General features: G+C 72.1%; 69 protein-coding genes and 1 pseudogene. 35 read left to right on the top strand and 35 right to left on the bottom strand.

Features of this window, described 5'->3' with window-relative positions; all coding sequences use genetic code 11:
• The first annotated feature begins 168 nt into the window (after window positions 1-168).
• A complete protein-coding gene (locus AB0K00_RS35620) occupies window positions 169-1,707 on the top strand; it encodes an alpha-N-arabinofuranosidase (protein WP_363529820.1) in 1,539 nt (512 codons plus the stop codon).
• Between the two features lie 73 nt (window positions 1,708-1,780).
• Here the strand turns inward: AB0K00_RS35620 and AB0K00_RS35615 are convergent, their stop codons facing one another.
• The 3 genes from AB0K00_RS35615 to AB0K00_RS35605 all read right to left on the bottom strand — a co-directional run bounded on the left by AB0K00_RS35615 (window position 1,781) and on the right by AB0K00_RS35605 (window position 7,906).
• Window positions 1,781-3,208 (bottom strand): endo-1,4-beta-xylanase, encoded by a 1,428-nt coding sequence (locus AB0K00_RS35615; RefSeq protein WP_363529818.1) that lies wholly within the window; start codon window positions 3,206-3,208, stop codon window positions 1,781-1,783.
• 386 nt (window positions 3,209-3,594) lie between these two features.
• Entirely contained in the window at window positions 3,595-4,701 is a 1,107-nt protein-coding gene (locus tag AB0K00_RS35610) for a LacI family DNA-binding transcriptional regulator (protein ID WP_363529815.1), read from the bottom strand.
• 133 nt (window positions 4,702-4,834) lie between these two features.
• Entirely contained in the window at window positions 4,835-7,906 is a 3,072-nt protein-coding gene (locus AB0K00_RS35605) for a BTAD domain-containing putative transcriptional regulator (protein WP_363529812.1), read from the bottom strand.
• Window positions 7,907-7,981: 75 nt separating this feature from the next.
• Between AB0K00_RS35605 and AB0K00_RS35600 the strand changes: the two genes are divergently transcribed.
• Genes AB0K00_RS35600 through AB0K00_RS35585 form a run of 4 tightly spaced genes read left to right on the top strand, consistent with a single transcriptional unit; the run spans window position 7,982 to window position 10,606 of the window.
• A complete protein-coding gene (locus AB0K00_RS35600) occupies window positions 7,982-8,344 on the top strand; it encodes a hypothetical protein (protein WP_363529809.1) in 363 nt (120 codons plus the stop codon).
• A complete protein-coding gene (locus tag AB0K00_RS35595; RefSeq protein WP_363529807.1) occupies window positions 8,344-9,054 on the top strand; it encodes a DUF4386 family protein in 711 nt (236 codons plus the stop codon). The genes AB0K00_RS35600 and AB0K00_RS35595 overlap by 1 nt, the downstream gene beginning before the upstream one ends.
• A 5-nt stretch (window positions 9,055-9,059) precedes the next feature.
• Window positions 9,060-9,641 (top strand): hypothetical protein, encoded by a 582-nt coding sequence (locus AB0K00_RS35590; protein ID WP_363529804.1) that lies wholly within the window; start codon window positions 9,060-9,062, stop codon window positions 9,639-9,641.
• Window positions 9,638-10,606 (top strand): NAD-dependent epimerase/dehydratase family protein, encoded by a 969-nt coding sequence (locus AB0K00_RS35585; protein ID WP_363529801.1) that lies wholly within the window; start codon window positions 9,638-9,640, stop codon window positions 10,604-10,606. The genes AB0K00_RS35590 and AB0K00_RS35585 overlap by 4 nt, the downstream gene beginning before the upstream one ends.
• Before the next feature lie 51 nt (window positions 10,607-10,657).
• On the opposite strand, the gene AB0K00_RS35580 is transcribed toward AB0K00_RS35585, so the two are convergent.
• Complete coding sequence (locus tag AB0K00_RS35580; RefSeq protein WP_363529798.1) at window positions 10,658-11,173, bottom strand: hypothetical protein; 516 nt, start codon at window positions 11,171-11,173, stop codon at window positions 10,658-10,660.
• A 235-nt stretch (window positions 11,174-11,408) separates the two neighbouring features.
• On the opposite strand from AB0K00_RS35580, the gene AB0K00_RS35575 reads away from it, so the two are divergent.
• Together AB0K00_RS35575 and yidD are read left to right on the top strand one after the other, a co-directional pair.
• Window positions 11,409-13,919 (top strand): hypothetical protein, encoded by a 2,511-nt coding sequence (locus AB0K00_RS35575; protein ID WP_363529795.1) that lies wholly within the window; start codon window positions 11,409-11,411, stop codon window positions 13,917-13,919.
• A complete protein-coding gene (gene yidD, locus AB0K00_RS35570; protein ID WP_363529792.1) occupies window positions 13,916-14,272 on the top strand; it encodes a membrane protein insertion efficiency factor YidD in 357 nt (118 codons plus the stop codon). The genes AB0K00_RS35575 and yidD overlap by 4 nt, the downstream gene beginning before the upstream one ends.
• 36 nt (window positions 14,273-14,308) lie before the next feature.
• Here yidD and AB0K00_RS35565 read toward each other — a convergent pair whose 3' ends face one another.
• The 4 genes from AB0K00_RS35565 to AB0K00_RS35550 form a co-directional block, all read right to left on the bottom strand.
• Window positions 14,309-14,815 (bottom strand): 2'-5' RNA ligase family protein, encoded by a 507-nt coding sequence (locus AB0K00_RS35565; protein WP_363529837.1) that lies wholly within the window; start codon window positions 14,813-14,815, stop codon window positions 14,309-14,311.
• A 112-nt stretch (window positions 14,816-14,927) separates the two neighbouring features.
• The gene (gene ppk2 / locus AB0K00_RS35560) at window positions 14,928-15,722 is read right to left on the bottom strand and encodes a polyphosphate kinase 2 (RefSeq protein WP_363529790.1); all 795 of its coding nucleotides are present in this window, start codon (window positions 15,720-15,722) and stop codon (window positions 14,928-14,930) included.
• Window positions 15,719-18,520 (bottom strand): cation-transporting P-type ATPase, encoded by a 2,802-nt coding sequence (locus AB0K00_RS35555; RefSeq protein WP_363529787.1) that lies wholly within the window; start codon window positions 18,518-18,520, stop codon window positions 15,719-15,721. The genes ppk2 and AB0K00_RS35555 overlap by 4 nt, the downstream gene beginning before the upstream one ends.
• Entirely contained in the window at window positions 18,517-19,131 is a 615-nt protein-coding gene (locus AB0K00_RS35550) for a DUF308 domain-containing protein (protein WP_363529784.1), read from the bottom strand. Before AB0K00_RS35550 ends, AB0K00_RS35555 begins: the two co-directional genes overlap by 4 nt.
• Window positions 19,132-19,481: 350 nt before the next feature.
• Here AB0K00_RS35550 and AB0K00_RS35545 point away from each other — a divergent pair, with 350 nt between their 5' ends.
• Complete coding sequence (locus AB0K00_RS35545) at window positions 19,482-20,342, top strand: NAD(P)-dependent oxidoreductase (protein ID WP_363529781.1); 861 nt, start codon at window positions 19,482-19,484, stop codon at window positions 20,340-20,342.
• A 101-nt stretch (window positions 20,343-20,443) separates the two neighbouring features.
• Here the strand turns inward: AB0K00_RS35545 and AB0K00_RS35540 are convergent, their stop codons facing one another.
• Window positions 20,444-21,073: a hypothetical protein gene (locus AB0K00_RS35540; protein ID WP_363529778.1), complete on the bottom strand. Its 630-nt coding sequence runs from the start codon at window positions 21,071-21,073 to the stop codon at window positions 20,444-20,446.
• Between the two features lie 499 nt (window positions 21,074-21,572).
• Here AB0K00_RS35540 and AB0K00_RS35535 point away from each other — a divergent pair, with 499 nt between their 5' ends.
• A complete protein-coding gene (locus AB0K00_RS35535; RefSeq protein ID WP_363529775.1) occupies window positions 21,573-22,490 on the top strand; it encodes a hypothetical protein in 918 nt (305 codons plus the stop codon).
• A gap of 114 nt (window positions 22,491-22,604) precedes the next feature.
• Here AB0K00_RS35535 and AB0K00_RS35530 read toward each other — a convergent pair whose 3' ends face one another.
• On the bottom strand, window positions 22,605-23,576 hold the full coding sequence (locus AB0K00_RS35530) for a sigma-70 family RNA polymerase sigma factor (RefSeq protein ID WP_363529772.1): 972 nt from the start codon (window positions 23,574-23,576) through the stop codon (window positions 22,605-22,607).
• 137 nt (window positions 23,577-23,713) lie between these two features.
• Here AB0K00_RS35530 and AB0K00_RS35525 point away from each other — a divergent pair, with 137 nt between their 5' ends.
• Complete coding sequence (locus AB0K00_RS35525; protein WP_363529769.1) at window positions 23,714-24,259, top strand: dihydrofolate reductase family protein; 546 nt, start codon at window positions 23,714-23,716, stop codon at window positions 24,257-24,259.
• A 106-nt stretch (window positions 24,260-24,365) separates the two neighbouring features.
• Here AB0K00_RS35525 and AB0K00_RS35520 read toward each other — a convergent pair whose 3' ends face one another.
• Together AB0K00_RS35520 and AB0K00_RS35515 are read right to left on the bottom strand one after the other, a co-directional pair.
• A complete protein-coding gene (locus AB0K00_RS35520; RefSeq protein WP_363529767.1) occupies window positions 24,366-26,981 on the bottom strand; it encodes a discoidin domain-containing protein in 2,616 nt (871 codons plus the stop codon).
• A gap of 331 nt (window positions 26,982-27,312) precedes the next feature.
• A complete protein-coding gene (locus AB0K00_RS35515; protein WP_363529835.1) occupies window positions 27,313-27,759 on the bottom strand; it encodes an alcohol dehydrogenase catalytic domain-containing protein in 447 nt (148 codons plus the stop codon).
• On the opposite strand from AB0K00_RS35515, the pseudogene AB0K00_RS35510 reads away from it, so the two are divergent.
• Window positions 27,725-27,826: pseudogene (locus AB0K00_RS35510) on the top strand (hypothetical protein); the annotation flags it as partial. The gene AB0K00_RS35515 and the pseudogene AB0K00_RS35510 overlap by 35 nt on opposite strands.
• Window positions 27,827-27,889: 63 nt before the next feature.
• On the opposite strand, the gene AB0K00_RS35505 reads toward AB0K00_RS35510, so the two are convergent.
• The gene (locus AB0K00_RS35505) at window positions 27,890-29,365 is read right to left on the bottom strand and encodes a GAF domain-containing protein (protein ID WP_363529764.1); all 1,476 of its coding nucleotides are present in this window, start codon (window positions 29,363-29,365) and stop codon (window positions 27,890-27,892) included.
• Window positions 29,366-29,707: 342 nt separating this feature from the next.
• On the opposite strand from AB0K00_RS35505, the gene AB0K00_RS35500 reads away from it, so the two are divergent.
• The 3 genes from AB0K00_RS35500 to fxsT all read left to right on the top strand — a co-directional run bounded on the left by AB0K00_RS35500 (window position 29,708) and on the right by fxsT (window position 35,188).
• Window positions 29,708-31,912, top strand: coding sequence for a LuxR C-terminal-related transcriptional regulator (locus tag AB0K00_RS35500; protein ID WP_363529761.1), 2,205 nt, complete (start codon window positions 29,708-29,710; stop codon window positions 31,910-31,912).
• A gap of 131 nt (window positions 31,913-32,043) precedes the next feature.
• Window positions 32,044-32,364, top strand: a complete 321-nt coding sequence (locus AB0K00_RS35495) for an STAS domain-containing protein (RefSeq protein ID WP_363529759.1) — start codon at window positions 32,044-32,046, stop codon at window positions 32,362-32,364.
• A 121-nt stretch (window positions 32,365-32,485) separates the two neighbouring features.
• The gene (gene fxsT, locus AB0K00_RS35490) at window positions 32,486-35,188 is read left to right on the top strand and encodes an FxSxx-COOH system tetratricopeptide repeat protein (RefSeq protein WP_363529756.1); all 2,703 of its coding nucleotides are present in this window, start codon (window positions 32,486-32,488) and stop codon (window positions 35,186-35,188) included.
• Here the strand turns inward: fxsT and AB0K00_RS35485 are convergent.
• Genes AB0K00_RS35485 through AB0K00_RS35475 form a run of 3 tightly spaced genes read right to left on the bottom strand, consistent with a single transcriptional unit; the run spans window position 35,185 to window position 46,169 of the window.
• A complete protein-coding gene (locus AB0K00_RS35485; protein ID WP_363529753.1) occupies window positions 35,185-36,051 on the bottom strand; it encodes a ricin-type beta-trefoil lectin domain protein in 867 nt (288 codons plus the stop codon). The two genes, fxsT and AB0K00_RS35485, sit on opposite strands and share 4 nt — an antisense overlap.
• A 15-nt stretch (window positions 36,052-36,066) precedes the next feature.
• A complete protein-coding gene (locus AB0K00_RS35480; protein ID WP_363529750.1) occupies window positions 36,067-38,478 on the bottom strand; it encodes a right-handed parallel beta-helix repeat-containing protein in 2,412 nt (803 codons plus the stop codon).
• The gene (locus AB0K00_RS35475) at window positions 38,475-46,169 is read right to left on the bottom strand and encodes a hypothetical protein (RefSeq protein ID WP_363529747.1); all 7,695 of its coding nucleotides are present in this window, start codon (window positions 46,167-46,169) and stop codon (window positions 38,475-38,477) included. Before AB0K00_RS35475 ends, AB0K00_RS35480 begins: the two co-directional genes overlap by 4 nt.
• 96 nt (window positions 46,170-46,265) lie before the next feature.
• Here AB0K00_RS35475 and AB0K00_RS35470 point away from each other — a divergent pair, with 96 nt between their 5' ends.
• Together AB0K00_RS35470 and AB0K00_RS35465 are read left to right on the top strand one after the other, a co-directional pair.
• Window positions 46,266-47,150: a hypothetical protein gene (locus AB0K00_RS35470; RefSeq protein WP_363529744.1), complete on the top strand. Its 885-nt coding sequence runs from the start codon at window positions 46,266-46,268 to the stop codon at window positions 47,148-47,150.
• Between the two features lie 29 nt (window positions 47,151-47,179).
• A complete protein-coding gene (locus AB0K00_RS35465) occupies window positions 47,180-47,485 on the top strand; it encodes a hypothetical protein (RefSeq protein WP_327000996.1) in 306 nt (101 codons plus the stop codon).
• 60 nt (window positions 47,486-47,545) lie between these two features.
• On the opposite strand, the gene AB0K00_RS35460 is transcribed toward AB0K00_RS35465, so the two are convergent.
• Window positions 47,546-47,980 carry a VOC family protein gene (locus tag AB0K00_RS35460; protein WP_363529740.1) on the bottom strand — a complete coding sequence of 145 codons (435 nt, stop codon included), beginning with the start codon at window positions 47,978-47,980 and terminating at the stop codon, window positions 47,546-47,548.
• A gap of 84 nt (window positions 47,981-48,064) precedes the next feature.
• On the opposite strand from AB0K00_RS35460, the gene AB0K00_RS35455 reads away from it, so the two are divergent.
• On the top strand, window positions 48,065-48,616 hold the full coding sequence (locus AB0K00_RS35455) for a SigE family RNA polymerase sigma factor (protein WP_363529737.1): 552 nt from the start codon (window positions 48,065-48,067) through the stop codon (window positions 48,614-48,616).
• 5 nt (window positions 48,617-48,621) lie between these two features.
• Window positions 48,622-49,902 (top strand): sialidase family protein, encoded by a 1,281-nt coding sequence (locus AB0K00_RS35450; RefSeq protein WP_363529734.1) that lies wholly within the window; start codon window positions 48,622-48,624, stop codon window positions 49,900-49,902.
• 49 nt (window positions 49,903-49,951) lie between these two features.
• On the opposite strand, the gene AB0K00_RS35445 is transcribed toward AB0K00_RS35450, so the two are convergent.
• The 5 genes from AB0K00_RS35445 to AB0K00_RS35425 form a co-directional block, all read right to left on the bottom strand.
• Window positions 49,952-52,237 carry a tetratricopeptide repeat protein gene (locus tag AB0K00_RS35445; protein ID WP_363529731.1) on the bottom strand — a complete coding sequence of 762 codons (2,286 nt, stop codon included), beginning with the start codon at window positions 52,235-52,237 and terminating at the stop codon, window positions 49,952-49,954.
• A gap of 159 nt (window positions 52,238-52,396) precedes the next feature.
• Window positions 52,397-56,911: an FtsK/SpoIIIE domain-containing protein gene (locus tag AB0K00_RS35440; RefSeq protein WP_363529728.1), complete on the bottom strand. Its 4,515-nt coding sequence runs from the start codon at window positions 56,909-56,911 to the stop codon at window positions 52,397-52,399.
• Entirely contained in the window at window positions 56,908-58,116 is a 1,209-nt protein-coding gene (locus AB0K00_RS35435) for a hypothetical protein (RefSeq protein WP_363529725.1), read from the bottom strand. The genes AB0K00_RS35440 and AB0K00_RS35435 overlap by 4 nt, the downstream gene beginning before the upstream one ends.
• Window positions 58,113-58,610, bottom strand: a complete 498-nt coding sequence (locus AB0K00_RS35430; protein ID WP_363529722.1) for a sigma-70 family RNA polymerase sigma factor — start codon at window positions 58,608-58,610, stop codon at window positions 58,113-58,115. The genes AB0K00_RS35435 and AB0K00_RS35430 overlap by 4 nt, the downstream gene beginning before the upstream one ends.
• Window positions 58,611-58,818: 208 nt before the next feature.
• Window positions 58,819-59,661 carry a LysR family transcriptional regulator gene (locus tag AB0K00_RS35425; protein ID WP_363529719.1) on the bottom strand — a complete coding sequence of 281 codons (843 nt, stop codon included), beginning with the start codon at window positions 59,659-59,661 and terminating at the stop codon, window positions 58,819-58,821.
• A 71-nt stretch (window positions 59,662-59,732) separates the two neighbouring features.
• On the opposite strand from AB0K00_RS35425, the gene AB0K00_RS35420 reads away from it, so the two are divergent.
• Window positions 59,733-60,974: an MFS transporter gene (locus tag AB0K00_RS35420; RefSeq protein WP_363529716.1), complete on the top strand. Its 1,242-nt coding sequence runs from the start codon at window positions 59,733-59,735 to the stop codon at window positions 60,972-60,974.
• 167 nt (window positions 60,975-61,141) lie between these two features.
• Window positions 61,142-62,947 carry a Na+/H+ antiporter NhaA gene (gene nhaA / locus AB0K00_RS35415; RefSeq protein WP_363529832.1) on the top strand — a complete coding sequence of 602 codons (1,806 nt, stop codon included), beginning with the start codon at window positions 61,142-61,144 and terminating at the stop codon, window positions 62,945-62,947.
• 34 nt (window positions 62,948-62,981) lie between these two features.
• Here nhaA and AB0K00_RS35410 read toward each other — a convergent pair whose 3' ends face one another.
• On the bottom strand, window positions 62,982-63,377 hold the full coding sequence (locus tag AB0K00_RS35410) for an SRPBCC family protein (protein ID WP_363529713.1): 396 nt from the start codon (window positions 63,375-63,377) through the stop codon (window positions 62,982-62,984).
• 74 nt (window positions 63,378-63,451) lie between these two features.
• Entirely contained in the window at window positions 63,452-63,892 is a 441-nt protein-coding gene (locus AB0K00_RS35405) for a hypothetical protein (RefSeq protein ID WP_363529710.1), read from the bottom strand.
• Between the two features lie 119 nt (window positions 63,893-64,011).
• Here AB0K00_RS35405 and AB0K00_RS35400 point away from each other — a divergent pair, with 119 nt between their 5' ends.
• Together AB0K00_RS35400 and AB0K00_RS35395 are read left to right on the top strand one after the other, a co-directional pair.
• Window positions 64,012-64,572 carry a hypothetical protein gene (locus AB0K00_RS35400; RefSeq protein WP_363529707.1) on the top strand — a complete coding sequence of 187 codons (561 nt, stop codon included), beginning with the start codon at window positions 64,012-64,014 and terminating at the stop codon, window positions 64,570-64,572.
• 114 nt (window positions 64,573-64,686) lie between these two features.
• Window positions 64,687-67,878, top strand: a complete 3,192-nt coding sequence (locus AB0K00_RS35395; protein WP_363529704.1) for an AAA family ATPase — start codon at window positions 64,687-64,689, stop codon at window positions 67,876-67,878.
• Window positions 67,879-67,925: 47 nt separating this feature from the next.
• Here AB0K00_RS35395 and AB0K00_RS35390 read toward each other — a convergent pair whose 3' ends face one another.
• From AB0K00_RS35390 to AB0K00_RS35380, 3 genes are read right to left on the bottom strand one after another with little or no spacing between them, the layout of a single operon-like run.
• Entirely contained in the window at window positions 67,926-68,774 is an 849-nt protein-coding gene (locus tag AB0K00_RS35390; protein WP_363529701.1) for an ABC transporter permease, read from the bottom strand.
• Window positions 68,771-69,784: an ATP-binding cassette domain-containing protein gene (locus AB0K00_RS35385; RefSeq protein ID WP_363529698.1), complete on the bottom strand. Its 1,014-nt coding sequence runs from the start codon at window positions 69,782-69,784 to the stop codon at window positions 68,771-68,773. The genes AB0K00_RS35390 and AB0K00_RS35385 overlap by 4 nt, the downstream gene beginning before the upstream one ends.
• Before the next feature lie 28 nt (window positions 69,785-69,812).
• Window positions 69,813-70,367, bottom strand: coding sequence for an NAD(P)H-dependent oxidoreductase (locus AB0K00_RS35380; RefSeq protein WP_363529696.1), 555 nt, complete (start codon window positions 70,365-70,367; stop codon window positions 69,813-69,815).
• A 211-nt stretch (window positions 70,368-70,578) separates the two neighbouring features.
• Between AB0K00_RS35380 and AB0K00_RS35375 the strand changes: the two genes are divergently transcribed.
• Window positions 70,579-70,941, top strand: a complete 363-nt coding sequence (locus tag AB0K00_RS35375; RefSeq protein ID WP_363529693.1) for a hypothetical protein — start codon at window positions 70,579-70,581, stop codon at window positions 70,939-70,941.
• Between the two features lie 86 nt (window positions 70,942-71,027).
• Here AB0K00_RS35375 and AB0K00_RS35370 read toward each other — a convergent pair whose 3' ends face one another.
• The 3 genes from AB0K00_RS35370 to AB0K00_RS35360 all read right to left on the bottom strand — a co-directional run bounded on the left by AB0K00_RS35370 (window position 71,028) and on the right by AB0K00_RS35360 (window position 73,475).
• Window positions 71,028-71,915 (bottom strand): slipin family protein, encoded by an 888-nt coding sequence (locus AB0K00_RS35370; RefSeq protein ID WP_363529829.1) that lies wholly within the window; start codon window positions 71,913-71,915, stop codon window positions 71,028-71,030.
• A 139-nt stretch (window positions 71,916-72,054) separates the two neighbouring features.
• The gene (locus AB0K00_RS35365) at window positions 72,055-72,636 is read right to left on the bottom strand and encodes a cyclase family protein (RefSeq protein ID WP_363529690.1); all 582 of its coding nucleotides are present in this window, start codon (window positions 72,634-72,636) and stop codon (window positions 72,055-72,057) included.
• 227 nt (window positions 72,637-72,863) lie between these two features.
• Window positions 72,864-73,475, bottom strand: coding sequence for a CBS domain-containing protein (locus tag AB0K00_RS35360; RefSeq protein WP_363529688.1), 612 nt, complete (start codon window positions 73,473-73,475; stop codon window positions 72,864-72,866).
• 371 nt (window positions 73,476-73,846) lie between these two features.
• On the opposite strand from AB0K00_RS35360, the gene AB0K00_RS35355 reads away from it, so the two are divergent.
• The 3 genes from AB0K00_RS35355 to AB0K00_RS35345 all read left to right on the top strand — a co-directional run bounded on the left by AB0K00_RS35355 (window position 73,847) and on the right by AB0K00_RS35345 (window position 76,095).
• Window positions 73,847-74,941: a CapA family protein gene (locus AB0K00_RS35355; RefSeq protein WP_363529685.1), complete on the top strand. Its 1,095-nt coding sequence runs from the start codon at window positions 73,847-73,849 to the stop codon at window positions 74,939-74,941.
• Window positions 74,942-74,996: 55 nt separating this feature from the next.
• Window positions 74,997-75,521 (top strand): 2'-5' RNA ligase family protein, encoded by a 525-nt coding sequence (locus AB0K00_RS35350; protein WP_363529683.1) that lies wholly within the window; start codon window positions 74,997-74,999, stop codon window positions 75,519-75,521.
• A 148-nt stretch (window positions 75,522-75,669) separates the two neighbouring features.
• The gene (locus AB0K00_RS35345; RefSeq protein WP_363529680.1) at window positions 75,670-76,095 is read left to right on the top strand and encodes an archease; all 426 of its coding nucleotides are present in this window, start codon (window positions 75,670-75,672) and stop codon (window positions 76,093-76,095) included.
• Window positions 76,096-76,224: 129 nt separating this feature from the next.
• Here AB0K00_RS35345 and AB0K00_RS35340 read toward each other — a convergent pair whose 3' ends face one another.
• Complete coding sequence (locus AB0K00_RS35340) at window positions 76,225-77,646, bottom strand: RtcB family protein (RefSeq protein WP_363529678.1); 1,422 nt, start codon at window positions 77,644-77,646, stop codon at window positions 76,225-76,227.
• Window positions 77,647-78,058: 412 nt separating this feature from the next.
• Window positions 78,059-78,739: a DUF899 family protein gene (locus AB0K00_RS35335; RefSeq protein WP_363529675.1), complete on the bottom strand. Its 681-nt coding sequence runs from the start codon at window positions 78,737-78,739 to the stop codon at window positions 78,059-78,061.
• Between the two features lie 859 nt (window positions 78,740-79,598).
• Here AB0K00_RS35335 and AB0K00_RS35330 point away from each other — a divergent pair.
• Together AB0K00_RS35330 and AB0K00_RS35325 are read left to right on the top strand one after the other, a co-directional pair.
• A complete protein-coding gene (locus tag AB0K00_RS35330; RefSeq protein WP_363529826.1) occupies window positions 79,599-82,415 on the top strand; it encodes a PQQ-dependent sugar dehydrogenase in 2,817 nt (938 codons plus the stop codon).
• A 65-nt stretch (window positions 82,416-82,480) separates the two neighbouring features.
• Window positions 82,481-84,508 (top strand): ThuA domain-containing protein, encoded by a 2,028-nt coding sequence (locus AB0K00_RS35325; RefSeq protein ID WP_363529671.1) that lies wholly within the window; start codon window positions 82,481-82,483, stop codon window positions 84,506-84,508.
• A 51-nt stretch (window positions 84,509-84,559) separates the two neighbouring features.
• On the opposite strand, the gene AB0K00_RS35320 is transcribed toward AB0K00_RS35325, so the two are convergent.
• Together AB0K00_RS35320 and AB0K00_RS35315 are read right to left on the bottom strand one after the other, a co-directional pair.
• The gene (locus AB0K00_RS35320) at window positions 84,560-85,375 is read right to left on the bottom strand and encodes a hypothetical protein (RefSeq protein ID WP_363529668.1); all 816 of its coding nucleotides are present in this window, start codon (window positions 85,373-85,375) and stop codon (window positions 84,560-84,562) included.
• A gap of 270 nt (window positions 85,376-85,645) precedes the next feature.
• The gene (locus AB0K00_RS35315; protein WP_363529665.1) at window positions 85,646-86,725 is read right to left on the bottom strand and encodes an Hsp70 family protein; all 1,080 of its coding nucleotides are present in this window, start codon (window positions 86,723-86,725) and stop codon (window positions 85,646-85,648) included.
• Between the two features lie 409 nt (window positions 86,726-87,134).
• Here AB0K00_RS35315 and AB0K00_RS35310 point away from each other — a divergent pair, with 409 nt between their 5' ends.
• Entirely contained in the window at window positions 87,135-88,091 is a 957-nt protein-coding gene (locus tag AB0K00_RS35310; RefSeq protein ID WP_363529662.1) for a helix-turn-helix domain-containing protein, read from the top strand.
• Between the two features lie 60 nt (window positions 88,092-88,151).
• Window positions 88,152-88,919, top strand: a complete 768-nt coding sequence (locus AB0K00_RS35305) for a helix-turn-helix domain-containing protein (RefSeq protein WP_363529659.1) — start codon at window positions 88,152-88,154, stop codon at window positions 88,917-88,919.
• Between the two features lie 14 nt (window positions 88,920-88,933).
• Here the strand turns inward: AB0K00_RS35305 and AB0K00_RS35300 are convergent, their stop codons facing one another.
• A complete protein-coding gene (locus AB0K00_RS35300) occupies window positions 88,934-89,881 on the bottom strand; it encodes a hypothetical protein (RefSeq protein WP_363529656.1) in 948 nt (315 codons plus the stop codon).
• A gap of 206 nt (window positions 89,882-90,087) precedes the next feature.
• Here AB0K00_RS35300 and AB0K00_RS35295 point away from each other — a divergent pair, with 206 nt between their 5' ends.
• From AB0K00_RS35295 to AB0K00_RS35275, 5 genes are all read left to right on the top strand, one after another.
• Window positions 90,088-90,684 (top strand): AraC family transcriptional regulator, encoded by a 597-nt coding sequence (locus tag AB0K00_RS35295; protein ID WP_363529653.1) that lies wholly within the window; start codon window positions 90,088-90,090, stop codon window positions 90,682-90,684.
• A 182-nt stretch (window positions 90,685-90,866) separates the two neighbouring features.
• Window positions 90,867-91,805: an NADP-dependent oxidoreductase gene (locus AB0K00_RS35290; protein ID WP_363529651.1), complete on the top strand. Its 939-nt coding sequence runs from the start codon at window positions 90,867-90,869 to the stop codon at window positions 91,803-91,805.
• 86 nt (window positions 91,806-91,891) lie between these two features.
• Entirely contained in the window at window positions 91,892-92,395 is a 504-nt protein-coding gene (locus tag AB0K00_RS35285; RefSeq protein ID WP_363529648.1) for a deaminase, read from the top strand.
• Window positions 92,396-92,447: 52 nt separating this feature from the next.
• Window positions 92,448-93,368, top strand: coding sequence for a hypothetical protein (locus tag AB0K00_RS35280; RefSeq protein WP_363529645.1), 921 nt, complete (start codon window positions 92,448-92,450; stop codon window positions 93,366-93,368).
• A gap of 42 nt (window positions 93,369-93,410) precedes the next feature.
• On the top strand, window positions 93,411-94,334 hold the full coding sequence (locus tag AB0K00_RS35275) for a TIR domain-containing protein (protein ID WP_363529642.1): 924 nt from the start codon (window positions 93,411-93,413) through the stop codon (window positions 94,332-94,334).
• Window positions 94,335-94,463 lie beyond the last annotated feature (129 nt).

The raw sequence follows: 94,463 nt of genomic DNA, 5'->3' as shown, positions 1-94,463 counted from the left end.
CCCAACCCCCCACCCCCCCGCCCGTCCGCCTGCTTTACCCCTGCCCCGCCGGGGCGGGGGGGGGGCCCGGGGGGCTACCCCCCCCCCGGCCGCCCCGCCCTGTAGCCTGCGGGGCGGTTCGCTGCGCCGTGACCAGGAAAACGACCGTCGAAGGCCTCAGGAGGATGCATGCTGTTCGCCGGTGTCACCGTCGACCCTACGTTCGTCGTCGGGCCGGTCCGCCGGCAGACGTTCGGCTCATTCGTCGAGCATCTGGGCCGGTGCGTCTACACCGGGCTGCACGATCCCGGGCACCCGACCGCCGACGCGGACGGTTTCCGGGCTGACGTCGTCGACCTGGTCCGTGAGCTCGGCGTCAGCACGGTGCGGTATCCGGGCGGGAACTTCGTGTCCGGGTACCGGTGGGAGGACGGTGTCGGACCACGGGCGGCCCGGCCCGCCCGGCTGGACCTGGCGTGGCACTCGACCGAACCGAACACCGTCGGCGTCGACGAGTTCGTCCGCTGGGCGCGCCGGACCGGCGTCACGCCGATGATGGCGGTGAACCTCGGTACCCGCGGCATCCAGGAGGCACTGGACCTCCTGGAGTACTGCAACGTGCGCAGCGGCACCGCATTGTCGGACCTGCGGCGGGCCAACGGCGCCGAGGAACCCCACGGCATCCGGATGTGGTGTCTTGGCAACGAGATGGACGGCCCCTGGCAGATCGGCCACAAGACGGCGCTGGAATACGGGCGGCTCGCCGCCGAGACCGCGCGCGCCATGCGGCAGATCCAGCCCGACCTGGAGCTGGTGGCGTGTGGGTCGTCCGGCTCCGGCATGCCCACGTTCGGTGAGTGGGAGCGCGTGGTGCTCGGCGAGACCTACGACGTGGTCGACCTGATCTCGGCGCACGCCTACTACTGCGAGGAGGACGGCGACCTGGCGTCGTTCCTCGCCTCGGCCGTCGACATGGATCACTTCATCGAGTCGGTCGTGGCAACCGCCGACGCGGTGCGCGCCGCCCGCAAGACCGCCAAGCGCATCAACCTGTCGTTCGACGAGTGGAACGTCTGGTACGTCAATCGGGCCGAGTCACGGCCGCCGACCGGCGACGACTGGCCGGTGGCCCCGGTGCTGCTGGAGGACCGTTACAACGTCGCCGACGCCGTGGTCGTCGGCAACCTGCTGATCTCGCTGCTGCGGCACACCGACCGGGTCCACGCGGCGTCGCTCGCCCAGCTCGTCAACGTCATCGCACCGATCATGACCGAGCCCGGCGGCCGGTCCTGGCGGCAGACGACCTTCCATCCCTTCGCGCTGACCGCCCGGCACGCCGCCGGTGAGGTGCTGCGGGTCGCGATCGACGCGCCGGCCCACGACACGGCGCGGTTCGGTGACGTGCCGGCCGTCGACGCCGTCGCCACGTACGACCCGGAATCGGGCGGGCTGGTGCTGTTCGCTGTGAACCGGTCGACGAGCGAGCCGGTCGGGTTGACGGTCCGGCTGCGTGGCTTCCCCGACCTGCGGACCGTGGAAGCGCTGACGCTGTCCAATCCCGACCACACGTGGTCGGCGACGGCGGACGACGCGACGACGGTCCTGCCGCGTGCGAACACCTCGGTGACGGTGGCCGACGACGGGGTCCGGGTCGACCTGCCACCGGTGTCCTGGACCATGCTCCGGCTGCAGCCGGCATCAGGGAACTCGAGCCACGACGGCGGCTGATGCCGGTTGCCCGCGCACAGGCGAAGCGGTGTGGCGGCAGGTGATGCCGCCACACCGCGGTCGGTGCGTCGGGTCAGCTCAGGCTGAACCGCTGGTTCGCCTGTCCGCTGCAGTCGTAGATCTGGACCTGCTGGCCGTTGCCGGTGCCCCAGACGTCCAGGCAGCGTCCGGACTGCACGCCGGTGATGGTGCCGTTGGAGTTGACGTTCCACTGCTGGTTGGTCTGACCGTTGCAGCTGTAGATCTGCACGGCCGAGCCGTTACCGGACCCGGCGGCGTCCAGGCACATGTTGCCGTACACGGTCAGCTGCCGGCTCGACGTGGCGGTCCACTGCTGGTTGCTCTGGCCGTTGCAGTCGTAGAGCTGGACCCGGGTGCCGTTGTTGTGCGACGCGTTCGGCACGTCGATGCACCGGCCCGACTGCGCGCCGAGGATCCGCTTCGCTCCGCCGGAGGGGGTGGAGGGCGAGGCCGACGTCGTGCCGCCACTCGTGGTCGGCGAACTGGTCGGGCCGACGGTGTTGAGGACGTTGAGCACGGAGTTGTAGGCGGCCTTCTTGTTGCCGCCGCCGTCGAACAGCAGCGGGCTCTCGCCGGAGCGCCACGAGTCGCTGTCCCGCACGCCCCACACCGTGATGCCCACGCAGCGGGGCACGTTGATGCACGCCTGGGTCAGCCCGGCGTACTGCGACGTCGAGGCGTTGGTGACGTCGACCTCCGTCAGCGCCACGTCCACACCCAGCGCCGCGAAGCTGGACAGCGTGGTCTGGAAGTTGCCCGGCAGCGAGCTACCGCCGGTGAAGTGGGTCTGCAGGCCAACGCAGTCGATCGGCACGCCGCGGGACTTGAAGTCCCGGACCATGTTGTACATGCCCTGCGTCTTGCCGTAGGACCAGTTCTCGACGTTGTAGTCGTTGTAGCACAGCTTCGCGGCCGGGTCGGCGTTGCGGGCGGTGCGGAACGCCACCTCGATCCAGTCGTTGCCGGTGCCCTGCAGGTTGGACTGCCGGCGGCTGCCGTCCTCGTTGAGCGCCTCGTTCACCACGTCCCAGTAGGCGAGCTTGCCCTTGTAGTGGCCCATGACGCCGTTGATGTGATCGATCATCGCCTGGCGCAGGTTGCTGCCGCTGAGGCTCTGCATCCAGCCCGGCTGCTGTGAATGCCAGGCCAGGGTGTGCCCGCGGACCTTCATCCCGCGCTGGGTCGCCCAGTTGTAGATCTGGTCACCCGAGCTGAAGCTGAACTGCCCCCGCTGCGGTTCGGTCGCGTCGGGCTTCATCTCGTTCTCGGCGGTGATCATGTTGAACTCGCGGCCGGCGACGGTGGTGTACGTCGAGTCACCGAGCCTGCTGGCGGCGATGGCGGTGCCGAAGTACCGGCCCGACTGCGCCGCCGCGGCGCCCAGGGTGCTCGCGGCGGCGTTCGCGTCCGGGATCATCATCACCGCACCCGCCGCTGCGACGGCGGCGACGACGGCGCTGATCGAAAGGTTGACTCGCAATGACCGTCTCCGCGGGGTGTTGGCGGAGTGGCGATGGGGGATGGCTGCCACGATGGCCTCCTTGTCAGTTCTGCGTCTTGGCCGCCGACTACCGCACGCACGGCGGGCCGCCGCGCGCTGAAGAAGGGGGTGTCGGTGATATCGCACGGCCTGGGCCGAGAACGGTGGGCGTCAATTGCAGGCAATGCTCACACGGCAATATCGACAGGGCAACAGTTTCCGAAACATTTCGGAGGGCGTCGTCGATGCGCGACCCATCGGGCGACTCCAGGAACTGTCGCCGCGTAACACTTTCTTGAGAATCTGTGTGGTTCCGTCAATTCCTGCCGTGCAGGGTGTGCCGGCGCGGTTTGTCCGGCCGAAGGTGTGCGCTCGGGCAGACCGCGTCAGTGACGCGGGGTGGCGGTGCTGTGCCGGATGATCAGGGACGGCGCGACCATCGGGTCGGCCGGCGGCCGCTCCGGACCCTCGGGCCGGTCCATTTCGATGATCCGTAGCAGCGCGGCCATGCAGCGCCGGCCGACTTCGTCGAAGTCCTGACGGATCGTCGTCAGCGGGGGAGAGAGATACTCCGCCTCCGGGATGTCGTCGAAGCCGACGATGCTCACATCGGCCGGGACCCGTATTCCACGCTCGTGAAAGGCGCTCATCATGCCGAGGGCCATCTGGTCGTTGGCGGCGAACACGGCCGTCACGTCGTCGCGGGCCGCCAGCCGCAGCCCTGCCGCATAGCCTGACCGCGCGCTCCAGTCGCCGGTCATCAGCTCCGGCACGGGCAGCCCGGCGTCCACGAGCGCCGCTTGCCAGCCCTCGATCCGGCCGCGGGTCTCCAGCCAGTCGCGCGGCCCCGACAGCTGCCACACGGTGCGGTGCCCGAGCCCCAGCAGGTGCTCCACCGCCATCCGCGCGCCGGCGACCTGGTTGACCGAGATCGTCGGGATGGCCCCGTCGGTGTCGGCCTCCACCGCCACCGCGGGCATCCCCGCGGGCATGCTGTGCAACGCCTCCGCGGCTGCTGTCTGCGGCGCGATGACGACGACCCCAGCGACGGACTGCTCCGCGAGCGCGCCGGTCGCCGACACCACCGCGTGGCGATCGATCCGCTCGACCGTGGCGATGCTGACGCCGTAACCGGCGGCGCGGGCCGCATGCTCGACGCCGAGCAACGTCGCCGCGGGCCCATACAGCAGCGTGTCGAAGCTGACCACACCGACGATCCGCGACCGGCGCCCCGCCAGCCCCCGTGCCATCGCGTTCGGCCGGTAGTCGAGCTGGCGGACCGCGTCCAGCACACGTTGCCGGGTGGTCTGACTGACACTCGGGTGGTCGTTGAGCACCCGCGACACCGTCTGATGCGAGACCCCGGCAAGGCGCGCGACGTCGTAAACCACCGCCGCTCGACGCTGCACCATCAATTTGCACCACCCTTTCGTGAATGCCGATGCTAGCCGTTTCGCGACACAGTGACGGCACACTGTTCGGCCGTTCTTCACCGCCCCACGATGTCGCCGGCATCTGCCGGAAAATGTGTTATGCCGAACGACTATTGAAAGTCGCCGCCCCGCATTGACCGGTTAATAGCGCGAAGAATTCGGGCGCACCCGCACTGCCGGCTCGGGTGTGGCCTCAGCGTCGGACGTCGTCGAGCAGGAAGCGCGCCCGGGCGCCGTCGATCCGGTCGACGTCCGTGACGAGGTGCCGGACCGCGGGCATCAGGCGATCCGCGGCGTCGAGCAGGGCCCGGGCGTCGCCGATGCTGCCGTGCTCGGCGTGGCACCGGGCCAGCGCCTCCAGGGCGAGCACTTCGATCTCGACGTCGCCGGTACGCCGCGCGGTGGCGAGCAGGTCGGTGAGGCGCTGGAGGGCGTGCGGCGCATCGTCGTCGAGGTCGAGCACGGCCAGGAGGTATTCGGCCAGCGCGGCGGCGTCTCCACCGCCGGCCGCGAGGTACCAGCGTTGCGCCGGTTCGATGGCGGCCCGGGCCGGCTGCCGTTGGCCGAGGCCGCGCAGGACGCGACCGAGGCGGACGCCGGCCAGGGCGGCGGTGCGCAGGTCGCCGGTGGCCTGGCCGGCTTCGATGGCCCGTTCCAGGGTGGCGACGGCCGCCTGGTCGTCACCGTGCTGTTGCTGGGCGCGGCCCAGGTTGGTCAGGTGATGTGCCTCGGCGGCGGCGAACCCGAGCTGGTGCGTCGCGTCGGCGGCGCGTCGCAGGTGGGCGGTGGCGTCGGTGAAGCGGTGCTCGGCCTGGGCGAGCTCACCCAGCATGGCCTCGGTGTGGTTCAGGGCCCACTGGTCGCCGAGGGGGATGAGCTGGCGCAGCGCCTCGGTGCAGGCCGCCTTGCCCCGGACCGTGTCCCCGAGCGCGATCGCGGCCCAGGCGGACAGCAGCCAGCTGACGCCTTCCTCCCAACGACGGCCGAGCCGGCGGAAGTCGGCCCGGCAGCCGGCGAGGAGGACCAGCGCCTCCTGGGCCCGGCCCTGCTGGCTGTGGACGAACGACAGGTACAGCCGGCCCAGGCTGCGCATCTCGTCGTCGTCGATCGCCATTGCCTGCTCGATGTCGGCGGTGGCGCGCTCGAGGTTGCCGCCGGACGCCTCCAGGAACCCGGCGAGCAGCAGCGCGGTCGACCGGTCGCGTGCCCCTGCCACCGCATCCGCCGCGATGAGCGCGGCGCGGACGCGTTGCGCGGCGACCGGACCGGCACCGAGGACGACCCAGGACCAGCCGAAGCCGTTGGCGATGCGCAGCCCGAGCGCGGGGTCGTGGTCGCCGGCCCAGGTGAGGGCGGCGTCGATGTTGGCGCGTTCGGCCGCGGCCACCGCCAGGTGCTCGGCCTGGTCCGGTCCGCGCGCACCGTCGGCGGCCCGCCCGGCCGCGACCGCGAACCACGCGGCGTGAGCACCGAGCGCGATGTCGGCCATGCCCGCCTCGCGCAACCGGTCCAGGCTGAACTCCCTGACGCTGTCGAGCAGGCGGTACCGTACCCCACCGCCGGCGACATCCACGCTGACCAGCGAGCGGTCGACGAGCCGGTCGACGACGTCGACCGCCGAGGCGCTGGGCACGCCAAGGGCGGCGAGCACGTCCTCGGCGGCGGTGAGCGGCGCGCCGCCCGAGAAGCATGCCAGCGCCCACAGCCCCCGCTGGTCGTCGGGGAACAGCAGGTCGTAGCTCCAGGCGATGGCCGCCCGGAGGGTGCGTTGGCGGGCCGGGCGCAGGCTGGTCGGGTTGTTCAGCAACGTGAACCGGTCGCCGAGCCGCCGGGCGATCTCCTGCACGGACAGCGCCTTGGTGCGGGCGGCGGCGAGCTCGATGGCCAGCGGGAGGCCGTCGAGCGAGCGGCACACGTCCTCGATGAGCCGTCCGGTGTCGTCGTCGGGGCGCAGCGACCGGCGTTGCCGTGCCGCCCGGTCGGTGAACAACGCCACCGAGTCCGCGATCGTCAGCGGTGCCAGCGGGTACAGGACCTCGCCGTCGACACCGAGGGGCACCTGGCTCGTCGCGAGGACCCGCAACCCGGGCGCCGCGCTCAGCATGCGGCCGACGACGTCGGCCACGTCTGCGACGAGGTGCTCGCAGTTGTCGAGGACCAGCAGCAGGTCGACGCCGCGGAGCCGGTCCAGGACCATCGGCTCGCTGGCCGCGCTCATGGTGAACGCCTCACCGACGCTCGGCCACAGCGGCTCGCCGGCTCGGGTCGCTTCCAGCCGGACCAGCCACGCGCCGCCGGCCGGCGCGCCGGTGGTGGCCACCTCGATCGCCAGGCGGGTCTTGCCGACCCCGGCCGGCCCGACCACGGTCACCAACCGCTCGTCGCCGACCAGGCCGGTGACGGCGGCGAGGTCCGCGCCGCGGCCGACCAGCGACGCCGACACACCAGGCAGATTCCCCCGCGCCGGGCCGGTGGATACCGGCGGGCCGGTCGACGTTGCCGGGGCGATCCGCGTCTGGGTATTCAGCTCCTGGTCGTGTTGCAGGACGCGTTGCTCCAGCGCCCGCAGCTCGGGGCCGGGGTCGAGTCCCAGTTCGTCGGCCAGCCGCTGGCGGACCCGGCGGTAGGCGGCGAGTGCGTCCGCCTGCCGGTCGGCCCGGTACAGGGCGGTGATCAGCAGCTGCCACAGCCCCTCCCGCAGCGGATGGACCGCGACCAGCCCCTCCAGCTCGGCGACCAGCTCGCCGGCGGCGCCCAGGTCGATCCGGGCGGCGAGCCAGTCCTCGGTGAGCCGCAGCCGCGCCTCCTCCAGCCGGGCCCGATGCGGGGCCAGCCACGCGCCGCTGCCGGCGTCGGGCAGGACCTCGCCGCGGAACATCGCCAGCGCCGCCGCGCAGGCCCGCGCCGTGGCCTCGGGGTCGCCGGCCTTGCGTGACGAGGTGGCCGAGTCAGCGAGCCGGAGCACCTCCAGCGCGTCGACGCAGCCCGGGTCGACGGCGAGGGTGTAGCCGGAGCCGCCGGCGGTGACCAGCCCGGGATCGCCGAGGGCCCGCCGCAGCTGCGACACCTTCGACTGCAACGTGTTGCGCACGACGGCGCGGGCCTGCTCCGACCACAGGTCCTCGATCAACCGTTCGGTCCGGACCTGGACGCCGGCGTCGAGCGCGAGCCGCACCAGCACCTCGGTCGTCTTGCCGGCGGGCACGGCCAGGCGGGCGCCGTCGCGACGCAGCTCGACCGGACCCAGCACCACCACGGTCAACACGCCTAGAGCATAGGTCCGCCGGGTCCGTCAGCCGATCGTCAGCGCGGCGGCAGCGCCCGCACCGACGCTGCCGGCATGACACACGCCGACACCGACACGCTGATCCGCCGGCTCATCGGCGGCGACGCAACGGCGACCGCCAGCATCGTCGCGCAGGCCCGGACCAGCCAGGAGCCGATCCTCCTGGTCGCCGCCGCGCTGATCGACCCCACCGCCACCGATCTGCTGCCGCGGGCGACGCTGCTGGCGCAGAGCACCCGCGACCGTCAGCTCGTCGCCATCGCCGCCGCCCACCTCGACGGCGACCACGACCGCGTGGACGCCCTCGCCCGCGACCACCTCGTCGATCATCCCGACAACTTCCTCGTCGCCTGGATCGCCGCCGCACCTGCCGCAACACCCCCGGCCTTCGCCCCGCACGACCCCAAGGAGAAGTGATGAACCGCAAGCTGACCGCGGCACTGCTCGTCGCCGCCGCCGTCCTGACCAACGTGGCGTTCACCGCCCTCGGCACCGTCTTCAACTACCCCGATGTCCTCAAGGAACCGGTCGGCGACGTGCTCACCGCGTTCCGCGCCGCGCAGGCCACGGTCATGGCCTGGTTCGCGGTGCTGGCCGTCTCGGCCGCGCTGTTCGCCCCGATCGCCGTCGGCGTCGGCCGGCTGTCCGCCCACCTGGCGATGCGGGTCGCGGTGCCGGTCGGTATCGCCGCCGCCGTCGTCCAGGTGGTCGGCCTGTCCCGATGGCCGCTGCTGGTGCCGGGCTACGCCGCCGATGCGGCCAGCACCGACCCCGCGGTCGCCGCGGCCGGGCGTGACTCGTTCGCCACGGCACACCTGATCCTCGGCAACATCGTCGGGGAGACGTTCGGGTACCTCCTCACCGCCGCGTGGACGCTCCTGGTCCTGGTGGCACTCGGGCGGACGATCGCCGGGCGCTGGTTCAGCGTCCTCGGGACCGTCTCGGCGATCCTCATCCTCGCCGGCGTGCTGTCGCCGCTGGACCTGCCCGCGATCGACCTGGCCAACTTCGCCGGCTACGTCCTGTGGAGCGTCTGGCTGGTGGCGTTCGCCGTCCTGCTCGTCCGCCGCCCCCGCCAGGACCGGTCCGCCCCGGCCGGTTCGGCGCTGACCGGCGTCAGGAGCTGATCACCATGACCGCATCGCTGCTGACCCGGTCCGTGTTCCTGCGGCCGTGGCTGATCTGGACCGCCGGGTTCGTGTCCTTCCCGCTCGCCGGCATCGCCGGAGGCGCCGTCGCCGGCCGCGTCGACAGTGTGCCGGCCGCGCTGGCCGGGGGCGTGATCACGGGCGTGGTCATCGGTGCCGGGCAGAGCCTGGCCGGCGGCCGCCGCCTCGACCCGCGCCGCTGGATCCCGGCCACCGCGGCCGGCATGGGCCTCGGGCTGCTCCTCGGCGCCCTGACTGTCGGCTTCGGCACCACCCTGGCCGACCTCGCGGTGATGGGCGCCCTCACCGGCCTGGTCCTCGGGCCCGCCCAGGCCCTCGCCCTGCCCGCCCCGGCGCGGCACCGCGCCGCCTGGGCCGCGGCGATCCCCGTGCTGTGGGCGCTGGGCTGGACGCTCACCACCCTGGTCGGCGTCGACGTCGAGCGGCAGTACACCGTCTTCGGCGCCGCCGGAGCGATCACCGTCTCCGCGCTGTCCGGCCTGCTCCTGCACCGGCTCATGCCCGCTCGCGAACCCCTCGCCCACATTCCGGGAGGCACCGCATGAACCCCACCCCACGCCACGTGATCTTCGGTACCGGCGCCATCGGACTGGCCACGCTCGACGCGCTGCGCCGTCGCGGCGAGACGGCCCGGCTGATCAACCGCTCCGGCGCCGCCCCGGTCCCCGACGACGTCGAGGTGATCGGCGGTGACGCCAGCGATCCACAGTTCACCACCGCCGTCACCCGGGGCGCCAACATCGTCTACCAGACCCTCAACCCGCCCTACACCCGCTGGCTCGAGGAGTTCCCCGCCCTGCAGGCCGGTGTGCTCGCCGCGGCCGAGGCCAACGGCGCCCGGATGGTCAGCATGGAGAACGTCTACATGTACGGACGGCCTGCCGGGCAACCCCTCACCGAAACCCGCGCCTACGCGGCCCACACCCGCAAGGGCCAGCTGCGCGCCCGGATGGCCCGCGACCTGCTCGCCGCCCACGAGTCCGGCCGGGTCGAGGTCGCCATCGGCCGCGCCTCGGACTACTTCGGCCCGCGCGGCGGCGCGCAGTCCAACCTCGGCGACCGCCTCTTCCCCGCCGCAGTCGCCGGCTCGGCCGCGACCGTGCTGGGTAACCCTGACCAGCCGCACAGCTACACCTACATCCCCGACATCGGCGAGGGCCTCGCCGTCCTCGGCGAACACCCCGACGCCGTCGGGCAGGTGTGGCACCTGCCCAACGACCCCGACACCCGCACCACCCGCCAGCTCGTCGACATCGCCTACCGGCAGGCCGGCCGGCCCCGCACCCGGCTGCGCCAGATGCGTCCGGCGCTGGTCCGCCTCGCCGCGCTCACCAACCGCACCCTGCGGGAGCTGCTGGAGATGCAGTACCAGTTCGACGAGCCGTTCATCGTCGACAGCAGCAAGATCGCCGCCAAGCTCGGCGTCCACGCCACCCCCGTCGAGCAGGCCCTCGCCGACACCCTCGCCACCTACCGCACCGCACCGGATGACCAGCGCCTGGCCGCTTGAGGCGGGTGCCGCCCGCCGCGCGGGCGGCACCCGTTCATGGTGCGGGGTCGGTCACCAGGCGGAGCCCCGGCCGTAGTGGTTGATCGACAGCGTCACCTTGGCGCTGGTCGTCGCGTAGGACCCGGTGACGAGCCAGTCCTTGTCACCGCTCACGGGGATCCGCAGCTGGAAGTCGGTCGAGGTGACGCCCACGACCTTGAAGTTGTCGTCACCGATCACGTCGACCAGGTGCTGGCGGCGGCCCTTGCCGGTGGGCAGGGTGTGCTCCGTCGTGCTGGACAGGATCACCGCCTCCACCCTGCGTGAGGTCAGCAGCTCGGCGAATGCCTCCTTGCCGTCCTGCTTCTGCTTCTCCTCGCGGCGGTGCGTCTCGCCGGACTCGTTGCTCAGGATCTCAGTGACCTTCTTGCCGGCAACGCGGACCTTGAACTTCGCACCCTCCGGCGCGGTGTTCACCTGGCGGCCGATGCCCTGGCCGGTGGTGTCCAGGACGGTCCCGTCGGCGGCGACCAGCACCCCGCTCTGGATCGTCGCGTCGACCAGCGCCGGGGCCAACGAATCGGTCATGTCTCCTCCTTGGCAGTGCGGTGGCGAGCCGGTCGGCTCGTCACCGGAGAGAGACGGCATGCAAGGGCCGGCAAATACTCAATACGGGTCAGGAATCCGACTCGGACGGCCGGACGCTCGTGGACCGCAACGGTGTCGCGGTCCGTCAATATTTGCTTGAGGAATCTCGCGGACCCGGTTCCGGTGAGCGATTGATGACGTGCGTCCATGATCGATGCCAGGTGGAGGGAATGCCATGGCGCGAATTCGGGGTCAGGCTGCGGACGAGAACGACAACAACCCGGTCGAGGTCCGCCACGCACAGATCCTCGGCAGTGATCTCACGGAGAAGCTCGGCCGCTTTCCGGACACGCGGGTCATGTACCGGTGGCTCGTCGGCGTCGGCTACATCCATTGGCAGTACTTTCCCCGCGGCATCATCATTTCGTCGCCCAATTCGTGCGCGCGGGTGCTTTATGGCCCGCTGTACGACTACTGGGACAACACCGGTCAGTTCGACGGCCCGTTGGGTGCCCCCACCAGCGACGTCCTGCGCGTGCCCGACGAACCGCACCGTCCGGGCACCCCGCCACCGCCGCCCCGCGGCACGTACGCCGTCTTCGAGAACGGCGTCCTGTTCCTCGACCCGAACCTCGACGCGGCCGTCACCGAGCTCAGCCCGGTCGCGGCCTCGATGGTCGAGCGCGCCGCGGGCTTCGCACCTGACGGCGCCGGGATCGCTCGCGGAGCCCAGGCGACGATTGACGGCTTCACCGCCGACGCGCTCGTGGCCAGCCCTCGCCTCGCCGACAACGTCGAGCACATCACGACGCGGGTGACCTTCGCGAAGACCGGTCCCGGCGGCTGCACCGGCGCGTCCTTCAACGCCCCCGGCCGGTCGCTGCTGCGCTCCCACATCTTCAACGTGCACATGGACTTCGACCTGAAGGGCTGCGCGGGCGTTTTCGGCGACGCCTCGGCGGACCTGCGCATCGAAGTGCGCCTCTTCGCGGAGCCGACCGAGGTGGCCGTGCGGCTCGTCAGCTACTCGGTCGACGGCGTCTCAAGTCCTTACAGCATCGGCGACCGCGACATCCGAGACGGCCTGTCCGAGCAGCTCAACCGCCAGTTCAGCCGGAACCTGCTGCGGCAGTCCTTCCCCGAAGGCATCGTCGTGCTCGCCGGGGTCGTCATGGCCAACGGCGACGTCAACCTGTACATCGCGCCGCTCTGCGCGGTCAACTCCGTCATGTCGAGCTCGGGTGGCGAGCACGCCGCCAGCACGGTGGGCACCATCCGCCGCCTGCGGGACACCCACCTCATCACGACCGAGGACGGCCGGACGGTGACGCAGCTCGCCGACCTCCTCGGCCCGGTGGCGCTCGAGGCCATCCGCCGGCAGCAGGACGCTCCCGAGCTCAAGGCCCGGATCGCCCGGCTGCTGAACGAGACCTTCACCGAGGACGCCGACCTCGAAGCCATCTCGGCGAGCCTGGCCGGTCCCGTCCGGGAGATCGCCCAGGCGGTGCAGCGCGGCGACGGCGCGCCGGCCCTCACCTGGCTGTCCCAGATCGCCCAGCACGGCCTGTCGTTCATCCGCGACGAACTCACCGCCGGCGCGTCGTTCCAGGAGGCCGTGCTCGCCACCCAGACCGCTGTCACCGCCGCCGTCGCCGGCACCCCGGCCGCCGACCGGCTCCGGGAGGCCAGCCGCCTACTGGACCAGGGCGTCGCGTCGTGGAGCGTTCCCGAGCAGCGACCGGAGGCGTTCGTCGCGTTCGACGAGGCACTCGACCTGGTGCGCGGAGTCATCGCGGAAGGCGGCCTGGCCACGTCCGGGCCGACGTTCGTGTCGTGGGTGCACTGGCCGATCGGCGAGATGCTGCGGATCGACGGCCAGCACGCGAAAGCCGGTGCCCTGGCGGAGGAGGCGCTCACCATTGCCCGCCGGCTCGGCCAACCGGCTTCGACTGCGGGCGCCCTGCTTGATGTCGGTGTCGCTCTTTGGGGTGTACCAGAGCGGCGGGCCGATGTGTTTATCGCCTTCGATGAGGCGTTGGATCTGGTTCGTGGGCTCATTGCGGATGATGGTCTCGCGGTGTCGGGGCCGACGTTTGTGTCGTGGGTGCATTGGCCGATCGGTGAGATGTTGCGGATCGACGGTCAGCATGAGAAGGCCGGTGTGTTGGCTGAGGAGGCGCTCGCCATTGCGCGTCGGCTTGGTCAACCGGCTTCGATTGCGGGTGCTTTGTTGGATGTGGGTGTCGCGTTGTGGGGTGTACCCGAGCGGCGGGCCGATGTGTTCGTCGCGTTCGATGAGGCGTTGGATCTGGTTCGCAGGCTCATTGTGGATGGTGGCTTGGCCGCGTCCGGGCCGACGTTCGTGTCGTGGATGCATTGGCCGATCGGTGAGATGTTGCGGATCGACGGTCAGCATGAGAAGGCCGGTGTCCTGGCTGAGGAGGCGCTCGCCATTGCGCGTCGGCTTGGTCAACCGGCTTCGATTGCGGGTGCTTTGTTGGATGTGGGTGTCGCGTTGTGGGGTGTACCCGAGCGGCGGGCCGATGTGTTCGTCGCGTTCGATGAGGCGTTGGATCTGGTTCGCAGGCTCATCGCGGACGGGGGTCTGGCCACGTCCGGGCCGACGTTCGTGTCGTGGGTGCATTGGCCGATCGGTGAGATGCTGCGGATCGACGGCCAGCAGGAGAAGGCCGACGCGCTGGACGAGGAGGCCCGCGCCATCGCCCGCCGGCTCGGCACCGCATGAGTGCCGCTCCGACCGCGCGGCGGGCGTCGATCACGACCGTCACGGTCGGGCTCCTCGTACGCCTCGGTGCGCTGGACGCCAGGAGCGCAGCCGTGCCGACGCCGCTGCCGCCTCCTCGCCGTGCCCGCGGATGGTTCCTCAACCCACTCGCCTGGGCCGCGGTCGGATCGATCGCCGCCTACCGCCGCTTCCTCTCACCACGCCAACCCCGCAGCTGCCGCTTCACGCCGTCCTGCTCCCAGTACATGTCGATGTCGATCCGGCGATACGGGCTGCTGCGCGGGGTCCGTCGAGGCGCACATCGCCTCCGGCGCTGCATCGGCTTCGTGCCCGCAGGCGTGGACTGGCCGTAACGGCGTCCGGCGCTGACGGAGGCGCACATCCCCCGTTCACGACGCTGCGCCGAGGGGAATGTCCAATTCCCGAACTCGCCGTCCGTCCTCGTCCCGGCGGTAGACGGTCAAGGACCGCGCCCTGCCGATCAACGGCAGATCCATCGCAGCCGCCTCGCTGACGCCAACGCGTAATGCCACCTCGTCGGCCTGGCGACCGACAGTCATGTGGGGAACGAAACGCGTCGGCCGTCGCGCCCCGCGAAGCACCTGGCGGTAGATCGACTCGTGCAACTGCGACACCTGCTCCCGGCCGTCACCGAGCAACAGGAACAGGTACTCGTCGTCCCAGACCGTCGGGTTCGAGAGCCCGAACGCGAAGGACGTGCAAGCGGTGATGACGGGCTGCAGGGCGGCCGCCAATCCGGACACCGGCCCGGCCCACTCGAACGGGAACGCGACGGTGATGTGGGCCGGCACGGCGGTGGCGAGGGGATCCCACCTCCTGCGGAACCGCTCGACCGCTGTCGTGTCCATCTCGGGAAAGACGGCAATGACACGCATAGCCACGGCAGCGATCCTCCCATGTCCACGCCGGCCATCGAATCTGCCGCGATCCGCGGGCCGCGCCGACAGACCTGCCGCTGACGGTGGCTGCAACAGCCGAGACGACGGGTCAGTGCGGTGTCGGGATGTGCTGGGCGGATGTGTCGCGCTCGCTGTCGCGGGTCCGGTCGGTGCGTTTCGGCAGGCGCACCCTGTGCTTCGGGAGCGGTTCATACGGCACGACGCTGAGCAGGTGGCTGATGACGTTCAGGCGGCCGCGCTTCTTGTCGTCGGTGTCCGCGACATGCCATGGCGCCCAGGCGGTGTCGGTGGCGTGGAACATCGCGTCGCGGGCCTGGGTGTAGTCGTCCCAGCGGCGGTAGGACTTGAGGTCCAGTTCGGAGAGCTTCCAGGTCTTGCGCGGGTCGTTGATGCGGTTGCGCAGGCGGCGGGTCTGCTCGGCGGGGCTGACCTCGAGCCAGTACTTGAGCAGGATGATCCCTGAGTCGACGATCGCGCGTTCGACCTCGGGGACCGTGTGCAGGAACTGCCGGGACTGCTCCTTCGTGCAGAAGCCCAGGACCGGCTCGACGCCGGCACGGTTGTACCAACTGCGGTCGAAGATGACCACCTCGCCGGCGCCCGGCAGGTGCGGCAGGTAGCGCTGCAGGTACATCTGCGAGCGTTGGCGGTCGTCGGGGGCGGGTAGCGCGACGACCCGGAACACGCGGGGGCTGACCCGTTCGGTGATCGCCTTGATCGTGCCGCCCTTTCCGGCGGTGTCACGGCCTTCGAAGATGACGCAGATCTTGGCGTCGGTGGCCTTGACCCACTCCTGCATCGCGACGAGCTCGCCGTGCAGGACCCGCAGTTCACGCTGGTACTGCCTGTCCTTCATCCGCGGCCGGGGCCGGTCATTCGTCATGTCGTGCTGCCTCCGGGCTTCGGTTGGCGGGCGTCCGTGCGGGCGTCGGTGCGGGCGCGGCGGATCGCCTTGGCGGTCTCGGCGACGGCGGGCAGCGCGAGGGCCAGCGCGAGGCAGGCCAGCCACTGCTCCCCGGTGAGCGGCTGGGTCAGCAGGGCGCGCTGGAGGAAACCCACCCAGGTGGCCAGAATGAGCATCCCGACGGTGATGAGGCTGATCGCCGCGGCCTTGAGAATCGGCGGGCCGAGTCCGCTCGCCGGGTCGCGGCGGTTGACGACGGCGTTCGCCGCGGTGCCGAGACCCAGCACGACGAACGTCATGGTGAGCGACGCGCTTGCGGCGTCCGTCCGGGGCATGTCGGGGCCCCACGCCAGCGGGATGAGCGCGGCCAGGAACAGCACCGCGGCGTAGGACAGCCAGGTCAGCTCGGCGGCCCGGTTGGTGATCGGCACCGCGGGGTCCCGCGGTGCCCGCCGCATGACCGTGGGATCACCGGGGTCCACCGCGATGATGACGACGCCGACCGCGGTAGCGAAGAACAGCAGGTAGAGCACCATCGCGGGGGTGAGTGCCACACCGTGGTTGAGGTTGAAGGCCGTCGCGGCGACGAACAGCAGGACCAGCGCCAGCAGCTGCGTCATCTGGAAACGTACGTAGGCGACGATCTTTTCGTAGACGCGGCGGCCGATCTCGATGGCGTGCACCAGGGTGCCGAAGTTGTCGTCGGTGAGGATCATCCGCGCGGCCTGTTTCGTGACCGCGCTGCCGCTGCCCATGGCGACCCCGATGTCGGCCTGTTTCAGGGCGGCGGCGTCGTTGACGGCGTCGCCCGTCATGGCCACGACCAGCCCCTCCCGTTGCAGGGACCGGGTCAGGCGGAGCTTGTCCTGCGGTGACACCCGCCCGAAGACGTGCAGCTGCGGCAGCCGGCGGGTCAGCTCATCGTCGGGCAGGGCCTGCAGCTGCGGGCCGCTGATCGTGCCCGGACCGAGGTGCAGCTGCTCGCCGATGGCCCGGGCCGTGACGGCGTGGTCGCCGGTGATCATCCGCACGTCGATGCCGGCCTGCTGCGCGGTCCGTACCGCGGCGGTGGCCTCGGCACGGAGCGGGTCGATGATGCCGACCATGCCGACATAGACGAGGCGATGCGCCAGCGTCATGAGGTCCGCCCCTGCCGCGGTCCCCGTCGCGGTCCCTGTCGCCGGTTCCTCGTCGGGGTCGAGGAGCCGGGCGGCGAAGGCGAGCACCCGCAGTCCTTCGCCGCCCATCCGGTCGTTGGCGGCGTCGATACCCGCGCGGGCCGCGCCGATCGGCTCCCGGCCGCCGTGCAGCGGCTCGCCGGCGTGTGCGCAACGGTCGAGCACCACGTCGGGTGCGCCCTTGACGAGCATGACGACCCGGTCGGTCTTGTCGACCTGGATGCGGTGGAAGGTCGCCATGAACTTGTAGCTGGAGTCGAACGGGATCTCGGCCAGCCGTGGGTACGCCCGCCGGGTCTCCTCGGCGTTGACGCCGAGCTTGGCCGCGAGCACGACCAGCGCCGCCTCGGTGGGGTCGCCGATCACGGCGCCGTCGTCGGCGACGGTCGCGTCGCTGTCGAGTGCAAGGCCCAGCGCGAGCGCGGTGAAGTCGGGCGTGGGCGTGCCGGCGACGGATCTGATCCCGCCGGTCTTGCGGTAGCCGTCACCGTCGACGGTGAACCAGGCGCCGTCGGCGTGGATGACCGAGACCATCATCTCGTTCATCGTCAGCGTGCCGGTCTTGTCGGTGTTGATGGTGCCGGTGGCGCCGAGCGTCTCGACGTCGGTGAGGTTCTTGACGACGGCCTTCGCCCGGGCGAGGTCCTTGGCGCCGTAAGCGAGGAGTCCCGACACGAACGCCGGCAGGCCGGTCGGAATCGCTGAGATCGCCATCGCCGTGCCCAGCAGCACCACGTCGCTGATCGGCAGCCCCCGCAGCCAGCCGACGACGACGATGAACGCGACGGCGGTCCACGCGATGACGCCCAGGACCCGGGTGAGCGAGTCCAGTTCCCGTTGCAGCGGTGAGCGGGTCCGCTGCACGGTGTTGAGCATCGTGGCGATGCGGCCCATCTCGGTGTGCGTGCCGGTCGCGGTGACCGCCATCGCTGCTGTGCCGCGGGTGACGGACGTATTCTGGAAGAGCATGTTGGACCGGTCGCCGAGTGCCACATCCCGGCCGTCGGAGGCTGCGGTGAGAACGGTGGCGTCTTTGGCCACGGGTGCGCTCTCACCGGTCAGCGCCGCCTCCTGGGCCTCCAACGTCGCCGAGCGCAGCACCCGCCCGTCGGCCGGGACCAGGTCGCCCGCCTCGAGCTCGACGACGTCGCCGGGGACGAGGTCGGCGGCGGGCACGACGACCAGCCCGCCGTCGCGCACGACCCTTGCCTGCGGCACCTGCGTGGTGGCGAGCGCGTCGACGCTGGCCCTGGCCCGCAACTCCTGCCGGGCGCCGAGCACCACGTTGAGCGCCACGAGCAGCCCGACGACGACCGCGGTCAGGAACCCGCCGGACACCAGGCCCACCGCGACCACGACGACGAGCATGAGGTTCATCGGGTCGCGCAGCTGCCCCAGCGCCACCGACCATGCGGACGGCGGTCGCTCACGCGGGACGCTGTTGGGTCCGTAGGAGCTGAGCCGGGTCGCCGCCGCATCGTGGTCCAGGCCCCGTTCGGCGTCGCTGCCGAGCGCTGTCACCACCTCGGTCCCCGGCCTCGCATACCACGGCGGATCTGCCGTACGGTCCGGGTCGACGGTGCTGATGACGTCGGTCATCGCTGATCCGAGACCTTCGGCGCGGGGCCCGCCGCAGGATGGTGTTCGCGGAGCTGGAACGCGAAAGCGACCTCGGCGGCACCGATGAGCAGCGCGCTGATGCCGGTCAGCAGGATCGTCGCGCCGAGGGACAGGCCGGGCCAGAACACGAACGCCAGCCCGACCAGCAGCGACACCGCCCCGATCGCCAGCAGCGAGGTGCGGATCCGGCCGCGGGTCAGGAGCGCAACGGCCAGTTCGGCGATGCCGCTGATCAGCCAGGCCAGCCCGATGATGGCGGCCAGGATCGCCACGCCGGTAGCCACGTGGCGCAGGCAGGCGATGCCGCCGACGATCAGCAGGACGCCGACGCTGCCGAGGAGCACCCGCCGACCGGTGGTCTGGTCGTGGCCGAACGCGCCGACGAGGCGGATCGCGCCGGCGACGAGCAGCCAGACCCCGACCAGCGCACCGAGCAGCGCCAGCGTGTTCGACGGCCAGGCGAGGACCGCGATGCCGAATACGATGGTGATCAGGCCGAGCCCGAGCACCTCCCAGAAGGGTTCGGCCGCCGCCCTGTCGACGGCGTCGTGCTGTCGTGACTGCCGGCGATGCCATGGAAAGCTGGTCATATCCGCCTCCGTTCAACGTCTGCGGTTGTCCAGCCTTCATGCTCTGCGGCGGAGCACCGGGCCACCTCACCCGGCTGAGGTCGTCCGCCGGTCAGGGGACGGCGCCCGCGTCGAGCCGGTCGTGCTACCCCCTGACCCTTCGTAGATCGCGCTGCCGCTGACGGGGCGCGTCGGCCACCGCAGGTCCGTCATCCTGCCTGGGCGAGGTCGAGCGCCGGGGACCAAAGCCGGCGTGCCGTGATCTGGGCTGTGGACCGGGCAACTGTCCACGGCGGGCCCGCGTTTGCGGGCGGGGCGGAGGGGAACTCCGCCGTGTCATCGAAAGCGGAGGCCGACGCGCGGGAGCCAGCATGGACGTTGCTGTTGTGGGCTTGGGGCGGATGGGTCGCGCGATCGCCGGGAGGCTCGTGGACGGCGGCCACCGCGTGGCGGTGTGGAATCGGACGCCGGGCAAGGCCGGAGTGATCGTGTCGGCGGGCGCCATGGAAGCGTCCAGTATCACCGACGCCGCCACCGACGCCGATGTGGTGATCACCATGCTGGCCAACGACGACGCGGTCCGGGCCGTTGCGTTGGGGGAGCTGCGGTCAGCGATCGGTGGGCGCACCATGTACGTCGACTGCTCCACGGTGTCACCGGGCCTCAGCGCGGAGCTGGTTGCGGCGTTTCCCGGCCGGTTCGTCGCGATGCCCGTCGTGGGCAGCCCGGCCGCGGTCGAGGCGGGGAAGGCGGTCCTGCTGCTCGGTGGCGACGCCGGCGTCGTGGACCGGCTCGGCCCGGTCGTCGCGTCGCTGTCGGACACGGTCCGGCGGTACGACACGGCGCAGCTGGCCATCACCGCCAAACTGGCGACCAATCTGCTGCTGCTGTCGGAGGTGGTCGCCCTGGCCGAGTCGTTTGCCGTCGGACGTTCGGGGGGTCTGCGCGACGACCAGCTGCGGGACCTGCTCGGTGCCAGCCCGGCGCTGCCGGCAGGGTTGGCGAACCGTTTCGAGGATGTGCTGACCGGTTCGCAGGAGGGCTGGTGGGCGACCGCGCTCGGCGCCAAGGACGCGGGTCTGGCGCTGGACGTCGCGAGGGCGGCAGCGGTTGAGCTGCCGGCGGCCAGAGCGGTGCGACAGCGCTACGAGGACGCGGCGTCATCCGGCCTGCACGACGCGGACATCGCCGCCGTGACTCAGCTGTACCGTGTCGGCGTTGCCAGCCGTTGACGGTGAGGTGGCCGCAGTGCGCGGCTCCTGCGCTCGACGGTTGGCCGGTGCGGGTTTCCACCGCGCCGGCACAACCGCCCGCAGCCTGATCCTTGGAGTGTTCAGCCGCCCAGTCCGGTTCGGTCTACGTTGCGGTGGAACCGCATGCCGGCCAGTCCACCAAGGATGGCGCCGAGAAGGCTGACGACGGCGACGGCGAGCAGGGCGATGATGCCTGCGGTCGTCACGGTGCCCTCGTTGACCGGCACCCGGGGCAGGCTGTTGAGTCTGGCGAGCACGTCGTACCGGTCGCCGGCCACCAGACCGAGGACGGCGACGACGGCGGCGATGACCACGGCCCAGATCCAGACGGCGACGCCTTGTTTGACGCCGTTGAACCGGGCCATCCGAGCGGCGACGTACCCGCCGCAGTAGTAGGCGACGAACGTGATGATCAGCAATGCGAGCGTGCCGAGGACACCGATCGTCTCGGATCCCTGGGCGGCGGCGGCATTGCCGAGGTCGGTGCCGGTCGCGAGACTGATGGCGGTTCCGGCGGCGCCGAGCAGCGCGGTGAGCAGGACCGCCATGCCGACGGCGGTGAGCCAGCCGAAGAAGGCCGCGCCGACCTTGACACCTCCGTACCGCTCCCTCTCCCGGGCGACGACGGTCTCCCGATCCATGTCACGGCGATCGTCCAGGTCCGACGACCGGGTGTCGGTGTCATGGTCGACGACGGTCTCTCGATCCATGTCACGGCGATCGTCCAGGTCCGACGACCGCGCGTCGGCGCCGCCCCGGTCGCCGGGCCGGCGGGCGTTACGGCCACCGGGACGTCGGCGTGTATCGCGGTCGCTCGCCGCGGACCGCGTGTCACGCACTCTGGATGGATTGCGGTCGTCGGTGTAGTCGGGGTCGAAGCTGTTGCTCATGATTCCCTCCGGGAGGGCTCGGGGAGCAAGCCTGACCTGAAGCGCTACCCGGAGCGCAACCCGGCAAACAGCATTTGCCGGGCAAACGGCATTCCCCGCCACCGACGGCGACGACACCGCAGCGGCCACGTTGTCGGGCGCGACACGGCCGACCGCTTTGCGGAGGGGAACGTCCGTTGCAGCGGGTCAGGTGGCGCGTCGTCGAGGAGGCGGACAGGGGACGGGAACAGCGGTGTCCTCGATCCGACGGTTGGTGCGGGCCAACCATCGGCGGTGCCGGCGCGTCGTCGTGCCACTGGTATCCCCTGAGGAGGGCGACATGCGCATCAGCAGACTGGTCCCGGCAGTGGTCGTGCTCGGCACCATCCTTCCCATCGCGGCACCCGCCGGGGCCGCCCCGGCCGCGTCGGTGGGTGGCGGCGAGCTCGTGTTCCAGGCCGAGGCGGCCGCAGGCGACCTGACCCAGAACGACCTGTACGTGATCCGGTCGGACGGCTCGCACCTGCGCCGGCTGACGACGACACCGGACCGGCACGAGTTCGGTCCGGCGTGGAACGCCACCGGGACGCGGATCGCGTTCTGGCGCACCCCGGCACCGTTCGGTCCGGGCGCTGTCTGGACGATGCGCGCCGACGGTACCGACCAGCGGCAGCTCACCCACGGCGTCGACGCCCGCGACCCGGTCTGGGACCCCACCGGCACCCGGATCGCGTTCACCCTTGTCGGCCCGGACGGGTTCCACCTGGCGACGATGCGCGCCGCGGACGGCGGGGACCTGCGGGTGCTCACGTCCGGCCCGGACCTGGACTTCGAACCGGCGTGGTCGCCGGACGGGACCCGGTTGGCGTTCACCCGTGGGTCGCAGCAGGGCGACGCCGGCGACGTGTACCTGCTGGACCTGGGTACCGGCGCGGTGCGGCAGGTGACGGCCTCGCCCGACTACGACCACCAGGTGGCGTGGTCACCGGACGGCCGCCGGCTCGTCTTCGAACGCGACGTGCCCACGGCGTCGTCGGTGTGGACGGTCGACCCGGACGGCACACACCTCCGGCAGGTGACGTCCGGACCGTACTTCGACACCGGCCCGACGTTCTCTCCCGACGGCCGGCGGATCGCGTTCGGCAGCAACCGCACCGGCACATTCCTCGATGACCTCTGGGCCGTCAACACCGACGGCACCGGCCCGCGGCTGATCCGGCACCTGCCGGACAGCGAGAGCTTCCCCGACTGGACCTGACCACCGCACCCCTGCCATGCGCCGGCATTGCTGCGCATGGCAGGGCACGGCCGGCCGATGACGTCGGTACAGCGGACCTGCCCTTGGCAAACGGCACCTGATCCTGAGAATGGTTCAGCCGGTGGAGGCGGGGATCCGGCGAGCCAGGCCGAACCGGTCGAACGTGTCCTGGTGCTGGAACACAGTCGTGTGGGCGATGCCGTCGGCGGCGACCGTGAACACCTGCAGGCTGTGCAGGGCGTAGCCGTCGACGGCGCGGGTGTAGGCGGCCACCGCCGGCTGGCCGTTCGCGGCGGCGGGCAGCATGCGCCAGTCGGTGCCACGCAGGGTGAAGCCGCGGGCGATGAAGCGCAGGTACGCCTGGCGGCCTTGGAACCAGTTGAGGAACGGCGGCATCTCCAGCGTCGCGTCGTCGGTCAGCAGCCGCTCCAGCGCGGCGAGGTCGGCGTTCGTGAAGGCGGTGACGTAGCGGTCGACCTGGGCGCGCGCCTCGGGCTGGGACGGTTCGCCGATCTGGTCCTCGGTCAGCCCGGCCTCGCCGAGCCGGGCGCGGGCCCGCTGCAGCGCACTGTTCACCGCGACGGTCGTCATGTCCAGGGCCGCGGCGACGTCGGCGGCGGGCCAGTCCAGCACGTCGCGCAGGACGAGAACAGCCCGTTGCCGGGCGGGGAGGAACTGCAGCGCGGCCACGAACGCGAGCCGCAGTGAGCCCCGCGCGGCGAGCACGTCGGCCGGGTCGCCGACCATGGCGTCGGGGATCGGCTGGAGCCACGGTACTTCTTCGCCACGGATGAGTGGCCGGTCGGGGTCGTTGTCGGGCGCGCCGAGGCCGGCGGGCAACGGACGGCGGGTGCGTTGCTCCAGGGCGGTCAGGCAGGCGTTGGTCGCGATGCGGTGCAGCCAGGTGCGCATGGTGGCGCGGCCCGGGTCGAACCGGTCGTAGGCGCGCCAGGCCCGCAGCAGCGTCTCCTGGACGAGGTCCTCGGCGTCGTGGACCGAGCCGAGCATCCGGTAGCAGTGCGCCAGCAGCTCCCGCCGGAACGGATCGGTCCGGACGGTGAAGTCCTCGCTGTGTGTTGTCGTCACTGTGTCCTCCGTCGTCGTGCAAGGTCCCGCGCATACACATACCGGCCGGCGCGCGGGAAGTCATCGGCGCGCTGCCGATGAACTGCGGCGGGCCGGCCGGTACGTCCTGGTGTCGGAACACACCGGAGGAGCGCATCATGGGCAAGCTGATCGTCTCGACGTACGCGACGCTGGACGGGCGAGCGGACGACCTGCAGGAATGGACCATCCCGTACAACAGCGACGCCGCCGCGGCGTACCACGGCGACCTGCTGGAGCAGTGTGACGGCTTGCTGCTGGGCCGCCGCACCTACGAGGTTTTCGCCGCGCTGTGGCCGGCGCGGGCGGGTGAACTGCCGTACATCGACGCGATCAACCGCATGCCCAAGTACGTCGCCTCCACCACACTGCAGGATCTGCGGTGGGCCAACTCGCACGTGATCGGTGGCGATGTCGCGCAGGGCGTCGCCGAGCTGAAGCGGCGGGCTGGCCGGGATCTCGTCGTGTACGGCGGCCACAGCCTGATCGGTGCGCTTCGTGAACACGACCTGGTCGACGAGTACCGCATCCTCGTGCACCCGGTGTTGCTGGGCAAGGGGCGGGCCCTGGCCGAGGACGGGGCGCCGCGGGTCGACCTGACCCTCGTGGACACCACGGTGCTGACCGGCGGCGTGGCCGTGCTCACCTACCGCCCGGCCCGGTAGCGCCGCGGAGCGCGCGGATGCGGTTGTTGCGGCGGCCACCGGTGCGGGTTGCACCGGTGGCCGCCGGGTTCACGTCGGTGTTGCGCTGGGGTTGACGGGGCAGGGGTTAGGGGTAGTTCACCACCTGGCGTGGGGTGGTGTTGCCGGCGGGGTTGGGGACGGCGCCGCCCGTGTCGTTGACGACGTTGGCGATGGTGCCGACGTCGCCGAGGGAGACGGTGATGACGCTGTGCAGCCGGACGCCGGAGCGGTTGGGTACCTCGAAGGACCGGTCCAGCCGCACGGCGGGGTTGGCGCTGAAGTAGCAGTACGAGCCGCCGCCCCACAGTTCGTGGTCGGTGACGGTGTCGGCGACCTTGTAGGCGGCGTAGCCGTTGCCCCGGGGGCCGATCCAGGCTGCCTGGTTGGGCACGTCGTACGGCTTCTCGTTCTGGAAGAAGATCGTCCGTCCGCGGTTGCCGTTCCAGATCACCTCGTACTTCTGGTAGTGCTCGACGAACAGGCCGGTGGCGAGGACGTCGTCGCCGTTCACGATGAGGCCGGTGTCGCCGGTGTTCACCGTCCAGCCGGTGGGCGCGCCGCCGTGGTCGGCCCGCCAGGCCCAGATGTGGTCGATGATCGTGTCGTCGCTGTGCACGGCGAGGGTGGTGGTGGCCTTGCCCTGGACGCTGCTGCCGATGCGGAAGAAGACGTCCTGCAGGCTGGTCGGGTTCGCGGCGTGGTCGGTGTGGACGCCGGCCTGCCCGATGCTCATCAGCGTCGGGCTGTTCGTCGTCCCGGCGTCGAAGGTCAGGCCGCTGATCTTGACGCCGTCGACGTCGGCGATGTTCAGGGCCTCGACCCCGTTGTTCGGGATCAGGGTCGGGAAGCCGATGCCGGTGACCACGGTGTTGGGGCGGGTGACTCTGATGGTCTGGTCGAGGGAGTAGGTGCCAGGGGTGAAGAACAGGTTCAGGCCCTGGGCGAGGGCGGAGTTGATCCGGGCGGCGCTGTCACCGGGCTTGGCGACGTAGAACTCCCGCATCGGGATCGAGGTGCCGGCGGTGTTCGGCCAGGTCGCGCCCGCGGAGTTGCGCCGGATGGAGGGCACGAAGACGCGGTAGAGGCCGGCACTGTCGACGTACAGGTAGGGCTTCTCACGGGTGACGGGGGTGGTCGCCAGGGTGGTGTGCGGCGGGTTCGGGAACGCGTTGGGCGGGGCGCCCTGCACGCCGGAGTAGACCATGTTCCAGACGCCGCCGTCCCAGCGCTGGATCCGGCTGTCGCGGGTGTACCACTGCTGCTGGGAGCCGGAGGACACGACGCCGTCGACCACGGAGTCGGCGAGGTAGCCGCCGCTGGAGTAGCCCTGCCCGTTGTCCTGGTTCGAGGGCGCCAGGGTCAGGTTGCCGCGGATGTGCACCCGGCGCATCGGGGCGGCCTGGGAGACGGCCCACCGGTTGGTGCCGCCCTCGGGCACGATCGACAGGTTCTCCACGCTGCGCCAGAAGTTCTGGGTCGCGTTGAGCTCGTCGCCGAAGTTCCATCCGGAGTCGACGTTGACCGCGCCGTTGATCGTCACGTCGTCGGGGTTCAGGCCGAGACCGGCGACCGTGGTGTAGAAGCCGACGTTGGCCCACACCCGCCCGTACGTGCCGGGCTTGAAGAGGAACACATGGCGCTGGGTGCCGAACTGCGCGGTCGGGCTGCGCAGCTGCGCGTTGAACGCCTGGTCCACCGCCGCCTGGATGGTCGCCGCCGACGTCGACTGATCGAAGATCCGCACGTTCGGGCCCAGGTCAGGGGTGTCGGACGTCGGGAGCGTCGGCGTGCTGGGCGACGTGCTGGGCGACACCGAGGTCGAGCCCGACGGGCCGGAGCCGGTGAAGACCTGGAACTCCCACAGCGAGTAGCCCCACTGGGTGGCCCGGGCGGTGCCGTTCACGCGCACGTAGCGACCGGTCGTGGCGGTGACGGCCGGGGTCTGCACACCACCGGTGCCGGCGGTCGTGCTGTAGATGTTCGTCCAGGTCGTGCCGTTGGTGGACACCTGGATCTGGAAGGCGGTCGCGTAGGCGGCCTCCCAGTTCAGCGAGACACCGCAGACGGACACGGCGGTGCCCAGGTCGACCTGGAGCCACTGCGGGTCAGCGGCCGCGCTGGACCAGCGGGTGCCGGTGTTGCCGTCGAATGCCGCCGAAGCCGGGGTACCGGCGTTCTCGATCGACGACGCGGTCGCCGGCTTGCCCTGCGCCGCGTTGGTGGTGCCACAGCCGCCCGGCGTGTCGGGGGTGCCACCGAAGACCTGGAACTCCCACAGCGACACGCCCCACTGGGTGGCTTTCGCGGTCGCGTTGACGCGCACGTAGCGACCGGTGCCGGTGACCGGCAGGCTCTGCTGGCCGCCGGTGCCGGTCGTGGTGGCGTAGATGTTCGTCCAGGTGGTGCCGTTGGCGGAGGTCTGGATCTGGAAGGCGGTGGCGTACGCCCCCTCCCAGTTCAATGTGACCCGGGTGATCGACTGGGCGGAGCCGAGATCGACCTGGATCCATTGCGGGACGCTGAAGGTGCTCGACCAGCGGGTGCCTGTGTTGCCATCGGTCGCGCTGCTGGCGGGGGTACCGGCGTTCTCCGTCGACGAGGCGGTCGTCGGCCGGCCCTGCGACAGCAGGGTCTCGGCCGCGTTGGCGCGGGTCGTGACCACGACGATGTACGCAATCAACATGGCCGCCAACGCGGTCACGATGGTGGCGATACGCAGGGTGCGCCGGCTCGTCAATGATCCGGGTGAACGTCGATGGCCGGGGCGGGGTTCCGACCACTCCATAGGGACTCCTTCGTGACGCTGGGGTATCGGCGGTGTGACGCGGGTGTGAGAGAGCGCTCTCACTGAGGTCACTTTGAAGGCTCCCTGGAGAGGTGTCAATGTTTCGCGAGGAACGGGAAAGCGCTTACCGTTGCTGGCACATGCGCAGGCCAGGGCGTTGTCACGGAGCGCTGAGCAGTGACGCCCGCCGATTACCGACGTCTGGGAGCGCTCTCTTTGGCGGTCCGGCGCGCTCCTCCCGCGCCGGTCACCAGCAGGCTCCGCCCCTCGGGCGGGCCGAGGAGGTCGAGGCCCTGGCGCGCGGCGAGTGCGTTGAGCGGTATCGATGCCGCGGCCAGCGGGTCGAGACCGGCAGGCACGCGGGCGCATCGGCAGCCGCGACGACAATGCTCTCCGCGTGTGCCCGGCTCGGGGCGGCGGGGTCGCGATCGAGGGCGGCCACCCGGTCGCCGACGGCGAAGCCGTCGACCTGGGCGCCGGCCTCGATGACGGTGCCGGTGAGGTCCGAGCCCAGGCCGGTCCCGCCACGCAGGCCGAACACGGCCCGGCCCCGCTCGGTTGCCAGAAAGACGTCGATCGGGTTGACGGCGGCCGCACCGACGCGGATCCGCAGGTCCGCGGGGCCGAGCGGGGCGGGCTCGACGTCGGTGAGCACCGGCATGTCGGCCCCGGCACGAGTGATGAGTGCGCGCACTCGCGACAAGTGGGTGAGCCTGCTGATCGTCGCGCTCGGCCTACGCGGCCCGCTGCGCTACTCCGAGCTGTCCGCGCAGATCGCGGGGGTGAGCCAGAAGATGCTCACCGCCCGGTGCGTAGCGGTGGAGTCAATCGGCGGTCAGCCGGTGCAGGAGGCGGTGCGCAAGGTTGCGCGCGTGCCAGAACGTGGCCCAGTGCGCGGCTCGCCCGGCGGCGGTCGTTCCGGCCAGGACGTTGGCGGTGGGGGTGGCCGCGAGGAACAGGTTGACGGTGAAGGGTTCCAGGGCGTCGACGTCGATGACCCTGTGCAGGATGTGCTGGTGGCCGGCGTGGTCGTCGTGGGGCAGCGTCACATACAGGGTGGCGAGGTCGCGGGCGGGCAGGTACATGCCGGCGCGGTCGAATCCGGTGAAGGTGAGCCGGCCGGACGGCAGCTGTTTCACGCAGTGCATGGTCAGGGCGCCGTGGGCGAACATCCGCACCGGTTCGCACCATTGCGCCAGGTCGTGCAGGCGGCGGGCCTCGTCGTCGGTGATGGTGTGCGCGCGGTGCCGTTCGTCGATCATGCGGTGATGGTCGATCTGCCACATCTGCGCGTCCTCGCGGCCGGGTCGCCACGTCGACAGTTGCGCGGCCGCCGCGACGACGGCGCGCAGGTGCGTGGAGGTGAGCGCCCGGTCGGGTTCCTCACGGGTCTGCAGCATCGTTCCGGGACCACCGGACAGGATCAGGAACCGGTCGTTGTCGCTCCATCGGTAGGCGCCGGCGACGACCGGTGGTGGGGTCGGGCCGAATGCCGCGTACACCTGGATGCGGTGGGCGAATCGTGCGCGGGCCTCGGCGGTGTCGGTGATGCGGATCTTGATGGTCGCGGCTTCGGCGTGGAAGCGGCCGCCGAACACCACCTCGTCACGCGACATGCGGATCGGTGGCCGGCCGTCGATGCGGAAACCGGGAACGAGCGTGGCCGGGTCCAATGGCGCCGTGCGGCCGGAGGGCGGGGTGTGATCCGCCGGTCCGGTATCCGTCAGAGACGGTTGACGGACAGGTGGTCGCGCCGGCCGGCCCGGATCCGTGGGCTGCGGCCGGCTGAAGCGCTGCCCGCAGCGGGCGGCGTAGGCGGCGATCTGCCGTAATTCGGTGCCGGTCCAGGAGCGCGGGACGCTGTCGATGGCGCAGAACGCACCCAGGACGTGGCCGGCGTCGGTGACGATCGGCGCGCCGGCATAGGCGACCACCCCGAGGTCGTCGATGGCGGCGTTGTCGTGCAGGACGGGATGCCGGCGGGCGTCGGTGATGACGAGTGGCCGGCGGGAGCCGACCACGTACTGGCAGAACGAGTGGGTCAGCGGCGCGGCCCGGCGGCGCTGCCACGGCGGCGGCAGGCCGCACGCACCGGGAAAGCGCTGGCCGTGCCGCTCCACGATCGACACCAGCGCGGCGGAGGTGCCCAGTTGCGCCCGGGCGGACACGACGAGGTCGTCGCACCACGCGTCGACGGTCGCCTCGTCAACCGTGGCGACCGCCCGCAGCCGTGCCGGATCGCGGACCGCGGCCGCGGCGCGGACCGGATCGGTCGAATCCATGCCCGGATCTGGGTCCAATGAGTCCTCCTTTCGACGCTCGCCGGTCTGCAGCAGGCACCGCCGTGCGGCGGGTGACCATGTTCATCGCGAGTATGACGCCAGCAGTGGGGTGTTGCGTTTCGGTAATTCCGGCCCGAGATATGTCTGACAATACGTAGAAGGTAGACACACGTTCCGTCAATGCGGCAGGGTGACGTCACGGGCGGTCCTAACGGTGCTACCCACCGGTCGAATGGCGCTAGCAGAAGGCGGTCAGCGAAGGTCGGAGGTGCAAATGGGTGCGATACCGGACATCACTCGGCGCCACGTCCACTTACGGGTGTGCGTCCCGGGCGGTTTGTGATGGCGGACATTGAACGTGTGGCACCGCCTGCGATCGCGTTGTCCTCCCGCCACGTGCGCCGGGCCCGCCTGCACAACGCCCTTGATGGTGCCACCGGACATCGATGCACCCTGGTTGTCGGGACGGCGGGGATCGGAAAGACGGAGCTGCTGCGGGCCTGGTGCGCCGAACAGGCCGTTGTCACCTTCTACGACCTCGCCCACGACGGACCTGCGCGTTTGCGGATGCCTGTCCAGTTCGAGACGTCGACGCCGATGGTGTTGGACAACCTACATCGTGCCACTGACGTGCAACTCGACGACATCATCGGCCTGCTCGCCGAGCCGGCCGGGCCGCGGCTGGTCCTCGCCGGCCGGTGGGTGCCGCCACGGCTCCGCGCCCGCCTGCTGCCCGGCAGCACCACCGAGGTCGACGGGACCATGCTCGCGCTGACCGAGGATGAGACCGCGCGGCTCTGCGCCCGCTACGGCGACCTGTCACCCGAGTTGCTCGCCGAGGTGTACGCGGTCACCGGCGGCTGGACCGCCGGCACGATCGTCGCCGCCACGAGCATTGCCGGCGATCCGGTCGGCACCGAGCGTCATGTGCATGAGCTGTACGCCATCGGCGTGACCCTGCACGAGTATGTCGTCGGCGACGTCCTGGCGCACCTGTCCGACGACGACCGCCGGGCAATCGCTGACACCAGCGTGGTGGAGACCGTCTGCGCGGCGCTGTTCACCGCCCTCACCGGCCGGCACGACGCCGCACAGCTCCTGGAGGATCTCGCTCGGGACGGCATGTTCGCCGTTCCCGTCGGTGAACGCGGCTGGCATCGATACCGCCGGCTGTGGCGCTCGGCCCTGTACCTCCACATGCAGCATTTCGAGCCGGACCGGTTGCGGCAGTTGCATCGGGCCGCCTGCGACTGGTACACCGCGAACGGCCGATATCGCGAGGCGGTCCACCACGCGGCCGCTGCCGGCGACCATGTCCACGCCGCCGAGTTGACCACCAGGCACCGCTTCGACATCATCGCCGACGGTCCGCAGGTCACCATGACGCCAGCACCGTCGCCTCCCTGGCATGTTCCAGGTCTGGCCGGCAGCAGGCCGGCCCGGCAAGCCGGACTGGTGACGGCCCGAACCGCTCCGGATGATTCCTCCGCCGCGCGACACGTCGTCGAGCGGGCCGAACCCGTCATCGTCGCCCTGAATGCCGACCGCCCGCTCGAAGCACGGACGCACCTCATCACCTGGCTCCCCGCGGCCCAGCAGCTCGGGCCGCTGTCCCACGCCCGGGCGCTGCGGCATTCCGCCGCCACGGAGCTGCAGCTCGGCAACCTCGAACTGGCCGCGAGCCAGGCCAACCAGGCCCGCCGGATCCTCGCCGATCACGGCGTCATCGGTGCGCACGACGACGGCTGGGCCCGGATCGTGCTGGCCGCCGTGCACATCCAACGCCACGACCTCGCCGCCGCCGCCGAGCAGCTGCGCGGGCTCGCGGTTGACCTGTGGCACGCCGACGCCCCGCTGACCGCGGCGGAGCACCTGCACCACGCCATGATCGAACAGCAGCGCGGCCACCTTGAGGCCGCCCTGCACACCACCCGGCAGCTCATCCGGGCCGGCGCGCCGTCGGCGGACGTGATCTACCTGCACATCCAGTTGCTGCTGGCCAACGGGTACGGCACCGACGCCGAGCGCTACGCCGTGACGCACGCGGCGCGGCTCACCGACCCGCTCCGCCGCCTCATCGACGCCAACCTCCTGCTCGCCCAACGCCGGGCTTCCGAGGCCACCGAAACGCTGCAGACCTTCGTCCAACACGGCGACGGCTCCACCCTGCACTGCATCGACGCGCTGCTGTTGCTCGCGAACGCGGCGGTACAGACCGGTCATCTCGAGCACGCGACGCACCTGCGCCGCCAGGCCGACCGGATCGCCGCGCCGGCCGGCATACGGCGCCCGTTCCTGCTCAACGCGCCGCACGACGGCCCGGGCCGGAAACCGGCATCCCGCGCGCCGTCCGAGCGCATGTCACCGGCAACGGCGCGGCTCACCGACAGCGAACGGACCATCCTGCGGCAGCTGGACACGCTGCTCACGGTCGCCGAGATCGCCGATCGGCTGCACCTGACCGGCAACACCGTGAAAGCCCACGTCAGCAGCATCTACCGGAAGCTCGAGGTGCACCGCCGCCGTGACGCCGTGCGGCTGGCTCACACGCTCCATCTGCTGTAACCGACACAGCGGAAATGCTGTAACCGACACAGCGGAGACGGCGCGTTGATCAAACAACACGAATTTGCACATTTGCAGGAAGATTCTTACAGAAGCTAGCGCAAAGAATTGCAACCTGTGAGTCTACCGGCATGACGCTCTCGTTCGAGGTGCACCGGCACGCTGCCGGAAGCGTACTGCTCCGGTTGCACGGCGAGCTCGGCCGAGGCGAGGCTGCGATCTTCCACCGGGCGCTGTCGACGGCGTTGGCGGCGATGCCGAGCGAACTGCTGCTGGACCTGAGCATGGTCACATCCGTCGATGTCGACGGCATCGGCGTCCTGATGGCCGCGCCCCGAGCGGCCGACCAGCTCAACTGCCGGTTCGCACTGACGGCGGTCAGCCCGGCCGTCGACCGTCTCCTGCCTCCCGATTGTCGTGTCGGCACGGTGCCACCACCCTGCAACCGGTAGCCCGCGCGGCACCGCCGGAACCCCACGAGTGAGCGACGCGCCCGCGGCGCAGCCGGTCAGGTCCGGCGAACTGGCGGAAAGGCCGAGCCGGCGACGTGGCACCGGTTGGCACCATGGGCGCGTGAGCGACGTGCAAACGGTCCTGGACGGTGGTCCGGCGTTCGTGAGCTACAGCCGTGCCGACCTGTCATACGTGCGCCGCCTGGTCGAGTGTGCCGAAAGCCGCGGCGCCGCGACGTGGTACGACGAACGGATCCCCACCGGCGAGCTGTGGGAGTCCGAACTTCGCCACCGCATCGCCGAGTGCGCCACGTTCGTCCTGGTCATGTCGCCGGAGGCGCAAGCCTCGGAATGGGTGCGCATCGAGGTCGAGCTCGCCCGCTCACTGGGCAAGCCGATCATGCCGCTGCTGCTGGCCGGGGACATCCTGTTCGGGCTCGACGACGTCCAGCACGAGTCGGTCCGCGGCCGGCGCATGCCGAGCGACGCGTTCATCGCCCGGCTGCCCCGGCGCCCGGTGCCGGCCGGTGCGCCGCTGCAGTCCCCGCGGCTCACCCACATGGTGGGCCTGGTGCCCAACGAGGCGGACTGCTTCCAGGAGCGCGACCTGCTCCGGCGGCTGGAGGAGGCGCTGACGGAGCGGGGAACGGCCGTCGTCACGCAGATGCTCACCGGCCTGGGAGGTGTCGGCAAGACACAGCTGGCGGCGGCGCTGGCGCGCCTGCATCTGGACTGCCCGGGCGTCGACGCCATGGTGTGGGTCTCGGCGCGCAGCCGCGACGACATCGTCACCAGCTTCGCGCGGGCAGGTCGCAAGGTCTGCGGCGCGGACGACACCGTTCCGGAGCGCGCGGCCGAGACGTTCCTGCAGTGGCTCCAGACCACGAGCCAGCGGTGGCTGGTGGTGCTCGACGACGTCGCCGACCCCGCCGACCTCACCGGGCTGTGGCCGCCGAGGTCACCGGCGGGCCGCGTCGTCGTCACGACGCGGCGGCGCGACGCCGCGCTGGCCAGCCACGGCCGGCTCGTCCAGGTCGGGCTGTTCACACCGGACGAGGCGCGGGCCTACCTGACGGAGAAGTTCGCCGGCAACGCCGGCCGGCTGGAGGGCGCCGGGGAACTCGCCGAGGACGTCGGGTTCCTCCCGCTGATGCTCGCGCAGGCGGCGGCCTTCATCGTCGACCAGGACATCACCTGCGCCGAATACGCGATCCGGCTGCGCCACGCGCGGACCCTGGTCGACGTGCTGCCCGAACGCAGCGGGCGGCCCGACGACTACCTGCGTGACGTCGCCGCCGCCGTCCTGCTGTCACTCGACGCGGCCGACACGATGGAGCCGGTCGGACTGTCCCGTCCGCTGCTGAGCATGCTGAGCCTGCTCGACCCGAACGGCGTCCCCGAGCAGCTCGTCACCACCCCGCCGGTGCTCGAGTTCCTCACCGAATACGGGGGCCGCCCCACCGACGCCGACCAGGCCCTGGCCGCACTGGGCTGCCTGGCCCGGTTCAACCTGGTCGACCGCGCGCTCGACCCGGCCGGCGGCACCGTGCTCCTGCGCGTGCACGCCCTCGTGCAACGGGCCACCCGCGACCACGCCGCGCCGCAGCCGCTCGCCGCCGCGGCGTCGGCGGCCGCGGAGGGCATGACGCAGACGTGGCCAGAGGTCGAGCGGGACGTCGCGCTGGGCCAGGCGCTCCGCGCCAGCACCGCGATCCTGCGGGAGCACGCCGCTGACCGGCTGTGGGCGCCGAGCCTGCACCCGGTGCTGATCCGGGCCGGCCGCAGCCTCGGGGAGAGCGGCCTGGTCGGCGCCGCGGCCCAGTACTTCCGGCAGCTCGCCGACGAGGCCGCCACCAGGCTCGGGCCCGATCACCCGGACACCCTGCAGTGCCGCGCCGACATGGTCCGCTGGCACGGGGAGTCCGGCGATCCGCCCGGAGCGGCCGCCGCGGCCGAGGCGCTGCTCGCCGACAGGACGCGCGTCCTCGGCGCCGACCACACCGACACCCTCACCACGCGCGGCAGCCTCGCCCGGTGGCGCGGCGAGTCCGGTGACTGGCCCGGTGCCCTCGCCATCCTGGAGGACCTGCTGCGGGACCGCCTGCGCCTGCTCGGCGCCGCCCACTTCGACACCCTCGGCACGCAGCACGAGCTCGCCCGGTGGCGCGGCCTGTCGGGCGACCCCGCAGGCGCGCTCGAGGCCTACCGTGCCCTGCTCGTCGACGTGATCCCGGTGCTCGGCGCGGATCACCCCAACACCCTCACCACCCGCAACAACGTGGCCGCCTTCACCGGCCTGGCCGGCGACCCGGACGGCGCGGTCGTGGCCTACGCGGAGCTGCTCACCGATCGGCTGCGGATCCTGGGCCCGGACCATCCGCACACGCACACGACCCGCTACAACCTGGCCCAGTGGCGCGGCAAGGCCGGCGACCCGGCCGCCGCCGCGGCGGGCTTCCAGGAACTGCTCGCGGACCAGCTGCGGGTGCTCGGGCCGGAGCACCCGGAAACCCTCGCCACCCGGGGGAGCCTCGCGCAGTGGCAGGCGGAGGCGGGCGATCCGGCCGGCGCCGCCGCGGCGCTGAGCGACCTGCTGATCGACCACCTGCGCCTGCTCGGCCCCGGTCATCTCGAGACGATCGCCACGCGCAACAGGCTGGCCGTGGCCCAGGGCATGGCCGGTGACCTGGCCACCGCTGTCGCCGGGCTGGAGACCGTGCTGGCCGACCGGGACCGCCTGCTCGGACCGGGTCACCCGGACACCCGGGCGACCCGCGAATACCTCGAGCGCTGGCGCGCCCAGCTCGACGGCGCGGAACGCTAACGCCAGAACCACTTCTGGTTGTCCTGGCCGTTGCACCAGTACAGCTTCACGGGGCTGCCGCTGCCGGTGCGCTGGTCGATGACGTCGGCGCACTTGTCGGCGTTGACGTTGGTGAGGTCGTTGGAGGTGTTGAGGCGCCATTGCTGGGCGCGGTTGCCGCTGCAGTAGGCGACCTGCACGACGGTGAAGATGTCGGTGCCGGCCCAGGCGGCGTCCATGCAGAGGCTGACGGAGCGGATCGTGCCGTCGGAGAGGGCTTCCCAGTGCTGGGCGGCGGAGCCGTTGCAGGTGGCGATGACGAGCGCGGTGCCGTCCTTGCCGGCAGAGGCGCTGAGGCACAGGCGGGACTGGACACCGACGATCGCCCGGCCCGGGATCGCCGGCGGAGCGGCCTTCACGGTGGTCTTCGCCGGCGCCGGCGGGGCAACCGCCGCGGTCGTCCCGCCGCCCGCGGGCGCACCCGCCCCGGAGCCGGTCGACCCGGCAGCGCCGCCCGCCCCGGAGCCTGAGCCGCCGGTGCCGCCGGAACCCGCGCCGCCGGTGCCGCCCGCCGCCCCGGCGGGCGGGCCGCCTGAGCCCGGGCCACCGGCAGCGGCGCCGGAGGTGGCCGGTGCGGGACCGGACGTGACGGCGCCCGGTGACGCCGAGGCCGAAGCGGCGGCGGACGTCACCGCCGCGGGTCGCGGCGCGGCACCCGGCGCGGCGGTCTGGGAGGCGTCCGACGGGGAACCCTCCGGCAGGACGAACGGGAGCGCCGTCGCGGCCAGGACCACACCCAACACCACGAACACCCGAGGCGCCGGGGTGAAGCCCCGGCGGGGCACGGTGGGGCGGCGGGTGAAGGCGTCGGCGAACGGGGACATGGCTGCTCCAGTCGGCTATCGGGTCGGAAGGTCTTCGGGTGCGAGCAGGACGAGGTCGTCGCCCGTGGCGTCGGCCAGTTCGGCGACACGCTGGGCCTGCCGTTCGGTCATCTCCTGGAAGACCTGGCGGGCGAGGCGGCCGTTGCCGAACCCTTCGCCGCGGGGCAGGGCGGTGAAGTAGTCGACGAGGCCGGCGCGGGAGACGTCGGTGAGTTCGTACCGGTGCGCGGCGGCCTGGTGCTCGACGATGGAGACGAGTTCGGCGGTGTCGTAGTCGTCGAAGTGCAGGGTGCGGGTGAAGCGGGAGGCGAGGCCGGGGTTGGCGCCGATGAAGCGGTCCATCTCGCCTGGGTAGCCGGCGGCGATGATGACGACGTCGTCGCGGTGGTCCTCCATCATCTTGACGAGGGTGGCGATGGCCTCCTGCCCGAAGTCGTTGCCGCCGAAGCGGGGCACGAGCGAGTAGGCCTCGTCGATGAACAGGACACCGCCGAGGGCGCTGGTGACGGCGGCGGCGGTCTTCGGGCCGGTGTGGCCGACGTATTCGCCGACCAGCGCGCTGCGGTCGACCTCGATCAGATGGCCGCGGCGCAGCAGCCCGAGGGCCTTGAGCAGCCTGCCGTACAGGCGGGCGACGGTCGTCTTGCCCGTGCCGGGGTTGCCGGCGAAGACGAGGTGCCGGCTCAGCGGCGGGGCGGGCAGGCCGGCCTCCTCGCGGCGGCGGACGGTCTGCATGAGTTTCACAAGGGTGCTGACGTCGCGTTTGACCCGGTCCAGGCCGATGAGTTCGGCGAGCTCGCCGAGCAGGTCGTCGAGGGACTCGTCCGGAACATCCGCAACGTCCGCGGTGCCGGACGACGGCAGCGCGGGCGCCAGGAGGGCATCGCCGATGGTGCAGTGGGAGAAGGTGGCGCGGGAGCCGGGTTCGGTGCTGGTGTCCGGGATCCGGCAGTGCTCGAATGCCGGGTCGGCGTCGGCGCCCACGTGCAGCCCCGCGAACTTCGTGCCGGTCACGTCGCAGCGGATGTACTGCCCGCCGGCGCCGGGCGCGACGTAGATGCCGTTCTTCGCGACCCCGTCGACCCGCAGACCGTCCACGTGCGGCCGGGCCCCGGTCCAGGCCACCAGGCCGGACCCGGCGCCGCCGGTGATGTCGGTGGCGCTCACCCGTACCGCGGCCGCCGTGTCGACGACGATGCCCGCGGCGCCGGCGTCGGTGACGCGACCGCCGGCCAGGGTGAGCGCGCCGCCGGCGACCACCTCGACGCCGACCTCCCTGGGCCGCAGGACGCTGCACTGCCGCAGGTCGGCGGCCTCCGACGAGGCGATCCTGATGCCGGTGGCGACGTCGGCGATGGTGCAGCCGGCGGCGGTGAGGGTGGCGCGGTCACCGGCGTGCAGGCCGGTCATGGTGAGGTCGCGCAGGTCGCAGTCGGTGAGCGTGACCCGGGACTGTTCGACGGCGTGGATGCCGTGTTCGGCGCCGCGCAGGACCCGGCAGCCGGTGAGGTGCACGTCGGCGGTGCCGGCGGTGTGCACGGCGCTGAACCCGGCGGCGGTGAGCTGGCAGCCGTCGAGGACCGCGCGGGCGGCACCGACGGCGAGCAGCGCGTTGGCCGCGGTGTCGCGCACGGTGCAGCCGGTCGCGGTGAGCTCGGCGTCGTCGGCGACGACGAGGCCGCTGGCGCCGGGGCCGGTGATCCGGCAGTCGGTGAGCCGGACCCGGGCCGCGCCGGAGGCCTGGACGGCGGCGGCGCCGGAGGCGTCGATGCGGGTCTCCTCGGCGACCGCGGCAGCGGCGTCCTCGACGAGGAGACCGTTGCGGCCGGCCCGGTCGATGCGGCAGTCGGTGAGGGTGAGCCGGGCGGTGCCGCGGACCCGGATCCCGGAGCCGTCGGTGGCGCGGACGAGCAGCCGGGTCGCGGCGAGCTGGGCGGCGCCGGACAGCACGATCCCGACCCCGGCGACGGTGTCGAGGCGCACGTCGAACCCTTCGGCCTTCACGTCGCCGGCGAGGTGCACGGCGGTGCCGGCCGCACCGTGGACGGCGACGTCGCGCAGGACGAGGGCGGCGACGGCGTCGACGGCCCGGGCCTCGATCCGTCCATTGTGGACCTCGACGTGGTCCAGGACGAGTCCGGCGCCGTCGAGGACCGACACCGCGGGCCGGGCCGGGTCCAGGCTGCGCACGACGAGCCCGGTGACGGTGGCCGCCGCCGCGGTGACCAGCAGCGCGGCGGCGACCTCGACGCTGCCGGTGCCGTGCTCGGGGCGCAGGTGCACGTCCTTGTCGAGGTGGACCTCCTCGGCGTAGCGGCCCGGGGCGATCGCGATGGTGTCGCCGGGTGCGGCGGCGCGCACGGCCTCGGTGATGGTGCGGTGGGTGCCGCGGCCGCGCGCCCCGCCGACGGTGAGGACCCTGGTCATTTCGCGTAGTACCAGGGGTTGTCGTGCATGCGGAACTCCTTGAGGAGCTGTGACGTGACCGTCTTCTCGATGATCTTCCAGGGCAGTTGGAACGCGAACTCGGCGAGACCCTGCCGGTGGAACGCCCGCCCGCCGAGCCCGGAGTTGAACATCGTCTTGGCGATGCTGGTGGTGACGGCGCCGGTGACGCCGGCCGCAGCGGACAGCAGCCCGTCGAACGCGGCGGCGCCGCCGGTGAGGTACACGGTCTCGCCGTTGGCGTTGGTGATGCCGAAGACGGCGGCGTTCATGCTGCCGTTGACGAACCCGGTGAGCCCGGCGACCGGCACGTTGAACGCGAAGTCGTAGGTGCCGCCGCGCCAGCGGGTCGCGGTCTCGTTGCCGGCCCACTCGTTGGACCAGTGCTTGTCGTGGTTGAGCGGCTTGCGGTGCCAGCCCTTGCCGCCGTCGATGTTGGCCAGGCCAGCCTTCCAGTCGCCGGAGCGTTGCATGGCGCCGAACTTGTTGTCGTGCACCAGCGAGCCGACGGCCTGCTTGACGGCCGCGCCGACGGCGGCGTTGGCGAACGCCTTGAGGATGTCCTTGCCGTTGAACTGGGTGCCGGCGATCGCGTCGACGATGCCGTTGACGGCGATGTTCGCCGCGAACTCCAGGAGGAACTCCTGGGTGAACTCCAGCGCGGCCTTCTGCAGGGCGAGTTTCCAGTACGGCTCGTACAGGGCCTCGGTGTGGGTGCCGAGGCGCAGTTCGCCGCCCCATTCCATGCGGTTGGCCTCGCGGATGCGCCGGTTCCAGCCGCGGATTTCGGTGACGCCGCCGCGGTAGTCCAGTTCGCGGCCGACGGACTGCCAGGCGCCGTTGGCGCGTTCGAAGACGTAGCCGTCGTCGGTGCGGCGGGCGATGGTGAGCCCGATGTTGTCGTACTGGCGCCACTGCCCGCGCCAGGCGTCGCGTTCCAGGAACCCGCCGGGAATCTGCGAGCGCTCCCGGACGGTGGCGCCCATGTCGAACTCGCGCCACGCGCCGGGGGTGGTGAGGTTGTATTCGCGGATCCGGCCGATCTCCGCGCCGGCCGGGATCTCCCGGACGGTGACGGCCGCGCCGGCGCCGTCGGTGACCTCGTCGCGGAAGCGGGTGGCGCCGCCGAACCAGTCGGCGACCCAGCCGCCGGCGCCGCCGTTGGCGTTGGTGTCCCACCAGCGGCGCAGCGGGTTCGCGCCGGGCGCGGCGGTGACGTTGCCGTACTTGTCGATCTTCCGCCAGTGCCACTCGTGACCGCCGGCGGGCAGGTCGACGCGCCACGAGTCGACGTAGCCGCCGCCGTCGAGCATCCGCCGTTCCCGGATGAGGACCTGGTGGCCGTCGGCGCCGCGGATGGTGTCGCGGAACGAGTCGTCGTAGGTGGTGTGCGGGCCGTTGAAGCCGCGCCCGTATTCGCGGGTGCCGGTCTGCCCGGCGCCGTCGCGCCACTGCCAGGTGCGGCTGTCGCTGCGCGCGTCGTAGCCGGACCAGTTCCACTTGCCGGCGCTGTCCGGGGCGTTGGCCTCGATGCGGCTGGCCGCGGCACCGCCGGCCGGGTCGGGCCAGTCGTCGGCGCGGCCGATGATGACACCGTGCGGGTCCTTGCGCACCCAGACGCCGGTGCCTTCGTGGGCGGCGCCGCGGCTGGCGATGCCGCCGTCGGCGGCGCCGGGCGCGGGCGGGCGGTGGAACTCCTTGATCGAGCCGTCGGCGTAGCCGGCCCGGGCGACGGAGTGTTGCTGGCCGCCGAACTCGTACCAGTTGCCGTGCTGCTGCCCGACGACGAACCGGTCCTCCCAGATGCGGCCGTCGGGGTGCGGGCCGACGTTGACGCGGTGCCCGGAGAGTTTGCCGTTGCCTTCGCTCCACGGGATGCGGTTGGCGTCGCTGACCGCGCCCGGCGGGAGGCTGACGGTGTCGTGGCCGACCTTGAGGGTGTTGCCGTGGTCGAGTTTGGCGCTGGAGCGCACGAACCGGCCGGTGTTGGTGAAGTCGTACGTGCTGTCGTTCATGCTCACGAACCGGAAGCCCTGCTGCTGCAGGTTGCCATGCGGGTCGAGGCGGCGCCACTCGAAGAGCTGGAAGCGGGTGTCGGTGCGCAGGTGCGGGTTGGCGCGGAACACGTCCTCGTCGACGCCGGCGAGGAACTTGCGGGCCCACTGCGGCGGCCGCTGCTCCGACCAGCGGCGGGTCTCGAGGCTGCCGCCGGTGGGCAGCGTCTCGAGTTTGCCGGCGTCCTTGCCGTGCGGGGACTGCGCCTGCCAGGTGTCGCGGCGCACGCCGCCGGCGCCGAGGTCGAACTGCTGGTACATGCCTGCGTTGGCGGGTGCGTGCGCGGTGCCCCACTGCCGTTGCACGACCGGGCCGGGGTTGCCGCCGGCCGGTGGCAGGCGGTCGGTCCAGCCGCCGTCGCGGTCCATGGTGCGGGGGCCGTGGCCGAGCCGGTTGCCGGCGTTGTCGAAGCGGTGCCAGTTCCAGTCGCCGAGCGGGCCGCGCAGCCCGACGACGTCGCCGCCGCCGATGCCCTGGCGGAACTCGTGCACGAGCCGGCCGTTGTGGTTGACGTCGCGCCACCCGACGGCGTTGGTGTCGAAGCGCCGCACGCCGTGCTCGACGACCCGGCCGTCGGCGGTGAGCTGCACCCACTGCGGGCGTTGCGAGGTGCGGCCGAAGTCGCCGTCGATGCGGCGGAACACGTCGAGGGTGGTGCCGCCGGGGATGGGACGCCGGTCGAAGACCTCGACGCCGGCCCGGTTCAGCAGCCGCACCCGGCCGGTGCCGGCGGCGGCCGCGTCGAGGGTGCCGGTGTGGAACGCGCCGGTGGCGGGCAGCGGCAGGCCGTTGTCGGTGAGGCGCCAGGTGCGCCCGGCGGCGTCGACGACGAACTGCCGGGTCGTGGCGGCCGCGTCGCGCAGCACGTTGAAGGACTGTTCGAGGAGGTTGCCGGCGGCGTCGTACCGGCGGAACTCCCCGGTGTGCAGGCCCAGCTGGTCGGTGATGCGGTAGCCGGTGCCGTCCGCGGCGACCTGCCAGCCGCGGATCTGCACGCCGGTGAGGCTCTCCACGTGCCCGGCGCCGCCGGCCGCGGTCGGGTTGACCACGACCCGGTCGGCCTGCCCGGCGAGGTTGCGCACCGGTGTTCCGGTCTGGATGTGGGCGCCGGTACCGTCGAAGCGCTGGAACGCGTTGCCCGCGGCGGTGTCGGTGACCTGGGTGCCGCCGGCGTGCGGGGCCACGACGTAGCGTGCGTCGGTCACCTCGATCGCGCCGCCGGCGCCGTGCGCGTCGGTGACGAAGAACCGGTTGCCCAGCACCCCGCCGCCCGCGTCGGTCAGCGGCCGTCCGGTCGCGGTCAGGGTCCCGGTGCCGTCGAAGCGCTGGAATGCGTGGTGCGCGACGGTGTCCGTGACCTGGAACCCGCCGCCGCCGTGCGCTGCGACCGTGTAGCGGGCGTCGGTCACCTCGATGCGATTGCCCGCGCCGGTGACGAAGAACCGGTCGCCGAGCACGACGCCGCCCGCGTCGCGCAGCGGCCGTCCGGTTTCGATCAGCGCCCCGGTGTTGTCGAAGCGCTGGAAGGCGTTGTGTGCAGCGGTGTCGGTGATCTGGAACCCGGCGCCGTGGGCCGCCACCGTGAACCGGGGGTCGGTCACCTCGATGCGGGCGGGGGCGCCGCCCGTCGGCGTGACGACGAACCGGTCGCCGAGCACCCCGCCGCCGGCGTCGCGCAGCGGCCGTCCGGTTTCGATCAGCGTCCCGGCGTTGTCGAAGCGCTGGAAGGCGTTGTGCGCCGCGGTGTCGGTGACCTGGAACCCGCCGCCGTGCACGGCCGCGACGAACCGGGGGTCGGCGACCTCGACGACCGTGCCGCCGGCGCCGTGGGTGACGACGAACTGCCCGCCGATCGGGGCGCCGGTCGCGTCCCGCAGCGGCCGGCCGGTGGCGGTCGCGGTGCCGGTGGCGTCGAACCGGTGGAACCCGGCGCCGTCGGCGACCTGGAACCCGGTGCCGTGCTGGGTGACCGCGTGCCCGCCGGTGCTCTCGATCCGCACGCCGCCGGCCGCGTACCCGCCGGTGGGCTCCACCACGAACCGGCCGTGCAGGTCGTGCCCGTCCAGGCCGCGCAGGACGGTGCCGACCTCGGTGAGGTCGCCGTCGGCGTCGAAGCGCTGGAACCCGGCGCCGTCGCCGACCTGGTAGCCGCCGTCGTATTCGGTGACCGTGCGGTTGACGACCACGGCGCCGTCGTCGTCCAGCAGGCGCAGCTGCACCGCACCTGCCTCGACGTGCTCCTCGACCCGCAGGCCGAGCCCGCCGCCGTCGGCGCCGCGCAGCACGACGTGCCCGTCGATCGGGGCGCCGGCCCACAGGTCGTTGACCATCCGGGAGAGGTTCGGGCCGCCGCCGAGCATCCGCGGCCGGTCCCGCAGCGAACTGGCGGTCAGCTCGGAGATCCGGGCGTCCATCGCGGCCGGGTTGACGCCGAGCCCGCGCAGGTCGGCCTCCAGCCGGCCCACCTTCGCCAGCGCCGCCTGGTGGGTGCGTTCGGCGTGCACGTGGGCGAGGCCCGGGCCGCTGGAGGACTGGCCGGGCCGGGCCCGGATGTCGTCCCACATCGCCTCGACGCGGCCGAGTTCGTTGCGGGCTCCCGTGTAGGAGCCCCACGTGTCCAGGCGTTGCCGGCGCAGCGGGTCGTCGAGGGCGCCGAACAGGCCGGCGATGCGGTTGCTGTCGCGCTGCCAGGCGGCGTCGAGCTGGGCGCCGGTCGGGCGTGCGCCGGCCGGCGGTGGAGGGGTGCTGGCGACGTCGCGGACCGCGGCGCCGCCGGCGTGCGGGGCACCGCGGCTGATCTGGGTCTGCAGCAGGCCGAGCGCGAGGGTCACGGTGACCGGGTCGACGCCGGCGCCGGCCGCGCCGCCGGGTGGCGGGGTGGCACCGGACCCGACGTCGTCGCCGGCGCGGCCGACCGGTCCCGTTGCCGGTGCCGGGGCGGCGTGGCGGGCGCTGTCGGCCAGGCTGGTGTGATCGGCCACCCGCGCGCCGGAACCGTTGAGGGCCCGGGTGTCGGGCATGTGCACGGTGACCGTCTGCGGCGCCAGCAGCTCGTCCGGTGTCAGGTTTCGTGGGGTACCGAGGTGCGTCCCGGCCGCCGCTGCCCCACCGCCCGGGGTGCCGGCGACGTGCGCCGGGTTGCTGGAGACGCCCGGCGGTGGCCCGTGCATCGCGGCGCCGGGGCCGCCCGGTGGCACGTCGAGGCCCCGGGTCACGGCGCCGTTCGGTGGAGTGTCGAGGCCGCGGGTCACGGTGCCGTTCGGTGGGGTGTCGAGGCCGCGGCCCAGGGGCCCGCCCGCTCCGGCGAGGCCGGTCGGCTCCGGTGCGGCACCGCCGTGCGGCATCGGGGTCGGGGTCGCGTGCAGGGCCTGGACGGTGCCGCCGTGCAGGGCGGGCGGGGCGCCGGCGAGGTGGGCGGGCGTCGCACCCGGCCCGGTCGGGCTCGCGTGTGCGGAGACGCCGTCGAGGCGGGTGACGACGAGCTGCGACACCGGGGGAGTGTCGAGGTTGCGGCCCAGCGCGCCGAGGTCCTGCGACACGTGCTGGGCGCCGATCGCGAGGCCGGTGTGGTCGCCGATGCGGGCCCCGGCACCGTTGACCGCGCCGCCCGGGGTGCCGACCAGCGTGTGGGCCGCCGGCGCCGCACCGGGGTGCTGGGCGAGCAGGTCCATCGCCCCGGCATGCACCGACGGCGGCGGCGTCCCGAGGTGCGTCGCCGTGGTGAATCCGTTGTGGACAGCGGGTGGGGCGGCGTGGGTCAGGGCGCCGGGCGCGACCGCGTCGCCGAGGGCGACCGGCGCCGGCGCGCCGTGGGTGAGACCGGCGGGCGGCGGCACCGCGTTGGCGAGGACCGGCGAGGCACCCAGGTGGGTCACGGCGGTCGGCGGGGGCACGGCGTTGGCGAGGACGCTCGCCGGCGGGACCGCGTTGTGCGTGATGGCGCCCGGCGGGGTCAGGTGGACCGCGCCGGCCATGGAGCCGGTCTCGCCCAGGTGGATCCCGCCGAGCAGCGTGCCCGGCGGCGGGGCGGTGACCGCGGAGATGGTCGGCAGGTGCAGGTTGCTGCCGGCGCCGGCGTGCTGGGCAGGTGACACCGGCTGCAGGTGCACGCCGGCGCTGACGCCGGTGCCGGGGTCGATGGTGTGCAGGACCGGCGCGCCGCCGGTCAGGCCCTCCAGACGCATCCGGGACAGGGTGTCGACCGGCGACAGCATGATGGTGTCGATGGTGCGGACCGCGTCGGCGCTGAAGTGGACGCCGTCGCCGATGGTGGAGTGCAGCTGCAGCGTCGGCGGGGCCGGGGTGATCCGGCCGACGCCCTCGAACGAGCCGACGTTGACGTGCTCGATCCGGGGCGGGACGGCGAGGTTGCCGGTGCGCACGTCGTTGAGGTCGAGGTGGACACCACCGCCGCCGCCCTCGGGGACGAAGACGTGCGGGCGGGGCAGCCCGTACAGGTGATTGCCCATGATGCCGCGGTCGACGACGGCGAGCTTCATCGCCTTCCACACCCCGAGGTGCAGCTCGTCGGCCTCGGCCGGCAGGAAGAGCCGCAGCCAGCGGTTGCCGCCGAACTCGGTCTTCAGGAACTGCCAGGTACTGGAGCCGAACTTCGCGACCATCGACGGGAAGCCGGTGGCGAACGCCTGGATGCCCTTGACGCCGTTGACGATGAACAGGCCCGTCTTCGACAGCGCGATGCCGGCCAGGCCGGGCAGGTCGGTGATGCCGTTGCGGACCCAGAGGGCGCCGTTGCGGACCCACGTGCCGGCCACGGTCGCGATGTCGTGCAGGCTCGGGAAGATGATGAACGGGTGGCTGATGATGCCGCGGAACGCGTTGCCGAAGAACTTGAACACGGCGAACGCGCCGGCCTTGATGCCGGCCCAGGCGAACTTCGCGCCGGCCGCGATCAGCTGGAAGATCGGCACGGCGCGGGTGGTCGGGGCGAGGATGCCCAGGGCGGAGAGGAAGAACTCCAGGGCGGTGGCGTTGCCGTGGGCGAAGTCGACCGCGGTCTTGATGAACAGGGCCAGGTTGACGCCGATGGCCACCAGTGCGATCGGGCCGCCGAAGACCAGCGCCGGCAGGATCAGGGCGATCGCGATCCACTTGAAGATCTCCCAGAACTCCTCGCAGCCGGAGACGGGCTGCTTGATGTTCTGATACGCCTCGACGATCCGGCTCGACGCGCTGTCGGCGGCGGTGCGCTGGTTCTCCCCGGCGGTGCGGGCGGTGTCGGTGAGCGCCTGCCTGCCCGGGTCGTCCTCGGTCATGCCGCGGGCCTGGGTGAGGGCCTGGTCGGCGCGCCACTGCTCGTCGCGCATCACCGCCACGTACGTGGTGAGCGCCGTCGTGGACCACTCGAACGCCTCGGCGAGGCTCTGCACGAAGCCGCGCAGCCGGCCGCTGATCTTCTCCCGCAGCGCCTCGGCGGTCTTCCCGGCGAACGCCTCCGGGCCGGCGGTGTCCAGCACGGCGGCGAGCGCGGTGTCGACCTCCCGGGCGACGGTGCCGAGGTTGCGCAGGGAGGTGATGACCTCGTCGATGCGGGCCGGGTCGCCGGGGGTCGGGTCGCTGCCGAGGCCGACCTTGTCCCAGTCGGTGGGTCGTGGCACGCGGACAACCCCCTTTTCGCCGGATCTGCATGACCACGTGTGAACCCGCCGGACGGTTCACACGTGGTCGAGGCGGGACCATGAGAGGAGGCCGCCTTGCCCGACTTCGCCATCGACTACGGGCTGCTGCACGAGGCCAAGAAGGACCTGCACGATCTGGCCGACCGGATCGGGCCGAAGCTCGGCGACACGGCGTTCTCGCAGGTCGGCAGCATCGAGTACGAGGACTCCGACGCCGTGTTCGGCAACGACGGGCTGGCCGAGTCGTTCCGCAGCCTGTACCGCATCGCCCAGCACCCGATGAGCAAGGCCGAGTCCGACCTGCGGGAGCTCGGCGACATCTTCGGCGCGGTCGCCGACGGCTACTTCGACGTCGACGCCCAGATCGCCAACGGGATGGGCATGATGGGCGCCAGCCTGGACCTGGACCGGTGGAAGGACGACAAGGCCGCCTGGGACTACCTGCAGGCGCACCGGGGTGACTGCGTGCCCGGCCCGGACGGGTCGATGCCCGGGTTCTGCTCCGCGACCGACCCGGGGCCGCCGCCGACGGACTCGACGATCACCACCGACACCGGCTCGGTGCACACCCACCTCACGCTGGACGAGAACAACAACGTGATCAAGGAGGAGACCACGGTCGTCAACGGCGACCAGCGGTACACCTCGACCACGACGTACACGCCGGATCACAAGTCGTACACGACGGACACGACGTACAGCGACGGCAGCACGACGCACTCGGTGACGACGACGGGCGAGCACGGCTCGTCGGTGACCGACACGACGTCCGGCGACGGCTCGACCACGCACACGGTGATCGCTCTGAACGAGGGGGGCGGCGGCACCATGACCGTGACCGAAAGCGATGGCACGGTGACCAAATACACGCGCGGCGACCAGTACGCGCGGTGGGACGAGGTCGAGAAGACCACCCCCGAGGACGACACCGACTACTCCAGCTACCCGACCGCCGTCTGACGCCTGACCGCTGACCGAAGGAGCCCGCGATGCCCAACATCTCACTCGACTACGACAAGATCGAGGCGACCTCGACCCGCCTGGACGGCGCCGTCCGCGACATCCTGCCGATGCTGGAGTCGCTGCGCAGCGACGTGGCCAACCTCCTCGAGGACGGCCTGGTGTTCCAGCAGTCCAGCCCGGCGATGAAGGAGTCCTACGAGAAGTTCAACACCAGCCTCCTCGCCGCGATGAAGGGCATCAACGACTTCGCGAAGCAGTTCCGCGACATCCGCACCTCGATGGAGGAGATGGACGTCGACATGGCCGGCAAGATCCGCTCCGCCGGTTCCTGACCCGACGCACCCGAGCACCCGTCCTGCGAGACCCAGGGCGGGTGCTCGCGTGCTGTCCGGTCAGTTGACGCAGAACTCGTTGCCTTCCGGGTCCTGCATGACCAGCCAGAAGCCTTCGTCGCCGTCGACGCGGCGGTGGATCGACCCGCCGGCGGCCAGGAGCTGGTCCCCGACCGTCTCGATGCGTGCCCGGCGCTCGGCCTCGGGCACCGTCTGGCCGGCCTTCACGTCGAGGTGCACCCGGTTCTTCGTGGTCTTCGGTTCCGGCACCCGCAGGAAGAAGATGTCGGGCCGGTGGCCCTGCTTGTCGACCAGGGTGCGGCCGGCATTGCGCTGCTGCTCGGGGATCCCGTTCGCGTCCGCCCACTCCTCCCACGTGGCGAAGCCGTCGGGCGGGCCGTGCGGGAAGTCGTAGCCGGGCAGCGCCACCATCCAGAACCGCGCCAGCCGGTCCGGATCGGCACAGTCGAACACGATGTGAATGTCGGGAATCACGCGCTCGACCATAATCCGGATTTGTCGCGTGGAACAGGCAACCGATCGCTGCGATGGCGCCGACCTATAGGGGAAGGAGGCGCCATGCCGAGTGTTGAGGACTCCAGCGCGGGGGAGTTCGAGGAGTACTTCGCCGCCCGCCGGGACGCTGTCCGCCGCGCCGCGTTCCTGCTGTGCGGCGACTGGTACTGGGCCGACGACCTCACCCAGATCGCGTTCGTCCGGCTGGCCTCGGGTTGGCATCGGGTACGGGACAGGGCCGCGCTGGACGCGTTCGTGCGCACCTGCCTCGTTCGGGCGTACCTGGACGAGACCCGGCGCGTGTGGCGACGCCGCGAACGCATCCAGGCCGAGCTGCCCGACCTGGCCGCGGCGGACGACAACGCGGAGACCACCACGCGCCGGGTCGTGTTCGCCGCGGCGCTGCGGCAGCTCGCCCCACGCCAGCGGGCCGTGCTCGTCTGCCGCTACTACCAGGGCCTCGACGTCGCCGAGACCGCCGAGGCGCTCGGCTGTTCGGCGGGAACGGTGAAGAGCCAGACGGCGAAGGCCCTGACCCGGATGCGGACGTTGCTGAACGACCCGCTCCCCGAGTCCGGGATGCAACCGCTCATCGCGCTGGAGGGAACGCCGTGACCGACATGTCCGAAGTGTTGGAGGAACTCGCCCGGACTCCCGCGCCGCCGAGCCGCTTGCGGCCCGCAGACATCTACAGCCAGGGCCGGCGGCGGCACCGCAGGCTGGTCACCACGGCGCTGGCAGCAGCGAGCACGGTCGTGGTCACGCTGGTCGCCGGGGTCGCGCTCGCCACCGCCGACGGCCACGGGGACCCGGCCCGGCCCGAACCGCAGACCGGCCAGACCAGCCGGCCCGTCCAGCCCAGCCCGGTGGTGCGGTCGTACGACGGGACGGTCGCCGCCGCCGCGGCCGGCGACGCCGAGCACCTGTACGCGGTCGTCCTGGACTGCGCGACACCGACCATGGACTGGTACGAATGCACGCGGGACCTGGTGCGCTCCGACGACGCGGGCCGGACCTGGCAGCTGCGCAACCGTGACATCGGCTCCTTCGACTCGATCCGGCTGACCGCGCTGACCACCGACATCCTCGTGGCGCACGCCGAGAAGCTGATCTCGCCAGGGACACTGGACGAGACCGGCTACTACGTCAGCCTCGACGGCGGGCAGACCTGGAAGCCGGTCGAACCGCAGAACACCCCGACGCCGGCGGTGGCCGCCGACGGGTGGATCGACTGGATGTACCTGCCGGACGGTGGCGGCCTGCGGGCCGGCGACCCGCGGCTCGCACGATCCGCACCGCTGGCCGACCCGCCGGCGTTCAAGTTCGCCGACCCGGCCTTGCGGACCGCGACGGGCAGCCTGTGGATCGCCGGTAACGACCCCGAGACCGACCGACCGGCCGTGGCCATCAGCAACGACGCCGGGCGGACCTGGTCGACCCACGTGTTCACCGACATTCCGGTCTCCACCACCTCGGGCTACAGCGAGGGGACGGCGACCTTCGACGGTCGCACGGGATACATGGTCTCGGTGACCGGCCACGGCATCGACGGCGGAGGGAAGGTGTGGGTGCACCGCACCACCGACGGCGGGCAGACCTGGCAGCAGGTGGACCCCGGCGGCACCGCACCCTGGTCGTACGGTGGCGGCGCCTCGTACGTCACGCCCGACGGCGCGCACGTGATCCTGGACATGGGCCGCGACAACGACCAGTCGTTCTGGATCAGCCGGGACGGCGGCGCCCGCTACACGAAGGTGACCCTCACCGGCCTGCCGGAGGACCGCCTCGCCATGGGCATGCCGCGGGCGATCCCCGGCGGCTACCTCGCCAACACCGACGACGCGGTCTACGTCTCCACCGACGGCCTGCAGTGGCGCCGCGCCGTGCCACAAACGCCCTGATACGACCGGCAACCGGCACGCCCGCGACGGCCTTCCCGGCCGTCGCGGGTCATGCCAGCTTGGCGCGCAGCTGCGCCGCGTCGGGATGATCCAGCTGGTCGTAGATGCTCAGGGCGGCGCGCCAGGCGTCGCGGGCGGCGTGCTCGTCACCGCCGGCGTGGTGGGTGTCGCCGAGGTGGTCCAGGACGGTGGCCTCGTAATAGCGCTCACCGAACTCCCGGAACAGCTCAAGGGATTGCCGGTAGCAGGCGATCGCCTCGGCGGGGTGGCCGAGGTGCTGGTGGGCGTAGCCGATGCTGTCCCACGTATGGGCCTGCCCGCGGCGGTCGCCGAACTCCTGCAGGATCGCCAGTGCCTGCTCGCACGCGGCGAGCGCCGACGCGTGGTCGCCGAGGAGCGCGTGATACCAGCCGACCCCGTTGAGAGCGTTGGCCTGCCCGTGCCGGTCGCCGGCCGCCTCGTACAGCGCGAGGGACCGCCGGGCCTCCTCGCGCGCCTCCGGGAGCCGGCCCTGCCGCTCGCGCACGTGGGCGAGGGTGTGCTGGGCGTGCGCCTGCCCGGTCAGGTCGCCGTCCTGGCGGTACAGGTCCTGGGCGTGCCGCAGCTGGACGTCGGCGTCGGCGAGCTGCTCCAGCCGGATGTAGGCGAGCGCGAGGTGGCGGTGCGCGTGCGCCTGCGCGGACGGGTTGGCCAGCCGCCGCGCGGCGGCCACCGCCGCGTGCTGGACGGTGACGTGGTCGTGCCAGCGGCCCCGCCGGTCGAGGAAGTGCTCCACGGCCCAGGCCAGCTGCCAGGTGTGGGTGTCGAACCCGGTGGCGGCGGCGTGGTGGACGGCGCCGAGCAGCACGGCCTGCTCGGCGGCGAACCACACCAGTGCCTGCTCGTGCTCGGTGATCTGCTCCGGGACGGTGCCGGGCGCCGGCGGGGCGAGCGCGATCGGGGTGCGGACCGGGTACAGCAGCCGGGCCGCGGTGTACGCGGTGTGCAGATAGTGATCGAGGATCCGGTGGGTGCCGCCGGTGTCGTGGCCGCGGGCCAGGTCGGCGGCGTACGCGCGGAGCAGGTCGTGGAAGGTGTACCGGCCGGGCGCCGGCTCGACGATCAGGTTCGCCTGGGTCAGCTCCGCCAGCAGGAGCCGGATCCGGGGCACGGTGACGGCGGCGAGGCTGGCCGCGGCCGGCGCCGAGCAGTCCGGCCCCGGATGCAGGCCGAGCAGCAGGAACAGGCGGGCCGCGTCCGGACTCAGCGCCTGGTACGACCAGGAGAACACCGCCCGCAGATCGGTGCTGGGGTCGTCGGTGGTGAGCGTGTCCAGCCGCGCGCCGGTGTGCCGGAGCTCGCCGGCCAGGCCGTGCAGCGGCAGGTGCGGATGGGTGGCCGCGCGGGCGGCGACGATCGCCAGCGCGAGCGGCAGCCGCGCGCACGCCGTGATGATCTCGGCGACCGCGCCGGGCTCGGTCGTGGTCCGCCCGGCGCCGAGCCGGCGGGTCAGCAGCTCCGTCGCCTCGGCCGGGCTGAACAGGTCGAGCGTGACCGGGTGAGCGCCGGACGCGGCGACCAGACCGGACAGCTGGTTGCGGCTGGTCACCACGACCAGGCAGGTCGGCGTGCCCGGCAGCAGCGGGCGCACCTGCGCGGTGTCGCGGGCGTTGTCCAGCACGATCAGCATCCGCCGGCCGGCCAGCTCGCTGCGGTACAGCGCGGCCTGAGCGTCCGGATCCGCGGGGACCCGCGCGGCGGGGACGCCGAGCGCGTCGAGGAACCGGCGGACCGCCACGGTCGGGTCCATCGCCTGCCCGCCCGGGTCGAAGCCGCGCAGGTTCACGTACAGCTGCCCGTCGCCGAACCGTTCGGCCACCCGGTGCGCCCAGTACACCGCAAGGGCGGTCTTGCCCACCCCGGCCGATCCGGCGATCGTGGTGATCACGACCGCGGCCGGATCGGTGTCGCCGTCGAGCAGCGCGTCGAGGCGGCGAAGGGCATCGGCGCGGCCCACGAAGCCGGTCACGTCGGCGGGCAGCTGCGCCGGCGGCGCCGCGGTGTGGCGTCGTGCGTTGCGGTCGGGCGGGCCGGGCGGCTCGGGCGGACCGGGCAGCTCGGGCGGCTCGGTGTGCGCGGCGGCGCAGAACCGGTCCCGGTCGGCACCCTTCAGGCCGAACACGTCGGCGAGCAGCCGCACCGTCGTCGGGCGCGGGGCAGCGATCCGGCCGGTCTCGATCTTGCGCAGGCCGCGCACGCTGACGCCGCTCCGACCGGCCACCTCCTCCTGGCTGAGCCCCAACCGCCGCCGATGCCCGCGCACGATGTCGCCGAACACCCGGATCACCTCCGTCACGGCCAATACTGGCATTCCGCGAAGTGCCGGTGAAGTGCCGGTTGCGGGCCTCTCCCCGGCCGCGCACATCCGCCAGGCTGATCCACGACGGAGAACACCGAGAGCGGGCCGGGAAGGCCACCGTAGATCGGGGGGTGGCCTTCCCATGCCGGCTTCTGATCAGCGCAGGACCGTCAGCGGCACCTGCACCGCGAGGGCCGTGCCGGCCGGGCCGGACGTGTAGGCGCGGCCGACCGGCGCGGCGCCGCGGACCTGGCTGGACGTGAGGCGGGCGCCGATCGCGTCGCCCTCGGTGACGGACCGGGGAGCCAGCAGCAGCCCGCGGCGGGCCCGGCGGGCCGCGGTGAGCCAGGCACCGAGGCCGATGGACAGCGCGTCGGCCGCGCCGGCGTAGACGATCGACTGCCCGTGGTCGCGGCCCGATGTCGCGACCGCCCGCAGCACCTTGTCCGCGGCGGGGGTGGTGAGCAGGTCGGCGTCGTCGACCAGTACCACCGCCGGAGCCCGCAACTCGGCGAGCGCTGCCTGCACGGCGTCGCTGCCCGGGTCCGGGTCAGTGAACAGCCGGACCTGCGCGTGCCGGGCCAGGGCCCGCAGCGGCGACTCCCGCGGGGTGAGGACGACCAGTCCGGTGCCGCCGGCGAGCAGCGACACGGCGAGGGTGGCCAGGACGTTGCTGCGGCCGGTGCCGGGCGGGCCGCCGACGTAGAACGCCGACGTGGCCGCGAGGTCGACGCCGAGCGCGGTGCCGTCGTCGCCGCCGACGCCGAGCAGCCCCCACATCGGGCGCCGCAGCGCCGCCGGGACCTGCTCGTAGGCGTCGGTGAACGCGACGCTCGACGGCAGCCCGGCGACCGTGAACGGCTTGCCGTCGGCGGCGGACGGGGCGGCAGCGGTGCCGATCCTGCGCAGGGCGGCGGCCTGGGCCTGGCCGCTGTCGTCGGGGTCCAGGAGCGCGACCTGCGTCTCGGTGCGTGACAGCACGTGCCAGCCGCGGCCGGCCGCGATCGTCGCCGGGACCTTGCTCGGCAGGATGCCGACGAGCTGGTAGTCGTTGCGGTCGGCCTGGCGCAGCAGCAGCTTGTGGTCGTTGTGCGCGGAGAGCCGCCCACCCAGCAGGGCCCGCTCGGAGGTGGCGATGACGTGGATGCCGGCGGCGGCGCCCTCCCGCACGACGCGGGTGATGTCGCCGAGGAGCCGGCCCTGGTCGTGCTCGTCGAGGACCGGGGCGAGGGCGTCCCAGCCGTCGATGAACAGCAGGATGTGCGGTGGCCGTTCCGCGGCCGGCACCCGGCGGCGCAGCTCGACGAGCCCGGCGCAGCTGAGCGCGGCGCAGCGCTCCTGCCGTTCGGTCAGCTCGCGGCTGAGCCGGCGCAGGAGCCGCTCGAGGCGTTCCATGTCGTGCCGGGACACGACCCCGCCGCAGTGTGGCAACGCCTCCAGGGCGGTGAGACCACCGCCGGCGGCGTCGATGCCGTACAGGTGCACGTCACGGACCTTGGTCCGCTGCGCGGCGGCGCCGGCGATGGTGCGCAGCACCTGGGTGCGGCCCGAGCGCGGCGCCCCGATCACGTAGAGGTGGCCGAACGTGCCGAGGTCGACGGTCGCGACCCGGCGCTGCTGCAGCTGCGGGACGTCCTCGAGGGCGTACGGGATCAGCGGCGGCACGCTCTCGTGCACCGCGCCCTCCCGCTGCACGGTCAGCTCCGGCAGCAGCACCCGGTCCTGCAGCGCCGGCAGCCACGGGCTCGGCTGCGCGACGAGATCGGCGAGGCCACCGGCGGCGGCGACCACCGCGGCGACGAACACCTGCAGGTCCGTCGGCACGAGCGCGGCCGGCGCGTGCGGGTCCACGTCGGGGGTGGGCAGGTCGACGGAGCGGCCGAGGCGCTGCCAGGACAGCTCCGCGGTGCGCAGCGGCGCCGCCGCGACCGGCGCGGCGCCGTCGGGGTGCCGGCCGGCGCCGACCCAGGCGGCCTGGAACGGCACCGTCGTGCGGTGCCCGGCCCGGACCAGGGCGCGACCGGGGTTGCCGGGTGAGATGGCGACGGCCTCGCCGGTGTCGATGATGTCCTGGCTCTCGACGGTGTCGGTGACCCGCAACGCGATCCGCAGGTTGGTGTTGGCCTTGATGTCGGGGGTGACCGCACCGGCGGGCCGCTGCGTGGCGAGGATCAGGTGGATGCCGAGGGACCGGCCGCGCTGCGCGATGCCGATCAGGCCGGGCACGAAGTCCGGCACCTCCCGCACGAGCGTGGCGAACTCGTCGATGACCAGCAGCAGCCGCGGCAGCCGGGGCAGCGACGGGTCCACGGCCCGCTTCGCGCGGTACGTGGGCAGGTCCTTGCTCTCGGCCTCGGCCAGGATCCGTTCCCGGCGGCGCAGCTCGGCGCCGAGGGACTCCATCGCGCGCTGGACGAGGTGCGCGTCGAGGTCGGTGACCATGCCCAGGGTGTGCGGCAGCTCGGCGCACTCCCGGAACGCGCTGCCGCCCTTGTAGTCGACGAGGACGAACGTCAGCTCGTCGGGCCGGTTCGCGGCGGCGAGCGACGCCACGAACGCCTGCAGCAGCTCCGACTTGCCCGAACCCGTGGTGCCGGCGACGAGCCCGTGCGGGCCGTCGCGGACCAGGTCCAGGGCGAGCGGGCCGTCGTAGCCGCGGCCGAGCATGAACGTGGTGCTCGCCGGGCGCCGCTCCCACCGCCGCAGCAGCTCCGCCGGGTCGGGTGGCTCGAGGTCCAGCAGGTCCAGCAGCCGCACCTCGCGGGGCAGCCCGGCGTCGTGTTCGGGGCTGACGTCGCGCAGCGGGGCGAGCGCGCGGGCCAGCCACTCGCACCAGTCGACGGCGACCAGGTCGGCGCGGATGCCGGTGAGGTCGGCGTTGCCGGTGCGGCGCAGCGTCACCGTCGTCGCGGCGGCCACCACGACCGCGGTGCACTCCTCCGGCAGGAGCCGTTGCTGCTCGTCGAGGCAGATGCTGAACAGCCGTACCCGGGGCCCGTCGGTGAGCAGCTGCACCACGCCCGGCACGTCCCGCAGCTGCCGGGCGCCGTCGAGGATGACGAGCACGTCCGGGTCGGTGAACATGGCCTTGCCCAGCGACGAGCCCAGCGCCCGCTGCCGCGCCTGCAACTGGGCGACGAGCTCGGCGACGCGGTTGGCGACGCTCTCCGGGTCGTTGCCGACGCTGACCGTCGGCCCGCCCCCACCGCCGGCCGGGCGCAGGTGCGGCAGCCAGCGGACCCAGCCCCAGCCGTCGCTGCGCTGCGGCTCGGTGAGCACCACGACCCGCAGGTCCCGGGGGCTGTGCAGCACGGCGCTCTGCGCGACGAACCACCGCGCCAGGGCCTGCACCGGCTCGGTCGGGCCGGCGACACCGACGACGCCGTATTCGGCGAGCTCGAGGCCGACCGGCACGTCGCGGATGTTCCAGCGCACCGAGCGGTGGTTCTCGTCGCGGCCCGGGTCGTCGATCTCCTTCACCGACGGCAGGTCCGCGGTGCCGAGCCGGACCAGCAGGTGGTCGGGGTCCCGCCGGCGCCGCTCCCACAGCCGCACCCCGGGGCCGGTCGCGACGAGGCCGAGGGTCGCCGGGTCGGGGCCGGTCACGCACCGCACGTGCCGTTCCTGCCGCACGGCGTCGTGGATCTCGCGCTGCAGGGAGTCCATCCGCAGCCGGTACCGCCGCCACTGGTCCTCGTGCTGTTTGCGGTTGCCGCGCCGCCCCACCATCCAGTTGGTGATCGCCATGACCGGCGTGAACAGGATAAACACCAGGTAGAAGTAGGACTTGAACACCCCGACGAGGACGAGGCCGAGCACGATCGGGGCGACGAGCATCAGCGCCGGGAACGGCTGCCGCGGCGGGCGGGTCGGCGGGTTCGGCAGCCGCACCCGCTCGGCGTCCAGGTGCGGCGCGATCCGCGGCGGTCGGTTGTAGTCCAGCCCGATCCCGTCGGCGGCGCCGGTGACTGCCGCGTCGGCGACCACGGGCGCGACGAGCCGCAGCAGCACCGGGCCGACGGCGAGGTCCGTGCCGGGCTCCCAGCGCCGGCCGTGCTCGTCGTCGTCCTGCGCATCCGGAACGGGTGGCCGCTCGACCCCGTCGAGGGTCAGTCCGGTGTCGGGGTCGAACGCGTACGGCGGCTCGACGACGGCGGGGCGGACCTCGCCTTCTTCTTTGGGATCCTGGTGCCAGGTCGCGGTGCCCCGGGTCGACACGGTCACCCAGAGTCCGCTGGTCGGGGCGTCGGGGCCGTCGACGCGGATCGCGCAGTGTTCGGCGGTGCCAACCTCCCAGCTGCCGGCGGTCAGCAGGAAGCTGCGGCCGGAAGCCGGACCGGACACGACGTGGAGCTCGGCGAGGACGGGGCCGGCGTCCTGCGCCGCGACGCGGACCTGTTCCCGCTGCCGGACGGGCCGGCCGAGGCCGAGGACCGCGCCGGATCGGATGCCGGAGCCGTGGACCGCGGCGGTGAGCGGCACCTCGGTGTTGTCGAGGTACACCTTTCTCGCGGGACCGGCGCCGGCGAGGAACCTGCCGGGACCGCCGTCGTCGGCGGGCCGGTCGAGGGCGGCGCTGAGCTCGGCGACGGTGCACCCGCCGGGCAGGTCGACGAGGTGGTCGCGGCGGGTGCCGTCGATGCCGTCGACGGTGCTGAGGGTGAGGTTCACGACGCTTCGCCTCTCGTGCCTGCCCGGGTGGGTTCGCCGGAGCCGGCGGAGACGCCGAGGGCGGCGGGCTCGGGTTCGCCGAACTCGTCCTCGCCGGGGTCGTTGACCGGGGGCGCGCCGGCGTGGGCGGCGGCCCGCCGGCTCGGTGCCGGTGGCGGGGTCGGCGCGGCCGGGGCGCTTCGGGTGCTCGGCGCCGTCTCGGCAGTCTCGGCGGTCTCCTCCTCCTCGGTCGGCGCGGCGGGGGCGGTCCGGCGCGGCGGGAGGTTGTCGAGGGAGGCGACGAACGCGTCCTCGTCGAGGGCCGGGCCGGTCGCCGCTCGGCGAGGCGCCGGCGGGATCGTGCCCAGGGTGCGGGCGACCGACCTCGGCAGCGGCGTGACGTCGAGGACGAGGGGCGTGCCGAGCGGGCGCACGAGACCGGTGCGGTCCGCGACGAGGAGCCTCACATGGCCGCGTGCCCCGCCCAGCTGGACGGTGCGCAGGCCGGGGCGGATGTCGTCCGGCTCCCCGGCGCAGATCAGGAACTCGGTGGCCGGGGTCACCGCCGTACCGTCGAAGCGGGCATGCACGCCGGGTCCGATGGTGACGGCGCCGTCCGGTTGGCGGGCCTCGAGCTGGGCGGCGACCGACTGGACGAGGGCCCGGCCGGTGCGCTCGTCGCCAGTGGTGGCGTGGGTGGCGGGACCGGCGGCCAGGTCGAGGAAGACGGCACCGCCGCGGGTGTCCTCCACCCCGGCCGCGACGAGCACCGGGCCGGCGCCACCGGTCGCGGCCGGGTCGAGCGGCGTCCACCACAGCAACGGGTCGTCGTCGTCGACCGTCCAGGTCTCGTCGTCCGTGGGCGGGTCGGGTGTGCCGGTCAGGTACACGCCGACCGAACCGCCCGCGACGATCGCCGCGTAGGGCTGCCGGCCGGGTGCGGGGACCTCGCGCATGGCGGTCTCGACCGCCGACCAGGTCTGCGGGTCGGCGAGGAGGCGGCGCAGGAGCCGCAGCCGCCGCCGGTACCGCCACCATCTGCGCACCGGACGGGCGAACGCCGCCGCGGTCTTCCTGACCTCGCGGGCGAAGCGGCGTCGCACGACCCGCCAGCCGCCGGCCCGGCGCACGGAGCGTTGCAGCAGGACCAGGGCGAGGACGAGCAGGCCGAGGCCGCCGAGCAGGGCGCTGATCGGGCCGCGCTGCGCGGAGAGGAAGGACATCATGCGGCCTCCCCGAGGGCGACGCGCATGGCGCGCAGGGCGTGGTGGGTGCGGGACTTCACGGTGCCGCGGGGGATGCCGAGGGCGTGCGCGGTGTCGTCGCCGCCGCGGCCGAGCAGGTGGACGTGGAGCAGGATCTCCCGGTGCTGCGCCGGCAGCTGCCGCAGGCCGTGGAGCAGGAGGTGCCGGTCGGCGACGGTCTCGGCCAGGTCGCTGCGGTCGGCGCGTTCGGGGAACAGGTCGGCGGCGATGCCGATCGGCACGCTGCGGTCCTTGCGCCAGGCGTCGACGACGAGGTTGCGCGCGATCCGGAACAGCCACTGCCGGATCGGGCGCTCGGCCCAGTCGAGCTGGTCGGCGTGCTGCCAGGCGCGCAGGAGGGTCTCCTGGACGATGTCCTCGGCCTGGTGCAGGTCGGGGGAGACCAGCCTGGTCACGTAACGGTGCAGGGCGGCGCGCTGGTCGCCGAGGTCGCGGGCGGCATCGGCAGAACTCACGTTGGGCGCAGCCTCTCGGTGCATCGTTCGGAACGCCCTGTCGTCGTTCGTTGGGCGCTTCCGTGCCCCACACTGGCAGCGCTGGGTTGCCTACAGGTAGCGCACGGTGAACGGGGCATGTCCGTTCATCAACCGGGCGCGCGGTTTGTGGGGCTTTTCGGAATCGTTATCGTTCGACGTCTCGATGACCACCCGCCCGGCGCGGACCTCAGATCGTGCGGCGCAGCGCGGTCTCCACGGCGTCGACCAGCGGGTCGCCTTCGGTCCGTGGGTGCCGGGCGAGGCCGAGCTCGATGTCCGGCAGGGTGGGCAGGGCGTCCGGGTCGTGGCAGGCCATCGCCGGTTCGAGGTTCGCGGGCATGAGCGCCGCGACGCCGAGGCCGGCCCGGACCGCGGCGAGCACACCGACCAGGCTGTTGCTCTCGAACGCCACCCGCCAGGGCCGGCCGGCGCGCTCCAGGGTCTCCAGCGCCGCCGTGCGGAACGAGCACGGGTCGGAGAACAGCACCACCGGCAGCGGGTCGGCGGCCACGTCCACGCCCTGGCCGATCGCCCAGACCAGCGGGCGGCGCACCGTCCAGCGCGGCGGCCCGGGGACGTCCGGCACCTCGTCCAGGACGAGGTGGACGCGGCCCGCGTCATACGCGTCCCGCATCGCGGCCTTGGAGACGCTGAGCACCTCCAGCGTCGCGCCGGGGTGCAGCCGGGCGAGGTCGGCGAGGGCCTGTGGCAGCTGGGCCGCGGCAAGGTCCTCGAGCAGCCCGACGCCGCAGTGGCCGGTGAGCGCGCGCCCGGTCTCGGTGAGCGCCTGTGCGGCGAGGGAGAGCATGCGGTCGGCGTACGGCAGCAGCTCCTCGCCCGCACGGGTCGGCAGGACGCCGGACGGTGACCGGTGCAGCAGCGGACGGCCGACGACGCCTTCGAGCTTGCGCAGCTGCTGGCTGAGGGCAGGCTGGGTGTGGCCGAGCACGGTCGCGGCGCGGCTGATGCTGCCCGCCCGCACGGCGGTGACGAACGACCGCAGCAGGACGAGCTCAAGATCCCGGGCCATAAGAATTCATTATGCCAGACCCAACAAGATTGCCGGTTCCTATGAGCCGGACATTCATCTAGCGTCGGTAGGTGACCACGTACCGGCAGGTGCTCGCCGTGCCAGGGATGGCGTCCCTGCTGGGCGTGTCGCTGCTCGCCCGCACCGCGATCACGGCCGACGTGACGGCGCTGACCATGTACGTCGTGCTGGGCCTCGACCTGAGCTACGCGGCGGCGGGCGGCGTCGTGGCGGCGCTGACCGCCGGGGTGGCGGTGGGCGGGCCGCTGCTCGGCCGCATGATCGACCGCCGGGGCGTGCGGACCGTGCTGCTGGCGACCGTCGCGGCGCAGATCGCGTTCTGGCTGAGCGTGCCGGTCCTGCCGTACGCAGCCCTGCTGTGCGCCGCCGTCGCGGCGGGTCTGCTCATGGTGCCCGCCCAGTCGGTGACCAGGCAGGCGATCGCCGCGATGACGACGGCGGCACAGCGCCGGGCGGCGTTCGCGCTGGAGTCGGTGCAGGGCGAGCTGTCCTACATCATCGGCCCGGCGGTGGTCATCGTGTGCGCGGCGAAGACGTCCCCAGGTGTGGTGGCGTGGGCGGTCGGCGCCGCAATCGCGGCCGGCGGCGCCGGGATCGCCTGGCTCAACCCGCCGGTGCGAGCCGAGGCCGAGAGCGACGCCGGCACCGCCGTACGACCCCCTCGCCGGCAGTGGCTGGACGCCCGCATGATCGCCGTGCTGACGATGGCGTTCGGCACCACGACGCTGCTCAGCGGCGTCGACCTCGCCATCGTCGCCACGCTCACCACAGCGGATCAGGTGTCCTGGGCCGCCGTCGTCGTCGCGGTGCTCGGGGTGGCATCCGTCGCCGGCGGGCTGCTGTACGGCGCGCTGTCCCGGCCGCTGCCCACGTGGCTGCTGCTCGGCCTGCTCGGGCTCGTGACGATCCCCGCCGGGCTCGCCCGCGACTGGCCCTGGTTGTGCGTGGCCGTCGTCGGCGCCGGGCTGCTCACCGCGCCGACCCTGTCCACGGTGGCGGACGCGGTGAGCCGGCTGGCGCCGCCCGCCGTGCGGGGTGAGGCGACGGGCCTGCAGTCCTCGGCGCAGAGCGCCGGGTTCGCCCTCGGCGCCCCGGTCGTCGGGGTGGCGATCGACCTCTCCGCCCCGGCGGGCGGCTTCGCGGCGGCCGGGCTGGCCGCGCTCGCCGCCGCGCTGATCGGACACCTGCTGTCCCGCCGCGCACCCACCCGGATACCGATTGCGCGCACCGATCCCGGCCGCGCGGGGCCACCGGACCTCGCGCCGAGCGGGGCCGACGCCGGCCGTGTCTAGTGGATCATGATGCGGGATGATGCGCAGCGTCATGATCCACGAGGCGCGGCCTAAGCTTGCGGGCTATGGCTGCACCTGCGCCGTCCAGCCCCGGGTCCTCCGTCCCGGGGATCCCCGGGCCGATCACCACGTGGAGGCGCGACGTCACCGCGCCACTGCGCTCGTTCATGCGCACCGAGTCCGGCAGCGCCGGCGTGCTTGTCGCAGCCATTGTCGCCGCGCTCGTGTGGGCCAACGTCGACCTCCGCTCGTACGAGGCGCTCTGGCACACCGAGTTCTCCCTGCGGCTCGGCGGCATGGAGCTCACCCGCGACCTGCGCGACTGGGTCAACAGCGGCCTCATGACCCTGTTCTTCCTGGTCGTCGGCCTGGAGGCGCGGCGCGAGTTCGACCTCGGCGACCTGCGCGACCGCCGCCGCTTCCTGCTGCCGCTCGCCGCCGGGGTCACCGGCATGCTCATCCCGGTCGCGATCTTCCTCGCGTTCAACGGCGGCGGCCCCGGCACGCACGGCTGGGGCGTCGCCATGTCCACCGACACCGCCCTCGCCCTCGGCCTGCTCGCGCTCCTCGGCCGTGGCGTGCCGGAGCAGGCCCGGGTCTTCCTCCTCACCGTCTTCGTCGTCGACGACATCATCGCCCTCGTCGTGATCGCCGTCGCGTACTCCGAGCACGTCAGGATGATGCCCCTCGTGCTGGCCATCGCCGTCTTCGGCGCGCTGCTCGGCCTGCGCGCCCTCGGCGTGCGCCGCGGCGCCTTCTTCGCCCCGCTCTGCATCCTGTTGTGGCTGCTGTTGCTGGAGAGCGGCGTCGACCCCGTCGTGGCCGGCCTCGCGATCGGCCTGACCGCCACCGCGTACTCGCCGGCCCGTGGTGCGCTGGAGGTCGCCAGCGGGCTGTTCAAGCTCTTCCGCGAGCAGCCGACCGCCGAACTCGCCCGGTCCGCGACCCTCGGCCTCACCCAGACGCTGTCGCCGAACGACCGCCTCCAGCGCCTGTACCACCCCTGGACCAGCTATCTGATCGTCCCGCTCTTCGGCCTGGCCAATGCGGGCATCGTCATCGACAGCAGCTTCCTCGCCCGCGCTTTCACCTCACCGATCACCCTGGGCATCCTGGCCGCCTACGTCGTCGGCAAACCGATCGCGGTCGTCGGCGTGTCCTGGCTGCTCAACCGCGTCACGGGGGGCCGTATCCGGCCCGCCGTGGGATGGGCCGCCGTCCTCGGCAGCGGCACGATCGCCGGCATCGGGTTCACCGTCTCGCTGCTGATCGCCAGCCTCGCGTTCGAGGGCCAGGAACTCGCCGAGGCAAAGCTCGGCGTCCTGGCCGCCGCCGTCCTCGCCTCGCTGTTCACCTGGCTGGTGTACCGCATGACGGCCCGCCTGCCGAAGCACAAGCGGGCCGTAGCGCTCCTCGGGGCCGCGGACCAACTGGTGGACCTCATCCCACCCGTCGATCCGGAACAGGATCACGTCCGCGGCGCCGAGACAGCTTCGGTGACCGTCGTCGAGTACGGCGACTTCCAGTGCCCGTACTGCGGCCAGGCCGAGCCGATCGTCCGCGAGCTGCTCACCGACACCGACCTGCGGTACGTCTGGCGCCACCTGCCCCTCACCGACGTCCACCCGCAGGCCCAGCTCGCCGCGGAGGCCGCCGAGGCCGCCGCCGAGCAGGGCGCGTTCTGGCAGATGCACGACCTGCTGCTGGCGCACCAGGACGAGCTCAGGCCCATGGACCTTCTGCAGTACGCGGGGGAGCTCGATCTCGACCAGGACCGCTTCCACGACGACCTGCGCCGGCACGTCCACGCGTCACGGGTCGCGCAGGACCTGGAGTCGGCCGACCTCAGCGGCGTCAGCGGCACCCCGACGTTCTTCATCAACGGCCAGCGCCACTACGGCGCCTACGACATCGCCACCCTGACCGAGGCCGTCAAGACCGCCCGCGCACGCGCCCACATCGCCGCCCGTTGAGGCTTTCTCCCCTCGGACCAGGGCTTCTCTGGTTTCAGACCAGGGCGTCGACTCCGGCCTGCATCAGCTCGCCCATCGTTTCGGTCACCATCGTCTCGGGCGCGCCGGCCGGCTCGAACCGGGCATCCCACGTGATCAGCGACCCGCCGGCCGGGTCTTCGCGCACGGTGAGGACCGCCTCGTGGTTCTTGACCGGCATGTCTCCGCCCACGAGCTGGTACCGGACGCTGTGCCTGGTCTGTTCCAGAAGGTGCTCGGCGGCGGTGCCCCCGTCCCGCAGCTTCAGGACGCGGGTGCCGGGATGGTCCGGGTCCTGCGCCGACTCCAGGACGTCGGGCAGCCAGGCGTCGACCGCGTAGAAGTCGGCGAGCGGCACGAAAACCTCGTCGGGCGTACGTATGGACCGGGCTTCACGATGGATCGTCACCATGGCGTCTTGCCCTGCCCAGTCCGCCGGCGATCAACCCCGCGGCCTCGGCTCGACCTGCGACGGCCTCGGCCGGGTCAGGCCTGGTCGAGCAGATAGCCGCTCGGCCCCCAGCTGACCTTCCAGTCCTCGTAGACGCCGAGCAGCCCGCAGGCCAGGCACCGCAGCCCGACGAACACCCACCGCACGTCCCGGGTGCCGTCCTGCTCATCCGGCTCCCGCAACGAGAATCCGGCCGCCGCGGCGAACGCCTCCTCCCCGCAGAGGCAGGCGCAGGACGCGACCTCGGCGTCGTCCCACCACTCGACGCTGTCGGCGATGAACACCTGCTGCCCGCAGTCCAGGCAGGTGCGCCGCACGGCGGACGTGATCGCCGCGACCTGCACCTCGAACCGCCGCCCGTCGCACGACCGGCAGATGCACTCCCGCACCACGTCGACCGGATAGCCATCCGGCACGGGCCGCTGCAGGAACGCGGCCAGATCCTCGAACGAGGCTCCGTGGACAGGGGCGGTCATGCGGCACCTCCAACGAACGCAAGTGCCGCCGAGCCTAATGCTTTCGCCGCGGACGATGGCGGAGCCGGCCCGGGGGGCACGGGACGGTGCACGGCACGGATCGATGGCACGATGGCCGGGTGTCGCATCGACGAGTGGCTCTCGCCGTGGGCGCGTTCGCGCTGACCTTCGCCGCGCTCGCCGTCACCGCGCTGGTGATCGAGCGGATCGAACCGGCTGCCGCGCCGGCGCCGGCGGCCTCGAAGCCGCTGCTGTTCGCCTGCGCCGTGCCGGGGGGAGTGGACGACGGCTACTGCGGCCGCGTGGTCGGCGACCATCGCCGCCGCACCGCCGTCACCGACCAGACCCGCGCCGACCTCAGCGACGCGGCGGGAGACGTCGACGCCCTGCTCAACCCCCCGCCGACGTGCCGCGCGGAGCAGACGACACCCGGCGGACCGGCCAGGCAGGTGTGCGACCGGGTGCTGCCCGACCCGGCGGTCCTGCTTGCCCGGCTCGACGACGCCGGGTTCACCGGCGCCGTCATCCGCCCGGCCCGCGACAGCGATCCGGCGCCCCAGGGTTCGCTCTTCTACGCGGTCCCGCTCCGCGGGGCGTGCATCATCGGCGCCGTCACCGGCCTTCCCAACCGAGTGAGCAGCCGGATCGCAGGAACGCTGGAAACCGGCAACTGCGCGTGAAGGCCGGGCGCCGCAGCCGCGTCCGATGAACGCGGTCGGAGTTCCACCTGCCGATCGTCCTGTGAGCGGTGCCGGTGCACAGGTCGGCGGCCGGTTCGCTACGGTAGCTGGGTCATGGAGCCGCGGATCGGCGAGCGCATCATCGGGCGGGATCACCCCGCGGGCCTGCTGCGCGCCGCGGTCGACCGGGCCGTCGCCAGCCACGGTGGTCTGGTCCTCGTGGCCGGTGAGCCGGGCATCGGCAAGACCACACTCGTCACGGCCGCGGCCGACGAGGCGCGGCAGCGGGGCGCGCTGGTGCTGGGCGCCGCCTGCTGGGATTCCGACAGCGCGCCCGGCTACTGGCCGTGGGTGCAGGTGATGCGAGGGCTGCGCCGCTCCGCCGAGGACTGGGACCTCGCCCGGGAGTCGGCCGAGCCCGGACTGCGGGTCCTGCTCGGCGAGGGAGCCACAGAACGGGCCGGCAGCGAGAAGGCGACCGGCGGCGTCCAAGGCGACGGCGACCACGAGGCGTTCGCGCTCTACGACGCCGTGACCACCGCGCTGGTCTCGGTGTCCCAGCGCCGGCCCGTCATCGTCGTCCTCGACGACCTGCACTGGGCCGACCCGGCATCCATGCGCCTGCTGCGGTTCGCCACCCAGCACACCTGGTTCGAACGGCTGCTGGTGATCGGCACCTACCGCGACGCCGAGGTCGAGTCGGCCGACCACCGGCTGCACCCGCTGCTGATGCCGCTGACCGCGAAGGCCACCACCGTCACCCTCACCGGCCTGTCCCGGGCCGAGGTCGGTGCGCTGATCAGCCGCACGGCCGGCCGGGAACCCGACCCGGAACTGCTCAGCGAGGTGCACCGGCGTACCGGCGGCAACCCGTTCTTCGTCGAGCAGACCGCCCGGCTGTGGCGCGCCGGCGGCCCGGTCACCACGATCGCCCCCGGCGTCCGGCAGGCCGTGCAGCGCCGCCTGGCCGAGCTGCCCGCCGCGGTCGTCGAAGCGCTCACCGTCGCCGCCGTGCTGGGCCGGGAGTTCCACCGCCAGGTCCTCGCCGCCTGCCTGCCCGGCCCGGTCGCGCAGGTCGACCGGCTCCTGGACCGGGCGGTGACGGCGCGGCTCGTGGTCACCCGCGGCGAGGGCAGGTTCGCGTTCGCCCACGACCTGGTCCGCGAGACGCTGTACGACGCGCTGCCCGACGACGACCGGCGGGCCCGGCACGCCGCGGTCGTGCGCGCCGTCGACCTGTCCGACGCCCTTGCCGAGCGGCTGATCCCGGCCGACCTGGCCCGCCACGCCTGGCTGGCCGGTGCCGCCCTCGAGGCGTCCCGCGCCGCCGACCTGCTCGCCGCCGCTGCCAAGGACGCGGCGCGGCGGCTGGCCTCGGAGGAGGCGGTGGTGCACTTCCGCCGCGCGTTGGAGGTCACCGGGGACCCGGCCCAGCGGGTCAGGACGATGATCGACCTCGGACGGCACCTGTATCACCACGGCGACCGGGCCGAGGCCGAACGCCTGCTCGCCGATGCCGGGACGCTCGCGCTCACCCTCGACGACCCGGTGCTGCTGGCCCGGGTCGCGCACACCGTGTACCGGCAGACGAGCGTCACGGTCGACTCGGCCGACCCGGCGGAGCTGCTGCGCGAGGCGCACCGGCGGCTCATCGGCGAGCCGGACGCCACCGCGCCGCTCACCGTGCTCGCCGCCGACCTCATCACCGCCACCGAGACGATCGCCCGCCGCGGCCACGACGACGAGACCCTCACCTTCAGCCTCTGGGCGCGCCACGACACCACCTGGGGCATGGGCACGGCCGCCGACCGGGCGACGCTCACCGCCGAGATCCGTGACGTGGCGCGGCGCACCGGCGACCTGGAGACCGAACTGTGGGCGACGTCGCTGCGCTGGGTCGCCCTGGTGGAGCTCGGCGACCCCGCGTACTACAAGGAGCTGACCGCGTTCGTGGCCGGCGGCAGGGACAGCGCCGCCGCCGGGTACCGGATGGCGGCGGCGATCGACGGCGGCATCATCGCCTCGTTCCGGGGCGACTTCGCCGAGGCCGGCAAGCTCTTCGCCGAGCTGGACGACCTCGGCGCAGGTGAGCACTCCGACCACATGTTCCTGAGCGTGCAGGTGCGCTGGTCGTGGCTGACGCTGCAGGGCAGGTTCGCCGAGGCCGACGCGGTCCTGGAGCGGATGAGCACGTCCGAGGGGAACCTCGGAGACCTGCTGCGGGCCATCACCGCCGCCGAGCGCGGCGACACCGAGACCGCCATCCGGTTGACCACCGGCATCGAGGCGTCCGGCGAGACGTTCACCCGGGCCGTCTCACCGCTGTGGCACCGCCTCCAGGCACAGGTGGCCGCGGCGACCGGCGACGCGCAGCGCTGTGCACAGATCCGCGGGACGCTGCACCCGTACCGCGGGAAATGGATCGTCGCGCTCTTCGGCTGTGACGTCAGCGGCCCGGTGGACTACTGGCTGGCGGTGGTCGACCTGGCGCAGCGGCGCTGGGCCGACGCCGTCGACGGCTTCCGCGCGGCCCGCGACGGCGCCGACCGGATGGGCTCGCAACCCTGGTCGCTGCTCGCTCGCGCCGGCCTGGTGGACGCGCTGACCGGCCGCGGACAGCCGGGGGACGCGGCCGCGGCGGCCGAGGAACGCGCCGCCGTCGTGCCCGTGGCCCGCGCCGTGGGCATGGAACAGGTGCTGGACCGGCTCAACGCGGCGCCCGGTCAGGATCCGTCGGCCGGCCAGGAACCGGTGGCCGACGACTACGAGTTCCGCCGCGACGGGCCGGTCTGGCAGCTCACCTACGCCGGCACGGTCGTGCACCTGCCGGACGCCAAAGGCCTGCACGACCTCCGGCTGCTGCTGAGCCGCCCGGGCACCGACGTGCCGGCCGCCGAACTGCTGGACCCGGCCGCCGGGCCGGAACTCGCCGCCGCCCACCGGCTCGGCGGCGATCCCGTGCTCGACGACGAGGCCAAGCTGCGCTACCGGCGGCACCTGGACCGGCTCGACGAGGAGATCGACCGCGCCGCCGCCCGCAGCGACGGGGCCCGGCTCGCCGCCCTCGACGCCGAACGCGCGGCGCTGCTGGACCAGCTGCGGGCCGCGGCCGGGCTGGCCGGCCGCAGCCGCCGCCTCGGCGACGACGCCGAACGTGCCCGCAAGACCGTGACCGCCCGCATCCGCGACACGCTGCGCCGCCTCGACGGGCGGCACCCGGCCCTCGCCGCCCACCTGCGCGACACCGTCAACACCGGCAGCACCTGCGGCTACCACCCGGCCGAACGCCTGCCCTGGCGCCTGTAACAGCGCGCCAGGGCAGAAGCCGGAGCAGTCGACGCCGGCAAGGACGGTCAGCGGCGGTTGTACCGGCGCATCGTCAGCGTGCCGAAGACCACCAGGAACCCGGCGCTCCACAGCAGCACCCACATCAGGTTCGTCGTGTCGGACGACCCGGCCATCACCGCCCGCACCGACGCCACGAGGTGGGTGATCGGGTTGGCCTTCACGAACGCCTGCAGCCAGCCCGGCATCGTGACCGGGTTGACGAACACGTTGCTCAGGAACGTCAGCGGGAACAGCACCATCATGCTGACCCCCATCACCGACTTCTCGCTGCGCAGCACCAGCCCGAAGAATGTCCACACCCAGGAGAACGCGAACGAGAAGATCACCAGCAGGCCGATCCCGGCCAGCACGCCGAGCAGCCCGCCGCCGGGCCGGAACCCGAGGACCAGCCCCACCCCGAGGATGACCAGCGCGCCGAGGACGTAGCGCAGCACGTCGCCCAGGATCATGCCGACCAGCGCGGCCGGCCGCCAGATCGGCAGCGTCCGGAACCGGTCGAAGACGCCCTTCTCGATGTCGGTGTTCAACCCGACGCCGGTGTACATGGTGATCATCACGACGCTCGTCACCATGATCCCCGGCAGGAAGAACTGCAGGTACTCCCGCGGGCTGCCGGCGAGCGCGCCACCGAACAGGTACGTGAACATCAGCACCATGATGATCGGGAACGCCGTGACGTCGAACAGCTGCTCCGGCACGTGCTTGATCTTCAGCATCGCCCGCCAGCCGAAGGTGAGCGACGCCGACAGCGCGGTCGGTCTCGGCGGCCGCGCCCCAGGCGCGAGGACCGTGGCAAGGGCCTCCGCCGACGGCACGTACAGAGCGGGCGGACGGTCAGTGGTGACGTCAGTCATCGGGCCTTCTCCATCTGCTCGTCCCGCTCGCCGGCCTCGACGGCGGGGTGGTCGGTCAGGGCCAGGAACACCTCGTCCAGGCTCGGCTGGCCGAGCGAGAAGTCGTCCACGACGATGCCGGCGCGGGCGAGGTTGCCCAGGGCGAGCGCGGCCTGCTCACCGGCGTCGAGGTCGGTGCCGGCCCCGCCGACCCGGGCGGTCATCGCCACCGGGTCCGGTTCCAGCTGGACCGGCACGCCCAGCGCGTCGCGCAGCACCCGCTCGGCATCGTCGCGCCGTGCCGGATCCCGCAACCGCACGTGGACGGTGCCGGAGCCCACCGACGACTTCAGCTCGCCCGGCGTGCCCTCCGCGATCACCCTGCCGTGGTCCACGACCGCGATCCGCCCGGCGAGCTGGTCCGCCTCGTCCAGGTACTGCGTGGTCAGCAGCACCGTCGTTCCGTGTGCCACCACCGCCCTGATGATCTCCCACACCTGGTTGCGGCTGCGTGGATCCAGCCCCGTCGTCGGCTCGTCCAGGAACAGCAGGTCCGGCGTGCTGAGGATGCTCGCCGCGATATCGATGCGCCGCCGCATCCCGCCGGAGTACTTCTTGACCTGCCGTCCCGCCGCGTCGGTCAGGCCGAACGCGGCCAGCAGCGCGTCGGCCCGACCCCGGGCGGCCGGCCGGCCCAGCCCGAGCAGCCGGCCGAGCAGGACCAGGTTCTCCGCGCCGGTCAGGTCCTCATCCACCGAGGCGTACTGCCCGGTCAGGCTGACCCGCGCCCGGACCGCGTCGGCATCGGTCACCACGTCGTGGCCGAAGACCCTGGCCTGCCCGCCGTCGGGGCGCAGCAGCGTGGCAAGGACCCGCACCGTCGTGGTCTTGCCCGCGCCGTTCGGCCCGAGCAGCCCGTACACGGTGCCGGTGGGGATCTGCAGATCGATGCCGTCCAGGGCACGGGTGTCCCCGAACGACCGGGTCAGGCCGACCGCCTCGACGGCCGGCCCGGTGGTGCGTCTGCTCATGTGACTGCAACCTCTCGTGTTCGACGTTTCAGCAGATGTACGGACGTGCGGCACGCCCGTCTCGTAGCGTCAGCCCCCACCAGCCGAGCTGGTCGAGCATGACCGTGGCGTCCCGGCGCAGCTGGTCCTCGGCCAGTGGCGTCGGTTCGCCGCACAGCAGGTCGACCGCGACGACACCGGACACCGTCACCGCGTGCAGGGCCGTGAAGACCGTCCGGAGCTGATCGACGGCGTGCTGCCCGGTCGAGCGGCACCCGTAGGACACGAACCCGACCGGCTTGGCCTGCCACTCGTCATAGGCGTAGTCGATCGCCTGCTTCAACGAGGCCGGGAAGCTGTGGTTGTACTCCGGGGTGACCACGACGAACGCCTCCGCCTCGTCCACCCGCCGCACGAACAACCGCATGGCCGCGGTCGCCTCCGCCGGGTAGCTGCCGGGAAAGTCGTAATCGGCAAGGTCGACGGCGGTCACCGCCATGTCGTCCCGCTCGCCCGCCCGCTCGACGAACCAGCGCCCGACCCGGTCACCCATCCGCCCCTCACGGGTACTGCCGATGATCACGGCAACTCGCAGCGGCGTCATGGTCCCTCCCCGGGCTCCGTCGGTCTCACCCATCAGGCGCGAGACGACGTCCGGCCGCCGCGAGATCAGAACTAGCGACTGAGCCAGATCGACCACAGCCGAGACACGGGGCTTGGCCGGGCCGCGAATGGGTAGTGTGCCGCCAGCCCGCATGAGCGGGATGACGACCGCAGGAATGCGGTGACCGGGCACCCGCGGGGGAGGGGACGCCGTGGCGATTCAGGAGCGCTTCAGCCTGCGCAACCTCTACCTGTATCTGGTCTGCCTGATCACGTTGGTGATCTCGATCTTCGCCGCGGTGAACCTCGTCCGCAGCGCGGTCGAACTCGTCTACCCCGATCCTGGGTTCTACGTCCAGGCGCCCATGAAGGACCCGGGCGTCAGCCCCGAGGAGCAGGAGCGCTTCCAACGGGCGGCGGAGGACTCGCAGCAACGCCAGTCCGTGCTCGGCGTGATCAGCTCCGGTGCGCTGTTGCTGATCGCCGGTCCCGTGTACGTCTACCACTGGCGCCGCATCCAGGCGGAGCTGCCGTCGCGGCAGACACCGCCGGAAGGGCCGCAGCCTCCGGCGTGAGGATCGCCGCCACAGGGGCGGCCGACGGGAGGTTCGGCGGCGACGCGGGTCCGCTGGCGGCCGACCGCGCCGAGTCGAACCGTTCCCTACCGCACTACGGCCTTGCGCTGTGTGCGGCGTCGAAACTCGGGTTGCCCATTTTCGCGGCCGCGCAGGCTGGCGCGCGGCGTGGACTCGGACAACGCGGAGGCGTGTTCCGTCTCCAGTGCCGGGCCTGGGGCCTGTGCCGACTCCGGCTTGTCCAGAAAGCGCAGCAGTTCGACTGGGAACGGCAGGACCAGCGTCGAGTTCTTCTCGGCCGCTACCTCGACCACCGTCTCCAACAGCCGCAGTTGCAGCGCGGTCGGTGTCCGCGCCATCGTGGCCGCGGCGTCAGCGAGCTTGTGCGACGCCTGCAGCTCCCCGTCGGCGGTGATGATCCGGGCGCGCCGCTCACGCTCCGCCTCGGCCTGCCGGGACATCGAGCGTTTCATCGACTCCGGCAGCGACACATCCTTGATCTCCACCCGGTCGATGTGGACGCCCCAATCGATCGCCGGGCTGTCGATCATGACCTCCAGACCCTGGTTGAGCCGCTCGCGATTGGTCAACAGCTGGTCGAGGTCGCTCTTGCCGATGATCGAACGCAGTGACGTCTGCGCCACCTGGAGAACCGCGAACATGTAATCCTGCACGTTGATGACGGCGCGGACCGGGTCGATGACCCGGAAGTAGACCACCGCGTCGACCTTGACCGTCACGTTGTCGCGGGTGATGCCATCCTGTGCCGGCACCGGCATGGTGACGATCTGCAGGTTGACCTTCTGCAGCCGGTCCAGCAGCGGCACGATCAGGGTCAGGCCCGGCCCACGCGTCTCGTCCTGCAGACGGCCGAGCCGGAAGATCAGACCACGCTCGAACTGCCGGACGATCCGGGCGCTGGCCACATACCCGGCTATCGCCAGGAGCAGCACCGTTATGAGTAATGGACCCATGGCATATCGCCACCATCCGTGCGCGTGGGGGTCCTCACCATTGACTGTAACGCGGCGTGCGTGGTGCGCTTCGCAGCGTCGTGTAGCGCCCCGTTCCACCCGGGCCTCGTTCCGCCCGGGTGGAAACCCCACATCTCAATCAGCCGTCGTAGACCGCGACGGCGCGCACGGGGAACGACGCCATCGCGCATACCGGCGCTGGGAGGGCGGTCAGGCGGGCCCCGCTATCGGGTACTGATTCGAGGTTGGTCAGGTGTTCGATGATCGGGATGTCGGCGCCGAGCAGCCGCTGGTGGGCGGGTTGTTCCGGGTCGGTCGGGTCGTCGATGTCGAGCGAGTCGATGCCGACGAGCGCGGCGTTGGCGTCAACGAGTCTGTCGACGGCATCAGCGGCCAGGTGTGGGCAGTCCAGGTCGAGGTAGCGGGATGTGGCCCAGTGGTGGGCCCAGCCGGTGTGCACCAGGACGGCGCGTCCCCACAGCCGGTCGGGGTTGCCGAGGTCGGCCGCTCCCACTGATGTCCGGCCGAAGGCGCGTACGATCGTGATCGATACGTTGACCAGCCGTTCGAGTGGCACGTGTGCGAGGTCGGCCCGGTCGGCGTGGTAGTGGTACGGCGCGTCGAGGTAGGTGCCGGTAGTGCCGAGCAGACCCAGCGACTCGATCTCGAACGAGCGGGTGAGTAGTCCGGCGGCGATCTCGTGCGACAGGTCCACGATCACGATTCCGAGTTTAACGCCGCGTAGGTTTACGCACAGTAGCGACGTCGGGGCTCCGGCACGACAGCGGAATGTCGCGGGGACGCAGCTGCCGTGCTGCGCATGACCTTCCGGCACTGCTGTCCGCGGCCTCCTTGCCCGGAAGGCCGTGGCAGGGCCAGGGCGTGGCCCGGCCACGACCGAACCTGCCGACGACCGACATGCCACGGCCGCGGTGGGTTCCTCCGCGGTTACGACGTCGAGTAGACCCGCTCGACGAATTCGGCGAGCCGGTGATCGTCGAGGTTGCGGGCCAGATCCGACTCGCTGATGATGCCGACCAGGCGGCGGTTCTCGATCACCGGCAACCGCTTGACCTGGTGGCTCTCCATCACCCGCAGCACCTCGCTGACGTCGGCCGTGGCGTCGACCCAGAACAACCGCTCCTGGGCGAGATCACGCGCCGTCACCTCACGGGGGTCGCGGCCTTCCGCGATGCACCTCACGGCGATGTCGCGGTCGGTGATGATGCCGTGCAGCCGGTCGTCCGCGCCGCAGATCGGCAGCGAACCGACGCCGAGGTCGCGCATTTTCTGCGCGGCGGTCGCAATGCTGTCGCTCTCGCCGACGCACTCGGTGCCCGGGTGCATGATGTCCCTTGCCCGCCGGGTCAGGTCCGGTCGAGCCGACAATTTGCGCAGCTCCTCCGCGTGGGTGTCCAAGGCCGCAAGCTTGCCCGCCACGGCCTCATGCGTTGCCGTTCCGGAGTGCTCGGCGTAGTACGCCTCACCAAGCTCCTGCAGCAGCTCGGTGCGCCGCCGCTGGGCCCGAATGAAGTCGATTCGCTCCCGGCCGCGCGCCACGCCACGTCTGGCGGACGCCCTTGCCCTGTCGAACGTCGTCATCACCCCTCCTCTCCTATGCAGCCACCTCTGCGATGTAGCCATAGTGGGAGCCAGTGGACCTCTCGCCTGCAACGCTACGTCGCCAGCGTCACGCCTGACGTGCTGATCGCGGCCAGGGTGCGTCCAACCACTCGATTGGCCATTCCAAGATGACTTGACTCACGGCTCGCCGGCTTCGACGGCGTGGCGGTGTACTTCCTCATGAGCGGGGTACTTCCTCGTCGACATGAAGACCTGTCGTGTACTCACAGCCGTCGGGTCAGCACCCCGCGCCGCTGCAGCTCTGGTGATCCGGTAGGCCTGATATGGGCGCCCGGCGGGATGGCCCGTTGACGTTGTTCCTGAGCGGCGACGTGATGCTGGGTCGTGGGATCGACCAGATCCTGCCGCACCCAGGTGACCCGGCACTGCGGGAGCGATACATGGACGACGCGCGCGACTACGTCGCCCTGGCGGAGGCGGCGAACGGCCCGATTCCCCGTTCCGCCGGCTTCTCCTGGCCGTGGGGCGACGTACTGGGAGTGCTCGCCGGCTCAGCGCCCGATGCCCGCATTTTGAACCTGGAGACGAGCGTCACCCGAAACGACCAGTTCGCACCCAACAAGGCCGTGCATTACCGGATGAGCCCTGCCAACCTTCCCTGCCTTATCGCTCCCCGACCGGACGTGTGTGCTCTGGCCAACAACCACGTGCTGGACCTCGGCCAGCACGGCCTCGAAGAGACACTCGGCGCGCTTGCCGACGCAGGGCTGCAGGTGGCCGGCGCCGGGCTGAACGCGAAGCAGGCAAGGCAACCCGCGGCCGTCGCCGTCGACCGTGGCGGCCGTGTTCTGGTGTTCTCGTTCGGGATGGCATCCAGTGGTATTCCATCGTGGTGGGTCGCAACCGACGATCGCGCGGGCGTCGACTTCGTACCCGAGCTCTCCGAGGGCAGCGCCGCGCAGATCACCAGCCGGATCCGGCGACACAGACGCCCCGGTGACATCGTGGTCGCCTCTATCCACTGGGGATCCAACTGGGGCTATGACATCCCGGACGAGCAGATCCGCTTCGCGCACGCACTCATCGACGACGGCGTCGACATCGTGCACGGGCACTCCTCGCATCATCCCCGGCCGATCGAGGTCTACCGGGACCGGCTCATCCTGTACGGCTGCGGCGACCTCATCAACGACTACGAAGGCATCGGCGGCTACGAGGGGTACCGCGCCGAGCTGCGGCTGATGTACCTGGTGTCCGTTGCGTCCACGGGCGCGCTGACCGGCCTGCGAATGGTGCCCATGCACGCCAGACGTATGCGGTTGCACCGCGCCTCACCCGAAAACGCTGAGTGGCTGCGGGAAGTCCTTGACTCGGTCAGCGGCGGGTTCGGCGTACGGATCGACGCAGCTGCACATGGCATGCTCGCGCTGCGCCGGCAATGATCGCAGCGCCACGCCCGGCATCACCGCCTGGCGCCAGACGATCTACCGTCGAATGGTGGCCTTGGCTGTCTGCCTGCTCTTCGACGGTCGCACCGAACGTGCCTTGACGAACCTGTGGGACAGGCTCGAGGAGCAGGGCGTCGCGACACTTCGCTCGCACACCCACGGGATGCACCATCCCCATCTGTCGTATGTCGTCCTGCTGCGGTGGGATCTCGCCGCCGTCCGCGACGCCGTGGCGGGGCTCCCGGACCGGGGCGGCTGCGAGGTCACCTTTGACGCGCTGGGCGCCTTCCGGCGGGGCCGGATCTGCCTCGTTCCCGCCGTGCCGGCAGAACTCATCGCGCGACAGCAGGGCGTCGTCGAGGCGGTCCGTGCCACGGGTGCGCTGGTGCACGCACACTATGAGATTGACGCGTGGCTGCCACACTGCTCGGTCGCCCCACGCGCCAGGTCCGAGCGGTTGCCCATCGTCGCCACCACCGTCTACGGCATTCTCCCTCTCACCGCCCGGATCACCCGCGCCGCGCTCATCGACAGCGCAACCGGACAGCTGTGGCCGCTGCCGAACGTGCCCTGACCGCCCAAACGGATCGTACGATTGCCTGGGTAGCCGGGTGCGTCAGCAGGTTACGTCACCGTGGGGGCGGCCGCCGGCCTCGACACCGTCGTCCACGACGCCGAGCTGTGCGGGCGGCGATGGGCCAGCTGGCGGGTTGGATGCTGTGATGGGTGAACGGCAGACAGCGGGGCATCGGAGCGTGCCGCACACCGCGGACATGCGGGTCGAGGCGTGGGCGCCGTCGCGGGAACACTGTGTGGCGGAGGCGGTCGCGGCAATGGTGGGCAACTTCGCCGAGGTATCCGGCGCTGTGCCGACCGCGACCGTTCGTTTCCGGGCCGGGCCCGGCCCGGACGCCGACCTGCTGGTCGCGGTGCTCGACGAGGTGATCTATCTGATCGACACCGTTGGCCGGCTTCCGGTCGCGGCGCAGGTGGAGGCCGGTGACGGCAGTCTGGACGTGCGGTTGTCGATGGTCGACGCCGGCCGGGTGGAGTTGGTGGGCGCGGTACCGAAGGGGGTCTCGCTGCACGAACTGTGGTTCGGCCGCGAAGGGGCCGGCTGGTCGTGCTCGGTGACCATCGACGTGTGAGCCGCAACGAAGCGGGTCAGCCTCGGGTGCCTCTTCGGCCGGACCGCAGCAGGAGGCGCCGCGCACGGCGATGTTGTCGCCCGCCAACTGCCATAGCAGGTCCTGGCGCACACCGACCAGCCGGTCGTCTCACCCCTTGACCACGCCGATCGGCACCAGCCGCGCGACCCGCGCGCACAGCCCGGCGCCCTGCGCGGCGACTACCACGGTGTCGATGTCCTTGTACGCCTCCGGTGTCTCCTCGGCCAGGCCGCGCCACGACGCCCCGCGCACCACGATGCCCTCGGCCTCCAGCCGATCGCGCAGTTCCTTGCCGCGCACCGCCTTGGCCGCCTGATGGCGACTGAGCGCACGGCCGGCGCCGTGGCAGGTCGAGGCGAACGCCGGCGCGTGCGGCCGGCCGGTGAGCACGTAGGACGCGGTGCCCATGGTGCCGGGGATGAGCACCGGCTGCCCGACGCCACGCAGATCGGCCGGCAGGTCCGGATGGCCCGGCGGCAGCGCCCGAGTGGCGCCCTTCCGGTGCACGCACAGCCGCCGCGGCACCCCGGCCACCTCGTGTGTCTCGATCTTGGCGAGGTTGTGCGAGATGTCGTACACCAACGCCAGCTCCCGACCGGTGACCCTGTCGAACACGCGCCGGGCCGCCACGGCGAGCAGCTGCCGGTTGACGCGGGCGTAGTTGGCCGCCGCGGCCATCGCCCCGAGATACGCCTGACCCTCCGGCGACAAGACCGGCGCGCACGCCAGCTGCCGGTCCGGGACGGTGATACCGAATCTGAGCATGGCGCGTTCCATGACGCGCACGTGGTCCGTGCAGATCTGGTGTCCGAGCCCACGGGACCCGCAGTGGATCATCACGCACACCTGGCCGACACGCAGCCCGAACGCCTCAGCCGCCGGCTCGTCGTAGACCCGGTCGACGACCTGGACCTCCAGGAAGTGGTTTCCCGACCCGAGGCTGCCCACCTGGCCCAGCCCGCGCTGCACCGCCCGCTCGCTGACCTGCCCGGGGTCGGTGTCGGCCACCGCGCCGCCGTCCTCGCAACGGTCGAGGTCGCGCTGCACCCCGTGGCCCTGCTGTACCGCGTACCGGGCGCCGCCGGCCAGCACCTCCTGCAGCTGCCGGGCATCGCGCAGCGCCCACACGGCGCCGCGGTTCATGCCGCGGGGAGTCGCCGCGGCGAGGCCGTCCATCAGCGCCCGCAGCGACGGCTCGGCGAGGTCCTGGCGGTTGAGGTCGGCGGCGAGCAGCCGCACGCCGCAGGAAATGTCGAACCCGACACCGCCGGGGGAGACCACCCCGCCGGCGGCGACGTCAGTGGCGGCGACCCCGCCGATCGGGAACCCGTACCCCCAGTGCACGTCGGGCATGGCGTACGACGCGCCCACCACCCCGGGCAGTGTCGCGACGTTGGCCACCTGCTCCAGGGACTTGTCCGCAGCGAGGTCGGGCAGCAGCGCCCGCGAGGCGAACACCACGCCGGGCACCCGCATCTCGCCGTACGGGTCGATACGGAACCGGTAGTCGGACTCCTGCACCAGCCTCACGCTCACCGCCCCCTTGGCCCGCGTGCGCGACAGACTTCCGTCGGCTACCCGCTGCCACTCCCAGCTACACAGACACACGACGGCGGCTGGCTCATCTGACTGTCACGAACGCGTTGAGCTGCACGGACAAGGAATTCGGCAGGCGCAGTGCGTCAGATCAAGCCCTGCGGCGGTGCCGGATGTGGTTCGCTCCAGCAGCCTCCCGGACACCAGCCGTCACGACGGCGGCCAGGCCACCCGCTGCCGCCAGCCGATCAGCAGCAGCACGTCCCGGTCCGCCACCGTCGTCGCAGGCGCAGAATCCGGTCTCAGCGCCGGCGCCGAGACCGGCCGTGGCAGCGATCGCAGGCACGCCGACGCCTGAGCCTGAGCAGCACGCGGACCGGTCCACGCCCCGACCAAGATCTGGGACTCAGGGCTCGTAGCGCAGCTCGGGGTACCAATCGCCCCGCCCCGCCGGCGTCAGGTCGAGCAGGTGCCACACCGGGCTGCACAGGTCGATGCCGCGCTCACGGATGTCGGACGACATCCACGGATGGCCCGTGTAGAAATGCCTGACCGCTCCGTCCGCGGCCAGGATGAAGACCGAGATGCTCGAGTCCTGTGCCCCCGCCTCGTCCTCACTGGCCAGGTCGTACTTGAACGTGCCGGTCCCCGCGCTGAGCAGCCGGAGCCGGGTCCACCCTCGAGCGCGGGCGTGGAACCGCAACGCCGGCAGGCCGGCCGCAGCCACGACGACGAAGTCGGCGTTCTGGGCCACATGGTCGACCACGGCGTTGAACCCGTCGATCCACATCGTGCACATCGGGCACGGCGAGTGCTGGGCCTTGCCGTACATGAAGTGGTACACGATCAAGGGTCGATCAGGTCCGCTGAACAGCTCGCTCAGCCTGACCTGACGGACCGGTTCATCCCCCGCCGCCAGATCGGCCGGACCTTCCTCGAAGACGTAGTCCTCGACCACCGTCCCCGGCGGCATCCTGCGGCGTAACTCGGCCACCCGCTCGCGCTGGCGCATCAGGTCGATCTCGGCCAACCGTAGCTCCTCGCGAGCGGCGCGGCACTCCGTCGACTCGTTCGCCAGTCGGGTCATCTCGACAGGCACCATTCCCACCTCCACGGTCCCGGGACGGGTGCCTGACTCAACTACCACGGTCATACCCGCGCCAAACCCGTTGTCCAGGGGTGCGCGCTGCCGCAGCTCACGCGACATCTGGCACCCGTGGACTGCTTCGGTAACCGCTTGATGAGGCGTTTCGCGGGATCGTGATACCACCGATGTATGCAGCTGAAATCCCGCCTGGGTGTGTCTTAAAGGTCGTCAAGTGCCCCGCCTTGCCACCATTCATCCGATGAAAGTGTTGACAACTCGGTGGCGCTCTTGCAACAGTCGTCGTCAACGACGGCGGTAACTCCCTAGCACCGGTCCCCGCGGGACGCCGTCACAGCAGGTGCGTCGGCGCGCTCCTCCAGGAACGTGAAGGAGTCCGCCATGCGCAGGCGTTGCTTGCGTTCGCCGCCGATGCCACCTCGTGCCGGTCCCGCCGGTTCCCCTGCCGTCCGCGTGCTCAGCGTGTCCCGCCAGACCGCACGCGGCGGCCTGTTCCTCCGCCGTCGCCGGCCGCCCATCGGCGCGGTCCCGGTCCGCAGCTCTGACTGATCGCCACCGTCACGACGGTCGGCGCCGCCGAGCGCTGCGCGCCTGCGTCAAGAGTCGCCTTGTCACGCCCGCTCGACCCCACCCGCACCGCCTCGGGCCGACGCAACCTCCACCCCATACGGCTCGCGTCGGCACCGAGGACGTCCTCACCCCTCCGCCGCACGTCGCCGGACCGGTCAGGTCCGGGAAGGAGCGCCCCATGCCCGCCGTGGACCAGTACCCGAGACATCGAAAAATGTCCAGAAATCGATGGATATACGCCGCCGTGCTGTCGTTGGTCGGCTGGGCGGCGATCGTCGTCAGCAATGCGCCGGTCGCCGAGGCGCACACCGCCATCAACGCGGCCGACTGGCAGCAGGTCGAGCTGGCGCGCGGCGTCGCCGAGGTCGGCGAACCCATGACGCTCGCAGTGCTGCCCGACCGGTCGGTGCTGCACACGGCGCGCAACGGGACCCTGCGCCGCACCGACGTCAACGGCACCACGTCGGTCGTGGCGAACATCCCGGTGTACACGCACGACGAGGAGGGGCTGCAGGGCGTCGCCGTCGACCCCAACTTCGCCAGCAACCGGTTCATCTACCTGTACTACGCGCCGCCGCTGTCGACGCCGGGCGGGGACGCGCCGGCCACCGGCACCACCGCGACCTGGAACACGTGGCGGGGCGTCAACCGGCTGTCCCGGTTCACGCTGAGCACCAGCTGGGCGCTCAGCGGCGAGGCGATGATCATCGAGGTGGGCACCGACCGCGGCATGTGCTGCCACGTCGGCGGTGACATCGACTTCGACGCGGCCGGCAACCTGTTCCTGACCACCGGCGACGACACGAACCCGTTCGACTCCGCCGGCTACGCGCCGATCGACGAGCGGACCGACCGCAACCCGGCGTACGATGCGCAGCGCTCCGCCGGCAACACCAACGACCTGCGGGGCAAGATCCTGCGGATCAAGCCGAACGCGACCGGCGGCGGGTACACGGTGCCGTCCGGCAACCTGTTCGCGCCCGGCACGGCCAACACCCGGCCGGAGATCTACGCGATGGGCTTCCGCAACCCGTTCCGGATGAACGTCGACAAGGCCACCGGCGTCGTCTACGTCGGCGACTACGGGCCGGACGCCGGCAGCACCAGCTCCACCCGTGGCCCGAGCGGCCAGGTCGAGTTCGACCGGGTGCCGTCGCCGGGCAACTACGGCTGGCCGTACTGCACCGGCACGAACACCACGAACGAGACGTACAACGAGTGGAACTTCGCCACCAACGCCACCGGGCCGAAGTACAACTGCACGGGCGGGCCGACCAACAACTCGTTCCGCAACACCGGCCTGCAGACGCTGCCGGCCGCCCGCACGTCGTGGATCCGCTACGCCGGTGACGCCGGTTCGCCGCCGGAGTTCGGCAGCGGGTCCGAGTCGCCGATGGGTGGGCCGGTGTACCGCTACGACGCCGCGAACCCGTCGACGGTGAAGTTCCCCGCCGACTTCGACGGGCACTACTTCGCCGGTGAGTTCGGCCGGCGCTGGATCAAGACCGTGCACGTCAACGGCGACGGTACGCCGGGCAGCATCATCGGCTTCCCGTGGACCGGGACCCAGGTGATGGACATGGCGTTCGGCCCGGACGGCGCGCTGTACGTGCTGGACTACGGCACCGGCTTCGGCAGCCCGGACTCGTTCTCCGCGCTGTACCGCATCGAGTACATCGGCCGGGGTACCAACCGGGCGCCGATCGCCCGTGCGGCCGGGAACCCGACGTCCGGCCCGGCGCCGCTGACGGTCAACTTCTCCTCCGCCGGCTCCAGCGACCCGGACGGCAACCCGATCACGTACTCGTGGGCGTTCGGCGACGGCACCACGTCGACGGCGGCCAACCCGACGAAGACGTACAGCACCGCCGGCACCTACACGGCCACGCTGACCGTCCGGGACAACGCGAACCCACCGGCGTCGGCGACGGCGAGCGTGCAGATCAGCGTCGGCAACACGGCCCCGACGGTCAACCTCATCACGCCGGCCAACGGCCAGCTGTTCAGCTTCGGCGACACGGTGTCGTACCAGATCCAGGTCACCGACCCGGAGGACGGCGCGATCAACTGCAGCCGGGTGCGGATGACGTATCTGCTGGGCCACGACAGCCACGCGCACCAGATCACGTCGCAGACCGGCTGCTCGGGCACGATCACGGTGCCGGTCGACGGTGAGCACGACGCCGCCGCGAACGTCTTCGGGGTGTGGGACGCGGAGTACACCGACAACGGTGGCATCACCACGCACAAGCAGAACATCACCCAGCCGCGGCACCGCCAGGCCGAGCACTACGGTGCGATGTCCGGCGTCGGGCTGTTCAACAAGACGACCGCCGAGGGTGGGCGGACCGTCGGCGACATCCAGAACGGCGAGTGGATCAGCTTCACGCCGTACGCGCTGAGCGGCGCGACCTCGTTCACGGCGCGGGTCTCCTCGGGCGGTCCGGGCGGCACCCTGTCGCTGCGCGCCGGCTCGGCGACGGGCACGCTGCTGGGCAGCGCGGCCGTGCCGAACACCGGCAGCTTCGAGACGTTCACCAACGTCACCGGCAACCTGTCCAACCTGCCGTCCGGCGTCACCACACTGTTCCTGGTCTTCACCGGCGGCGCGGGCTCGCTGTTCGACGTGGACGCGGTCACCATCAACAGCGGCGGGCCGCCGGCGACGAACCTGGCGCTGAACAAGCCGGCGACCGCGGACAGCCAGTGTGCGGCGACGGAGGCACCGGCGAAGGCCGTCAACGGCACGGTCAACGGTGGCAACGCCGACAAGTGGTGCTCGGTGGGCGCCAACAAGTGGCTGCAGGTCGACCTGGGTAGCAGCCAGTCGGTCAGCCGGGTCGTCGTCCGGCACTCCGGCGCCGGCGGGGAGAACGCCGCGTGGAACACCCGCGACTTCGACATCCAGGTGAGCACCAACGGCACCACCTGGACGACGGTCGCCTCGCCACGCGGGAACACCGCCAACGTCACCATGCACACCTTCGCCGCGACGAACGCCCGGTATGTCCGGATGAACGTCCTGGTGCCGACCAGCAACACCGATGCGGCCGCCCGCATCTACGAGTTCGAGGCATACGCCAGCTGACGCTGCGGTGGGCGGGGCTCCGGCTCCGCCCACCGTCCTGCTACGCCCGAAGGGAAGCAGAGATCATGATCCTCCGCAGATTGCTCGGCGTCGCCACCGTCACGGTGACGCTGCTCGCGCTTGCCCACGTGCCGCAGAGCCAGGCCGCCGACACCGCCTACGACGTGCTGGTGTTCTCCAAGACGGCGGGTTTCCGCCACGACGCGATCCCGGCCGGCATCCAGGCGATCCGCGACCTGGGCGCCGCCAACAACTTCACCGTCACCGCGACCGAGGACGCCAACGCGTTCACCACCGGCAACCTCGCCCAGTACGAGGCGGTCGTGTTCCTCAGCACCACCGGCGACGTGCTCAACGACGCCCAGCAGACCGCGTTCGAGTCCTACATCCGCGGCGGTGGCGGCTACGCCGGCGTGCACGCGGCGGCGGACACCGAGTACGGCTGGTCGTTCTACGGCACGCTGGTCGGCGCGTACTTCGCGTCGCACCCGGCGATCCAGCAGGTGAACGTCCGCGTGGAGAACCGCGCGCACGCGGCGACCGCGCACCTGCCGCAGGTCTGGACCCGCAGCGACGAGCTGTACAACTACCAGACCAACCCGCGCTCGACGGCGCGCGTCCTGGCGACCCTGGACGAGAGCTCGTACTCCGGCGGGACGATGGGCGCGGACCACCCGATCACCTGGTGCAAGACCATCGACAACGGACGGTCGTTCTACACCGGGCTCGGGCACACCATCGCGTCCTACAGCGAGGCGAACTTCCGCAACCAGCTGCTCGGCGGCATCCGGTACGCGGCCGGCAAGACCAAGGCGGACTGCCGTCCGGAGACCGGGTACACCACGCTGTACAACGGGTCCACCACCGGCTGGTCGCAGGCCGGCCCGGGCAGCTTCACCAACAGCGACGCCACGCTGACGTCCGTCGGCGGGCTGGGCATGCTGTGGTACTCGGCGAAGGAGTTCCGCGCGTACTCGCTGAAGCTCGACTGGCGGATGCCCGGCGACGACAACTCCGGCGTCTTCGTCGGCTTCCCGGCCAGCTCCGACCCGAACTCGGCGATCAACAACGGGTACGAGGTCCAGATCGACGCCACCGACACCGACGACCGCACCACCGGGTCGATCTACGGCTTCAAGTCCGCCGACCTCGCCGCGCGCAACGCCGCCTTGAACCCGCCCGGCGAGTGGAACACCTACGAGCTCCTGGTCGAGGGTGAGCGGCTGCGCGTGTACCTCAACGGCAGGCTGATCAACGACTTCACCAACACCGTGCCGGCGCGTTCGCTGGTGCAGGGGTACATCGGCATCCAGAACCACGGCACGGGCGACGACGTGTCGTTCCGCAACGTGCGGATCAAGGAGCTGGCGGGCGGCGACACCACGCCGCCGTCAGTGCCGGGCAACAACCGGGTGACCGGCACTACCAGTAACAGCATCTCGCTGGCCTGGAATGCCTCGACCGACAACGTCGGGGTGAGCGGCTACGACGTGTTCCGGGAGAACGGCGCGACCGACGTCCTGGTCGGCTCGCCGACCGGCACCACGTTTACGGTCGGCAGCCTGGCCGCGGCCACCAGTTACACGTTCTACGTCGTGGCCAAGGACGCGGCCGGCAACCGGTCCGGCGCGTCGAACGCGGTGACCGCCGCCACGACCGGCACCCCGAGCACGAACCTGGCGCTGAACAAGCCGGCGACCGCGGACAGCCAGTGCGCGGCGACGGAGGCGCCGGCGAAGGCGGTGAACGGCACGGTCAACGGTGGCAACGCCGACAAGTGGTGCTCGCTGGGGGCGACGAAGTGGTGGCAGGTCGACCTGGGCTCCAGCCAGTCGGTCAGCCGGGTCGTGATCCGGCACGCCGGCGCGGGTGGGGAGAACGCCGCCTGGAACACCCGTGACTTCGACATCCAGGTCAGCACCAACGGCACGACGTGGACGACGGTCGCGTCGCCGCGCGGGAACACCGCCAACGTCACCACCCACACGTTCGCCGCGACGAACGCGCGCTATCTGCGGCTGAACGTGCTGGCGCCGACCAGCAACACCGACGCCGCCGCCCGCATCTACGAGTTCGAGGCATACACCAGCTGAGCCTCCGGTGGGCGGGGCTCCGGCCCCGCCCACCGGCCGTGACCTACCCGATCAGCACCAGCCGGTGGAGACCGGGGCGCTCTGGAAGGAACCGGAGATCGCGGACACCGTCGTGCGGCAGTCCGATCCCGAGGTCTCGGTCGTGGCGGTCACCTCGGCCGTGCCGGCCTGCGCCGGCACCGTGATCTCCCGGTTGACGTAGTAGGCACGGTAGAGCTGGCCCCAGCGCGGGTCGGTGTACGGCTCCCAGTACTGCCGGGTGATGGTGATCCGGAACGACGTCTCCTCGACGGAGTTGTCCTTGAACCCGAGCACCGTGGTGCCGTCCTGCGCCCTGGAGATGGTGCGGACGTTGCTCGGTGCGGCGAGGGTGCCGGTGTACGTCTTGCACCCCAGCTGCGGGTTGCCCGGGTTCGCTGCACCCGCCGGCACCACGCTGATCGCCCACGCGCACACCTGGTGGGTGCCGAGGCCGGCCGGAACGGTGGCGTCGTAACCGCGGTAGGCGCCGTAGGACGGGTAGGCGTCGGCGACGTCCTGGCGGTACGTGTTGGCGGTCAGTGTCCGCTTCCACGCGCCGTCGATGTAGATGTCGACGACGAGCGGGGCGGCGCCGCTGTCACGGTCGATGCCCCAGCCGCTGACCCGCACGGCGTTGCCGACGTAGGTGACCGCGTCGAGCGTGCCGTGGACGGGGATGTCCCGCGGCGCCGGCGGCGGGTCCTCCTCGCCGCCGTCACCACACGCCGGCGGTGGCACCGGCCGGTCGCACATGGGCTCGGCGCTGGCCGGGCCGGAGGGAATGACAACGGCGCTGAGCAAACCGGCCAGCGCGACCGCGCCGGCTCGAAGAAGGTGTCGTTTCAATGTGTTCTCCTCTGGACACATCACCGTGGGTGGTGACGGAGAGGAATGTAAAAACGGCGCGCAGCGGCCGGTTCGCTCCACCGTGGACCGTGGCACGAAATGGGGACAGGCCCGACCATCCGGGACATAAGTCGGGACAGAAACCGGGACACTTGTCCCTGTCCGCCCAGGTCAGCGGGGGCGTACCGTCCGGGCGAAGGACTCGCGCCGGGCGTCGACCCGAACGTGGCCGAGGAGACATGGGGCAGGAACGTGCGGCACCGAACCGCGTCAGGCCGGCTTGACCAGCAGTGCGCCTTCGGCGACGACGGTCTCCGGGCTGTCCACCGCGGTCGGGGCGACCGCGAACGCGCGGTGCAGCAACGTCGCGGCCAACGGGATCCGGCTGGAGCCGCCGACCAGGAAGATGGTGGCCGGCGCCGATGCGGCGGCGCCGGCCGCGGCCAGCGCGGAGCGGGTGGCGGCGACGGTGCGGTCCAGCACCGGACGGGCCAGCAACTCCAGCTGGTCGCGGGTGATCAGCACGTCGTGCTCGAACAGCGGCAGGTGCACCGTCGTGGACGCGGTGCGCGACAGCATCTCCTTGGCGTGCCGGATGTCGTCCCAGAAGGTCCGCCGGGCCCGCCGGTGGGCCGGTGTGGCGGGACTGGTCAGGCGCTGCCACGCATCGGGGTCACGGGCGGCGTGCGCCGCGCCGATGTGCGCGACGAGGGCCGCGTCCACGTCGACGCCGCCCGCGTCGGGCAGGCCCTCGGTGGCCAGCACGGTGAAACCGCCCGCGGTCATGCGCAGGACGGTGGCGTCGAACGTGCCGCCGCCGAAGTCGTAGACCACGGCCACCGCGTGCTCGGGCACCGGGGTGCGGGTCAGGCCGGTGAGGAACCGGGCGGCCGCGACCGGCTCGGGCACGAGGGTGACGGCCGGCAGGCCCGCCCGGGACGCCGCGGCGGCGAGCACCTCCCGGCGGTGCGTGGCCCATGCCGCCGGGTGCGTGAGCGTCACGTGGTGCACCGGCCCGTCCAGGGCCCGCTGTGCCTCGTCCCGCACGCGTGACAACACCGCCGCCACCAGGTCCACGACCGGATAGTCGCGGTCGCCGAGCAGGACGCTGCCGTCGTCGATGCACCGCTTGGGTGCTGGTTCGTACCGGTCGGGCGACGTCCGGGCCAGGTGCGTCGCGTCCCTGCCGACCAGCAACTGTCCGTCGTCCCCGGCGAAGACCGCGGACGGCAGGAGCGGGAGCCCGTCGAACAGCAACGGCACCCGGCGACCGTCCGGGGCGCGCAGCGCCGCGACCGTGTTGGTCGTGCCGAAGTCGATCCCCAGGTGCGCCCCGCCCGGCGGGCGCACGACCGCCGGTCCGGTGGACGGCCGCTGACCCGCGGATCCGGAAGGCGGACTGACCGGCCGCCCGGAAGGCGGCACGGAAGGCGGGCCGGCCGGCGGCCGTGGCGGCGCGGCCAGGCTCCGAGCCGGTGTCCGTGCCACCGCGGGTGGCCTCACCTGCGCTGAGCGACGAGCCAAGCGCCGCGCCCCCCACGCTGCGCCGATCAGCAGCACAAGGAGCACGAGACCTGTGAGAACCACAGTAGTGGGCACGCCAGCTCCATTCCCAGGGCACGGTCGGACGCCGCCCGAACGTACCAGCGGCATGCGAAACCGTCCCCAGGCGCGCTGACAAACCCGCGAAGCGCCGCCACGGCCTGCGCCGTGCACACTGGGCCGGTATGCACGGAACAGGGGAGGCACGGTGTCGTACGTGCTGGACACAGCGGACCTTGCACCGCCGGACCGGGTGGAAGCGGTGCACACCGCGATGATGTACGCCTCCGCGCCCTGCCACGTCATCCATGAGGACCCGGCGGGGCCGGTGCACGCCAGGATGGAGGTGTGGGACCTTGGCAACGCCACCATCTTCACCCACCGTTCGTCCGGCATCCGGCTGCTGCGCACGGACAAACTGGCCAGGCAGGACGCGATGCCGGTCATCGCGCTGTCGGTGCAGCTGCGCTCGCAGGGCCGGTTCGAGCAGCGCAAGCAGCAGCGGCTGGTGCCGGCGGGGGAGCTGCTGGCCGTCGACCTGTCCGGCGCCTACGACTACTCGTGGTCCGGGGACGGGGCCGCGGGGTGCATCCAGATCCCGTTCGACCAGCTCGGTCTCCCGGTCGACACGGTGCGGCGGGCGGCACCGCGGATCCACGAAAGCCCGTTCTGCCGCCTGGTCACCGACCACATCGCGCACCTGACCAGCGATCCCGCGCGGATCGTCGCGGACCCCGCGTCGGCCGCGGTCGCCGCGGCGAGCGTCGACCTGGTCCGGGCGCTGCTGGCCTCGGCCGGCCGGGCGGAACGCAACACCCGCGAGGTCCTCGCCGAGACGCTGCTCACGCGGGTCCGGGCGTTCGTGCGCCAGCACCTCGCCGACCCCGACCTCGGCCCGGCGATGATCGCGGCCGCGCACAACGTGTCGCTGCGTCACCTGTACCAGGTCTGCGCCGCCGCCGAGCTCAGCCTCGAGCAGTGGATCATCGCGGAGCGGCTGCAGGGAGCCCGGCACGAGCTGCTGCTGCCCGAGAGCCGGCACCGGTCGGTCGCCGCCGTCGCGCAGGGGTGGGGGTTCCGCGACGCGACGCACTTCACCCGCCGGTTCAGGGCCCGCTACGGGATGCTGCCGAGCCAGTGGCGGCGCTCCGGCGTCGACGCCCGTGCACTGTGAGCCGATGATCATGCGCCGACGGCCGAGGCCGGCGGGTCGTGCGCCGATAGCGTTTTTCCCGTGCAGCGCAGCGAGCTCGGACCGCGGCTCCGGGCGCTGCGGGTGCGGGCCGGGCTGACCATCGAGGCCCTGGCGGAGGTGTCCGGGGTCAGCGTCCGCGCGATCAGCGACACCGAACGCGGCCGCAGCCGGGCGCCCCAGCCATGGACCGTCGCCGCGCTGGCCGCCGGGCTCGGCCTCGCACCCGCCGACGCGGAGGCGTTCATCGCACTGGGCCGCTCCGGACGCGAGACGACCACCACCGCCGGCCGGCCGCGCAGCTGCGAGCTGCCCCGCCGCAGCGTGCACTTCGTCGGGCGGGACGCCGAACTGGCCGCCATCGGCCGGCGGGTCGCGGCCGGCTCGGCGGCGGTCACCGTCCTGCACGGGCCGCCCGGCGTCGGCAAGACGGCGCTGGCCATCCGGGTCGCCGAGCAGCACCGCGACCGGTTCCCCGACGGCTGCTACTACCTGGACCTGCGCGGCATCGAACCCGAGCCGGTCACCACCGGCGACGCCCTGACGGTGCTGCTCAAGGCCCTCGGCGTGCACTCCCGGCAGATCGCCCGCGACGAGGACGAGCGGGCCGGGCAGCTGCGGGCCGTCCTCGCCGGCCGCGCCGCCGACGTCGCCGGCGTCACCGTCGCGTCGGCGCGGGCGGGCCTCGACGAGCTCGTCCACGCCGGCCTGCTCCCACCGCCGGACGCGGCCGGCCGGCGCCGGTTCCACGACCTGGTGCGGATCTACGCGATGACCTCCGTGCCGATCGGCTCGCCGCTGTCCAGGTAGCGCACGGATCCGGGTCAGGCCACCGTCCAGTCGGGGGACATGTCCGTCGCCGTGCCGAACGTCAGCTGCGTGTTGTTCTTGCCGTCGGGCGTGATCGTGTAGATGTTGCCCCAGCCCTCGTCGTCGTCCATGCCGGCGTAGGCGATCTTCGTGCCGTCCGGCGACCAGTCCGGCATCGTGAAGTACGTGTCGTTGACCAGCGGGATCCCGGCGAGGACCAGCGTCACCGGGCCGCCCTTCGCGGACATGCGGTAGAGGCTGCTGCCGATCCCGGCGCCGCTTTCGAAGCGGCTGAACACGATCTGCTTGCTGTCCGGCGACCAGTCCGGCCACGCGTCGTCGCGGCCGGGCGTCAACGGGGTCAACTGGTCCAACGACAGGCCCTTGAGCGTCAGCACGAGCAGCTGGCTGGCGCCGCCGATCCAGCGGTTCCACGCGATCCGGGTGCCGTCGGGCGACCACGCGGGTGCCCAGTCGTTGGCGCCGGGCGTCGCGCTGAGCAGCTGATAGCTGCCGCCCTTGAGATCGCGGATGCAGATGTGCGCGGTGTACGGCGGGACCGGCTCCATGCGCGCGTAGGCCAGCCGCTTGCCGTCCGGCGACCAGGCCGGGTGGTGGGCCCGGCCGCTGCCGGGCACCACGGCCAGGCCGGTGCCGTCGGCGTTCATCACCCAGAGCTCGTCGGGACCGGCACCCCAGCGCGTGAAGGCGATCCGCTTGCCGTCGGGGGAGTAGACCGGATCGAGGTCCACGACCGCCGGGGTGTTGGTCAGCACCACCACGTTGGTGCCGGTCGACGTCATCGACATGATCTCGTGCTCGGTGCCGGGCAGGTCGTCGTTGCGCGAGAACGCGATGCGGGCGCTGCCGACCGGAGCGGCTGCGGCGGGACCCGGGGAGACGAATGGGAGCACCGCCGGCACGATCAGCGCGGCGAGGCTGAGCACGAACGGTCGCTTCATCCCCGGCACGGTAGGAAGCCGGGACCCGCCCAATTCGGTCAATTCACCGATGAGGCGGGAACCCGACAGCGCCGCTGAAGGTGACCTGTCCCGGGTGGGCCGGGAGCCGGTGATTGGCTCTCGACCCGCCCCGGCGCGCCCGGGCAGAGTGCAGCACTGATGTCGTCTCTGATGTCGTCTGTGAAGGAGTTGTGATGCAGGTAGCGGTGGTCACCTTCGACGGGTTCAACGAGCTGGACAGCTTCATCGCCGCCGCGCTGATCAACCGGTGCCGCAAGGACGGGTTGGAGGCCTTCATCACGACGCCGACGCCGGTGGTCACGTCGATGAACGGCGTCGAGGTGACCGGGCAGCGCCCGATGGAGTTCGTGACCGAGGCCGGCGTCGTGCTGATCGGCAGCGGGGTGCGGACGCGCGACGTGGTCGCCGACGACCGGCTGATCTCCAGATTGCCGCTCGACCCTTCGCGCCAGCTGATCGGTGCGCAGTGCTCCGGCGCGCTGGTGCTGGCGCGCCTCGGGCTGCTGGGCGGAATGCCGGCATGCACGGACCTGAAGAGCCGGCCCTTTGTCGAAGCCTGCGGCGTCACGGTGCTGGACGCGCCGTTCCACGCCGAGGGCAACATCGCCACGGCGGGCGGCTGCCTGGCGTCGCAGTACCTCGCCACCTGGGTGATCACCCGGACGCTCGGCGAGGACGCCGCGCGCGACGTCATCGGCTACGTGGCTCCGGTCGGCGAACACCACGAGACGGTCGAGCGCGCCATGCGTGCCGTCCACACGGGCGAAATCGCACTCCGCTGACACCTCTGTGCGGGTGATATGCGCTGAGCCGTCCGCTACCAGCCGCCCGCGCGTCCCAGGCTTCCATATGACGGCCCGGATCTCCGGGTGGAGCGGACGCGCATCCCGTGGATGGGCTACTTGCGCACGGGCTGAAGGACAGCAGGCATGCAGCGACGTCCGGTGACGAAGGAGTCCCGAACATGGCAGTGAAGTGGATCGCGCCGCAGTTCGGCGGGCCCGAGGTGCTTACCCTGGTCGAGGCCGACGTCCCCGCGCCCGCGGCGGGTGAGGTGACGATCGACGTGCGGGCGGCGGGCGTCAACCCGGCCGACTACAAGCACCTCGCCGCCGCCCGTGGCCCCGACCGGCCGCTGCCGCTGCCGATCGGCTACGAGGTCGCCGGCGTCATCAGCGCGATCGGGCCGGACACCGCGATCGCCTCCGGCGGCGGCAACGTCGGCGACGCGGTCGTGGCGTTCCGGATCAGCGGCGGGTACGCCTCGCAGGTCACCGTGCCGGCGAAGGACGTCTTCGCCAAACCGGCCGCGCTGGACTTCCCGGCCGCCGCCAACCTGCTGCTCGCCGGGACGACCGCGGCCGAGGCGCTGCACGTCACGGGCGTCGGCGCGGGCGAAACGATCCTGGTGCACGGCGCGTCCGGCGCCGTCGGTGTCAGCGTGCTGCAACAGGCGCGACGGCTCGGCGTCAGCGTCGTCGGTACCGCCGGCGAGCACAACGCCGAACTGCTACGCGGCTTCGGGGCCGAACCGGTCACGTACGGGCCGGGCGTCGTCAACCGGGTCCGTGCGGCGGCACCGGCGGGCATCGCCGCGGTCATCGACACCGTCGGCACGGACGAGGCCATCGACTCCGTGCATGAGCTGCTCGACGACCCCGCACGGGCCGTGACGATCGTCGCGTCGGAGCATGCCCGGGCGGCAGGCGTCGCCGCGATCGGCGGCGCGCAGCCGGACAGCGCGGCGTTCCGCGACGCCGTCCGCGGTCGCCTGCTCGACCTCGCCGCCGATGGCCAGCTCGTCGTCCCGGTCGCCCGGACGTTTCCGCTCAGCGACGCCCCCGCCGCGCTCGACCTCGTCCGCGGCGGGCACCCTGGCGGGAAGGTCGCCCTGATCCCCTGACGGAGGTCGATCTTGTCCGTCCGCGTCACCTGCGGGTGGCTGGTCGGCTGTATGCGTCCCCGGCCGGGGTGGGCCAGGATAGGTGGGTGACCCCCGAGGAGATGGTCGGCGCCGCGATCGAGGCCGCCGAGTCCGGTCTGAAGGCCGGCGAGCTGCCGATCGGTGCTGTGGTGCTGTCCGGTGACGATGTCGTCGGCTGGGCGTACACCAGCGAACGCGGCCGCGGCCGCCGGCTGGTGCACGCCGGCCTGCTCGCCATGATGGAGAGCGACGAGCGGCTCGGCTGGGTGGATCACTCCGAGCCGCTGCGACTGGCCGTCAGCCTCGAGCCGTGCGTCATGTGTCTCGGCGCGGCGATGGCGCTCGGCGTGCGCGAGGTGTACTTCGCGCTGGAGTCACCCAGAGACGGTGCCGCCAGGGTCGCGGCCACCTGGCAACCGGACCCCGGCATGCGGGGGCATCAGGCGCCCGTGATGCACGGCGGTATCCGCCGCGCCGAGAGCCGCGAGCAGTTCCGGCGCTACACCGCGACCGCATCCGACTCGCCGATGCGCGACTGGGCCCGAACGATCGCCGACCTCCCCGACTGAACGCCGACCAGGCACCGGAGCACCCGCCGGCGCAGCCGCGTAGGTTTGGCGCGTGACGTTCGACGTCGATCGCTGGTGCAGACACCATCTCGGCGCCGCGGCGCAGGACGTACAGGTGATCTCCGCTCATCTGTCGCGGGTCTTCGGCGTGCGGCTGGCCGGAGGGCGCGAGGTGGTCGTCAAGGTCCGGCCGGACTCGCCCCGCCTCGCCGCGTGCGCGGCCGTGCAGCAAGCCCTGTGGCGGGCCGGCTTTCCCGCTCCCGAGCCGCTGACCGGCCCGGTCGTCGAGCAGGGCCTGGCGGTGAGCGCCGAGGCGTCCGTGCCGGGAGGATCACCGGCGCCGGACACCGACCACACCGAGCACGCCGCCCGGTTCGCCGCGCTGCTGGCGCGGTGCATCGCGCTGGCGCCCCGGCCGGCGACGGTCGGCACCCTCGCGCCGGACCTGCCGTGGACCGCGTGGAACCATGCGCTGCCGGGCGTCTGGCCGCCCGCCGACGACCGCGCCGACGACCTGAACGCGGCCGAGCACGCGACGGCATGGCTCGACGAGACCGGCGCGCGGGTCCGCCGCCGGTTGGGCCGGTTCGTGCGCACCGCGGCCGGCGGGCGCGTCGTGATCGGGCACGGCGACTGGGAAGCGCAGAACATCCGCTGGGACGGCGCCGAGCCGCTGGTGGTCCACGACTGGGACAGCGTCACCGCCGCGCCGGAGGCCGTGCTGGTCGGACTGGCCGCGGCCGTGTGGCCGTGTGGGATGGTGCCCAGGGCCGCGACGGTGCCCGAGTCGGCGGCGTTCCTGGAGGCTTACCAGCGCGCCGCCGGCCGGGCCTGGACCACGGAGGAGATCGAGGCGAGTTGGGCCGCGGGCCTCTGGGTCTCCGCGTTCAACACGAAGAAGGCAAGCCTGGACGGGGCGTCGTGGCTGCCCCCGGACGAGGCCGACCAGCGACTCGCACTGGCCCACGCCTGAACCCGGTACGGTGGCTCAGTCCTTGCCGAGAGGGTGCCGACAATGCGTGGACAGCTCGCCGACACCGGTGTCGAACTGCCGGGTCGGGTGTTCATTTCGCACGCCTATGACGACGCGGAACTCGTGAGAGCGCTCATCGCGTCACTGCCCGAACGTGTCGAGACGGTCATCTTCCCCCGCCTGGACGTCGACCCCAAGAACGCCGTGAGCAACGGCATCGTGGAAACCATCCTGTCGTGCGGCGGCCTGATCTACCTGGAAGGCGGTCGCTCGACCGAGTCGCGCTGGGTGAACTTCGAACGCGACTATGCGCTGCGCGCCGGGCTGAAGGTCTTCGCGTTCAAGCCGGAGACGAACACCATCCGAATCGATCGCTCCGACCCGATGCCGCTCGCGGTCCAGCTGGTCGTCAGCGACAAGGGGCAGGCCCGCGCCGAGCGTCTCCTTGCGTGGCTGCGGACCGAACGCCACATTGCCTTCGACGTGCTGCGCGGCGCGCTGCGGCGACCGAAGGAGATCTTCATCGACCTGTACGATTTGATCCTCGACGGGCGAACCTGCCTCTGGCTCATCGACAAGGACCTCGTGTCCACCGCAGTGTGGGCCCTGGACGCGGCGGATGATGGCAGCGACCTGCTCACCGAAATGTTCGAAGGGGATCTCGAGCCCGACGAACGGCCCGACGGCGACTATCTGGGCTGGCTGCTGCGCAACGGGTTGTACGTCCGCCTCGACGACTCGTGGGACCCCGCCGCCCTGGTCGACGGGCACTACACGACCGTTGACGACGAGGGCGAGGAGCCGATCTTCACCGGAAGTCGCTTCATTCGCCAGTCGTTCCTTGACGGTGCCGCGATCGACCTCGTGTACCCCGCCGACCGGGCCGATGTCGACTGGAACCGGGCAGACGATCTCCTGGTCCGCCTCATGTCCATGGTGCAGGCAAGTCTCCGCGACCCGGGCTGAGCCACGATTCGCGGCGGCCGCGTGGGACGGACCCGGTCCGGGGGCGGACCCCCCCGGGCCAGACGGGTGTGCCCCCGGCGCCGGCCGAGGAAACCGGCGCCCGGCGCGACAACAAAGGGTCGGCGGGTT

This window comes from Dactylosporangium sp. NPDC049525, from assembly GCF_040676755.1.
Classification (GTDB): domain Bacteria; phylum Actinomycetota; class Actinomycetes; order Mycobacteriales; family Micromonosporaceae; genus Dactylosporangium.
The sequence above is the reverse complement of the archived record's forward strand: the minus strand, read 5'-3'. Positions and strand labels throughout refer to the sequence as shown.

Excerpts from the sequence above, each read along its gene's own strand:
- AB0K00_RS35585 (WP_363529801.1), top strand. The coding sequence starts at position 9,638 with ATGAACCCCACCCCACGCCACGTGATCTTCGGTACCGGCGCCATCGGA.
- AB0K00_RS35395 (WP_363529704.1), top strand. The coding sequence starts at position 64,687 with ATGGAGCCGCGGATCGGCGAGCGCATCATCGGGCGGGATCACCCCGCG.
- AB0K00_RS35620 (WP_363529820.1), top strand. The coding sequence starts at position 169 with ATGCTGTTCGCCGGTGTCACCGTCGACCCTACGTTCGTCGTCGGGCCG.
- AB0K00_RS35545 (WP_363529781.1), top strand. The coding sequence starts at position 19,482 with ATGGACGTTGCTGTTGTGGGCTTGGGGCGGATGGGTCGCGCGATCGCC.
- AB0K00_RS35385 (WP_363529698.1), bottom strand. The coding sequence starts at position 69,784 with ATGAGCAGACGCACCACCGGGCCGGCCGTCGAGGCGGTCGGCCTGACC.
- AB0K00_RS35450 (WP_363529734.1), top strand. The coding sequence starts at position 48,622 with ATGTCCGAAGTGTTGGAGGAACTCGCCCGGACTCCCGCGCCGCCGAGC.
- AB0K00_RS35465 (WP_327000996.1), top strand. The coding sequence starts at position 47,180 with ATGCCCAACATCTCACTCGACTACGACAAGATCGAGGCGACCTCGACC.
- AB0K00_RS35555 (WP_363529787.1), bottom strand. The coding sequence starts at position 18,520 with ATGACCGACGTCATCAGCACCGTCGACCCGGACCGTACGGCAGATCCG.
- AB0K00_RS35455 (WP_363529737.1), top strand. The coding sequence starts at position 48,065 with ATGCCGAGTGTTGAGGACTCCAGCGCGGGGGAGTTCGAGGAGTACTTC.
- AB0K00_RS35540 (WP_363529778.1), bottom strand. The coding sequence starts at position 21,073 with ATGGATCGAGAGACCGTCGTCGACCATGACACCGACACCCGGTCGTCG.
- AB0K00_RS35595 (WP_363529807.1), top strand. The coding sequence starts at position 8,344 with ATGAACCGCAAGCTGACCGCGGCACTGCTCGTCGCCGCCGCCGTCCTG.
- AB0K00_RS35495 (WP_363529759.1), top strand. The coding sequence starts at position 32,044 with ATGACGCTCTCGTTCGAGGTGCACCGGCACGCTGCCGGAAGCGTACTG.
- AB0K00_RS35535 (WP_363529775.1), top strand. The coding sequence starts at position 21,573 with ATGCGCATCAGCAGACTGGTCCCGGCAGTGGTCGTGCTCGGCACCATC.
- AB0K00_RS35550 (WP_363529784.1), bottom strand. The coding sequence starts at position 19,131 with ATGACCAGCTTTCCATGGCATCGCCGGCAGTCACGACAGCACGACGCC.
- AB0K00_RS35405 (WP_363529710.1), bottom strand. The coding sequence starts at position 63,892 with ATGACCGCCCCTGTCCACGGAGCCTCGTTCGAGGATCTGGCCGCGTTC.
- AB0K00_RS35300 (WP_363529656.1), bottom strand. The coding sequence starts at position 89,881 with ATGAAGCGACCGTTCGTGCTCAGCCTCGCCGCGCTGATCGTGCCGGCG.
- AB0K00_RS35425 (WP_363529719.1), bottom strand. The coding sequence starts at position 59,661 with ATGGCCCGGGATCTTGAGCTCGTCCTGCTGCGGTCGTTCGTCACCGCC.
- AB0K00_RS35525 (WP_363529769.1), top strand. The coding sequence starts at position 23,714 with ATGGGCAAGCTGATCGTCTCGACGTACGCGACGCTGGACGGGCGAGCG.
- AB0K00_RS35325 (WP_363529671.1), top strand. The coding sequence starts at position 82,481 with ATGATCCTCCGCAGATTGCTCGGCGTCGCCACCGTCACGGTGACGCTG.
- AB0K00_RS35590 (WP_363529804.1), top strand. The coding sequence starts at position 9,060 with ATGACCGCATCGCTGCTGACCCGGTCCGTGTTCCTGCGGCCGTGGCTG.
- ppk2 (WP_363529790.1), bottom strand. The coding sequence starts at position 15,722 with ATGACGAATGACCGGCCCCGGCCGCGGATGAAGGACAGGCAGTACCAG.
- yidD (WP_363529792.1), top strand. The coding sequence starts at position 13,916 with ATGAGTGCCGCTCCGACCGCGCGGCGGGCGTCGATCACGACCGTCACG.
- AB0K00_RS35435 (WP_363529725.1), bottom strand. The coding sequence starts at position 58,116 with ATGATGTCCTTCCTCTCCGCGCAGCGCGGCCCGATCAGCGCCCTGCTC.
- AB0K00_RS35580 (WP_363529798.1), bottom strand. The coding sequence starts at position 11,173 with ATGACCGATTCGTTGGCCCCGGCGCTGGTCGACGCGACGATCCAGAGC.
- AB0K00_RS35290 (WP_363529651.1), top strand. The coding sequence starts at position 90,867 with ATGGCAGTGAAGTGGATCGCGCCGCAGTTCGGCGGGCCCGAGGTGCTT.
- AB0K00_RS35275 (WP_363529642.1), top strand. The coding sequence starts at position 93,411 with ATGCGTGGACAGCTCGCCGACACCGGTGTCGAACTGCCGGGTCGGGTG.
- AB0K00_RS35345 (WP_363529680.1), top strand. The coding sequence starts at position 75,670 with ATGGGTGAACGGCAGACAGCGGGGCATCGGAGCGTGCCGCACACCGCG.
- AB0K00_RS35370 (WP_363529829.1), bottom strand. The coding sequence starts at position 71,915 with ATGGGTCCATTACTCATAACGGTGCTGCTCCTGGCGATAGCCGGGTAT.
- AB0K00_RS35335 (WP_363529675.1), bottom strand. The coding sequence starts at position 78,739 with ATGACCCGACTGGCGAACGAGTCGACGGAGTGCCGCGCCGCTCGCGAG.
- nhaA (WP_363529832.1), top strand. The coding sequence starts at position 61,142 with ATGCGCACCGAGTCCGGCAGCGCCGGCGTGCTTGTCGCAGCCATTGTC.
- AB0K00_RS35565 (WP_363529837.1), bottom strand. The coding sequence starts at position 14,815 with ATGCGTGTCATTGCCGTCTTTCCCGAGATGGACACGACAGCGGTCGAG.
- AB0K00_RS35600 (WP_363529809.1), top strand. The coding sequence starts at position 7,982 with ATGACACACGCCGACACCGACACGCTGATCCGCCGGCTCATCGGCGGC.
- AB0K00_RS35485 (WP_363529753.1), bottom strand. The coding sequence starts at position 36,051 with ATGTCCCCGTTCGCCGACGCCTTCACCCGCCGCCCCACCGTGCCCCGC.
- AB0K00_RS35380 (WP_363529696.1), bottom strand. The coding sequence starts at position 70,367 with ATGACGCCGCTGCGAGTTGCCGTGATCATCGGCAGTACCCGTGAGGGG.
- AB0K00_RS35575 (WP_363529795.1), top strand. The coding sequence starts at position 11,409 with ATGGCGCGAATTCGGGGTCAGGCTGCGGACGAGAACGACAACAACCCG.
- AB0K00_RS35480 (WP_363529750.1), bottom strand. The coding sequence starts at position 38,478 with ATGACCAGGGTCCTCACCGTCGGCGGGGCGCGCGGCCGCGGCACCCAC.
- AB0K00_RS35410 (WP_363529713.1), bottom strand. The coding sequence starts at position 63,377 with ATGGTGACGATCCATCGTGAAGCCCGGTCCATACGTACGCCCGACGAG.
- AB0K00_RS35390 (WP_363529701.1), bottom strand. The coding sequence starts at position 68,774 with ATGACTGACGTCACCACTGACCGTCCGCCCGCTCTGTACGTGCCGTCG.